Here is a 115,343-nt window from a genome sequence, read left to right on the forward strand (position 1 = left end):
GCCGCTCAAATTGTATCAGGAATTGGTTTTTTAGGTGCTGGCGTAATTTTAAGAAGAGGTAACGATAGCATTGCAGGGCTCACGACTGCCGCTATGATCTGGGGTGCTTCTGGTATTGGTATTGCTGTTGGGGCCGGATTCTATATTGAAGCGATATTCGGAATGTGTTTCCTTATGATTAGTGTCGAACTTATACCACTCGCGATGAAATATGTAGGCCCTAGATCATTTCGTCAACGTGATATCGCTGTGAAACTTGTTGTACGAAATATGGACAATATCCCAATCGTAATTGAAGAAATAAAAGAAATGGATATAAAAGTTAAGAATATGAAGCTTAAAACATTAGAAAACGGTTCTCACTATTTACATCTTAAACTGTCCATTGATCAAAAAAGACATACTGCTGATGTTTACTATGCTCTCCAGCATCTTGAAAGTGTCCAACAAACTGAAGTGGAAAGTATGTAACATAAAACAAACTCTCTTTAATTAGAGAGTTTTTCTTTTTTCTATAATGGCAACAATGAATGTAGTCCTACAAAGTAAGGAGGAATAGGCAATTGAAATCCCGTCCGAATTTAGTAGATACATTTCGTGATTCCATTATTTTTCGTTTAATTTGTTTTATTATTGTACTGACTGCTTTTTCCGGTTTTCTTATACATAGATTAGAACCTTTTCATTTCACTACATGGTTTGACGGAATTTGGTGGTCAATCGTTACCATTTTTACAGTTGGATATGGAGACTTTGCTCCCCATACGACGATAGGAAAACTAATAGGTATAAGTATTATTTTATTAGGAACTGGCTTTTGTTCTTATTATATGGTGCTGTTTGCTACTGAAATGATTAATAAACAATATATGAAAATTAAAGGTGAAGAAGCCGCTACTTCTAACGGTCATATGATTATCGTTGGCTGGAATGAGCGCGCAAAACATGTTGTAAAGCAAATGCACGTATTACAACCAAACCTTGATATCGTTTTAATTGATGAAACACTTTCTTTACTCCCAAAACCATTTCATCATTTAGAATTTATAAAAGGTTGTCCGCATCACGATCAAACTTTATTAAAAGCCAATATTGCAACGGCACACACCATATTAATAACAGCTGATAAAGAAAAAAACGAAAGCTTAGCGGATACACAGTCCATTTTAAATATTTTAACTGCAAAAGGGCTCAACCCAAACATTCACTGCATCGCTGAACTTCTTACTTCTGAACAAATACAAAATGCAACGAGAGCTGGCGTGTCAGAAATTATAGAAGGAAATAAATTAACGAGCTATGTATTTACCGCTTCTCTTTTATTCCCTTCCATTTCAGGTGTACTATTTTCACTTTACGACGAAATCTCTGATAATAAATTACAACTGATGGAGCTTCCATCGTCCTGCACCGGACAAACTTTTGCCAATTGTAGCTATACTCTTTTAAAGCAAAACATTCTCTTACTAGGTATAAAGCGCGACGAACAATATATGATTAATCCAGTTCATTCCTTTGTTCTCATTGAAAGCGACATACTCATTGTTATTCACCATTAGTAAAATGACGCTCTAATTCTTGCATGAGCACTTTCCCAATATTGATATATTTTCTTTTCACATCTCCATCTGGATCTTTCGGCTCAGCAAATTGATCCATTCCACTCGTTCCAGCTGTTAAAGTATTCACATTATCATCTAGTTCGTCTTGATATACGTGCGAAAGAATATACGGCGTTCCAAGACGAACTATTACGCCTGGTACATCTAGTTCTCCATCAATGGCTGTAAATGGAACTCGTAAAAATTGATACCCATCTTCTTCATCAATTTTGTAATCGAAGCATCCTTTATCATAATCCCAATTACCACCGATACTATATCCAAGTGGTTTCATAATCTCTTCTAACTTATATAACGCATATGTACGTCCTTCTAAATTTGATTGAATCGGAATCAAGCCCATCCCTCCTAGACTTTTCCTTTAGCATACCCACTTTAGTTTGAATATACTGATGGACTTTTCGATAAAATAATAAAAAGCGACCGGAATCCGGTCGCTTTTTATTATTTTAAACGCTCTTCTAATTCTGCTTTTAATTCTTCAAATCCTGGTTTACCAAGTAAAGCAAACATGTTTTTCTTGTATGCTTCTACTCCAGGTTGGTCAAATGGATTCACGCCTAATAAGTAGCCGCTCATCGCACATGCTTTTTCGAAGAAGTATACAAGGTAACCGAATGTGTACTCATTTAATTCAGGAATATTTACGATTAAGTTTGGTACTCCCCCGTCGCTATGTGCAAGTAATGTACCTTCGTATGCTTTTGTGTTTACGAAGTCTACAGTTTCACCAGCAAGGTAGTTTAATCCGTCTAAATCGTTTTCTTCTGATTCGATTGTTAGTTCATGTGTAGATTTACCTACTTTAAGAACTGTTTCAAATAAGTCACGACGCCCTTCTTGAACGTATTGACCTAATGAGTGTAAATCAGTTGAGAAGTTTGCTGAAGATGGGAAAATGCCTTTTTGATCTTTTCCTTCACTTTCACCAAATAACTGTTTCCACCACTCAGCGAAGTATTGAAGTGCTGGCTCATAGTTAACAAGCATTTCAATTGTTTTTCCTTTATTGTATAAAGCGTTACGAACTACTGCGTATTGGTAAGCTGGATTTTCTTCTAGTTCTGATGTTCCGAAGTCATCATGACCAGCAGCTGCACCTTTCATCATCTCTTCAATATTTAAGCCACTTACTGCGATTGGTAATAAACCAACTGGCGTTAATACAGAGAAACGACCTCCAACATCATCTGGAATAACAAATGTTTCGTAACCTTCGTTATCAGCTAATGTTTTTAATGCACCACGCGCTTTATCTGTAGTTGCATAAATACGTTTGCGAGCTTCTTCTTTTCCATACTTTTCTTCTAATAACTTACGGAAGATACGGAATGCTAGTGCTGGCTCTGTTGTTGTACCTGATTTGGAAATAACGTTAATAGAGAAGTCTTTACCTTCTAATACGTCCATTAAATCTTTCATGTAAGTGGAGCTAATGTTTTGTCCAACAAATAGCACTTGTGGAGTTTTACGTTGTTCTTTAGAAAGCGTGTTGTAGAAAGAATGGTTTAACATTTCGATTGCTGCGCGTGCTCCTAGGTAAGAACCACCAATACCTACAACAAGTAAAATGTCAGAGTCATTTTTAATTTTTTCTGCGCATTTTTGAATGCGAGCGAATTCTTCTTTGTCATATTGAAGCGGAAGGTCTACCCACCCAAGGAAATCGTTCCCAGCTCCAGTTTTTTCGTGGATTGCGTGATGTGTTACTTTCACTGCATCACGTAAATAAGTGATTTCATGTTCACCGATGAAGGATAACGCTTTAGAATAGTCGAACGTTACATGTGTACTCATCTTTTTCCCTCCAATTATGGATATGTATTTCTGTATTCACTTTAGCGAAACTGAAGTTGTAAATCAAGCGATTAGGCAATTGTAAACGTAACCAATATATATTTTTTAGAAAAAGTTCATTTTTTGCATAAAAATTCGCATTTTTCGGTATAGATGTATATACATCCTTTTCTAAACATTTTTTATGTATAAAAACAACATAACTACCCCATTCTATAAAAGAGTTAATTAACTCATCGCTTGCTCATGCTTCACAATTAAGGGGGGCTTTTTCATGAGTACTTTGCAACGTATCGCATTAGTCTTTACTGTAATTGGCGCTGTGAACTGGGGACTAATCGGGTTTTTCCAGTTTGACTTAGTAGCAGCCATTTTCGGTGGACAAAATTCAGCTCTTGCACGTATTATTTACGGCATCGTTGGTATATCTGGGCTTATCAACCTTGGTTTACTGTTTAAACCATCTGAAAATCTTGGTACGCACCCAGAAACAAACGAAATTCGATAATCAGTATGTCCTTTCACCTCCGACATACGAATATGATTGCATGCAATCATATTTGCAAATATATATCATAAGATAAAGTAAAAGAGGAACGCTCATATGCGTTCCTCTTTTACTTTGTTAACTCGGACTCTTCAATCCATTCTGCCAACTTTTCTCGCAGCGTATTAAATCCGTCTTCAGATGGGTTCGGTATAAGAATCCTTCCTTGTTTTCTTTTCGCCGCTTTTAACGATAAACTCATTTTTCTGTGCTCTTCATCAATTGAAAGTACCTTTACTTCTACTGTATCGCCGACCTTTAAAAAGTCATGAATATCCTTTACATATCCATTTGTAATTTCAGATATATGCACAAGTCCTTGTGTTTCTGCATCTAACGCTACAAACGCACCGTAATCTTGAATTCCAGTCACTTTCCCTGTTACAACCACTCCTGTTGTATATTGTTCTGACATATGAAACACTCCCATACGTTTACCATTCTCTCTACAATTATAGAGAGCAAAGCAGATATATTTATTTTAAATATCCGATTGGTTAGTACGCATTCTAGATAACAATATCTAGAATGCGCATACCTTATATTAGTAAATTATACCACTATGACAGAACTCATTCAAAATTCATGAAAAATTTCCCTTAAAGAAGTATAATTCTCCAATATTGGGATAGACTACTAACACATGGCTTTCTAGTATTCCCCCCCTTTTATGGACAAAACGTATTACGTTTTGTCCTTTTTTTATTTTCAACAAACCGTTCCATTCTCTTCATTGCTTCCATAAGTTGTTCAAGCGACGTCGCATAAGAACAACGAATAAACCCTTCACCACTTTCGCCAAATACGCTACCAGGGACAACAGCTACTTTTTCTTCCAGCAATAACTGTTCTGCAAATTCCGCTGAAGATAATCCTGTTGAAGATATAGAAGGGAAAACATAAAATGCTCCGCCCGGCACATGACACGTTAAGCCCATTTCATTGAAAGATGTCGTCATAAAATTACGACGCTTCTTATAACTATCTCTCATCCGAATTACTTCATCATTCCCCGCACGTAACGCTTCAAGTGCTGCGAACTGAGACATCGTCGGTGCACACATCATGGAATATTGGTGAATTTTGAGCATCAATTCTGAAAACTGAACAGGGGCTGCAATCATACCGAGACGCCATCCTGTCATCGCAAATCCTTTTGAAAATCCTGAAATTAAAATCGTATGCTCGCGCATATTTTTAATACTCGCGAAACTTGTATATGCTTCGTCGTATACAAGCTCTGCATAAATTTCATCAGATAATACAATTAGATTGTACTTCTCAACAATCACTGCTATTTCTTCAAGCTCGAATTTATTTAGCATTGCACCTGTCGGGTTATTTGGTGAACAAAGTAAAATCGCCTTTGTTTTCGCTGTAATAGCTGCTTCAATTTGTTCTGGTTGTACTTTAAACTCGTTTTCTAGCTTAGTCTCCACAGGAACCGGAACTCCTCCAGCTAATGTCACAAGTGGTGCATAAGAAACGAAGCTTGGTTCAACAATGAGCACTTCATCATCAGGATTTATAATGGCACGCATCGCTACATCTAACGCCTGGCTCGCTCCAACTGTAACAATGATTTCATCACTTGGATCATAAGATACTGCAAATTGTTTTTTTAGATACTTTGCTATTTCTTGACGGAGCTCCAATAATCCTGCATTTGCTGTATATGACGTATACCCTTGTTCCAAAGAACGAATACATGCTTGCCTTACATTCCAAGGGGTAACAAAATCCGGCTCTCCTACCCCGAGGGAAATAACACCTTTCATATTTGCTGCTAAATCAAAAAATTTTCGAATACCAGATGGTTTTAAAGATTCTGCTGATCTAGATAGTTCAAATTGCTTCATGGTGTCACCACAATTCGCTTATCATCATCGTCTTTTTCATAAATAACGCCCTCATGTTTATACTTCTTCAAAATGAAATGAGTAGTTGTAGAAACGACAGATTCAATTGTTGCTAATTTCTCAGAAACAAACATCGCTACTTCCCCCATCGTTTTACCTTCTAATGTAATAGAAAGATCATATGTCCCTGACATTAAATAAACGGATTTCACTTCTGAATAACGATAAATTTGCTCAGCAACCGCATCAAACCCAACGCCGTGCTTTGGCGTAACTTTCACATCGATCATTGCCGTTAAACCTGTATGTTCTTTCACTTTCGTCCAATCGATATGTGTTACATAATCCACAATAATCTTTTCATTTTCTAATCTCGCAACCATCTTCTTTACTTCTTCTACTTCTATATTTAACAGCTTCGCTAATGTATCTACAGATAATCGACTACTCTTTTCAAGACAAGCTAATAATTCTAATTCTTTTTCTGTCACCATATAAATCATCCTTCCTTTTCGTTTGTGTCTAAATTATACAAATACCCTTTCCAGTTTGAAAAGAAGATTTTTCTATTGAATTATGTCAAAATAAAGTGAAACTTTAATCAGCGGAAAAATGCGTGATAAAGCGAAAGGGGATGGAACCGTGAAACCAAAAATTTATATTGCTGAACCAGTTCCGACATTTGTAGAAAACTATTTATCAGAACACTGTGATTATGAAAAATGGGATCAAAATGAGAAAGTACCTCGTGATGTTCTATTAGAGAAAATACAAGATAAAGATGGGTTATTAAATTTCGGATCTGCTATTAATGAAGAATTACTGACAGTGGCTCCTAACTTAAAAGTAGTGAGCAACATTTCTGTTGGTTACGATAATTTTGATTTACAAGCGATGAAAAATCGAAAGGTTATCGGAACGAATACACCATACGTATTAGATGATACAGTAGCTGATCTCGTTTTCGCCCTTATGCTATCAGCTGGGCGCCGCGTTTGCGAACTCGATTCTTACGTAAAAAATGGTGAATGGAACGCTGAAATCGGAAAAGAACACTTCGGACTAGATGTACACCATAGCACAATTGGTATTATCGGTATGGGCCGAATTGGAGAAGCCGTTGCAAAACGAGCAAAATTCGGATTTGATATGAATGTTCTTTACTATAACCGCCGTCGTAAAGAAGAAGCTGAACAAAAATTCGATGCTACATATTGTGATTTACAGACGCTACTGAAGCAGTCTGACTTTATTGTTCTTCTTACTCCATTAACAGATGAAACATATCACCTTATCGGAGAAAAGGAATTTTCATTAATGAAAGAAACAGCAATCTTCATTAATGCTTCTCGGGGGAAAACAGTAGATGAAGAAGCGTTAATCCATGCTTTAACAGAAAAGAAAATCTTTGCAGCAGGCATCGATACTTTTACACAAGAGCCAATTCAAAAAGATAATCCACTCTTATCATTACAAAATGTTGTGACTTTACCGCACATCGGATCTGCAACATTAAAAACTCGTCAGCAAATGGCCATGACCGCCGCTGAAAATTTAGTTGCAGGATTACAAGGAAAAACACCGCCTAATATTGTGCGCGGGTAATACTGAATAAACGAAAGGCAAGATGACATCGTCATCTTGCCTTTTTTTGTTAACATATTTTCTTCTTCCTTGGAGATGATATGAACAAAAATCAATGGAGTGACAAAAAATGAATCATAAATATACTTGTCCTTATTTCACTTTTTCCACTCGCGGCACTACTGTTCATTACGAATTGTATGAACATGATAATAAAACAGAACGCCCTACTTTCGTACTCGTTCACGGCTTTTTATCTTCCTCATTCAGTTACCGCCGTCTCATTCCTTTACTAGCGAAGGAAGGAACAGTCATTGCTCTTGATTTACCACCGTTCGGAAAAAGTGATAAGTCTCATCTGTTTAAGTATTCTTATCACAATTTAGCAACGATTATTATTGATTTAATTGAACATTTATCTCTCTCAAACATTGTATTAGTTGGGCATTCTATGGGTGGGCAAATTTCTCTCTATGTAAACCGTATACGTCCTGAACTCATTTCAAAGACGATTTTACTATGTAGCTCGAGCTATTTAGCGCGCGCAACCTTACCTTTACTATACTCTTCTTATTTACCGTTCTTTCATTTATACGTAAAGAACTGGATTATACGGCGCGGCATTGTTCATAACTTAATGAATGTCGTTCATGATCACTCATTAATTGACGATGAAATGAAAAAAGGTTACTCCGCTCCTTTTTATGACAACCGTATATTTCCCGCTTTAACTCGCATGATACGAGACCGTGAAGGTGACTTATCTTCAACTGAATTACAAAAAATCGAAACACCTATCCTACTCATTTGGGGTGAAAAAGACCGCGTCGTCCCTGTACATGTAGGTCATCGTCTACACAAAGATTTACCGAATTCGAAATTTATTTCTTACGAAAACACAGGACATTTACTACCTGAAGAAAAACCGGAACATGTTTATGAAGAAATTATGGCTTTTTCTGCGCAGTAATATAAAAAGGCTGTCGGAAATTCCGACAGCCTACAATGAACAACTTCCGCCTTCTTTTATTACAAGTAATTCCACAGCTAACTTCTCACATTTTTCAAGCGCAGGTACTTCCTCAAAAGACATAAAGTATATATGTTGAATCTTCTTTGCGATGTATTTTGGATCGTCAAACACACTTATGACGTTCACAACATCGCTCGCTTCTGTTTCATAAAACTCCGGTCCCATTTGAAACGGATCCCAATTCTTCACAACCTCTATCATCTTTTCATATGTACCCATTCGCTTCCCGCCTTTTCACTTTTTAATACTTTTCTTTATCCTATCACATCAGCTATTCTATAAGAAGAGAGAGAACTTTCATAACTTATTGGTTTTACAGAAGAAGGGAGCAAACTTATGCAACTATTTCATAAAGCAATCAATCGACGTGGAACGCATAGTATAAAATGGGATACATATAAAAACGAAGAACTTATCCATGCTTGGATTGCTGATATGGATTTTGAAGTACCAAAACCTATTCAAACTGCCTTAAAACAACGAATCGAACATCCGATTTTTGGCTATACACTTCCTCCCGAAAATATTGGGAATATTATTTGTAACTGGACAAAACAACAATACGATTGGGATATTCAAAAAGAATGGATTGTCTTTAGCGCCGGAATCGTTCCAGCTCTTAGTACGAGCATACAGGCTTTCACAAAAGAAAACGAATCCGTTCTCGTACAACCACCTATTTATCCTCCATTTTTCGAAATGGTCACAACAAACAACAGACAGTTATACGTGAGTCCATTACAGAAACAAAATGATACATATGTGATAGACTTCAAGCATTTAGAAAAGCAGTTTCAGCAAGGCATCAAACTCATGCTTCTTTGTAGCCCTCATAACCCAATCGGGCGCGTTTGGACGAAAGAGGAACTTGTACAGCTCGGATCGTTATGTACTAAATATAACGTAATCGTTGTGGCGGATGAAATTCATTCCGATATTATTTACGCAGATCATACACATACACCGTTCGCTTCTTTATCTGAAGAATTAGCAGCTCGCACGATTACTTGTATGGCTCCAAGTAAAACATTTAATATCGCTGGATTACAAGCATCGATTATTATCATTCCAAATGAAAAACTCCGTCAAGCCTTTACATCTATCCAATATAGACAAGGCTTTCACGGATTAAATATCTTCGCTTATACAGCGATGCAAAGTGCCTATACAGAATGTAATGATTGGCTAAACGAAATTCGATTATATATAGAAGATAATGCTCAATTTGCTTGTGAATATATTAAAACTCACATACCTGCTCTTTCCGTAACGAAGCCAGAAGGTAGCTTTTTATTATGGATTGATTGTTCTCGTCTAAAGCTTTCTCAAAACGAGCGTACTGCATTACTTGAGGAAAAAGGAAAAATCATTGTTGAACCTGGTGAGAAATACGGGTTAGGTGGCGAAGAACATATTCGAATTAATATCGGCTGTCCACGATCTGTTTTAGAAGAAATTTTAAACAGACTGCGTCATACGTTTTCATAATAAGAAAGGAGTCTGTCCCCCTAATCATTCTTGGACAGACTCCTTTGTAATATTTTGTCGGTAAGTCGATATATTTCAAGTTACGGTCGATATATTCCAATAATCGCCGATATAATTTGAGTTACAGTCGATATATTCCAATAATCGCTGATATATTTTCAATTACATTTCACAAAGAAAGCTACCATTCACGGTAGCTTTTACTTTTTCTTCATATCCGATGCTTTTTTTACAATTACGCCACAAGCAATTCGATCCCCTGATTTACCTGTCGGTTGAGTCATACCATCATCAGGGTTTTCTGTAATAATAATAGACGCTCCATCTTTTCTATGAATCGTCGTTTTTCCTTCTTCAAGTGTGATGTGAGGTGCATCGATTTCCGCTTTAATCTTTCCAGAACCATCTGCAACTACGTTCGGTAAATCACCGTTTTCTGCACCCTTCGGATTAAGAAGACCATGTTTTTTATCATCAGGATTAAAATGATTCCCGGATGATTCAAAACGAGGTGCCTTACACTCTCCAATTTCATGTACATGTAGTCCGTGTGGTCCTGGCGTGAAACCTTCTCCTTTAATCGTAATTTTCACGCCACTTGTTTGCTGCACTACTTTCGCAGTCCCTACTTCATCTCCTGAAGCATTATGTAATTTCACTTCAATTTCTTTCGGCTTTCCTTGGTCACAACCTGCCATCAGAAATAATAAACAACAACTGAAAAAAAGCCGTTTCTTCATTTTATTCCCTCCAAAATATATTCTGCCCTTAGATTGTCCGAGCATAGAGGGAAACATACAAAAATGCATTACTGTTTCTTTTCAGCTAATAGTTTTTCTTCAACTTTCTGCAATCGCTCTGCTTCTCTTTTTGATACACGAATAAACATGCGCCACGTGGCAATAGCACCGATAATAAATAGAACGCAAACAATCCCTGGAATAATATATTCTGTTTTATCTTCCGGAAAATATAAAGGCATCATATAGAACACTCCTTATTATAGGATTTATAAAACATCAGAATTTTCTGTTATATCATTTTAAATTATAGTGGAACCTATCCATATTCTCAAGGGGCGTTCTGAAAGCAAATGATTTCTTTGACTCCTTCTCCTACTTTCCTTACTATAAACTTGAGGTGAAAAATATGAGAGAAACATTTGAAATTGGCGAAATCGTTACTGGTATTTATAAAACAGGAAAATACATCGGCGAAGTTACAAATAGCCGCCCTGGCAGTTACGTCGTAAAAGTATTAGCTGTTTTAAAACATCCGGTGCAAGGTGACTTACATAACGTAAAACAAGCTGACGTACCATTTTTCCATGAAAGACGCGCTTTAGCTTTCCGTGAACAGACGAACATTCCAGAGCAAATGGTGAAAAAATATGAAGGAGAAATTCCGGATTATACCGAGTCACTAAAATTAGCATTAGAAACTCAAATGAATTCATTTTCTGAAGATGATTCACCTTTTGCAGAGCGTAGTCTAGAAACATTACAACAGTTAAAGAAAGACTACAAACTCTAAAAAACAAAACGACCAAATTACATAATGTGCAATTTGGTCGTTACTGTGTGCTCACTTTCTTTAACACTTTTGAAAAATCAACAAGTTCTCCTAATGTTGGAGGTGCTGGCTTTACTAAATACTCTTTATCTTTTTCTACTAGTTTAAAAATATTGTACGTCGTCATCGCATCATCAAGCGCACAATGATGCTTCCCTGTCCCTACTTTTCCATACGCCTCAATTGCTTTCCATAATCCTGTTTGATTTCTTTCTCCAAAAAACTTCTTATACTCAAGCGATAAATCACGACACTGTCCGAAGAATGGAAAAGCTATCCCTGCCATTTCACAATTATGTTTCAGCACTTTCATATCCATATTTCCCCACGTTACAATTGTCGGTTTACATTTCGTTTCGTATTCTGCAAGCTTCTTAACGAGTTCAGGAAATGAAATCCCTTTATCCACGACTTCTTGTTTTATTCCTAAAAACTTCTTACATCGATCCGTTAAAGAAGGAAATGTTTTCGGCCTGACATGTGATGAATACGTATCTTCTACCTTACAGCCAGCAACTGAAACGAGTCCTACCTCAATAATCTCTGGAAAAAATCCTTTCGGTTTCTTTCTATGCTGGGGCATCGTAAACTCAAAGTCTAAAAATAAAAATCGTTGTTCATCCATACGATCCCTTCCTTATCATTTTTGTCATTCCTTTCTATTTGACACTCCTACACGAACAAGCTCGAATGCTAATTCCATTTTAAATATTCAGATTGGATGTATCTTATATATATGTCAAATGCCCACAAATATTTTAAAAAATAAGAAAAAATGACCTATGCAGAAAATATGACAAAATCTCTCCTTTCATTTACATCCGCAGTTTTTCTACTTTATAATGACGTTATGTGTGTTTCATCTAGTTAATATTTGACACACTAAGAAAAATGAATGAAAGGAGATGAGATTTTTGCACGAAACAACGCAAGAACTCGCTAACTGGCAGTATTATTTTGCTATCGCAGTCTTTTTAATTACATATGCCATTATTATTTCTGAAAAAATTAATCGCGCTGTCATCGCACTTCTCGGTGCAGCATTCATGGTAATTGTGGGGGTCGTCGATTTACATAACGCCTTTACGAAACATATTGAATGGGGAACGATTACGCTACTCATCGGTATGATGATTTTGGTGAACATTACGAGTAAATCAGGTGTTTTCCAATACGTTGCCATTAAAGCAGCAAAAGGGGCACAAGGAAATCCAATTAAAATTTTAATTTCCCTTTCCCTACTTACCGCGCTTGGCTCCGCATTTTTAGATAACGTTACAACTGTACTTCTTGTTGTTCCAGTTACTTTATCTATTACGCGCATACTGCAAGTAAATCCTGTTCCTTATTTACTTTCTGAAATTATTTTTTCAAATATTGGAGGAACAGCAACATTAATTGGTGATCCACCTAACATTATGATTGGTTCTGCAAATAAGCATTTAGACTTCAATGCTTTCCTATTGAATCTAGCACCAATCGTAATTATTATTATTGCAGTTACAGCAACAATACTTTACTTCATGTACCGTAAACAATTAATTGCCGATCCTGTACAAGTTAAAAAATTAATGAGCTTAGATGAAAAACAATACATTAAAGATCCAGTATTAATGAAAAAATCTTTAACGGTACTTGGACTTACAATTGTAGGTTTCATGACTCATTCTATTTTCCATATTGATGCCGCTATTATCGCCTTAACTGGTGCTACTGTACTTATGTTAATTGGTGTGAAAGAACATGAAATTGAAGAGGTATTCGCAAGTGTAGAGTGGGTAACAATCTTCTTCTTCGCAGGGCTATTCGTACTTGTTGGAGGACTTATCGATATCGGTCTTATCAAAATGTTAGCTCAAAAAGTAATTGGTATAACAGGCGGAGATATTTCTTACGCATCCATCCTTATTTTATGGGTATCTGGTATCGCCTCTGCAACAATTGATAACATCCCATTCGTTGCAACAATGATTCCACTTATTAACGATATGGCAGTTGGGCTAGGCTTATCACCATCTGACGCACAAATCGATGTATTATGGTGGGCATTAGCACTAGGTGCTTGTCTGGGCGGAAACGGAACATTAATCGGAGCTTCTGCTAACGTAATCGTTGCAGGTATCGCGAGCCGCGAAGGACATAAATTTAGTTACATGGACTTCCTAAAAGTCGGTTTCCCAATTATGATCGTTTCATTAATCATTTCTCACATTTATATTTATTTACGCTATCTTATGTAGTAAAAAAAGCGCTCTGATAATCAGGGCGCTTTTTTACTTATATCTAAAATATATCGACTTATCAACAAAAAAGAAAAATCTACTCTTTATATCTCACCGGTTCATTTCGAATGATAAATAAATGAATCGGTAAGAACACTGAAAATGTGATTACATGAATAATCGTAAATAATATAGAGTTCGTTCCGTATCTGTCTAAAATAGCGTAGATAAGATAAATGGACAATACAATCGATACAGCTGTTGCTAGTAAACTTATAATTGGTACGAAATTAAAAATAAAACATGCAACGTATATACCGAATACTTTCCAACCTGCTTCTTCTTTCAAAAAATCTGGTAATTTATCTTTCGCTAAGTCACCCCATGTCTTACTATTCAAAAACGGAATAAACGCAAGCACCCCGTCCGTTGCACCATCATTTTTCGCCATCGAATAAAGTGCAAAAGCCGTTAACAAATATGAAATAATTGCCCAAATCAATATAACAAGAATAAACGCAAAACTAAGAGCAAAGAAACCTGCTAATACGCCTTGATCCTCCATCTTATCCTCTCCTCTCTACTTTCAACATATTTCATTACATTGCAAGTTATGTTTTAAAATTTATCCAAACTCTTTGTATAATAAGAGAAGAAAGAGAATAAGAGAGGAGCAACACTTATGCATCCATTTGTAAAAGCATTACAAGAGCATTTCACAGCTCATCAAAATCCTGAAAAAGCAGAACCTATGGCTCGTTATATGAAAAATCACTTCCTATTTCTAGGTATTCAAACACCGGAAAGACGCCAATTATTAAAAGACATCATTCAAATACATACTCTCCCAGATCAAAAAGACTTCCAAATTATCATACGTGAGCTTTGGGACTTACCAGAACGTGAATTCCAAGCGGCCGCACTTGATATTATGCAAAAATATAAAAAGCATATAAACGAAACTCATATCCCCTTCTTAGAAGAACTGATTGTCACAAAATCTTGGTGGGACTCTGTCGATAGCATCGTCCCTACATTTTTAGGCGATATCTTTTTAAAACATCCAGAATTAATTTCTGCCTATATTCCAAAATGGATTGCATCAGATAACATATGGTTACAACGTGCCGCTATTTTATTCCAACTAAAATATAAACAAAAGATGGATGAAGAACTTCTTTTCTGGATTATTGGACAACTACATTCTTCAAAAGAATTTTTCATTCAAAAAGCGATTGGCTGGGTCCTTCGTGAATATGCAAAAACAAATCCGGATGTAGTTTGGGAATACGTTCAAAACAATGAGCTCGCTCCATTAAGTAAGCGTGAAGCAATTAAGCATATTAAGCAAAATTACGGAATAAATAATGAAAAAATAGGCGAGACTCTATCATAGATAGACGCGTTCCTCTATTGAGATTTAAAAAAGAACGTGTTAGAATATGTTCATTATTATTAATATAAGTAGCGATGACGGACTTATAAGTACTTGCATAAAAAGCGATTCAGGGATAGTGAAAGCCTGAAGCCGCAAGGAAACGGCAGTCCCGAGCAATACATGATAAAGTGGATGCACCTTTTGTGTATCAACTAGGGTGGAACCGCGGGCAAACGCTCGTCCCTAGGCAAATAAGCCTTGGGATGAGCGTTTTTTTATGTTCTTTTTAGCATATACTGCTCGTTTCCAAAGTATCAGAGTATGTCATCGCCAATACGTTAACTTTCAAAAGGAGGATTTTCTTATGTATTCAATGGAACAAGTTGTAAACTTAGCGAAACATCGCGGTTTTGTTTTCCCTGGTTCTGAAATTTACGGTGGTCTTGCAAACACTTGGGATTACGGTCCACTTGGAATCGAATTAAAAAATAACGTTAAAAAAGCTTGGTGGAAAAAATTCATTCAAGAATCTCCACACAACGTTGGTTTAGACGCAGCTATTTTAATGAACCCTAAAACTTGGATCGCTTCTGGTCACGTTGGTAACTTCAACGATCCAATGATTGACTGTAAAAAATGTAAAGCTCGTCACCGTGCTGACAAATTAATTGAGGATGCTTTAGATGCAAAAGGCATCGAAATGGTTGTTGACGGTCTTACTTTCGACCAAATGGCTGACTTAATGAAAGAACATGAAGTAAAATGTCCTGATTGCGGTAGTGAAGAATTCACTGAAATCCGTCAGTTCAACTTAATGTTCAAAACATTCCAAGGTGTTACAGAGTCTAGCACAAACGAAATCTTCCTTCGTCCTGAAACAGCACAAGGTATTTTCGTAAACTTCAAAAACGTTCAACGCTCTATGCGTAAAAAGCTTCCATTTGGTATCGGCCAAATCGGTAAGAGTTTCCGTAACGAAATCACGCCTGGTAACTTCACATTCCGTACACGTGAATTCGAACAAATGGAACTTGAATTCTTCTGTAAGCCTGGTGAAGATTTAGAGTGGTTTGCATTCTGGCGTGAAACTTGTAAAAACTGGTTACTTTCACTTGGTATGTCTGAAGAGAGCATGCGTCTTCGTGACCACGGTGAAGAAGAGTTATCTCACTACAGTAATGCAACAACTGACATTGAATTCAAATTCCCATTCGGTTGGGGCGAACTTTGGGGCGTTGCATCTCGTACAGACTTCGACTTAAAACGTCACATGGAACATTCAAACGAAGACTTTAACTATATTGATCCACAAACGAATGAGCGTTACGTGCCATACTGCATCGAGCCATCTTTAGGCGCAGACCGCGTAACATTAGCATTCTTATGTGATGCATATGAAGAAGAGCAATTAGAAAACGATTCTCGTACAGTTCTTCGTTTCCACCCTGCTTTAGCACCATACAAAGCAGCTATCTTACCATTATCTAAGAAGCTATCTGAAGGTGCTACTGAAGTATTCGCAGAATTAGCTAAAGACTTCATGGTAGACTTTGATGAAACTGGTTCTATCGGTAAACGTTACCGTCGTCAAGACGAAATCGGTACACCATTCTGTATCACATACGACTTCGACTCAGTTGAAGACAAAGCTGTTACAGTACGTGACCGTGACACAATGGAACAAGTTCGTATGCCAATTAGCGAACTAAAAGGTTTCTTAGAGAAGAAAATCCAGTTCTAATTATAAGAAAAAGAGGCTGCTCGTAAGAGCGCCTCTTTTTTACTTTTCACGTTTTTCTTTAATTGCTACTGTACATCTTGATATACATAGTAAATCATCATTTTCATCAATAATACGAACATCCCAAACCATTGTCGATTGTCCTCTATGTATCGGTGTTCCGATCGCCGTTACAATTCCATCTTTCTTTGAGCGAATGTGGTTTGCATTAATTTCTAATCCGAAACAAATACATTTTTCTTGATCAATTAAATTATATGAACCAACACTTGCCACTGTTTCCGCTAATGCAACCGATGCACCTCCATGTAAAAATCCAAACGGTTGATGCGTACGCTCATCAACAGGCATCGTAGCAACTACCTTATCTTCTGTCATCTCTAACAACTCAATTCCAAGTGAATCCATTAAAGTTTTTGCCATATCGCTTCCCCCTTCTCTTACTTTAATTAAATGTATAATTTTACCTATTTATTTTCAAACTACTTATAACACTTATATAAGGAGGCTTCACCTAAATGAAACAGAAATTTTGTATATTACTGCTTATGTTCTCCTTGCTGACTATTGTACCAAATTGTGCAATAACAGCCAAAGCATCTAACCTGACAATCGATGTTAAGACTGTAACGCAAAAAGGTAAGAAACCTTATATAGAATATCAAATAAATAGGCCTTCTTTTCACAACTTTTCTGATTCTAAATTTCAAAATAAACTCAATTTATACTACAAAAAATCCACTGACAAATTTAAAAACAAATTAGAAAAAGAAGCAAAAAAATATTATAAAGAGACAGCAGGATCTAGTACACCCTTTCATCCGTACGTAGCAAATGTTGATTATAAAGTCTCTTTAAACAAACCACCTTTTCTTAGCCTATATGTGAATTACTATCAATATACTGGCGGAGCACACGGTCTTTATACGTGGAAGGCAAATACATTTGATTTAAACGAAAAAAAGGTGCTGCACTTAGACGATTTATTTCAACAAAAGGATAAATATAAAGATGTAATCCGTGCAGAGATTGTACGACAAATTAAACAAAATGAAAGCATTTATTTTCCTGATGCAACTGAAAAAGTAATGAGTATGAAAAAATTTCACTTCTTTTTAGAGCCAGACAATCTCGTCATTTATTTCCCTTTATATGAGATTGCTCCCTATTCAAGTGGAATTCCGCAATTTCGTATTCCATATACGTTGCTAAGAGACTATTTAAAGCCTTCTTATCAAAATATTTTGATTGACAACAAGTAAATATTTTCGCTACGATAATGTTAACCTAAAAACAACAGGAGGTTAACATTATGAGAAGATTTCATGTTTTAGATTTAGCATTAGCTGCCATGTTCGTTGCTCTTATGGCCATCGGTGCAAATATTGTATCTTGGGCACCTTTCTTACAAGTAGCAGGCATCCCATTATCTATGCAACCATTTTTCGCAATTTTAGCAGGTCTTCTTCTTGGAAGTAGACTTGGTGCCTTATCCATGACTGTATATATGCTCGTTGGCTTAGCCGGCGCACCAATCTTCGCTAACTTCAAAGCTGGATTTGGAGCACTTTTAGATCCTACTGGTGGTTTTATTATCGCATTTATTATCGTTGCTTACGTATCAGGAAAACTAGTAGAACAAAAAGAAAGACCCACTTTCATTACATTTGCAATTGCCTCTTTCACTGGAATTATTTTAACTTATATAATCGGTACTACTTACATGTACGGAGCAGTCAATCTCTTTATGGGCGGTAATATGAGCTATAAAGCTGCTTGGATGATTATGATGTGGTTTGCAGTAAAAGATATTGCATTTACAATTATCGGTGCTATTATCGCACCTCGCATATACTATGCTGTGCGTCGCTCTGCTTATCAGCATTCTCATTCGACGATTTCATAATAAAAAAGAGTTATTGCAGCTTGCTGCAATAACTCTTTTTTTATATTAAGACTCTTGATTCGCTTGTTCTTCTAAAATTTTCTTCATCATTGCAACCATGTCGTCACGTAATTCTGGGTGTTGCAGGGCCATTTCAATTGTCGTTTGAACGAATCCTAGCTTTTCACCTACGTCGTAGCGCTTTCCTTCGAAATCGTAAGCAAATACACGTTGGATTTCATTTAAGCTTTGGATTGCATCTGTTAATTGAATTTCACCACCAGCACCGACATGTTGCTGTTCTAAGAACATAAAGATTTCGGGCGTTAAAATGTAACGGCCCATAATTGCTAAGTTTGAAGGAGCTGTACCTTGTGCTGGTTTCTCAACGAAATTGCGAACTTGGTAACGACGACCTTCTTGTTCTAATGGATCGATAATTCCATAGCGATGTGTTTCCGACTCTGGAACAGTTTGTACACCAATAACAGAAGAAAGTGTTTTTTCATACTCATCCATTAATTGACGTAAACACGGTTTCTCAGCTTGGACAATATCATCACCTAGTAACACTGCAAACGGCTCATCACCAATGAATTTACGCGCACACCAAACAGCATGTCCTAGTCCCTTCGGCTCTTTTTGACGGATGTAATGAATATCTACCATTTTTGAAGAAGCTTGTACTTTTTCAAGCAACTCATATTTTTTCTTCTCTAATAAGTTTTGTTCTAGTTCAAATGCATTATCAAAATGATCTTCAATAGAACGCTTTGTTTTACCAGTAACGATAATAATATCTTCGATACCCGATTTCACTGCTTCTTCTACAATGTATTGAATCGTTGGTTTATCTACTATCGGTAACATTTCTTTCGGCATTGCTTTCGTTGCTGGTAAAAAACGTGTTCCTAATCCAGCTGCTGGGATTATCGCTTTTCTTACTTTTTTCATCACAAAATACCCTCTCTCCTGTCGGAATCAATAGCAAGCATTTCCTACATAAAACAAAAGGGAGATTTCGCTCCCTTTTGTTCCTTACTACTTAAAATTACTTTGTATTATAAACGATTCATAATGTCTTCTTTAATAGTAAGTAACTTTTGTTCACTATTTTGTAAAGAACTATCTTTTACACCAAAGTAAAACTTAATCTTCGGCTCAGTTCCAGATGGACGTAGGCAGAACCATGAACCATCCTCTAATTGATATTTTAACACATTTGATTTCGGTAAGTGAATCTCTTCTTTATGTCCATCTTGTAAAGATGTAACGATGCTTGCTTTATAGTCTTCCACTGCTACGACTGTTAAGCCTGCTACTTCTTTCGGCGGATTCTCACGGAACGTTGCCATCATCTCTTGGATTTTTTCAGCTCCATCTTTTCCTTTTAACGTTAACGATACAAGGTCTTCACGGAAGAAACCGTACTTCTCAAATACTTCTAATAGACCGTCATATAACGTTTTCCCTTGTGATTTATAGTATGCAGCTACTTCACATGCAAATAGGACAGATTGTACTGCATCTTTATCACGGCAGAATGGGCGGATTAAATAACCATAGCTTTCCTCATAACCGAATTGGAATTCATATTGTCCACTTTCTTCATACTGTCTAATTTTCTCACCGATAAATTTAAATCCAGTTAACGTATCAATTGTATCTAAACCGTATGCTTTTGCAATTGTACGACCAATCTCAGACGTTACGATTGTTTTTAATACGACACCGTTCTCCGGAAGCGTTCCGTTTTCTTTCTTTTGAGATAGTAAGTAATCAAGCATTAATGCACCTGTTTGGTTTCCTGTTAATACTTGGAACTCACCATTATGATTACGCACTGCTACACCAAGGCGGTCTGCGTCAGGATCAGTTGCGATTAATACATCTGCACCTACCTTTTCACCATCACGAATGGCATACTCAAACGCTGCGTGCTCTTCTGGGTTCGGTGATTTTACTGTAGAGAAGTTTGGATCTGGTAACTCTTGCTCTTTTACAACTGTTACATCTGTAAATCCAACTTCTTTTAAACCACGGCGTACAGAAATATTTGATGTTCCGTGCAATGGTGTAAAGACGATTTTTAAGTCTTTGCCGACCTTTTGCACCATTTCTTTATTAATGATGACATTGTTCAATTCTGCAGCATATGCATCATCTACTTCTTGTCCAATAATATGTAATAAACCGTCAGCTTTTAATTGCTCTACATCAGCGACTTCAACTGTTAATTCATCTTCTACTGCATTTACGTAGCTAATTAACTCATCTGCTTCTTTTGGAGGTAACTGTCCACCATCTTCACCGTATACTTTGTATCCGTTATATTCAGGTGGATTATGGCTTGCCGTAAGAACGATTCCACTTACTGTATGTAAATGACGAACTGCGAAAGAAAGTACTGGCGTTGGACGTAAGCTTTCAAACACATATGTTGTGATACCGCGTGCCCCAAGTGTAGCAGCAACTTCCATTGCGAACTCAGGTGATTTATGACGAGAATCATAGGCTACAACAACACCGCGTTTTTTCGCTTCCTCACCTAATTTTTCAATAAAGCTTGCTAATCCTTTTGTTGCTTTACGAACTGTATATACGTTTAAACGGTTCGTACCAGCACCAAGTTCACCACGCATACCACCTGTGCCAAACTCTAGATTTTTATAAAAGCTATCCTCGATTTTCTTCTCATCTTGCTTCATATTTTCTAGCTGTTCTTTTAATTCTGCATCTAATTGTGCGTAAGAAAGCCAGCGACTAAATTCTTGTTTCCAATTCATTCTTCTCTCTCCTCTCGCTCGTCATACCTTTATTATATGAAAAAAACATGCTGTATCTCAATATTTTATAAAATCTAGCAGGATTTTACTAGGAATATTTGTATACACTATTGTTAAATACTCCACTAAAGGGAATGAGGATTATGCACGAATGGGGCTTGTCAGAAGAGCTCAAAATACAAACAAAGCAAATGATTGAAATTGCTGAAAAAGAACTATCGATTATGAGGAACGCAATCGATAAAGAAGACGAATGTATTTTATGCAAAATGGAAGATATTCATCATATGTTAGCAAATGTACAAACATTGGCAGCTACATACTATATTCAGGCATATTTATCACCTTATACGGAAAGTTCATCTTTTATTACGACAGCTATCCAACACTTAAGCGCCAGAAAACATGGTGCTCTTATCGTTGTGGAAAGAAACGAGACGCTTGAAGCTCTCATTCAAACTGGAACGACATTAAACGCTCATTTAACTGCACCATTACTCGAATCAATATTTTATCCAGGTAACCCTCTTCATGACGGTGCCGTTCTCGTAAAAAATAATCATATTGTCTCAGCTGCTAATATTCTTCCTTTAACGAAAAGTACAGAAGTTGATCCTGAGCTAGGAACACGTCACAGAGCTGCAATTGGCTTATCAGAAAAGAGTGATGCACTTATATTAGTTGTCTCTGAAGAAACGGGCCGTACTTCTTTTGCTTTAAACGGGATTTTGTATACCATTTCTTTATAAACACTTTTTATCACTTTTTTGAACAGCACGGTAGTAAATGAAGTTATATCGAATTACCACCAAATACACCTACCATATCAATAGAAAAAGCTGTCTCCAAAATTTGAGACAGCTTTTTCTTCAAAAAAATTATTCTTCTACAAAATGCTCGAAAAGTATACGAATTACCTATACCATTGCTCGAGCTGACCATAAATTATTTGCTCAAAGGGATGTCTAAGTACACTTACTACTCTTTTTGTACTCAAAACATGTTTAGACCTCTTTCATAACAACTGTATGTTTTCTAAAATGCTTCACTTCTAGCTATTATTTTTTATCTATTTTTAATAAATAGTAAAAAAGGGTACTTTAGAAATCCTATCTAAAGTACCCTTTTATTAAAAATCTATTTTATTATAAAGAATAATTGGAGACTGCAAAATGATAAAAATATAGCATACTTTCAAAATTATTTATAATTATTAATATTAATATTAAACATAAAGCAACTACTTTTACACGTCTCATCACTTTAAAACCATATGCTAATAATAACGGTATTGTAAACAGCATATGTGCGCCATAAATAAATGCTTCAGATGCCCCAAAACCAATAATTCCATGTAAAACAATATTAAATAGTAAACAGAAACTTAAAAACCTTACGAAAGGCTCTTTTCTAAAGTTTTTCCATACAGCTACTATTATAAAAGTATACACAGATACAATCACAATCCACCCGATCATAGTATGCGATGGAAGTATATTTAATTGTGCGAATTGCTCACCTTGTCTTAAAGTAACTTCCGAGAATGGTCCAAAGATGAATGAAGATCCTAATAATAGATGAAATACTAATATACCTGATGGCTTAACGTATTCTGGTGAAAAACTCTGTCCTTGCGCAGCAAAGTCCATACTACCCTTTAATCCTTCGATAAGAACGACATTATTTGCGTTCATTGCTAATACAAACAGGACCACGACAATAACAATCGAAATACCAGTCCAAATAATTTTTTCCCGTAGTTTCTTATAACTCATCAGACTACCTAAAAACCACATAAACGAATTGGTTAATGTAACCCCTGTTATTACTATTGCCAACAATACATTCGCAATACTAAATCCTATTTTCGCTTCTTTTTCCCCTGTAATAAATGGATAGCATACAAAGCACATAAGTACCAATGTGAAATTTGCATAGCTAAAAGATTCTGGTGTCCACGTAATAACTAACATTGTAGCTGAAAATCCATACATGACCGCTAGCAAAAAAGAAACAATCGTATTCTTACAAATTTTACAGCATAATGTATAAATCATCACTACACTGAACGCGCTTAAAAACGTTTGAATAAATATAATACCATGTACAATATTCCCTACTTTTACTGTCTCCAGCATCCACATGAATTGTTGAATAAAATAATAAAGGAATGGATGTCGGAACCAGGTCGCCGCTGCTACATCTACTTTTTCAAGGAAAAAGGAGATGATATAATATCCTTGATCAAAAGAAAAATAGGTATCAACCACCCACGCTTCAATAAAAAGCTTAGAGTGAGTATCCATTTTCCAACCGATAAAAAAATAAAATGACCAATAAAAAATGAAAAGGACAAGGGCTAATATCCCCTTTCCTTTATAATCATTCCAAATATTCAATACTTCTTCTCCTCTCTACGGTAGAAATAACATAATTAGATGTGCCACGTACCCAATAACTGTTCCTAACACAAGCCCACCAAAAATCTCATGCCAATGATGTCCTTGACGCTCTCTTAATTTTTCTTCTTCCGAACTTATATGTTTATTCAACATTCTTGCATGTTTACCAACTGTACGGCGAAGTCCTGTGGCATCAATGATAACAATTGTTAAAATTGCCATCCCGATTCCAAACATCGGTGTATTAAACCCTTCATGAAACCCTATTGTCATGACCATACTTGATAAAATCGTTGTATGCGTACTAGGAAATCCACCATTTCCAACTAAACGAAAAGCATCTTTTCCAGAACGAAGATAATTCACTAAAAATTTCAATACTCCCGAAGCTACCCAAGCTATAAATGGAAGTATACAATATAAATATGTTCCCATTGCTTTACCTCCTATGATTTTGCAATAAATAAAATGCCAGCTACTATACATACCATTCCAGCAATTTTCATGAAATTGATTGTTTCACCAAATAATAATGCTGACGCAATAATAACAAATACATATCCGAAACTCACCATTGGGTATGCATAACTTAAATCAACCTTTCTCAGCACAATCATCCATAATAATGCACTTAAACCGTAAAAAGCTAGTCCGAAAAAGTTCGGTACGTTAATGAAATTCATAATACCTACAGCCGCTGAACTTTGTGATTTCATTGCACCAAATTTTAATAAAATTTGCCCTACAACTCCCATACCAACTGATAAAATAATCATTAAAAATTGTTGCATCTCTATACTCCTTAACTGTTTATATTCAAAAAATGTTTTATTCCAAATAAAAAACGTTTAAGACACTCCTCTTAAACGTTTTAACAAACCCGAATAGAGTAATTAAAAGTTCAATAGTATAATAATAACTGTTATCGCATATAACAACACTGTTATTAAAATATGCTGATCCTCTAATAAAACTTTATCTGGTTCTCCACCTTTATCTTCCATGTGAACTAAATATAAATAACGAAAAATCCCGTAAATTACAAATGGGATTGTCCACATTAAATAGATACTTTTCCCTGCATTAAAAGTAAAGATAGCATAAGTTACAATAGTTGCCGATGTAACAATTGTACTTAATTGGTCTAACAAAGCAGGAGAATAACTTTCTAATACTTTTCTATGAGAACCTTTATTATTCTGTAACAATACTAATTCATGTCTTCTTTTATTAATAGCCAAGAATAGTGACAGTAATAATGTACATAATAAAAACCACGGTGTAAATGGCACTTGAATAACTAATCCACCGGCCAATGCTCGTAAAACAAATCCAGCTGCAATAATTAAAATATCAATGATTACAACGTGTTTCAAACGAATTGAATACGCTACATTTAAAATAAAATAGACTGCTAATACTAAGCACAATAACGGATTTAATATATATGAAACTACTAAAGACGCTACTAAAATAACACAACCTGCCGTAATAGCAAAGTACGGATTTAATGCCCCTGATGCCATCGGTCGATATCGCTTAACAGGGTGTTGTCGATCTGCCTCAATATCCATAAAATCATTTAAAATATAGACACAGCCAGATATTGCACAAAATAGCGCAAAACAAATTGCAGCTTGTGCCACCATAGTTAAAGATACTTGTTTTATTGAAAAGACTAACGCTGCAAATACAAGCAAGTTTTTAGTCCACTGTTTCGGGCGTAACTGTTTAAAAAACAATACAACTATATTTTGTTGAGATAAAGTTCCTTCCCTCATAATAATAAGAGTGCTTCTATTTTTGTCACTCTCTTCTTTCCCTCCCTATTCAATTGTTATTTACTTCTAATACAGGAAAGATTATATCACATAAGTATAACATTGAAAATCAACTATTAAATACCAATAAAAAAGGCTGCCTCAAAAATTTGAGACAGCCTTTTCTTCAAAAAATTATTCTTCTCCAAAACGCTCCACAAGTGTTGCAAGTGTACGTACCATTGCACCAGTTGCTCCAGCTGGACCTAAGTCGTGCGCGCCTTTTGTTTCTGATGTTCCAGCGATATCTAAGTGTACCCACGGTGTATCTTCAGCGAATTCGCCTAGGAATGTACCTGCCATAACCGCATGTCCTTCACGGCCTGGTGAGTTATTTAAATCAGCAAACTTACTGTTTCTCACACGTTCTTTATCACGATCAAAAATCGGTAGTTGCCAAATTGGTTCATCTGTTTCCATAGAGGCCTCTAGTACTTGCTCAAACAACTCTTCATTATTTGTCATTGCGCCTGTCGTATGGTTTCCAAGTGCAACAATTACACCGCCTGTTAATGTTGCAACATCAACAAGGTAGTTTGCGCCAAGTTTTTTCGCATACGTAATACCATCAGCTAAAGCTAGACGACCTTCTGCATCCGTATTTAATACTTCAATTGTTTTTCCACTCATAGATGTGATTACATCGTCTGGCTTAAATGCCGTACCACTTACAACGTTATCAGTTGAAGGAATAACAGCGATCACATTTTGTTCTGGGCGCAGTTCTCCGATAATTTCCATCGCACCTAATACAGCAGCTGCACCGCCCATATCACCTTTCATACCAACCATGCCTTCACGTGGTTTTAAAGAATAACCACCTGTATCGTATGTAATACCTTTTCCAACGAATCCAATTACATCTGTCCACTCTTCTTTTCCTTTATAAATAAGAGCAATCATTTTGGGTGGCTCTGTACTACCTTGGTTTACTGCAAGTAACGCACCCATACCAAGATCTTCCATCTCTTCTTTTTCAAGAACTTTATAGTCCATATCATACTTCTCCGCTAATTCAACAGCATACTCAGCAAGCTTTGTCGCTGTTAATACGTTTGGCGGCATATTTACAAGTGTACGAGCTGAATTTGTTGCACTTCCATGTACGTAGCCAACTGTTAATGCGGCTTCAATTTCTTGTGCATCTTCCGCTGTAATAGCCGTGAACTTCTCTAACTCTACACGATCCTTTTTATCTGATTTATACGTTTGTAATTCATATGTACCAAGGCCTTGTACCTCTGCTGCAATATGAGCGACATCAATCGCGTCTAATTTCTCTGTTACGAAAGAATCAAGTAAGATTGCTGCATCTTGTACTTTTGCTGCTTGCAGTATTTTAAATGCCTTACCAAGAGCCGCACGTAACGTTTCTGTCGTATAAAACTCTTTCTTGCCTAAACCAACAAAGTAATAACGTTTCACATTTGTTTTTCCTAAGCTATGTACTTTCGAAATGGCCTTTTTCTTCGTAGATAATTCTTTCTCTTCTAGTAAAACTTGTAATTGTCCTTCAAACGCTTTGTCCAGTTCTTGTACAAAACTACTCATTTTCTCTTCTTCAAATAAAGCGACAATTACTGCTTCGTGACCTGCTAATTCTTTTTGTACTTGAAACATGTTCAGACCCCCTAAATTTCTCTACCACCATTATAACTTTATTTTCGATAAAATGCGACAATTCTAACTACAGTTATATGACGTGTAAAATCCCCTCTATTATGAAATAAGCCAAGAAAAAAAGTCTAGCGTAATTACGACTAGACTATCTTTGTTTTAAATATTGACCACGAAACACTTGCATCGTTTCGTCTTGATTTAACATCGTTAACTCTTCTTCTGTAAACTTACCATTTCCTACTTTTACTACGTACACATTTACTTTTTTCTTACCCCATTGGCTATAAACATCTTTCACCGTATCATAATATAGATCAAGACGGTTTCCTTTTATTGCACCGCCCTTATCAGCTACTACACCATACCCATAACCTGGTACGAATAAAATTGTTCCAATTGGGAATACGCGTAAGTCCGCTGCGATTGTGGAATATAAATCCCTTTTCGCCTTAACACCTGAATATGTAATACCATACTCCGGATGTCCCGGCCTCTTACCAGTTGACTCGATTCCCGACGTATAACCTGTTGCAGTCATTTCAATTGAACGATATTTAGACCAGTCGTTTGCCTGCTCTAAAGCATTTATCACTTCTTTACTCGGAGCAACATTTCTCTTAACTTCTGCTGCATGTACTTCTTTTGCACTCGTTCCCTCATACTTCTTTACAATCTCTAATAAAGAAACTCCTGTGAAAGCATTCCATGTTACGCATAATGCAATTGCAAGTAAACAAGTCATCATAATGCGAATACAATATCGTTTTAACATTTTTATATTCCACACTCCTTCATCGTTAATCATTCCCTATACCATGAAGGAATATGCAAAAAAATAATCTCCAACTTAATTGGAGATTAAAACATTTGATATCCGCTTTTCCGAAGTTTCTTGATTACGACTCCTGCTAAAGCAGCCCCTACTAATCCAGTAGATAGAATAAATACGTCTGCTTGTCCTAAGTGCGATACACTTGTCCCAAATGAAGAAAATGTTTCTTTCGGTTTTGAAAAATAATCCCACATACTCGCTTTATTAATAATAAGCATACAAACAATCGGATACACAATAACCATTACCCAAGTAGCTCGCAAAATCATGTTGAGTAAAAATCCAATTCCAAAGAACAAAATAAAAAATAACATCATTGAAATAAGTAGTACCGGTATACTCACTCTTTCTCCCTCTCCTTCGCACGTGCCGTAAATACGTGATAGGCTGTATAACCAAATGGTTCTCCTGGATTTAATGTTTTGTCCACTTCAAGATGTAGTTCTGATCTTCCTTCTAACAAATATTTAATAAGTACAGACGTATTCGGATCGTCCGCAATCTTATCTGGATGTAAGAACGCCACTTCAGACAATTCTTTCTCCTGTACAATAATATTTTCTCCTTCAGGCTCCAAAAGGAAAATAATCATATTATCACTAATTTCATCACGAATAACACCCGATCGAACACCAATGATTCCCTTCACATGAGCGACAATGCCTGTCTCTTCTAACACTTCGCGTTTCACAGCTTCATCAACTGTCTCACCTTCATTTACAAAACCAGCCGGTAAAGACCATTTCCCTTTTAATCCACTGTATTTCTTCTTAACAAATAGCCACCTACCATCTTTTGTAGCTACTAAACCACTAACAGCTAGCCATACCTTCCCTCGTTTCTCCATGATGTAATAACCTCCTCTTTCAGAACGGACAGAATATTCTTTCTTTTTATATTATACTATATTTTTAATATGAAAAAAGCAGAAACAGCTCTTAGCCGTTTCTGCTTTTTCTACTATATATTAAAAGAACTTTAATTTACCTTTTTTAAGAACTAATAAAGGTCCACCTAATAAGAATAGGTAACGGTTATCGATTACTTTCTTCATGAAGGAAGCTTTCCAACCTGTTAACTTTTTACCCATAACAACGCCCATTGCATCGTCATGACCTAAAGAACATACAGATCCTTTATTATCAAATGCGAATTTTTTCATTTCACCTTTACCACGAACTAATACAGTTAAGTTGTGTGCAATATTGTAACCTTGTTGAATTGCAATTTGTGCTGTTGGTGGGTATGGACGGTTAATTTCTTCATTAATGATTAACGCTGCGTCACCAACCATAAATACATCTTCGTATCCTGGAGCATGCATGTACTCATCAACTTTTACACGTCCGCGCATTGCTTCAAATCCAGACTCTTCCACAATACCGTTACCACGAACACCTGCAGCCCAAACTACTGTTTCAGACTTAATTAATTCAGTGTCATCCCCATTCGCAACGATAATACCTTCTTCAGTTGCTTCTTTAATTGCTGTACCGATGCGGAATTCTACACCTTTTTTCTCAAGTTGTTTTACAGCGTATTCTACTAACGCTGGATCGAAACCTGGAAGTGCTGTTGGAGCAGCTTCTACACAGATGATACGTGCTTTTTCACGTGGTACATTGTACTCTTTGCAAAGTTCAGGAACACGGTTTGCAAGCTCACCTACGTACTCGATACCAGTAAATCCAGCACCACCAACAACGATTGTTACTAACTCATCGCGTTGTTCAGTTGCATATTTAGAGAAACTAGCTTCCATATGCTCACGAATTTCACGAGTTGCATTAATGTTAGCGATTGAGAATGCATGCTCTTTTAATCCTGTAATTCCGAATGTTTCTGATTCGAAACCAAGACCAATTACTAAGTAGTCATACTCTAACTCGCCGTCTTTTAAGATAATGCGTTTTTCAGCAGCTTTAATTTCTACTACTGTGTCTTGTACAAAGTTCACTTTATTTGTATCAATAACGTCTTGAATATCTAGACAGATTTTTTCATCTTGTAATGTACCAGCTGCGCTCTCGTGTAACCAAGTCGCTTGGTAGTGATAGCTGTTGTTGTTTACTAGCGTAATTTCAGCTTCATTTACAGATAATGCTTTTTGCAGACGAACAGTCGTAATCATCCCGCCATAACCTGCACCTAAAACTACGATTTTTGGAGTCTTCACCAAATCACAACCCTTTTCTTTATATAATAGTAATGAGAAATAATACCAAGTACTAAAAACTCTATTTGTCAAGAATGTGGAATTTATCACATTCTATATCATAACAAAACGCAGTCAAAAAATCGTACGAATTTTGTCATAGAAATTTAACATAATACTTCCCTATATTAGTCGGTTTTATTCCAGAATTCAAGCGTCTGGAGAATTATCAATATTTTAAAATAACATAGCGTTTTCAAGGGTTTTTTAGACTTTTTTTCATGTATTTTCCTTTCTGTATATTTTATACAATAAAAAAGAACCTATGCGAAAACTTACACACAATTCAGTCGTTTTCAGAAGTATTATGAACTCAAATATGCTATCATTTATTTGAAAGTGTCATCATTTGCAGGATTTTCGTGTACATATGAACAATATATGAAATCAATATCAAAATTCCATCTATAGGGGGAATGAAAGTGGCAGAAAATCAAAAAGTTTACGACATAACAATTATTGGTGGTGGTCCAACAGGGCTGTTCACAGCATTTTATGGCGGTATGAGACAAGCAAGTGTAAAAATCATTGAAAGCTTACCTCAACTTGGAGGACAATTATCCGCACTCTACCCTGAAAAATACATTTATGATGTAGCTGGATTCCCAAAAGTGCGCGCACAAGAATTAGTTGATAACTTAAAAGAGCAAATGAAGAAATTTGACCCAACCGTTTGTTTAGAAGAAGCTGTCGATACGCTTGAGAAACAAGCTGACGGTATATTTAAACTTGTTACGAATAAGCAAACTCACTATTCTAAATCAGTTATTATTACTGCTGGCAATGGTGCTTTCCAACCACGCCGCTTAGAATTAGAAGGTACAGCAAAGTATGAAAAGAAAAACTTACATTATTTCGTTGATGATATGAATAAATTTGCCGGTAAGCGCGTCGTAGTATTTGGCGGCGGCGATTCAGCTGTTGATTGGACAATGATGTTAGAACCGATCGCTGAAAAAGTTACAATCGTTCATCGCCGCGATAAATTCCGTGCGCATGAACATAGCGTCGAAAACTTAATGAATTCTCGTGCAGAAGTAAGTACACCGTATGTTCCAGTTGAACTCATTGGTGATGACAAAATTGAACAAGTCGTTCTTCAGCACGTAAAAACGGAAGAAAAAGTTATCATCGATGTTGATGACGTAATTGTAAACTATGGCTTCGTTTCTTCTCTTGGCCCAATTAAAAACTGGGGCTTAGATATACAAAAAAACAGCATCCTTGTAAATTCAAAAATGGAAACAAATATTCCTGGCATTTACGCTGCTGGTGACATTTGTACATATGAAGGAAAAGTAAAACTCATTGCTTGCGGCTTCGGTGAAGCACCAACAGCAGTAAACAATGCAAAAGCTTACTTCGATCCAAATGCAAAACTTCAACCAATGCATAGCTCAAGCATGTTTTAATATGTAAAAATAAAAGCTCCTTCCATACGTGGAAGGAGCTTTTATTTTATATACCACGAAAGCACACTGAATTCGATAAACTATCGAATTCAGTGTGCTTTTCGTCTAAAAAAATTATTGTTTTCTTCTTCTACCTAATACGAATAATACTCCGCCAACTAAGAATGAAATTCCAGCACCAACTGACATCATCCATGGAGACGCTGCCCCTGTTTTCGGTAATTCTCTTTCTGTTTTTACTTGCGGCTCTTTAATTAATTTTTCCAATCTTACTTCCGGTTTCACTTCTGGCTCCTTCGGTTCTTTCGGATCTTCTGGTTTCACTTCTGGCTCCTTCGGCTCTTTCGGATCTTCTGGTTTCACTTCTGGCTCCTTCGGTTCTTTCGGATCCTCCGGTTTCACTTCTGGCTCCTTCGGTTCTTTCGGATCTTCCGGTTTCACTTCTGGCTCCTTCGGTTCTTTCGGATCTTCCGGTTTCACTTCTGGCTCCTTCGGCTCTTTCGGATCTTCTGGTTTCACTTCTGGCTCCTTCGGCTCTTTCGGATCTTCCGGTTTCACTTCTGGCTCCTTCGGTTCTTTCGGATCTTCTGGTTTCACTTCTGGCTCCTTCGGTTCTTTCGGATCTTCCGGTTTCACTTCTGGTTCTTTCGGTTCTTTCGGATCTTCCGGTTTCACTTCTGGCTCCTTCGGTTCTTTCGGATCTTCTGGTTTCACTTCTGGCTCCTTCGGTTCTTTCGGATCCTCCGGTTTCACTTCTGGCTCCTTCGGTTCTTTCGGATCTTCCGGTTTCACTTCTGGCTCCTTCGGTTCTTTCGGATCTTCCGGTTTCACTTCTGGTTCCTTCGGTTCTTTCGGATCTTCCGGTTTCACTTCTGGTTCCTTCGGTTCTTTCGGATCCTCCGGTTTCACTTCTGGCTCCTTCGGCTCTTTCGGATCCTCCGGTTTCACTTCTGGCTCCTTCGGCTCTTTCGGATCTTCTGGTTTCACTTCTGGCTCCTTCGGTTCTTTCGGTTCTTTCGGATCTTCTGGTATCTTAAAATCTTCTTTTGTTTTCGGTAAAATTGTAACTGTAGGCTCAAGTGGCGGATTTATTTTATCGTCCACTACTGCTTTATTTGTTATCCCTTTACTCGGCGCTTCTTTTACCTTCGCGTTAAAAATAATACTACGTTCTTTCGTATCTGTAATTTCTAGATACTTGGCGATTACTTTTCCAAACTCCATTTTTAACTCTATTGGATTTGGCTCAGCCCCTTCAAATCTAATACTACCTTGCACGTATTCTAAACCGGCTGGAATTTCATCTTCTATTGTAACTACATCTAGTTTTCCGTTTTCCACCGTATTTTTGAAGCTAATTCGGTATTCTACTTCTTCTCCTAGCTTTGGCTCTTTATTACTTACTGTCTTCGCTGCTGTTAACTTACCATCTTTATATTCTGGCTTTATTTTCGCTGTCGGTTCTATAACTGGATGTTTCGGATCATCCACTTCAATAATCGCTTTATTTGTTATTTCTCCTCCAACTTTTGCTGTTTCTTTTACCTTTACTTTAAAGATGACACTTCTTTCTTTCGTATCCGTAATTTCTGGATACTTCACTGTTACTTTTCCATTCTCTACTTTAAGTTCTGTAGGCACAGGCTTATCACCTACGGCCTCCAGACTATCTTTCACATACTCTAAACCAGACGGAATTTCATCTTCAATCTTTACATCAACTAACTTCCCGCCATCTACTGTGCCGTTAAAAGTAATTCGATATTCAATTTCTTCCCCTAGCTTTGGTCCATGATTACTTACTTCTTTCCTTGCCTCTAGTTTCCCATCTTTATATTGCGGTGTGATTGGTATAAGTGACTCAACTGGCGGAGTCGTCGGATTATTATCATCAACAATCGCCTTGTTTACAATCTCTTTTCCTACTTGTACCGTCTCTTGTACTCTCACTTTAAAGATGATACTTCTTTTTTTCGTATCCGTAATTTCTGGATACTTTGCTGTTACTTTTCCATTCTCTACTTTCAGTTCCACCGGATATGGTTCCGGCCCATCAGACTTTATACTATCTTGTACATATTCTAAACCGGCTGGAATTTCATCTTCTACCTTTACCTCAGTTAGTTTTCCGTTCTCTACCGTATTTTCAAAGCTAATTCGATATTCTACTTCTTCTCCTAACTTTGGTTCATGATTACTTACTGTTTTTTCTGCTTGTAATGCACCATCTTTATATTGAGGCTGAATAGAGATATTCGGTTGCTCTGGTGGATTTATTGTATCTTCCACAATCGCCTTGTTCACAATCTCTTCGCCTACTTTAGCTTTTTCTTTCACTTTCACTTTAAAGACGATACTTCTTTCTTTCATATCCGTAATTTCTGGATATTCCGCAAGGACGATTCCGTTTTTCACTTTCACATACAACGGTTTCGGATTCTCTCCCTCGGCTCTTTCACTACCTTCTACAAACTCTAAGCCAGTTGGTAATTCATCCTTAATCTTCACCTTCGCTACTTTTCCACGCTCTACTACGTTACGGAAAGTAATTCGATACTCTACTTCTTCTCCTAATTTTGGAGCTGGATTATTTACTGTTTTCTCAGCTTTTAGTTTTCCGTCCTTATACTCCGGCGTAATAATCGCTTCTGGTTTTTGCGGCGGATTCTTCGGATTGTCATCATCCACAATTGCCGTATTCACGATTTTCTTACCGACTTTTGCTACTTCCGTTACTTTCACTTTAAAGATAATACTACGCTCAGCTGTATCAGTAATATTTTCATACTTCGCTGTAATTTTCCCAGCTTCTTCTTTTAACTCTACTGGCGCTGGCTCATTACCTTCTGATTTTAAACTATCCTTCACATACTCTAAACCAGTTGGTAATTGATCCTCAATTTTCACTTCTGCTAGTTTTCCGTTTTCTACCGTATTTTTAAAACTAATTCGGTACTCTACTTCTTCTCCTAGCTTTGGATCTTTTTTATTTACCTTTTTATCAGCTTTAACTTTACCGTCTTTATGCTGCGGGGTAATTTCTACTTCTGGTCGCTCTGGTGGATTTTTTGTATCATCAACAATTGCTTTATTTACAATTGCTTTGTCCACTTCAACAGAATCTTTCACCTTCACTTTAAAGATAATGCTTCTTTCTTTCATGTCAGTGATATTTTCATACTTCGCACTAACCTTACCAGCTTCTTCTTTCAACTCTACTGGTGCTGGCTTATCACCTTCTGCTTTTAGACTATCTTTCACATACTCTAAACCAGACGGAATTTCATCCTCAATTTTCACCTCTGCCAGTTTTCCATCTTTCACCGTATTATTAAATGAAATTCGGTATTCGATTTCTTCCCCTAGCTTCGGTTTATGATTATTCACCTTTTTATGAGTAGCAATTTTACCGTCTTTATATTGCGGTGTAATTTTTGCTGTCGGATCAATTACTGGATGGTTCGGATCATCAACATGGATAATCGCTTTATTTGTGATATCTTTACCTATTGCAACTGAATCTTTCACCTTCACTTTAAAGACGATACTTCTTTCTTTCGTATCCATAATCTCTGAATACTTTGCCATTACCTTACCATTTTCTACTTTCAGCTCCACTGGTTTTGACTCTTCACCTTCAGCCTTTTCGCTTCCTTCTACAAACTCTAATCCAGCTGGAATTTCATCTTCTATTTTTACCTCTGCTAGTTTTCCATCTTTCACCGTATTATTAAAAATAATTCGATATTCGATTTCCTCACCTAACTTCGGTTCATGATTACTTACTTCTTTTCTTGCCTCAATTTTCCCATCTTTATATTGTGGTGTAATCGGTACATAAGGCTCTTCTGGCAGATTCTTTGTATCATCTATAATTGCCTCATTTACGATTTCTTCTCCCACTTTTACGCTTTCTTTTACCTTCGCTTTAAAGACAATACTTCTTTCCTCTGTATCTGTAATTTCTGGATACTTTGCCATTACCTTATTATTTTTCACCTGTAGCTCTACTGGTTTCGGTTTAGAACCTTCTGCTGTGATGCTGCCTTCTACATACTCTAAACCATTTGGTAATGTATCCTTTATATTTACCTCTACTAGTTTTCCGTTTTCTACCGTGTTTTTAAAACTAATTCGGTATTCTACTTCTTCTCCTAGTTTCGGTTTATGATTATTTGCTACTTTCTGCGCAGCAATTTTACCATCTTTATATTGCGGAGTAATTTCCACACGAGGCTCTTCTGGCTCATTTTTTGTATCTACTACGATTGCTTTATTAACAATCTCCTTTCCTATTTCTGCCTCTTCTTTTACTTTCACTTTAAAAATAATACTTCTTTCTTTTGTATCCGCAATTTCTAGATACTTTGCCATTACCTTGCCGTTTTCAAATTTCAATTCTACCGGACTTGGTTTAGAACCTTCTGCTTGTAAACTGTTCTCCACGTACTCTAATCCAGCTGGAATTTCATCTTCTACTGTAACCTCTACTAGTTTTCCGTTTTCTACCGTGTTTTTAAAACTAATTCGGTATTCTACTTCTTCTCCTAATTTCGGTTTTTTATTGTTTACAAATTTCTCTGCTTTAAGCTTACCGTCTTTATATTCTGGCGTAATTGTTACTTCTGAAGTTGTTGGATCTTTTGTATCATCAACAACTACTTTATTGACAATGCCTTCACCAACCTTAAATTCTTCTTTTACTTTCGCTTTAAAGACGATACTTCTTTCTTCTGTATCCATAATTTCTGGATATTTTGCGATTACTTTTCCATCTTTCACTTTCAGTTCTACCGGATCTGGCTTAGAACCTTCTGCTCGTAAACTATCTTTCACATACTCTAATCCATTTGGTAAATCATCTTCTATCTTTACCTCTGCTAGCTTTCCGTTTTCTACCGTATTTTTAAAGCTAATTCGGTATTCCACTTCTTCTCCTAACTTCGGTGTTTCATTATTTACCGTTTTCTTCGCTTCCACTTTTCCGTCTTTATGCTGTGGAGTAATTTCTGCCGTCGTTGTTTCTGGCTTATTTTTCGTATCATCAATAATTGCTTTATTGACGATTTTTTTACCGACTTTCACTTCATCTTTTACTTTCACTTTAAAAGTGATACTTCTTTCTTCTGTATCCGTAATCTCTGGATACTTCGCCATTACCTTACCATTTTCAAATTTCAATTCTACTGGATCCGGCTTAGAACCTTCTGCTTTCACACTGTTTTCTACGTACTCTAAACCTTCTGGTAAAGTATCTTCTATTTTCACCTCTGCTAGTTTTCCGTCTTCTACCGTGTTTTTAAAACTAATTCGGTATTCTACTTCTTCTCCTAACTTCGGCGTTTCATTATTTACCGTCTTCTTCGCTTTCACTTTTCCGTCTTTATGTTGCGGAATAATTTCTGCTGTCGGTGTTTCTGGCGGATGTTTCGTATCGCTCACAATCGCTTCATTAACAATTGAATCGCTCACTTTACCTTTTACTTTCACTTTAAAGGTAATACTTCTCTCTTTTGTATCTGTAATCTCAGGATACTTTGCCATTACCTTACCGTTTTCAAATTTCAATTCCACTGGATCTGGCTTAGAACCTTCTACTTTTACACTATCTTTCACATACTCTAATCCATTTGGTAAATCATCTTCTATCTTTACCTCTGTTAGCTTTCCATGTTCTACCGTATTTTTAAAGCTGATTCGGTATTCCACTTCTTCTCCTAACTTCGGCGTTTCATTATTTACCATCTTTTTTGCTTCAAGTTTTCCATCTTTATACTGAGGAATAATTTCCGCAGTCGGATTAACTGGCTTATTTTGCGAATCATCAATAGTTGCTTTATTAATGATTTTTTTACCGACTGTTACTCCTTCTTTTACTTTCACTTTAAAAACGATACTTCTTTCTTCTGTATCCATAATTTCTGGATATTTTGCCATTACCTTACCGTTTTCAAATTTCAGCTCTACTGAATCTGTTCCGACACCTTCTGCTTTCAAACTATTTTCTACATACTCTAAACCTTCTGGTAAAGTATCCTCTATTATCACGTCTGTTAGCTTTCCGTACTTAACCGTGTTTTTCATACTAATTCGGTATTCTACTTCTTCTCCTAACTTCGGTGTTTCATTATTTACGCTTTTCTTCGCTTTAATTTTTCCATCTTTGTGTAATGGTGTGATTTTTGCTTCTGGTTCTTTCGGATGTTTCATATCATCCACAATTGCCTTATTGATGATTTCCTTACCTACTTCCGCTTCTTCCTTCACCTTTACCTTAAAGACAATACTTCTTTCTTTCATATCCGTAATATTTTCGTATTCAGCAATGACTTTTCCATCTTTCACACTTAACTTTAATGGAGCTGGTTTATCACCTTCAGCCTTTTCACTGCCTTTTACATACTCTAAACCGTTAGGAATTGTATCCTCTATTATTACCTTTTCTAGTTTTCCGTTTTCTACCGTGTTCTTAAAGCTAATTCGGTATTCTACTTCTTCTCCTAGTTTTGGTGATGGATTATCTACTGTCTTCTTCGAATCAATTATTCCATCCTTATGTTGCGGAGTAATTCTTTCCTCCGGCTCAATCGGTGGATTTTTCGTATCATCAACAATTGCTTTATTGACAATCTCTTTATCTACTTTTGCTTCTTCCTTCACCTTTACTTTAAAGACGATACTTCTTTCTTTCATATCCATAATATCGATATACTTAGCTTTGACTATCCCATTTTCAACAGCTAATTCTACTGGTCCAGGTGCTTCTCCTTCGGCCTTGATGCTATTTTCTACATATTCAAGACCTTTTGGAATTGTATCTTCCACTCGCACCTCTTCAAGTTTTCCGTTCTCAACCGTATTATGAAAACTAATGCGGTACTCGATTTCTTCGCCTAACTTTGGCTTCTTATTATTAACTACCTTTGTAGCAGCAATTTCACCTTTTTTACTTTGCGGTGTAATAACAACCTTTGATTCAACAGGCTCATTTTTCGGATCTTTTGCAATTGCTTTATTTACGATTGCCTCCCCTACTTTTGCCGAATCTTTTACTTTCACTTTAAAAACAATACTTCTTTTTTCTGTATCCGTAATTTCTGGATACTTTGCCATTACTTTGCCGTCTTCCACTTTTAGTTCTACTGGCTCTGGTTTTATACCTTCAGCTTTCAAACTATCTTTCACGTATTCAACACCTTTAGGTAGTGTATCTTCTACTAGCACCTTTTCTAGTTTTCCGTTTTCTACCGTGTTCTTAAAGCTAATTCGGTATTCTACTTCTTCTCCTAGTTTTGGTGTTTGATTCGTTACGCTTTTTTCAACATCCACTTTACCGTATTTATAATCCGGCGTAATCTTTTCTTCTGGATGCTCAGTTTGTCCATTCGGCTCACTCACAACCGCTTTATTAACAATCGTTTCTCCGGCTTTTGCCTCTTCTTTTACTTTCACTTTAAAGGCAATGCTTCGCTCTTTTGTATCCGTAATCTCTGGATATTTTGCGATTACCTTACCATTTTCTACTTTTAACTCTACTGGATTTGGTTCAGCACCTTCAGCTCTCTCACTGCCTTGAACAAATTCTAAGTTAGCTGGAATTTCATCTTCTATTGTAACTGCATCTAGTTTTCCGTTTTCCACCGTATTTTGGAAGCTAATTTGATATTCAACTTCTTCTCCTAGCTTCGGCTTTTTATTTGTTGCTTTTTTCTTTGCAGCAATTTTACCGGCCTTATGCTGTGGTGTAATCTTCTCTTCTAGATTCTTTGGTGGATTTGTTTTATCACTAACGGTTGCTTTATTAACAATTTCTTCACCAATTTTTGCAGTTTCTTTTACTTTTGTTTTAAAGACGATACTTCTTTCTTCCATATCCATAATTTCTGGATACTTTGCAATTACTTTTCCATTTTCAAACTTCAGCTCTACTGGCTCTGGTTTTGCACCTTCTGCTTTCAAACTATCTTTCACGTATTCAAGATTGCTTGGTAATTCATCTTCAATCGTCAATACATCTAGACGTCCATCTTTTGTCTTATTTTTAAATGTAATACGATACTCTACTTCTTCACCTAGTTTCGGTGTTTTATTAGATGCTATTTTTTTAGCTTCTATTTCTCCAGGGATCTCTTTTGGAGTCGTAACCGTAATATCTGCATCATCTGCAGTTTCATAATTTACCTCGGTACTATCTTGTCCCTTTACAACAACGATATTTTTTACTGTTGTATCTGATTGTACAGAATCTTTCACTTTTACTTTGAATGTAATAACGGTACTTTCACCCGGCTTTAAAACACCGCCGTCTTTAGCATTAGCACCTTCACCAACACGGAAATCAATTTGATTATTTACAAACTCTGCTTCATCATCGCTTGCATCATCTGTTTTATTTCCTTTATTACTTCCAGAAATATATTGTATAGATCCCGGAACATACTCTAAACGTTCATCTAATTTATCAAAACCTTTTACATTCGATACCGGTGCTTGGTTATTTTTCGTATCATTTTTCACTTCAATTTGATACGTAAACTCTTCACTAGCTTTAATTTCCTTAACTTCTTTACCGGTACTATCTAATGCCTTTTTATCAACTTGTAAGTTTGGAGCATTATGCTCTGTAACGAATGTGGCGTTATTTAATACGTAAATATCACCAGTAGCACCATTTGCTTTAAATTGCATTTTACCTTCTTTTAAATCATTTTTTACTTTAGCAGGTCCTTCAAGATGATACGTATGAATATCAGTACTAAATGAATTTGTCCAATCCGGATTATATCCTGGATATTTTTTCGTAACAAACTCGTTAGTACCATCCACTTGCACTTCTGTCATAGATGAATCATTAACATCATTTTTTTTACCGTTAATGTTTTCTAAATCTTTATAACCGAATCCAAAATCATACTGCCCAAAATCATAGGCATATATATCATTTTCAGCAGGATCTCCTTGTGACGAGAAATAACTAAATTTCGCCTTAAAAGCCCCTTCTTTTGGCGTGTTTATTTTATTAATACCAATAGTTGTCCAGGCTGCACTTTTTTGAGCAACTAACCCTTCCCAAATCTTCATATCTTTTACAGTTTCTTTATGGTTTTCATACACTAATATAAGATTCCAGTTGCCCCAGTAGTAACCACTGCCTTTTTCAAATTTAATTTGTGGCACATTCGCAACTGTCACCGTTTGAGAAATACCTTGCTTTGCAATTACATTTGTTACGTCAGCATATGCAACATAACCGGCACCAGCACCCGAGTAATTTGAAATATACGGTAAATAATCCGCTTTTCGTATACTATCAGCACTTACTTCAGCGTATCCTTTATTCCCCATTTTCATTTTAACGGGCTCTCTTACATCTGCATCGCTAACTCTATACTCTTTAGATGGATAAGTTGGCGTTCCCATAGCTGCTGTCCAAAATAAATACGCCTTTTTCACTTTACTTCCAGCAGGAATGTTAGGAAAAGCTCCTGTTGACGAATTAAAAGTACTATCATCGTTATCAACGTCCACAGTCATTTTATTCGTCTTATACCCCAGACTTTGTCTGCCATAATGATCGGTCGTCAAACCAAGTGTTACATTACCAGTCTGTACTAAATTACCAGGAGCAATTATAGAATACAACGGGTCTCCAAATCCTTGTTTATCTCCTGTTTGGATTTGAACCTTCGAAGCATTTTCTGACGCAGCTTGTACTTCTGCAACACTCTGCTTTACTGCCTCTTTTTCTGGCTGTTTCTCAGCTTCGGTTACTGGTTGTTCTGGTAGTTCTGTTTTTGATGTAGGGTTATTTTTATCTTCTACAGATACTTTTAGCTTTTCATCAACTTTTTTAATTGTATTATTAGCTGATGGGCCAACTTCTTTCTTACTACTGTCAGCCTCCTCATCGGCATTAGCTGCTACCTTTTCTTCAGAAGGGATTCCCTCAACGTCTACAGACATGTTTCCTATTTGTACTTGATCTTTTTGCACACTAATCTTTTGTTTGTATTCTTTATTAAAATGCTGCGTGCGGCTAGCCTTTATTAGCACCGTCATTTTTTCGTGTGATTTTAAATCTCGAATTTTAAGATTAGAAGAAAGAAGTTTTCCTCCCTTATCTTTTTCTTCTACATAGAAATCCGCTACTTTATTTTCAGGTAACTTCTCTCCGTTTACTTTCACAGATTGCGAGAGGAACGTAATTTGATTTTCATTACTTTGTTTAAGCACCAATTCTTGAATTGGTGTATCTCCCGTATTTTCAATCGTATATTGAAATACGTGCTCCCTCTTAGCTACTTCCCCCTTATATATTTCGGCATTTACTTGCTCTGCCTTAATTTTCACATCATTTCCTTGTAACTCATCCCAGCTTTTTTTATTTATCTCTGCAAAAGCACTGGGTGAAGGCAATATGATGGATAGGAGAAGTGTGATCATTGTTACGACATTAAAACACTTCAATACTTGTTTCATATTTTTTACCTTTCTCCTTTCTATATGCTTGCTATCCGTCTACTTAATTTCGTAGCCGTATACATAGCAATATATATCCACTCGCAACAATCCGACCTACGAAAATGTATTGTTGAATCCCAATGTCAACAATATAAATCTCATAGAATATTACTATTTTAATTTATCAAAAATAGCATATATATATCGGACACTTATACAAACCTTCACCATTTTTTAACATAGTAAAAAATGCCCTATTGTATAGGTTTATATAACAGTTAAAGGATACATAAAAATCTTAACATACTCCCAAATCTATTTGTACACGAAATAGAAATTTTACCATTTTTTACTTATTTTTATTTATAATTAAAATTTTCAAAAAAACTCCATATATAAAAATATGTTATATTAAAATCAGGAACGAATGTTCTTATTTTAAAGAAGGAATTTTCATGATTAACGAGCCCATTATAATGAAAAAAGAAGCTTTCCAAGCAATCGGCGTTTCAGTTACGACGACTAACGAAAGAGAGGCATCTACTAAAGGAAAAATCCCCGAGCTTTGGAACCGCTACTTCCAAGAACAAATGATGCATCACATCCCAAACAAAAAAACGAAAGCAACATTTGCTTTCTACTCAAACTACGAATCAGATGAAACTGGTACATATACATTCACAATCGGTACGCCCGTTTCTTCATTAGAAGACGTTCCTGAAAATATGACAACTTTAACAATACCTGCTGCTACATATGCGGTATTTACAACGAGAAAGGGACCAGTTGCTGAAGTCGTTTGCGAAGCTTGGGAATATATTTGGCAATGGTCGAAAGAAAATAAACGTGCCTTCACAACAGACTTCGAGCTTTACGACGAAAGAGCATTAGACCCAAATCATGCACAATTGGATATTTATATTGCGTTAGCCTAAAAAAAGATGCCCATTCGGCATCTTTTTTTGTCGTTAAATAGCTACTGGGCAAATTCATTATTATTGTCTACAATGAGAAAGTGCAGTATAGAAATATTAGAAACTGTATAAAGTGAAACTATAATCAGTGGGGACATCTCCCATTAAGTATTAGCCCTCACCAATCGGGCGTTTACTGGTTTTTTAGTTTAAATTTGTCACATAGAAAGGAAGCAATATGGAGGAACTACAACAAAATAAAACTGCTTTAGAAGGAAGCGGAAAACCGTTATTAAAAAATACGAATTTCCTTTTTCTTTGGGCAGCTACTCTTTTTTCAAGCTTTGCTTTAGCCTTTTTTACTTTTTCACAAACGTGGTACATAGCAAAAACATTAAACCTTGAAGCTTCACTCGGTGTTGTTTTCGTAGCTCTTAGTGTTCCAAGGCTTATTTTTATGATTATCGGCGGCGCTGTAGCTGATAAATTCCCGAAAAAAAATATTATGTTTTACTCCAATATTATTCGAGCGATTCTTGTCGCAACCATTCTCACATGGTTTATCGTTGGTGATGTAACACTATATACATTTGCTTTATTCGCTTTATTCTTTGGACTTGCTGATGCTTTTTTCTGGTCAGCAGATGGATCTATCTTACCTGAATTGGTAGAAAAAAGCCGGTTAACACAAGCGAATTCACTTACACAAATGACGAACCAAGCATCGGTCATCTTAGGCCCTGTACTTGGCGGAATTCTGATCAAATTTACAAACTACGAGACAATATTTTCTATTACAATTTTATTACTGATTGTCGCAGCCATACTCGTTCAAAAAATACAATTTACGATGCCAGAACTAAAAGATACAGATAAAGGTATGTTCACTTCCATTAAAGAAGGAATCTTATATGTAAAGGAATCGCCATTCCTTTCAACTTTCCTTATTTGTAGCGCTTTTTTAAATCTATTTTTAATCGGCCCGATGCAAGTTGGTTTCCCGCTTTTTGTTAAAAACGTGCTGCATGGTGATTCGCTCCAGTTTAGTTACTTAGAAGCGTCTGTCGGCGGCGGAATGGCAATCGGTGCGGTCATTGTCGGTTTAAAAAATATTAATCGTAGACGCGGTCTATTTTGCATTATCATGATGCTACTGTCTGGTGTCTTCTTCTTATCCATCAACTTTAGTACCGTACTATGGCAAGCATTATTAGCTGGCATGTTTTACGGTATTACAATCGCAATGGCTATCGTTCCACTGATGGCGATGATTCAATCGACAGTAAAAGAAGAAATGATGGGGCGCGTAATGAGTTTGCTTATGCTATCATCAATGGGCTTTATCCCGCTTTCTTATGCATTCACATCCATCGCGCTTGCAATAGGAATTCCAATCGTAACCGTTATGAAAAGCGGTGCAATCGCCGTTATTGTCTTCGTACTCTTTGTAGCGATTCGTGTTCCAGTTGTAAGAAAGTTTGATTAACTACTTGGAGTCATGCATTTACGCATGGCTCCTTTTTAAAAGGATCAAATAACGGTATCCCCTTACTTCTTCTCACAGCTGCTCCCCATTCTAATCCAACCTCTAAAAATAAATCCCGCACTGTACTATATAAAAGTGCCTTCACATTTTTACGGATTTCCCCGTATTTATACGCCCTCACAACACTTTTCACGCGCCAAATGAAATTCCCATACACTTCTTCATCAGCTAATATTTGCTCCAGTAAAACACCTTGCTCTAGTAATCCACTCTTTTTATATGCAAGTTCCACCTTACTCCAAAATATATTAATCTTCTTCGGATTACTCGTCATCGGCAGAAGTGCGTATATAAAAGGCTTCGGTATATCATGACGGCAATACGTCTCATCAAGCTCGTACGTTATTTTTCTTTTTTCTTTTATTTGTGGAATGTTTTTAGAAAGAATTGTTTCCCTTTCGCTTTTTTGCTCCTTTCCGCTACAGCCAGCTGTATAATCCTCACTTTCACATGCGGACATTTTCATACGGTCATCCATGCGGTCAATTGCAGATATAAGAAATACATATAAGTTCGCACTATATCCGCCGCGCCTATGTCTTTCTTTTGTCGCAACACGCTTTATAATTCCTAGTTCCTCTAACTTTGCAATAGAGCGGCGTACTGTACGAATACTCTTTCCAACATTTGTAGCAATCGTCTCCATTAATGGACAAGCAACCCCCACTGTTTTCTGTTTCTCATTCACTGCATACTTTCCTAAAAAATGAATAATGGTAGCATCCGTTTTATTTAATTGAAATCGATAATGTTTCAAAACTTGTTTTTGATATGTATTAAACTCTTCTTTACTTCGAAATTCACTGTATGGTTTCATTAAATTATATAAGCTTCCCATTTATATCACCTCATTTATAAGTAAGAGGCAGGAAGAGAATTTGGCGTGGAATTTAATATTTTTTTAATGGAGATGAAAATATGATCGTAATTAGCGCTTGTTTAGGTGGTATAGCTTGTCGATATGACGGAAATGACAATCTCGTTTCAAAAATAGAGGAGCTTTTGCAAAAAGAAGATACAGTCCTCATTTGTCCTGAAGTATTAGGAGGACTGCCAACACCTCGTCCTTCTGCTGAAATTATTGGCGGGAATGGCGACGACGTTTTGGACGGAAAAGCGAAAGTGATGACAAAAGATGGTGAAGATGTTACAGAAGCTTTCGTGAGCGGTGCTTATAAAGCGCTAGAACAAATTAAAAATTTACACCCAGAATATATTATTTTGAAAGAACGTAGTCCATCTTGTGGTAGTTCTACAATTTACACTGGAGAATTTAACGGGAATAAACAAACTGGTTACGGGGTAACAACTGCTTTATTCAAAAGACATGGATTTACAGTCATTTCAGAAGAAGATTTTGAGAATATAAAAAGGAATTGACCCTGTTCGTCAATTCCTTTTTTCTTTCTTATTTTGCACCTAATTTTTCTTTCACTTTCGCTGGAAGCTCGTCTTTCTTTACTTCTTCCCAAGCTGATACACCTTTTTTATCTGAGTGATATACGCGTAGGAATGCTTCTTTACGAAGATTTTTTTGAGCTGTAAATTCTAATTCTTTCTCTTTACCGTCTTTATCAAAGCCAGTCAACTTATATTCATAATCTTTAAATTTTTGACCATTATCAGCTTTACTATGAACTTCTTTTCCATCTACTGTAATTTGAACGTAGTACTCATCTTTACCCATACGGTTTAAATCACAACCAACTAACAAGCTTGCGAATACAACTAAAATACTAAATAGTGCAATGTATCTTTTCATTTCCTTCACCTCATATGTTTTTTCTTATATTCTTATCTTAAAGCCCAGAGCTTAAAGAAGAAATTCAAAAACATGACATGAACATTACACTTTTGTAAGATAATAATTATTTCTTCACTTTAGAAATTGTCATTCCATCACCAATTGGAACGAGTACAGATTGTAAATGCGGGTCGATTTCTATCATTTCATTAAACTTCTGTATAACGTTTTTGTTTCGCACGCTTCTCAGCTACACTACCGCCAATAACGTCTTTCACGCCAATTCCGCCACTTATCACGTAATTTCCTTATACCGTTTATTACGCCTTCTATTATACCCTCAATTATAATCTCTATTACAAGGTATCTTATTAAACTAATAATAGGTTTAATTACGTATTTCCTTATGAATTCAAGAATATCCTCCACCATATTTCCCTCCTTTTTTCAAAAAGGAAACTGCTACTCCTCCGCATCCTTTTACGTCCAGTTACAATTGCTGCCCTACTGCGGTATATATCAACAAAAATAATACGGCAACAACATCCACAATAACGCTATTGAATTTGGAGGAAGCTTCGGTAAATACTAATACTATAACATGGCTAAAAGAATTATTTTTTCATCTATATTTGGGGATGCTCCCAAAAACTTTATAAAATCAAAGACAACTTTACTACAACTCTTCCCGTAACTAATTTATTATCGTGGTAAACCGTCTTCCACTACATCCGTAACAGTTCCATTCGGTTCAAAGATTACACGTAATGATCCTTCTCCACCATAACCAGTATAGTCATATACTGAATAAGATTTATATTTCTCAATCACATGTGGCTGTCCAATTGCAGCTTTTACCTGATTCGCGGGCATACCTTTTTTGATTTTCAAATAGTGATTGTAACTTACTGCTGCCGAATTGTTATTTACATCTTTATACCACGGTACACGATCGTTTTTTTCTTCATATTCCTTTACAGGCTCTTCAATACGTTTCGTAGATACCCGATTCTCCTTATCTTTATCTGTATCCTTTATAGCAGTACGTTCAATATTCACAACGTAACCATATGTATTTAATTCAACCATAATTTCATATGTACCATCCGTATCTTTTTCAGTATAAAATACGCGTTTTTCATTATTATTATAATATTTTATGTTCTCACCATCGTAGTCAATCGTATTAAGAATATCCGTATACGTCATACCTTCCTCAATCTTTTGAGATTCGTCATGAGAAATATAACGCTTCTTTGATGATGGAGCATCCTCATTTTTAATACTTTCACGTTTACTCGTGGTCATAGGTGTTTTCTTCTGATCTTTTAATACTTCTTCACCTTCGGCCTTCGCTGGTTGCTTTGCTCCTACTTTTGTTAATACGTCTGTATCGCTAGAACAAGCTCCCAAAATCGATACTGTAGTCAACGCCACCCCTACTATAAGTACTTTCTTAAATAACTTCATTCTAATCCCCCCGGTGTTTTTTAATATCTAGTAATCAACGTAATTTAATGAATACGGAACTATTCAGTTCTATACAATTTGCTATAGCCTTCTCCCTCATACACCTTTTTTATATAAAGTGAAACTTTAATCAGCCCTCACCAATCGGGCTTTTATGGGATAAATCTACCTATTAGTAATAACCGGTGAAACTACAGCTAGTCCGAACACGATCGCCAATCATCTTCGTTACAAATATTAACATTAAATACAACTAATAAATAGTATATTTCTTCTATTTATTTACATTTCCGTTACGAAATCTTATCTTAAAACGAGCAATATGAAACTGGAATTCACAATATAAATCACATATACTATATATAATAACATTTAAATTAAATTCCAAAGTAACTTTACATGCATTTTCTGTTTTAACGCCAAAAGAAAAGACCTTTCTAACGATTTTATTCCATCGCTAAAAAGGCCTTTTCTATTTCGTCTAAAAACTTAGCATTCTTCTGGTTTACCAGCATTCGTCGCTGTACGGAAAGATGATCCACATCCGCATGATGCGATTGCGTTTGGATTGTCGATTGTGAATCCACCGCCAAGCATAGATTGTTTATAGTCAATTTTTACTCCTTTAACAATTGGAGCACTTTCTGTATCGATAACAAATTCAACACCGAAAAACTCAAGAACTGTGTCGTCTTCTTTTGGTTCTACTTCAAATCCTAAGCCGTAAGAAAGACCGCTACATCCGCCGCCGTGTACAGCAAGGCGCACATACTTCTCTCCATCTTCAGCATCTTTTAACATATCTTTAATTTGAAAAGCTGCTTGTTCTGTTACTTCAATCATGAAATACACCTTCCTTTCTGTTCTTAGTCCATTATACATCTTTACGCTTCTATCTTGTACTCATACACTCCGCGGCAAATTACTTCCGCAGGTCCTTTCATCAACACATTTCCTTCTTCAGTCCACGCAATCATTAAATCGCCACCAGCTAAATGAACAGTAATTTCCTTACCGCGTTCCATCTTTCCATTTAAAATAGCAGCTACAACTGCAGCGCACGCTCCTGTTCCGCAAGCTTGCGTTACACCAGATCCACGTTCCCAAACGCGGAAGTTCATCTCGTCATCATTCAAAATTTCGATAAACTCAACATTTACTCGCTCTGGAAACATTTCATGTGTCTCGAGGACTGGTCCAAGTGTTGTAAGAGGTGCTTTTTCTACATCATCAACCAAAATAACCGCATGCGGATTTCCCATTGAAACAGCTGTAAATGCATAACGATGATTATTATATAAGAAGTTTTCACGAATAAATGGCGTTTCACCTTCACCAAGCATCGGTATTTCTGCACGTGTTAGACGCGGTGCCCCCATATCGATTTTCGCTAATGTCACGACACCATCTTCTACTGTTACTTCAGCCGTTACAATACCAGCTAACGTTTCAATTGTGAAAACTGTTTCTTCTACTAGTTTATGCTCATACGCATATTTCGCTACGCAGCGCAAACCATTACCACAGCTCTTTCCTTCAGAACCATCATTATTAAACATGCGCATTTTCACCGGAGCTACGTCTGAAGGGCAAATTAAAATCATCCCGTCTGCTCCAATACCAGTATTAATATTTGAAACCTTTTCGGCCACAAGGGCTAAATCTTCTTCAGGAATTTGCTCTTCAAACATATTTACATATATATAACTATTGCCAAGACCATGCATTTTTGTAAAAGAAAATTGGCTCATTTATATTCACTCCAAAAATAATTTGTTATGTTAAGTATAAAATGCATGCTTTTAGAACACAATATGAATGTCCCCCGTTTCTCATATTTGACAACGTTTGGCGATGAGCCACTCTTACACAATTTGTGTAAGAAAAAAGCCCTTCTAAAAAGGGCCTTTTTTTATTTATCCCACTATTTTCAATTGGGGAAGGCTAATAATCAGCATTAGCCTTCCCCACAAAATAAAGTTTTATCTAATGGAAAAGGTGCTGCTAATCCGCAACACCTTAAAACATTGGATTTTCATCCAAATACTCATATACATTATTAACAAGCTCTTCTACTGTTGCACCTTGTACAACTTCACCATTTACAAGTGCAAACGGTCCTTCAAAACAAATACCACAATACCCTAGACAACCGTACTCCATTACATCTAAATTCGGATCTTTTTCTAATTTTTCTAGAGCTGCTTGTGAACCACTTGCAAGGTTACCTACACAAAATTCAATTAATGGTTTAATCAAAATTCTCCCCCCTGTACTACAAAACAAATTACCTTTTCACTTTATCTATAAGAAGAAAACTAAGCTGTTTCTTGTTGTTTTCGTTACACAGTCTAAACTATTTAGTTACTTCATTACTTCACTTCAAAGTAGATGACTTCTTCTATATAACATGCTACTTCCAATGAAATAGTAACTACAAAGGAAAAACAGTTTATTTTACTTTTCTTCTTATTGTACAACAGAGTATTCATTCATGCATTGTTATTTGTTCACAAATTCGATATAATTTGATTGAGTAAAGTCAAAATATTTTATTAATATAAAATTTTATGATTAGGGGATATTTCAACAGAAAAGGGGTAATCCATCATGAAACACCTCGTAATACTAGGTGGCGGCTACGGTGGAATGAGAATTCTGCAAAGGCTACTTCCAAGCAACCAACTTCCAGATGATGTACAAGTGACATTAATCGACAAAGTACCATATCATTGCTTCAAAACTGAATATTATGCATTAGTTGCGGGTACTATTTCAGAAACGCATATTCGTATACCGTTTCCTGAACACCCACGCCTCAATATTCAATACGGCACAATAACAAATATTGACCTCGAAGAAAAAGCTGTTCATCTCGATGGCGGCGAAGCAATCCAATATGATGACTTAATTATCGGACTTGGCTGTGAAGATAAATATCATAACGTTCCTGGGGCTAGGGAATATACACATAGTCTACAATCAATTGAACAAACACGTAAAACATATGAACAATTAAATAGTCTAGAACCAAATGCAACAGTAGCTGTTGTTGGTGCTGGCTTAAGTGGCGTTGAAGTAGCAAGTGAACTTCGTGAAAGCCGTTCTGATTTAAAAATCTATTTATTTGATCGAAAAGATAGAATTTTATTCCCGTATCCAGAGAAATTAAGTAGATACGTAGAAGAATGGTTCGTAAAACATAAAGTTAATATTATAAGAAACTCTAACATTACAAAAGTGGAACCAAATATTGTGTATAATCACGATGAACCACTTGAATGTGATGCAATTGTCTGGACAGCTGGTATTCAAGCAAATGAAGTTGTTCGAAACCTTCCAGTTGAACAAGATGGTAGCGGACGGGTTGTCTTAACGAAATATCACAATATTCCAAACAACGAGCATGTTTACGTTGTAGGAGATTGCGCAGCACTTCCACATGCACCATCTGCCCAACTTGCTGAAGGTCAAGGAGAACAAATTGTCCAAATATTATTAAAACGTTGGAATAATGAACCACTCCCTGATGAACTACCTGTTATTAAATTAAAAGGTGTTCTAGGATCTCTTGGTAAAAAACACGGATTTGGTTTACTCGCAAACCAACCGTTAATGGGACGTGTACCGAGATTATTAAAATCTGGTCTTCTTTGGATGTACAAATATCATAAGGGTTAATACTTTACAGGCTGTCTACTATGTAGGCAGCCTCTTTGCATCAGTTTTTAAAAATTATCAGACACATCTTTCTCAATATTTATAATGATTTATTTTTCATTTTTATATTAAAAACTACGGATAAACAGTGTATGCTATTTGTAAGTTGTTTTATTATTTCCTTGAAGACCGAATTCATTCGGTCTTATTTTTTATGTGATAAATACTTTTGTAGGAGGCATTACATTCCACTTATGAACTTATCGAAACTAAACAATCGAATAGAAGCGAAAAAGAAAGAGTTAATCTATCTCGTTGAACGATACGGATTGACTCATGATAAAGTGATTTCTTTCAGCCAAGAATTAGATCGTTTACTTAACTTATTAATAAAACTCAAGACGAAGAAAAAACGTTGCTCTTTATAACCGTTATCTTCTCTTTTTTGATACGATATAACTAGAATCAGAAAGGAGCGATTTATGTTTATATTAAAAAACGTTATATATAAAGATATACTACACATTCCTTATTTACAGATTCAAAAAGAAAAGATTACTTGCATTATCGGTGAAAGCGGAAGCGGAAAAAGCACGTTGCTTCGCATGTTAAACGATTTACAATCTCCAACATCCGGCACAATTGAATATAACGGAAAATTAATTTCTGATTATCATCCTATTCAATTACGTCGTGACGTAGTTATGCTTGGGCAAACTCCACCTATTTTTGATGGAACCGTTAAAGACAACCTATTAATGGGACTTCGTCTTTCTGAAAAACCATTTCCAAATGATGATGCCCTGCGGAGTGCATTACAAACCGTTAGCTTAGATAAGCAATTAGAAGATAGCGCCTCCTCACTATCTGGCGGTGAAAAACAAAGACTTGCCTTTGCACGTATCGTACTTATGGATCCGCCTGTCTATTTATTAGATGAACCAACTTCAGCATTAGACAGTGATACAGAACGCCGAGTTATGAAACAATTTACTGAACTAGCACGAAAAAAGAAAAAAACAATTATCTTCATCACACACTCACAACAACTTCCAGAAGAAATTGCAGACGACATTATTGAGATTAGTAAAGCAAACGGTGCAACTAGAAAGGAAGTGCTCTCTGTTGAAGGACGTTATTGAACTCCAAATTTGGCAACTTGCAGCTGCCTATATTTTCATTCTTATTTTAATTGGACTTGTAAAATTAAAAGGAATACCTCGCGAAAAACAAATCGCGCTCGCAACATTCCGTATGACGATTCAGCTCGTACTTGTTGCATATGTCCTTACATACGTATTTGAAAACAGTAATCCATTTTATACAATTGCTCTCATTACTTCTATTACTACCTTTGCAATTTTTAATATTTATAAACGAGTTAACATCCCAATTTCTAAAGAATTAAAACGAGTAGCCGCCCTTTCCATGGTCGCCGGATCAATTGGGCCACTTCTACTATTTATCTTTGTTATTATCGGACATGATCCGTGGTATGCTCCGCAATATATCGTCCCTATTACAGGAATGTTAGTTGGGAATGCCATGACTGGTGTTTCTCTCGGCGCAAATACGTTCTTAAACAATATGAAATCGCAAAGAGGTCAAATTGAAGGTGCACTTATGCTCGGCGCAACACCGAAAGAAGCAGCTGCTCCGCTCATTCGAGACGCTTTTGACTCTGCTATTTTACCAACAATTAATTCTATGGTCGGAATGGGAATTATAAGCTTACCAGGCATGATGACTGGTCAAATATTATCCGGTGTATCACCCTTCACAGCCATTCAATATCAAATCGCCATCATACTCGGTATTTCTGGAAGTACTGCCTTTGCTGTCATTATCTTTTTACAGCTTGGATATAAAACGTTCTTTAATAAGCGATGTCAATTGAAAGAAATTGACTATGGTGCACGGTGAATCGTGCGTAGTTCACGATGAATGAAATTATATTAACGATTTTTTCAATATATCTATCATAACTTGCAATATATCAACGATTTTTCAAATATATCTATCATAACTCAGAATATATCAACGATTTTGTACGAAATATCGATTTACCGACAAAAAGTGACATAATAAAAAGAGGAGGCTATTCGCCTCCTCTTCTATTTACTTACGCCTTCTTAACGAACTGTGATTTTAACTTCATAGCTCCGAAGCCGTCGATTTTGCAATCGATATCGTGATCGCCATCAACTAGACGGATACTCTTTACTTTCGTACCGATCTTCACAACTGAAGAAGTTCCTTTTACTTTTAAATCTTTAATAACAGTAACTGCATCGCCGTCTTGCAGAACGTTTCCGTTCGCATCTTTTACAACTTTTGCACCATCATTATTTTCAGCTTCTGCTTCTTGGCCCCACTCATGAGCACATTCTGGACATACGAAAAGAACGCCATCCTCATACGTATATTCTGAATTACATTTTGGACAATTTGGTAAAGTAGCCATAAATTCATTTCCTCCGTTCATTATTTATACGTAAAAATCAAAATTGATGTTTACATCTCGATAAATAAAATTTGTATAGCATTTCTTTATAGTGCCATAGTCTCACGTTATTGACAAGCCTACCTCAAATTCTCATTTTTTATTGTATTTTACAAAATTTCAATTTGTATGCCGTTTTTCTATTTGCTCTTCTACTAATTTTAAAAATCTTCGTTGTGCATTTTTATTTTTTACAAGCAATCGAACTCTTAGCTTACTTTGTAAATATGAGCGAACTTTGTAGTTCGTAATAAATAACTTTCGATACTTTTCGTCTTCATATATCATTCGAAACCATTCATACTGCTGCAAGTAACGTATGTTAGCATCAATCTTTTTCGTGTGTAAACCCGTACTTAAACTAATCGATCCTATTAGAGCTTCTATTAATACTGAAATCATTTCTCTCCCCCTAATAAACAAAAGAAGAACCTTCACAAGATTCTTCTTTTCAAAATGAACGAGTTCCCTCTAGAAACCCCAATTATTTTCTTCAATGTAAATTTGATATTCTTCTACTTCTTCTTCACTTAACTTCTTATTATTTTCATATACCTCTTGCCACTCGAAATAATCTTCATCGAAATAAACAGCAAATTTAATTTTCACGTTTTTCTTCTCTGTATAATCATAACCAGTAAACTCTACTACGTCATAATCTTTTTCTTTCTTCACAAACTTCCAAGTTGGATTATCAGTCATAATCTCTAAAGTAACCCCTTCGCCACTTGAACGAACAACGTTTTTAATATTCGGCTCAGTTGGTAAAAAGGACAGCCCGAACGCAGCTAATCCATACACAATCCCGACTATAATCTGTAAACCAATCATACCAGCAATACTCACGCCGCCCTTTGATTGTAAGAAATACGCCTTCTCATGATCAGACGCATCTTCTCCCTTACGAAAAACACGAACAGCCTGCTTATAATATAAACGGTTTCCTTGCCATCCAGTAAATATCATCATTCCTAATTGAAGAGCTAAACTAAATGTTACATAAATCCCATCTGGAATATCTATAAAAGGGGGTATAACTATACTAGGTATAGCCAATAACGCAAATATAATAAATAACTTATACATTTTACGATAAGCTAACCAAAAAGTTGGGAAGAAAAAGGCTACCCAATTCCATGTATTCCCTTGCGCTGGATTTTCTACTTTACCCCACTTAAAGTCATAATAAGCTGTATTCTTTTGAACAACTTTATGTAATTCTTGTGGAGAAATCGTTTCTTGTAAAACCGTGTCCTTCACGTACATCATCCTTTTCTTATTTCTATATACATTTATTGTATATGGACAAAATGAAGGAATCTAACAAAAAGTACACATATTTCATAAAAATGAACGGAAATCGAATATATTCCGACAATTATCCGTTTCTTATTTCATTTTACTTTTAAATATATTAAAATAATCATGTATCATATCTTTAATACACTAAGTTAATTATTTTATATATTCACTAAAAAGGATGCATCAAAATCATTTTTATACATCTTTTTTAGTGAATATATACTACTATTTTAAAACAAACATCTCGACTTAAGAGCGCTCACAAATTAGCCTTCTACTATTTCAAACATATTTCCACTTACACAACTAATGAATAGTCCATTATTACCTTCCTCAATTGATACAATAAAATCTATTACAACAACATTTTTAGGAAGTTTAATTATATTTTTTACTTCGCCACATTCAGCATCAAGTATTATCAATTCTAAATTTGAAGTTGCAATGTAAATTTCTCCATCTTTATATAACAGAACCTCTGTAATATCATGTAGAGTAGTATTGTTCCAAAGCACTTTACCTGTTTGAATATTAATACCACAAATTCTGCCTTCTCCTAAGGACAATACCATCATCTCTCCGATAAGAAATGGAGGCAATTCAATTTCAAAAGACATATTTACTTCATATAACTTTTGACCGCTCTTATGATCATAACATTGTATTTGTCTACTTACCCCTTCATATCCATACTCAGTTCTTGTTAATAGTATTTTTGCTTCCTTTGATTCAATGCAAGAGTACCATACCTCATCAAAAGCTTTTTCAAAAATTAAGTTACAGCCTTCTTTTCCATATTCCCACTTTTGTAATACCTCCATTGCTACACATATAAAATGTTCATTAGTTAAAGTAACTGGTTCATTTGGATTACAATCTTCCATCATTTGTTTCCATCGTGTAGAAGCATCTAATAATTGAATGGCAATTGCAACATTACTATATGCATCAACTTCCCCATCTTCATCAAAAGGATTCCCTGCTAATACATAGTAATCTGTGCCAAGATGGCACTGCAATTTTTCTCCTCCGACTCGAACATTCTTTTCCCATACTTTTACTCCACTTTCAAGCTCTAATAAAACATTGTAGCCTTCTTGTGTAATAACTAGTAAACGTGGTAACTCTTCTCCCGTAGTTTTTACATCTTGTATAATATGCCCTTCTATTTCTAAATCCCATAGAAGCTCCCCACAACTTGATGAAATAGCGTACAATTTCGCCATACTTTCTCCAAATCTATTTGCATACCAAATAATTACGACACCATTCACAGTAATGCAATTACAATCTTCTACTATTGGAATACGGCACTGCCAAATCTCTTCTTTCGTTTCACTATCGAGTTTACGAATTCTGTGGTTATTTTCCTCTACATAAAAGATACTCTTCTTATCATGAGATAGTACTGGAGTAAATATCGGTTCAACCTCTCTCCCTTTTAAATACTTCCATTTTAATTCATACTTGTCACTTGTAGAATGATAAGTTCGATACATAATTTCGTCATTTCCATTTACAAGTTTAGGAACAAATGGATCAATTTCTAACATTCTATGGTAAGCATCTTTGATTCGAAAAGAATCAAATCCACTCATGTAAATCTGCCCTATCTCCTTTTTAAGAAACGAAAAGAGTACTCGTAAAAATTGCTCGCTATCAACACTAGCTAACTTCTTGCCTCTCTGATTAATAATGAGAAACTCCCCATCTTTCTTCTTAAATTCCATCTTTTTTTCATATTCATTTAAGAAAATTGTAGCGTCATCATATCTAAAGACCTCGATACAAGCGTCAAACAACTGACAAATCGGGTCTATTATGTCTGTTTTTTCTTGAAACACAATACTCTCATCTATACTAAGTACTATTTCTCCGGCATTTTCTATCGGCAGTTTATTTAGTTCGATTTGAAACTTTTTCATTATTTCCTCCCTCTATTGCGTGTTATCTAAACTAACTATAATATATGACATAAGATTCTTAAAACTATTATTTGAGGTGACCGAATATGAAGAGTACAATTTGGGCAGACGATGACTATTTAAAACTAGCACCCATTAACGATGAACTAATCAAAAAAGCAGAAGAAGTACTGAACGTAAAACTTCCAGAATCATATATAAACCTTCTAAAAGAACAAAATGGGGGAACTCTTCGTCTCGATGTTCACCCTACTTCAAAGCCAAATTCTTGGGCAGACGATCACGTTAATGTATCTGGTTTATATGGTATTTCTTTTAATGAAAATGAATCTAGTATTTTAGAGAGCCGCTATTTAATTCGAGAATGGGAAATGCCTGAGAATATCGTACTTTTATCTGGTGATGGACATACATGGATTGCATTAGACTATCGAAATGTAGCTGAAAATCCTCCAGTTATATTTATCGATAATGAATTTGAGGAAATTATTGAATTAGCACCTAACTTTGAAAGGTTCTTACAAAACTTAACTACTTATGAATATGACGAAGAATAAGCCTGGCTCTAAAAAGGAGCAAGATTTTATTACAAATTTACACGCCACTTTAAAACCACTCGGCTTTAAGAAAAAAAGACATACATTTTTCAAAGCTGAAAACGGATTTTATAAGCTCATTAACATACAAAAAAGCCAGTTTGGAGATGATTTTTATATAAATATAGGAGTTCACCCTATCGGTCTCCCGCAGCTTATTACGAACCAATTACAAATAAAAGAAAACATTTCAATATTCGCTTGCATTCTACAAACAAGAATAGAGCCTATACATATCAAACAGAACCAGCTATTGCACAATGTTTCACATGAAACTATCAACATTCCGAATTACCTTTCTACTATTTTCGACTGGTTTCAAACGTGGGCATCTTATGAAAATTTAGTGGAAATAAATATACATTCCATTACTCCGATACTAGCTGTCGTTCCAATATTAGAAGAAAAAGCATTTCTACTTCTTACCTGTTTTTCTTTCTACAAATTAAAACAGTACGAACAAGCTAATCGCTACTTACAACAATATTTACATTGCACCGTGCATCTGAATACCGAGGAAAAAGAGCCCATATTCTTTCACGAAGTTGATATGTATATGAAAAAACTAGTAGAAAGTACAATGTAATTTCACATTGTACTTTCTACTAGTGCTTTATATTCCTCTTGTAACTTTTTAAATCGTTCTTCATACTTTTGCATCTTCACAGTATCCGTTTTTGAATTAAGGACTGGCCTTCTTCTCCCAGTCACCATTATATTTTTCCCATCTATTGCATCGTTCATATATACGTAAGGTTTAAAAGACTCGCATACCGTATATGGCAATGCTACAGAGAGTTTTGCATACTCTTCCACTTTAAATTGATTAGATAAGCTTAACTCCTTTAAATTTTTCAATTGCATTAACGGTTCTAATGAATCATCTTTAACCTTTAAATTCATCAAAGTAAGCTTTTGCAACTGCTGTAATTCAGCGAGTGGTTTTAAAGTTTGTACTTTCATCGCTGTATTTATTCCACCACCCATATAGAAGGTATTAAGTTGTGTGCACTTACTTAAAGCACTTAAATCTTCTAACTTAGAAAAATCATCAATTAGTAAGGATTTGAGTTTTTTATTATAATCAATGTCCCATAACGTCTTCGCTTTTGTATTCCAGCACATATACAACTGTTGTAAATTAGACAATTTCTGAAGGCTACTTAGATCCTCGACCCTCATTTCGTACACGTATAATATATCGGGACAAACATACGTAAGAATATGATCAAACTGCTTTTGATTTACTGTGAACATCCATAACTTTTTAACTTTCAAAGATGCTAGTCGTTCTATATTTTTTGTTTTCCCCTCAATCGCTACTTCTTCTAAATCACCAGCTATACCTGCTAAGTCTTTCATAATCTTCGGCTGATCACCAATCGGAAACATGTTATCCCCCCTACAACTCCCAAGTAATATTCATTTCTTCAAATGAATCCTTACTAACTTCCAATCCTTTACTATCTTCCGTTCCAATCATTGCTACTTCTTCTTTGGACAACTTAATTTCCTCATTTGGACTTTGGATTTTTTTCTTATACACGAGTTGTAAAAGCTCTATTTGTTCCTCTGTCAGTTCATACTCTTCTTCTAGTCTTTCTATTGCTGATGCTGTATCAAGTAATGGAATTTCTAATAAAAATCCGCCGTGCTCTTCCATCTCTTCAAATGAATCAATTGAATACGCACCGCTATCCTCAATCCAAAATGCAGTTGTAATAAAAGGAACTGTTTCGCCTTCTACTTCTTCTAATACGTATTGAAGTGCTTCTTCTTTCGCAATATCTATTACTTCCGAAGGTGCCCCTTCAAAATAATTTTTCGCATCAATCCACTCATCAATTCTCTCGCTATTCACATCTTGAAGACATACAATCGTGTAATTCGGATGAAACGTAATTGTCCCTTGTCCGCCTTGGCTATCTTGCATACTATAGTTAAATCCATCCCATGAACTTTCATGTGAGAAATCTGGACAATGCGCTACATTAATTGCATGGGCAATCGAATTTAAAACGCATCCTTTCCATAATTGTTCTCTATCTATATGTAATTTATATTTACTCATCATCTTCCCCCATGCGCATATTTTTTTCTATTATCTTTCCTCTACACAATACTTGTAAATACTTTTCTATCTACTACAAAATAAAAAAGACAATACACCCCACTGTATTGTCCATTTTCTTCCCTACCATTTCTCTCTACACGTCTCAATTAAATGCAGTAAGTACCTCTTCGTCATATCTGCCCTTCTCCACCTTGAGAGCATTCTCTTTTCTTTTGGATTGTGCCGTATTCTCGCTACTTCTTTTAATAAGAGCTCCCATTCTTCCGCTGAACGTTCTGACAAGTATTGCAATCCTCTATCTTTTGAAACGATTGTTTTATAATCTAGTGTATATAAAATGCGTCCCATCGTAACGACAGCTGATTCTACCCACTCTTCTATAAAAAATAAATATGGCTTCTTCGCCTTTTCACTCCAGTACTGTTCTACGTTGTATTTCATCGTATTTACTACATCATTCCATTGTATTTGCAGCGGAAGATCTTCTGCTTCTTTTCCTGTAACTGTAATGCCTTGATTTTTCAACGTCCACCATGTGACCGCATTAATGTCCCAATGACCAACATTAGCTTTACCATCTGCACAATACACGTACTCGTTCATTTCATCATTGTATTTCCCTAAGTCAGCAAGCGGAATATACATACCGTCCATTCTTTTACCTAGCGTATTGTCACTAAGTTTCTTATGTAGTTCCACAAGCTGCTGTTTTTCAGCTTCATTCACGGAATCATTTATCACTGTAACAAAATCAACATCGCTCGTTTCCTTATGAAATGCACCTAGTGCGATGGATCCGTAAATATATACCCCGACTATTTTTTCATCCAAAAAAATTTCTTTTAATTCTACTGTGTACCGCTCCATTAACTGTTGTACTTCCGTTGGTAACGCATGCTTCACTCCATTTTTCATATCTATCCCTCCAATAAAAAAGCCTTTGCAAATTCGCAAAGACTTCTTGTTTTATAAATATTTCTCGATTTCTTCATAAACATCCTTCAAACGAGGATTTCCTTCTCCAACAATTTCTCCATTTACAAGAACGACCGGATAAAATAAATCTTCTTCCACTACTCGCTCAGCGAATGCTTTTTTATCTGCATCTTCTTGTTCTTCTTGGAAATCAATATACTCGAAATTAAATTTATTTTCTTGTCCTTCATATTTACGACCAATTGCCGCTTGTAACCATTCAAACGTTTCTGTTGAAGATGGCATTCCGACGCAGCTCGCACAAATTACTTTCGTCCCATACACTTGAACATTAACCATTTCTTCTCCCCCACTTCTTGTCCCAACAGTATATTCAGATGTCTTATTACATAAGCACATCATTTTACAAACTTATTCCATACCCCTATACTGAAAAAACACGATACAATATTTCGACAATAAAACAAGAAGAGAAAAAATAGATTTTCCCCTCTATCTTGATTATAATAAAACTGATGAAAGGAGTCGATAAAAATGGAAAACCCACATATGCAAGAACAAGTATTAGAAGTATTAGATAAATTACGTCCATTCTTACTTCGCGATGGCGGAGACGTTGAATTAGTAGACATTGAAGAAGGTATCGTAAAACTACGCCTTATGGGTGCATGCGGAAGCTGCCCAAGTTCTACAATCACACTAAAAGCTGGTATCGAGCGCGCGTTACTTGAAGAAGTACCAGGCGTTATCGAAGTAGAACAAGTATTTTAATTAAAAGCGGAAGCGGCTCGTTCAGAACAGGAGGTCATTGGAGCTCCTGACGAAGAGGCGCTTTTTGCCTCACAGGAAGGCGCGAAATGGCCGACTGTTCTAGCCGCTGGAGCTAGATATTAATCTAAAAGCGGAAGCGGCTCGTTCAGAATCGCCTTCTAAAAGGAGACCAAATTTGGTCTCCTTTTTTTATTCAAATCACATTTATCCGTTAACATCATAAAACAAAATTGGAAATCCTTCTCAAAAAATGCGATAATTAATACTATATAGTGAATCGTTCACACATATACAGTAAAAAAACATAGGGGGGACGACAGATGCCAAAAATGGGGAACACTTTTGTAACAATCCAAGAACTAGAAAAGAAAAAAGAGTATTTATTAGGCCTTTCATCCGTTATACCAACATGGAATACAAGCTATCAATTTTTATTTAAAGAAATCCAGCAAGAATTATTGGGTAAAGTAAATGAAAAGCTCGAAAGGCATCAATTCGTTTTAAATATATGTACAGATCAGCAGGTAGGGGCATAATGTATTACATAAAATTGTGGTATATAAAAAAGAGACCTCACTCGGTCTCTTTTTTATATTTTTAAGATAACCAATCTAATTTTCTAATCCCGAGCTTATCTACTGGTAAACGAAGTGAGCCATAAAAGTGCTTCATAAATTGCTCTGAGCGGTTCACATCGTGTAAAATGGCTTCTAAGCGATCTCTATATATGCTTTTTTGTTCTTCGTTTCCAGTTTGATAATATCGTTCGACCGTTTCAAAATAGTGAAGCGGGAACAGGAGCCTTGCAAATAATAAACGCCAACCAAATGAGGACAGCGAGTAATTCCGTTCATAATCTGTAACAAATTGAACGATTGTTTGATCCCAGTCTTTCTTTTTTTCAATCATCATATAGCGAATCCATTCTGCTATATCTCGAGTTGGGTGATCATACACCCAATCAAAAGGAAGTTTGAGACGCTTCGTTTGATGCCATAATAAAGGTGTGAATCGTTCTTGGCAAATTGTCGCTGCATCCGTTAGTTGCGGCGTATCATCCATTTCTGTATCAACAACATATTGAATGGCATTTTCTGCAACTCCTAAGTAATACGGGAAGGATTCAATAAACAATTGATCGAATACGTCTGTAGGGTGGTTCATCACTTGTGATTGCCAAAACTTTTCTAACTGATCGAGTCTCTTTTCCCATAACGCTTTCCATTCACCAATGCGGCTTAATTGCTCGATTTCTTCTGGAAAGAATGCACCTCGTTTATGGAATATAGAAAGTTCACTCCCTAATGACGTAGCATGTCGTTCTAACGCTCGCATACCTTTTAATAAGCAGTAATTTTGTTCTTCTATCTCACTTACATAGTAGCCGTGTATAGTTGGAACGAAAGTCGCTACAGTTATATCCCCTTGCTGGTTCATATAGTCACTGAGCTTTTTCATCTCTACAAGTACTTCTTCCTCCATTTCTCCAATTGGAACAAGTACATAAATTTTGTTGCGAATCCAAAAGCTTTTATAGGGGCCAAGGGGGATTAATTCTTTAACATGCATGTGATAATGCTCATAAATATGCTGAATCATCGCAGTCGCCACCTATGGTTTTTCTTTATATATATGAGCTTGTGCTCGCCTTTCATTCCTATGCACATGATAAAGCAACGAAACGTATACAAATACTAAAAAGAAAAAAAGGTGATAAACATGAAAGAATCAAATCAACTACAAGAAAGAGCATTACAACTATTACAAGAACGTGGTGTAACAATTGACGATATTGCTGAACTTGTTCATTTTCTTCAAAAAAAATATCATCCAAATTTAGAGATGTCAGAATGCCGTTACAATGTAGAACGTGTACTATCAAAACGTGAAGTACAAAACGCACTGATTACTGGTATCGAGCTTGATGTCCTTGCTGAAAAGGGAATGCTAAGTGAACCGTTACAAGATATTGTAAAACGTGATGAAGGCTTATACGGAATTGATGAAGTTATCGCACTTTCTATCGTAAACGTGTACGGCTCTATCGGTTTCACGAACTTTGGATATATTGATAAATTAAAACCTGGTATTTTAGAATACTTAAATGATAAATCAACTGGAAAGGTGCATACATTCCTTGATGATATCGTTGGCGGAATCGCTGCCGCTGCTTCAAGCCGTTTAGCGCACCGAGCTGAGCACTCAGAATAATAATGTTTTCTAGGCCGTCAGTTTCATGCTGACGGCCTTTCGTATTCCATAAGCATAAATTCTCTTCCGCGACTCAAAAAAATAGTCCCTTGTTTAAATCCGATATTTTTATATAACGTAATCGCTCTTGTATTAAATGTTGCTACGCTTAATCGAAACATTTTTGCATTAAACTCTTTCGTGGCAAACGCTATTCCAGCTTGGAAGAATTCTTTCCCTATTCCCTTCCCAGTTAACGCCGGCTTCATGCCAAGTCCGATATCAATCACATCTTCTCCACCATATAAATTAGCATCTCTTCCACCTGGCACTTGTGCATTTGCTCCAAAACAAAAATAACCGATGAGGTCTCCTTGATCGTCACAACAGCCATAATACGTTCCATCTAATAGCTCTTCTATTACTTCTTTCTCGCCTGAAAAACTATATAAACTATAAGGTTCCTCGTACGTCCACGTATTTATCTCCATCGCTTCTTCTTTTGTTAACACATGTATATCCAACCTTCTCACTCCTTATCAAATTTCTATATATTTACTCATTCATTTTTCACATTAAATTTCCCTCTAATTGCAATATGCAGAATTACATACGCACAGCTATTAAACAGATGGTACAATTTATTTGAATCGCTGTTGCTACACTTCTTGATTAGAGAAAAGGCGTTAAAACGGAAATTAGCGTCTTATCAACCTCAAGCAATTGGCACATTTTGTCATCTTAAAAGACACTCGAACGAGTGTCTTTTTTTCTATATCCAACAAGGACTTACTCATTTCAAAGTATAAATACATAAAATAATGTAAATCATGACACGCATGAATCACTTTCTAAAAGTTATAAAGTAGATTCAAAATAAAAAAGCACTCTTAACTAGAGTGCTTTTTACTTTCAAACAAGGAGGCTACATATATGGATAGTACTCTCGTATTTAACTTTGGCATTGGTATTGTTATCATTTTATTCGTCTTCTTTGTACTTTGTATGAGCGGGGTATAAAAAGGCGATTTTCGAGCGTCTTTTTATACATACATATGTATTACTTGACTTCTATAAAAGTAGTAACCATAATAGTTACAGAAATACAAATAGCTATTCACATATCCACAAATAGGAGGAAGAAAAATGAAACATGTAATCGTTTATGCACACCCGAATACAGAAAGCTTCAACCATGCGATTTTAGAAACGGTAAAAAGTGAATTAGAAGGAAAAGGTCACGAAGTACGCGTTCGCGATCTATACGAATTAAACTTTAATCCAGTATTAGGCGCTTCCGATTTCATCTCATTTTCTCAAGGAAATACACCAGAAGATATTAAAGAAGAACAAGAACATATCTCTTGGGCTGACAGCATTACATTCATTTATCCAGTGTGGTGGGCGGGACTTCCTGCTATTTTAAAAGGATACGTTGACCGTGTATTCAGCCATGGATTTGCTTATGCTTACGGTGAAAACGGCATTGAAAAGTTATTAAGCGGTAAAAAAGGATTGTTATTATGTACAATGGGCAATACGAAAGAGGCATACACAGCAGGCGGCATGTTTGATGCAATGAAGAAAACAGCGGATGTTGGTATTTTTGAATTCACAGGTATTGAAACAATTGAGCATACATTCTATACAAGTGTCCCTTCTGTGGATAATGATGTGCGTAAACAATATCTTGAAGAAGTAAAAGACGTTGTGAATCGTGCATTCTAATAAAAAAACTCCGGCTTTAACAACCGGAGTTTTTTTATTTCATCATTAATTTCGGAATATATCTTTGAAGAATGCTTTCTAATTCATTCATATCTTCCTGTCTAATAAGTAAATTCACATTGTCATTCATTTTTTCTCGCCCGCGATATAAAAATATATTTTCTTTTGGATTTTCCCATGTTGATGTTTTATAGCCTTTCAATTCTTCATATGAATAAAAGTTTAATCCATCTATTACACCTTTTTCATATATTTGTACACTTTTAATAAGATGTATAGCTATTAAAGTCATAAAACAACTTGCTACAGCATGAATACCTAGCTGAATAAAAAACTGTTCAACTGTATCAATATCGCCACTTACGTACTGAGCATATATATACATACATTGTCCAATGAAATATGCTGGTCCAAGTAATGCAATCCAACGTCTTTTCACCCGAGGATACATTGCAATAAGTTTTCCTGCGCTTTTTTTCATTTCATTTATTATATATATTTTCCATAGAACAAAGAACAAAACGCATAATGTAAAAACAAGCATAATACATGACATCCAGTACATTCTTATTCCTCCCTTATATCAATACATTTAAATTTTACATTCCGCATACCTATAGTACATATGCAATTATGCATAAAAAATGCAGGTAACCTCTTCCGGCTACCTGCATTTCATTACATCTTCTCAATCCACTCCGTCAAGTTATGCACAACTTGCGTCGGTTGAATTTCGTATTCTGTTAACTTCTCCACAGTTGTGACTCCAGTGTGGACAAGAAGCGTATGCATACCAGCATTTATTCCTGCTAAAATGTCTGTATCGTAGTTATCCCCAACCATTAATGCTTCATTCTTTTCTATGCCAAGCACTTTCAAAGCTTGTTCCATAATGATTGATTCTGGTTTTCCGATAAAGATTGGATCCACACCTGTTGATACTGCTACAACTGATGTTAATGAACCATTACCTGGTAATAATCCTCGCTCAGTTGGGATGGCAATATCCCCATTTGTAGAAATAAACGTTGCGCCATTACGCACAGCAAGACACGCTTTTGCTAATTTTTCATATGTGATGTCACGATCTAAACCCACAACAACGAAATCAGGATTTTCATCCACAAGTTCAAATCCTTTTTCCACAAGTGCATCGTGTAAGCCTTCTTCACCAATCATATATACAGTTGCGTCTTGTTTACGTTCATAAATAAAGTTCGCAGTCGCCATACTCGTTGTGAATACTTGCTCTGCTTTCGCTGGAATATCGAAACGAACAAGCTTTTCTGCTACCTGTTCCGGTTTGCGAGTTGAGTTATTCGTAACGAATAAATATGGAATGCCGCGCTCTCCTAATGCTTTTACGAAGTCGCTTGCTTCTTCAATTTGTTCTTCTCCGCGATACATCGTACCGTCTAAGTCAATTAAGTAACCTTTATACATCGATTATGTCTCTCCTTCTATGCTAACGTTCTCACCTTATCATACCACTCTTATATTACCCGCTTTTCCAAAAGAAAAAAACGCTTTACCTTAAAGCGCCCCATAACGTTCATTTTTTCTCTTTTATTTGGTAAGAACAACTACAATCGCCCTCGCACATATTTGCTAGCGTTTTCACTTCTGCGTTCGTAAATAAACGCTTATACATTTCTTTTTCATCTTCACACACTTGCGGGAATCTCTCGGCAATTTCCTTTAACGGACAGTTTTGTTTTTCAATTACGAAAGATTTCTCTCCATCTCTCTTTATTTGAACCATATAACCATTTTTCTCTTGCATAGCTGCTATCTCTTGCACTTTATATGCTAAATTCTTTTGATTACTCACTCTCTTTTGTAACTGTTCTTCCATTCGCTTCGTTCTCTCTTTTAAAACGTAACGAAGTATTTTTTCATCGCCCATTCGAGCTAAATCTTCTAGCATATCAATCGCAAATTGCTTATACTCTTTCGGGAATGTATCTTCTCCCTTTTCGCTTAATCCATACAAATAAGTTGGTCTTCCGACATGTTGCCTTACCATCTTAGAATAAATGAGTCCGTCTTTCTCAAGATTACTTAAATGTCTTCGAATCGCCATTTCTGTAATCTCTAAAACGTCAGCTAGTTCCGCTACCGTGTGCTCTCCCTTTACTTTCAACAATTGTACAATCTCGTCTTTCGTAGTACGTGCTTCCCCCATACTTCACCCTTCTCCCTTTTCTTTCTCACATACAATATAAGATCCCCAAAAGGCATTCTCTGGGGATCTTATAAGCATAATTATTCTGGTACAAATGCAGATACAGGTCCTAATTCCTTTTCTAAATAACTGCGAATATTTGCTGGGTATTTCTCTACCACTGCAATATGTTTTTGAATCGTCTTATATAATTCATCATGATTCATTTGAATATAATCTTGCGTAAGCATTTTTCGAAGAAGGATAATTTCTTTCATCCCTTGTCCATCTTCTTCACTTATCACTCGCTCGTCCATTAAAATATCAATAATATCTTCATAGCTTCCTGGATCACGCATAATAAATCCATCAATCATCGCATTTCCTACATCTAATACACAATCAATAATAAGATGGGCTATGCGCTCTAATGCGTAAAATTCAAACTCGGTTTCATATATCTTTTTCTCTTGAAATGTACTTGTTGCTCGTTCTAAACATACTAGCATTTGTTCTATTTTCTTTCTGTCTACAAAATACATGAATGTCACCTACCTGGAAATTAAAGCATTTACATTTTAATTGTAACGCTTTCTTCTGAAAAAATCGACAATTTTTCGAATTCACCTTTTCTCCGTTATTTGTTATAGTTATATTTGTATGATTTTTGAAATTGGAGGAATGGAATCTTGGAACGTGAACTCGCACTAGAAATTGTCCGTGTAACAGAAGCAGCAGCCTTAGCATCCGCACAGTGGATGGGCCGCGGAAAGAAAAATGAAGCAGATGATGCAGCAACTACAGCAATGCGTGATATGTTCGATTCAGTAAACATGGCAGGTACAGTTGTAATTGGTGAAGGAGAACTTGATGAAGCACCGATGTTGTATATTGGTGAAGAACTAGGAACAGGTAATGGTCCAGAAGTAGACATCGCCGTTGATCCATTAGAAGGTACAAACATCGTTGCAAAAGGTCTTGCAAATGCAATGGCAGTTATTGCAATCGCAGACAAAGGGAACCTTCTTCATGCTCCTGATATGTACATGGAAAAAATCGCGGTTGGTCCAAAAGCAGCTGGTAAAATTAGCTTAGATGATCCAATTGAAAAAACAATTGAAATTGTAGCAGAAGCTAACAATAAAAAGATTCGCGATCTAACAGTTATCGTTCAAGAACGTGAACGTCATCAAGATATTATTGACCGTGTTCGTGCAAAAGGTGCACGCGTAAAATTATTTGGTGACGGTGATGTTGGTGCGTCAATCGCAACAGCACTACCTGGAACGGGTATCGACTTATTCGTAGGTATTGGCGGAGCTCCAGAAGGTGTTATTTCTGCAGCAGCATTAAAGTGCCTTGAAGGTGAAATGCAAGCTCGCTTAGTTCCAATGAACGAAGAAGAAGAAGCTCGTTGTCGTGAAATGGGATTAGAAGATCCTCGTCAACTTCTTATGTTAGATGACTTAGTATCTGGGGATGATGCAATCTTCTCAGCAACTGGTGTATCTGCTGGTGAGTTATTAGACGGTGTTAAATTCCTTGGCGGAGACTTAGCTGAAACATACTCTATCGTAATGCGTTACAAAACAAGAACAGTACGATTCATTAAAACGCATCACCATTTAGATCATAAGCCACACTTAAACTTAGATATTTAATAAAAGGAGCCATGTGTATGGAAGAACGTTTCTTTCTGTACGACGACACTGTCGCTACAAAAACTCGTTTCGTTAGCTTTATGGGAGAAAATGAGCGTCATGATTTAGCGCTATTATACTCCGATCGTCATTACGGTAAAACAATTGTCCTTGATATGCAGCGTAATAAATTCGCAATCATCGGCGCTGACGATTTAAACGAACCAGGCTACTTAGAGCACGCATTTTCTATGACTGAAGAAATTGCAGAAGAATTACGCTCATTTTTATTTGAACTTATATAATTTATCTTAGGCACCAGCTTTTTAGCTGGTGTTTTTCATTATAATTATTTTAAATTTTCAATCTTTTAATTATAATTAAGAATAAATCTATTTGGATGAACACTCCCCCACTTAGCAAAGCTTGAAGTGGGGGTTTCTAACGTTTCGACCTAACGGACGATTAACGTCAGGGGAGTTAACACATTAGCGAGCTGTTTCACACCTAACCCCTCTATCCCATTTGTCCATGCATTTGGGATTACTTTTCGTAAAATGTTAGCCGCAGCATTTACATCTGCATGAATTAAAGTTTTATTTGCTGAACAATATATGCCGCGCTTTATTCGTTTTCCTGAAAAAGTTGTATTTTGGTCATTTTCTCCATACGTTGGAATGAAGTCGTTATCCAGAAAACTTGCTTTCGATGTATATGATTCTTCAGTTACAATAACTTGAATGCCTACAGCATTTGCTTTGTATGTAATCATTTGAATCAATAAACTATGTGGGATATGACAAAACGATTGGTTATTTCTTTTTCCCATATTTGTTTCTTGTTTCCAACTTTTGTTTTGACCAATAACGATTTTACAAACATCTTCTTCTTGTGCTAGTTTTACGATATGGTGACTAACTTTATGGAAGACGTCTTTTATTTTCAAGTAACGTTTTTGATGAAGTTTTTCTATCCTTTTAGAAGTAAAAGGTCCTTCATTCGTTTGTTTTCCATTTCTAAGAATGCTTGTAAAATGACTCTTCATTTTGTTGTAATATTGATTTATGCTTTTGACATGTTTGCCCTTAACAAGGACAGGTTTCATACCTGTGTTTGTTACGATGGTTGCAAGGTTATCAATACCTAAATCAATACTCATATAACGAGCATTCTCTTCAATAATTTGTTGTTCAGAAGGAACATCAATTACCAATTCCACTACATATTCATTGTATTTTGGAATCACACGAACTTGTTTCAGTTTACCTTCAGTGAAACCTAGTTTCCCAATATTTAATTGCAATTTCGTCTTTGGAAACTTTAAAAATCTACTGTTTTTAATGATGCAATCTTGGTTTGTATACAGAATCTCTTTTTCAGAAGAACGAATATACTTTGGAATCCTAGGCATTCCAGCATATTTGTTTGGATTCTTTTTATAGTCTTTTAAACTAGCAAAAAAAGATTTCCAATTTTGGAACACACCTTGCATGATTGACTGGCTACATTGCGTAGGCAAAGCTCGATAATCATTTTGAATCATAGCCTTAAATAGTGCATCTAGAAAGTTGTAATCTACATAAGGTTTTTCAAAATTAGGTTCTGAAAACAAATTACATGTAATCTCTTTCTGTTCTTCTTTAGGCTTTAATTTCTCTTTTTCCAATTTCTTCTGATAGGCAAGAAGTTGTGTGTCATTCATCTTACCAATATTTTTATGAATATGATCCAGAACTTCTTTTTGCAATGGCTGTAACTCTTTTTCTTGTGTTAATCCAGTGTACACCTGGCGTATATAAAAGTTTGTAGTGTTGTACATATTCTTAGCGTTATGACAACATTCTTGAAAATAAGAATACATACGATGCCCTTTTTTAATCCAAATTTGAAGAGTTTTATAGTTTGATGGATTTTCTTTTGCCATTTTATTCACCTCCTTGTTAAGGATATTATAGTAAAAAAGAACATACGTTTCTGTTTTTCTCAAAAATAAAATATTTCTTTCGATTCACCTCACCACCTTCACTTACGTTTAGAGGTGGGGGTCCTCTCGAAAGGCATGATAGAAAGGACGTTTACGACGTATGCCAACAACTACTTTGTAATGGACCAGCAATTGGATAGCATTACTCTCAAAAAAGCACCGTGCTTTTTCAAGGGAGTAGTCTGCCCATTCCCATTACAAAGGAGCGTATTGCATCTGTAGTATGATGTTTACGGAGGTTCCTCTTTGGGGACCTCCTTTTATTCTTGTCTTTTTCTCATGCCTTCATACTACAAGACATCCAAATAGCTGTATTACGTTCCTTTACCACTACTATAAGAGGTGAAGGAAAATGCAGAAAGTACAACTTTCTTGGAGTTTATATGAAAACGAGCAAAACACAATCGAAAAATATTGTAAAAATTGCAGACGTACTACCCTATTTACCGACACAAATATTCGTAGGCATAACGCCAACGGAAAAAACATATACCGCTTTGCCATTTATAAATGTCCGAAAGACCATACGTGGAATCAAAAACTTCGTATTTATAAAGCATTTACTGATCACGTTGAAACAGTCGATATGACGCAGCAGGATCAGCCAGAAACAACTACTACCATTTCCATTACGCAACATCAAGAAAGCGGCATAACCGAAATCACGATCGTATTAGATATTGTTTTCGGTTCCCACCGCATCGATAAAGCCTTATCCACATATATTTCCGACTGGAGCCGTACACGCATTGTGGATAAAATTAAAAATGGGGATATTCAATTAAACGGACAACAAATGAAGCCAAATACAATACTTTCTGAAGGCGATCATATCTCGATTTGTTTGTAAGCAAAAATATGCAAAAAATCCTCTTACAATTGTAAGAGGATTTTTTTATTTCTTCACTTTTCGTAATACAAAATGTGCGCAACCGAAGTTACAGTACTCGTATAAATACTCCGTTAACGTACTAATTTTCGTATCATATGTCGCACGTTGGTTACTATCATCAAAGAATCCGCGCAATCTAAGTTGCTCATATCCCCAGTCCCCAACGATGTAATCATATTTATTTAAAATTTCTGCATAGCGCTCTTTAAATGCTTCTTCACTAAAACCGTCACGAAAGTTTTTAATTACTTCGTACTGAACATTATTAATGCTCACCGTAACATGAATCTCTTGCTTTTGCTCCATCATTAACTTCCTCTCTAAGCATTCTTCTTTTTATCGTATCACAAAGCATAACAACCAACAATTTCAAATACAAAAAATTGCAAATTAGTACATGCTATGGAGAAGGAGGTGATACATCGTGAAAAAACAAATTTTACTTTCCCTTCTCACTCTTTCCTTATTTGCAGGCTGCCAATCAGCGAACAAAGCTGAAATGGAACGTGAAGAAGGAAGCCGTGTTCTTGTTTCCAATAAAAACGACATGTATCATACGGAAAATACAAATACAAGACTCACAAGAGTCGGTTATTCTTCTAAACAAAAGCATGAAGTATCTAACAAACAAGTAGGGGCCATTAATCGCGAGAAGGTCGCTGAAATGATTACAAGCATGACAGTCAAACTTCCTGACGTTACAAACGCTGCTACACTCGTTACTGATGATGAAGTGTTCGTTGTATACCGTGCAAACACAACGGATCCAAAACTCGTAGCGGATCAAGTATATAGAGCTGCTTTGTCCATCGTTCCTCGCTATTATAAAGCATATGTATCAACAGACCAAAAGTTGATTTCTCAAATTCAAGGGCTTCAATCTGGCGCATTAAATGATACAGAATATACACAAAGCCTCGATATGTTAAAACGAGAAATGAGTAAAAATCCTCATTTGAACAATACGGGAGATCAGACTTTGAATGATATGATTAAAAAGTAAAACAGGTGGAGAAAATCTCCACCTGTTTTACTTTTTATTTTTTATTACGATCCGCATAAACCTCCATCGCATCACACATAAACTGCGCTAATCCCTCACCAAACTTATCGATATTTTTCGTAAAACGCTCATCAGCGACGTACATTTGACCGAGTCCTTTAAAAGCATCTAACGAATATTCACCGAAGTTTTGCAAGTAATCGTACCATACTTTAATAGCTGCCTGCGCCTCTTTAGAATCTGGTGCATCGTGTCTAAGCGTTGCTAAATTTCTATAAATAGCATTAAACTCCTCTTGGTTCTCTTTTGACATACCTTTTGCATATTCGTTCGCTTTATCTACAGCTGCGTCTCCCCATTTTTTACGTGCTTCTTCTTCATATGGGTTATGGCTGAAATCGAATCCTTCAAATTTCTCTTTATTCGTCATTTCAATCTCTCCTTTTGTATGCTGAATTGTTTTATCAATCGTCGCAATCACCTTATCTAATCTGGCACGCTTTTCAAGAAGCATCTTCTTATGAAGCTGTAGTGCCTCTTCGCGATCAAATGATGGACTCATGATAATCTCTTTAATTTTCTTCAAAGGGAAGCCAAGCTCTTTAAAAAACAAAATTTGCTGCAATGTCTCTAAATTTTCATTGGAATACAGACGATATCCAGACTCTGTCGTCTCGTCTGGGGTTAACAACCCAATTTCATCGTAATGATGCAGTGTGCGCACACTAATTCCAACTAAATCAGCTACTTCTTTTACTCTCATTGTCATTTGTATCTCCCCCTTAGTACATACGATAAAGTATGACGCAACGTTAGAGTCAATAAGTAAATTCATTTTCTTTCTAAAAGTTTCATCTCTCCCCTATTTCATGCATAATAGATATGTACATATATTAGAAAGCGGTGAAAGTATGGTTTCAAATACTGTAATTGCCAGCATCATTTTTCAACTCATTGTCTCGATTCTGGTCCCAATTATCGTACTCGTTTATTTCCGTAAAAAATATAATATGAATTGGAAAGTGGTCGGCGTTGGTGTTCTTATATTTATCGGATTCACCCAAATTCTTGAAACACCATTCCACCTATTTATGCGCGGTAATCCAACAATCGCTCCATTTTTAGAAAATCCGTTTGTCTTCGCATTTTATGGCGGATTGACTGCTGGTATTTTTGAAGAATTAGGACGCTTCGTTGCCTTCTTCTTCTTACTAAAAAAATATCTAGAATATAAAGATGGCTTCGCTTATGGAATTGGTCACGGCGGAATTGAATCTATTTTAATTGGCGGTTTTTCTGCATTACAAGCATTAATCTTTGCTAATTCTATTAACGATGGTAGCTTCGCTCGACTGATTGAACAAAAACCCGAGCTTAGCATTTTACAGGACATGTTAATTCAGCAACCTGCCTACTTATACTTCCTTGGTAGCTTAGAAAGAATTATGGCACTCGTGCTTCAAATCGCCTTTACAATGCTTGTTTTATACGCAGTCAAACAGAAGAAATATATCTTCCTAGTATACGCTATACTATTCCACGCATTTGTAGACTTTTTCGCGGCACTTTACCAAACAAAAACAATCAATATCTTTGTTGCCGAAGGAATTACCCTTCTCTTCACAATTGGGGCTGTCGTTCTTATTCGCAAGATGAAAGCGAAATTAATGAGTGTGCCGGAGTAAAAAATAACCCACCGATTGGTGGGTTATTTTTTATGGATTGTCGCAATGGTGATAGCTTTTTCCTTCTTGCAGCTCCCTCTTTGTTTCTGCATCTATAACGATGTACTTATGAAACTCTTCTACTTCATTTTGAGAAAAGGAAGCGAAAAAATAAACTTGGCGATCAGGATGAACAAAAAAATCTTGAAGCATCACACTACTCCGACAACCCATGGTTGTTTTTTGTAGGAAAGAAAATTCCTCATCAGCCACTTCTTTAAATAAGATTTTTTTCCGAACACTATATGCTGCATTATTGTATTCTTTATAGATTTTCTTATCTAACTGTTTATAAAAAACATCCTCACTCACAAATGACTTATTTCGATTGCTTGGATAATTTAGTTTTTGATTCGACTCTGCATAAGTTGTGGACAAGTGTATAAAAAAACAAAGACTAAATACAATACATATCATTTTATTCATGATTGCACCTCAAATGTTCATTATCCACATTACTTTTCCACATATTTAAATCAATATGCTGTTTCCAATAAAAAGGAATTATTTCTACATTTGTCGAAGTATATAGCGTCAACTTGAAAGATGGGGATGAATTATGAAGAAAATTATTGTAATACGACATTGTTCAGCAATTGGGCAAAAACGTGATGATGAATTAACGACCGATGGAAAAGACCAAGCAAACACCCTTGCTACATTCCTCTTAGAAAATACTCTACAAATCGATCATATTATTTCAAGCCCATTTGTCCGAGCTATCGATTCCATTCGGCCCTATGCGCTCCAAGCTAACTTATCTATCCAAGAAGATGAACGATTAACTGAACGCATATTGAGCAACATTCCAATGGATGATTGGATGCAAAAACTAGAATCTACTTTTACAAATATAGATATTGCCTTTTCAGGCGGAGAGTCAACAAAACAAGCAACAGACCGGGCCCTATCGCTTATTCAAGACGTTTTACAATTAAACCATACGACAACACTACTTGTTACACATGGCAATTTACTTACGCTCATTTTAAAGCATTTTGATCATACGATTGGCTTTAATGAATGGAGAACTCTAACGAATCCTGATATTTACGAAATTACAATCGACGAACAATGTATCATAAAACGCTTATGGGAAGCATCGTCCAAGTAATATCCCTTTCCAAAACATTCAGTTGACGCCACGAGAAGAGACTGTTCTAACAATAGAAAGGGGTATCATTTCATATGTACGAAGACGTACTTGCTTTACTACATAAAACAAATGTTTCTTATGAAAAATTCGAACACGAACCAGTACTCGATTATGAGACCGATCGGATCGTACGCGAGAGACTTGGCTTACAAGGCACTCCAAGTAAAAGCTTATTTTTAAAATCAAAGTCTGGAGATTATTACGTATTTTTTACGTTAGAGGGCACAAGGCTCAACCGGGGAGAGATGAAAGAACTATCAGGAGAACGCTTATCTCTCTGTTCTCCTGATGAACTGCGAGACAAAACTGGTTGTACGCCGGGATGTGTGGCTCCTTTCGGATATTCACACGATGTAACAATTATTGTGGATAACGCTATTTATACGTACGATAAAATTTTAATTACACCTGGTGTTCCTGAATTTACAATTGAATTATCCACAGAAGAATTAAAAAAGATTTTATTAACATGTCCAAATACCGTTTTAGAGTACAAACAAAAAGAGAGCTAATCATTAGCTCTCTTTTTTTCATTATTTAGCTTCTGCTGTTTTTTCTTTTGCAGAACGTACTTGCTCGTCCGCATGGTAAGAAGAACGCACAAGTGGGCCAGCTTCACAGTGGCTAAATCCTTTGCTAAGTGCAATTTCTTTAAGCTCTGCAAATTCTGCTGGTGGGTAATATTTAAGAACTGGTAAATGCTTCTTAGATGGTTGTAGGTATTGCCCAAGAGTTAAAATATCCACATTGTTTGCACGTAAGTCATCCATTGCTTCAATTAAATCTTCTCTCGTTTCACCTAAGCCCACCATAATGCTCGATTTAGTTGGAATATCAGGCTGCATTTCTTTCGCTCGACGTAAAAACTCTAATGAACGTTCATATTTTGCTCTAGCGCGAACTCGGTCAGATAATCGACGTACTGTTTCAATGTTATGGTTTAAAATATCTGGTTTTGCATCCATTAACATTTTTAAGTTTTCTTCTACTCCACCCATATCAGATGGTAATACTTCGATAGACGTGAATGGGTTTTTACGACGTACTGCGCGTACTGTTTCAGCAAAAACAGCTGCTCCCCCGTCCTTTAAATCATCACGTGCAACCGCTGTTATAACAACGTGCTTTAAGCCCATTTGTACTACTGAATCTGCTACGCGTTCTGGTTCTTGTAAATCAAGCTCAGTTGGTAAGCCTGTTTTAACCGCACAAAAACGACAAGCACGTGTACAAACCGCACCTAAAATCATAAATGTTGCTGTTTTTCTTACAGCCCAGCATTCATGAATATTCGGACATTTTGCCTCTTCACAAACGGTATGAAGATTCTTAGAACGCATCATTTTCTTTAAGCCTGTATAGTTTTCATTCGTGTTTAACTTAATTTTCAACCATTCGGGCTTGCGCTTATATTCTGTTTGTTTTGTCATGGTTATCAACTCCGCACAATATGAAATAGTTTACCGTGTTCGCTTCTTTCAATGTAACATATCTATTCTAACGTATGAAAGCGATTTGCTCAAATGAAGATTCTAAGATTTTTTCCAATCGTTCCCTATAATGAAATACTCCGTATATCCCACACTAAAAAGAGTGATGTTGTGAAAGGAGTCTATTTCATGCTTCGAAAAATTTCTCTTTTGCTTTCTATTTGTTTTCTTCTCCACCAAAACATCGCTTACGGTGAAGATAATCAGCAAAGCATATACGAAAAGCGCATGGCACTATATAAAGAAACCGAGCAGTCTTCAGGCATTCCATGGTATTACTTAGCTGCAATGGATCAATATGAAAGAAATATACGGAGCGTAAGAAAAGATATTCCGAAAAAACCAGATGCCATCATTTCCCTTTATTTCAAACCAGAAATATGGGCTGGACCTATTAATAGTAACGATACTCTCCCCCATACAATTTCTCTATTTGGCGGAATAGGTTTAGATGGTGACAAAGATGGATTTGCAAATGCAAATAGCGACCGTGATCTTCTGCATACCGCAGCGACTATTTTAAGGAAACAAGGAACGTCAGAAGACCGTATTAAAATTATGCTCTGGGAATATTATAGACGTGCAAAAACAGTTGATTTAATTAGCGAATATGCCCAAATTTATAAACATTATGGCCGTATTAATTTAGAGGGAAATGCTTTTCCTCTTCCGATCCGTAGTGACCATAGCTACCGTAGTACTTTCGGCGCTGGAAGAAGTTTTGGCGGCAGAAGGATTCATGAAGGAACAGATATTTTCGCCGGATATGGCGTGCCAGTAAGATCGACTTGCTATGGCATTATTGAAACGAAAGGTTGGAACCGCCTTGGTGGATGGCGCATTGGTATTCGCGACCTTCATAACAATTACCATTATTACGCTCATTTAGGCGGGTTCTCAAAAGAAATACAGCTTGGACAAATTGTTGAGCCAGGGAAAGTAATCGGATTTGTTGGTAGCACTGGTTATGGACCTCCTGGTACAGCCGGAAAATTTCCGCCCCACTTACATTTTGGCATATATAAAGACAATGGCTATACAGAATGGGCCTTCGATCCATACATGCATTTAAGCCTTTGGGAACGCAAAGAACGAGCAAATACAAAACGATAACCGTAGCTGCATTGCTACGGTTATTTTTTATCCATTAAAAGCCTGGCTGAGCCGGATTTCACTTTATTTACAACTAACTATCTGTTTTCTTTTTATCAGGTACAGCAACACTTCCACTTCCATAATACGTAGGCACTTCCCCTTGAACGATACGCGTCGCAATCGGAACATTTTGTTTCACCGTTATCTCTTTCGTATGAAATGGAATAATTACTTGCAATGTTACTTCCATTTCCATAACAATTTGAATCGCTGTAGTATTAATCCCATGCGGCTCAATTTTTTGTTTAATATCTGTATTCACATGCCCAATTGGCGTGAAATGAATCGGAATATCTGGTCCTATATTACCAAGAAGCGCATTATCAGTTACACGCCCAAAAGGAACTGCCATAGTCGCCCCGTTTTTTTCAGAAATACCTAGCTCCTTCAACTTCCCTTGTTCTACTTGCTGCAAATATTTTTCTATGTACGTGGTCGTTGACGTTACGATTTCATTTACTTGCTTTGCATTTAAATTAATTGTAGATACTTTTCCGTTTTTATCATTCTGTACTTTCATTAATGAATCTACATCGAATCCTTCATTAATTCGATCCTTTACTGCCTTCGTCATAATTGCCGTCGCCATTTTATGCGTCTCTACTTCCCCATATTTAATTAAGGTCGGCTGAATATTATTATTCACAATCCACAACCCTTGCGTAAGTAATATAACAAAAAGAATAAACGACATAAGCAGTATATACCGAAAGGCAATAGGTCCCCTTCGAAACCGCGAGTTTTTCGAGCGAAATATACTCATAAAAAAACCTCCTTCTTATATCATTTCTATGCAAGAAGGAGGGACGATATATGCTTATCTCATTTTTAATAATGCTTCTTTTCCAATCGTTCCTGCTGGAATGCCTAATGCTTCAGCTCCAGTCGTTACCGATTCTAGCGGCGCTTCAAGAAGTTGTTCAATCGTTCTTACACCAACCGCACGGCCAGCAATAATTCCTCGATCACCTAACTTCTCATTTAAAAGACCTACATCTAATGCACCACACATAATATATCCTTTATCGCTCATTACAGCTAGCAAATTTGTCTTTGGAAGTTTCACGCTAACCGCAATAAACGTATAATTATCAATTATAATTGGCTCCACATTAACCATAGTTCACACTCCTCTCTTTCTTATCTGTATGACAAGAGAAAAATGAGTGTTACAAGTTAACTAGCCTATAGTTTAACGGAAGATTTATAAGTTATTAACATATCTGTTAACACATCTCTAAGTAGTTCTGGCATATAATATTGTTTGTCAGAAAGTGTGGATAGCTCTGGGTATAAGTAGCCAAATGTAAACATATCAATTGTTCCTACTGTATATATACGATCTAATTCCAGCGATTCCCCGTTAATTAATACATCTTCGAGTAAAATTTTATTCCCAGGAATCGTATCTGGAATTACTTCTACACCCGCGTAAATCATTTTCCCCATCACTTTCCCACGAAATCCGAATCCTTTCACCTCAAGATTCTCCATATTCGGCTTACGTGCTTTCAAAATAACTTCTCTTAATATCTTTCCTGGAACTTTCAAAGCACACGGATTAATTGGATGTGGACAAATTCTGTGAATATCTCCGCGCGTTACGACACCCTCTTCTAACCCTTCAAGAAGTACACCAGCATTCACCATGCCAATTTCTGCACCGCACCATGTTTTCAGCGTACTTGCTAACATATAAGAAAACGGCGTCTCATGAAACCAATCAACCTGTAATGACTCTTTTAAATGAACGACAGGCTCTGCCATTATATGCTTACTTTCTTCCTGCAGTATTTCAATTGTGGATAACGGCTCGCTATAAGCACCTAACCGTTCCGTCTTAATCGCTCTACCGTCCTTTTTCAACAGCTTCTTCGTCTCTTTATCCACAGTAAGCTGCACGTGCCCAACGTAACGTCCCCACTTTTCACAGCAACAAAGTAAAGTATTATTCATTAGAACACCACGCTCAAATAAATGATGCGTATGTGCCCCTAAAATAACATCTATATCATAATGCTCTGCCATATACTCATCCATACTTTTTCCAAGGTGAGAAAGGACAACTGTTATATGAGCTTCATCTCTCACTTCTTCTAAAATAGACTCTAAATGGATAAGCGGATCTTCAATATGCCAATCGAGCATTTGATAAAACTCTGGATACGCAACAGTTAACCCGATAAAAGCAATCGTAATCCCATCTGTCGTTGTATGTAATTTATAAGGCTTTGCCCATGATGGACGTACACCTTCTTTTTCAAATAAATTTGCGACAAGTACTTCAAATCCAGCATCATCATAGAGCCGATTTAAATGCTCTTTCGCTAACGTAATGCCTTCATTATTTCCGATCGTTATATAATCATATAACGCCTCATTTAAAAGCTTCGTATTCCCAATCCCATTTGTCGCTTCCGAAATACTATGAAAACGATCCACATGATCGCCGATATCAATCGTCAAAACAGTCTCTCCCGCTTCCTGTCTTCGCTTTTTCTCCCCTAGAACAAACCGAGAAATTTGCGGCCAATTTTCAAAATGACTATGTATATCGTTTGTATGATAAAGGTGGATGATTGTTTCTTTATTTGTATTCAGAGAAAAAACCTCCTCTCAGTTCCTTACTGCCATTTACGCTATGCGTACACAATAATCCTGTAAATACTTTTCGTCTTTTCTTGCTATTTTACATTGTACTCGCATTGTGAGAAAAAGCAAAAGATTGTCCTTTTTATATGAGAAACTTTTGCTAATGCAGGAAATAATTCCAGATAGTGGAGGAAGGGGTGGATTTGTCAAAAAGTTTAATAGAGAATTCAGTAGGTGGTTGTTCAAGTGGATTTGTCAGTATCTTTGTCTTAAACCTAGTCGTTCTCTGTTCTTATAAAATATTTGGGGTATGTGAGGATTTTCTTTTGTCTTATCTTGTCGACAAATCGATATTCCTTGTCGAAACGTTGATATATTGAAATAATCGTTGATATATTCCCGTTTATGATTGATATATTTGAAAAATCGTTGATATATTTAGCTGAACACCCACCCGGGTATCCTCTCCCACGCCAAGACAAATCCGCAAAACAAAAAAGCGCCCTGCACAGCAGGACGCTTTCTTCATACATATATTATCCAGTTCCAGCGGCTAGAATGTTCGGTGACTTCACTTCTTCCTATGAGGCAAAAAGCGCCTCTACGTCAGAAGCTCCATCCCCCTCACATTCTGAACGAGCCGCTTCCACTTTAAATATGTCCAGCTTCGCCTCCTAGACCCTCATGTCTAAGAACCTTCCGCACGAGAAGATAAAAAGCATCTTCTGTGCGAAAGAACCTTAGCCAACGGGTCTGAACAGTCGGCTCCGCATTTCTATTTAACCGATAGAACCTTCCATCTCAAACTTGATTAGGCGGTTCATTTCAACTGCGTATTCCATTGGAAGTTCGCGAGTGAATGGCTCGATGAAGCCCATTACGATCATTTCTGTAGCTTCTTGCTCAGAAATACCGCGGCTCATTAGGTAGAATAATTGTTCTTCTGATACTTTCGATACTTTCGCTTCGTGCTCAAGTGAAACGTAATCGTTTTTGATTTCGTTGTAAGGAATTGTATCAGATGTAGATTGGTTATCCATGATTAACGTGTCACACTCGATGTTAGAGCGAGAGTTTTTCGCTTTTGGTCCGAAGTGTACGATACCACGGTAAGTTACTTTACCACCATGCTTCGCAATCGATTTAGAAACGATTGTTGAAGACGTGTTTGGTGCTAAGTGAATCATTTTCGCACCAGCATCTTGGTGTTGGCCTTTACCAGCAATCGCGATAGATAATGTTAAACCACGAGCGCCTTCGCCTTTTAAGATAACTGCTGGGTATTTCATCGTTAATTTAGATCCGATGTTACCGTCAATCCATTCCATCGTTGCGTTTTCTTCACAAACCGCACGTTTTGTAACTAGGTTGTATACGTTGTTCGCCCAGTTTTGGATTGTTGTATAACGGCAATATGCATCTTTCTTAATGATGATTTCTACTACCGCACTGTGAAGTGAGTTAGTCGTGTAAACAGGTGCTGTACAACCTTCTACGTAGTGTACGTGTGCGCCTTCGTCTACGATGATAAGCGTACGCTCGAATTGTCCCATATTTTCAGAGTTAATACGGAAATACGCTTGAAGTGGTGTATCAACTTTAACACCTTTTGGAACGTAGATGAATGATCCACCAGACCAAACTGCAGAGTTTAATGCAGAGAATTTGTTGTCTGTTGGTGGGATTACTTTTCCGAAATGCTCACGGAAAATATCTTCGTTCTCTTTTAATGCGCTATCTGTATCTTTGAAGACGATTCCTAGAGCTTCTAGGTCTTCTTTCATGTTGTGGTATACAACTTCAGATTCGTACTGTGCAGATACACCAGCTAAATATTTTTGCTCAGCTTCTGGAATACCTAATTTATCAAATGTTGCTTTAATTTCATCAGGTACTTCATCCCAAGACTTCTCAGATTTCTCAGATGGTTTTACGTAGTACGTAATTTCATCGAAATCTAAGTCGTTTAAGTCGCCGCCCCATTGTGGCATTGGCATTTCGTAGAACTTATCCAGTGATTTTAAACGGAAGTCTAACATCCACTGTGGTTCTTCTTTCATACGTGAAATTTCTTCAACGATCTCTTTTGTTAAACCGCGTCCAGCACGGAAAATCGAAACGTCTTTGTCTTTGAAACCATATTTATAATCGCCGATATCTGGCAGTTGCTTCGCCATGTTGGTGTGTCCCTCCTTAGATAACCTCGTTTTTAGGAACCTTTAACATTACTTATCTTCGTTTAAGCCCTTTTCTAACGCTTTCCACGCTAATGTTGCACATTTAATACGTGCAGGGAACTTGCATACGCCTTGTAATGCTTCAATATCTCCTAAATCGATGCTGTCATCGTACTCTTTTCCTAGCATCATGTCAGAGAAAATTTTCGAAAGCTGAAGTGCTTCTTCAATTTTCTTACCTTTTACTGCTTGTGTCATCATTGAAGCTGAAGACATTGAGATTGAACATCCTTCACCTTCAAACTTCGCCTCTTGCACAATACCTTCTTCTACTTTCATCGTAAGTTGAATACGATCGCCGCAAGTTGGATTGTTCAAGTTAACGGTAACACTATCTTCTAACACGCCATGGTTACGAGGATTTTTGTAATGATCCATAATAACTTGACGATATAACGTATCTAAATTATTAAATGACATTTGTGAAATACTCCTTTGTCTTGATTAGCGATTCAACAAATGTATCAATTTCTTCTTTTGTATTATATAAATAGAAGCTCGCACGTGCTGTTGAAGAAGCTTTTAGCCACTTCATAAGCGGTTGTGCACAGTGATGTCCTGCGCGAACTGCAATGCCTTCTACATCTAATACAGTCGCTACATCGTGAGGATGTACGTCTTCAATATTAAATGTAACAAGACCAGCGCGATGCTTTGGACCATAAATTGTAACGCCATCTACTTCTGATAGTCTTTCTAAAGCGTATTGCGCTAATTCATGCTCATGCTTTTCAATATTATCAAGACCGATTTCTTCTAGGAAATCAATTGCTGCACCAAGTCCGATTGCATTACCGATAATCGGTGTACCTGCTTCAAACTTCCACGGAAGCTCTTTCCACGTAGATTCTTGTAAATCTACGAAATCAATCATTTCACCGCCAAATTCAATTGGCTCCATATTGTTCAGCAATTCTTTTTTACCATATAATACGCCGATACCTGTAGGTCCGCACATCTTATGAGCAGATAATGCGTAGAAATCACAGTTTAAATCTTGTACATCCACTTTCATGTGAGGTGTACTTTGTGCACCATCAACGACCATAATTGCGCCATTTTCGTGTGCGATTGCTCCGATTTCTTTTACAGGGTTAATCGTTCCAAGTACGTTTGATACTTGCATAATAGAAACGATTTTTGTATTCGGTGTAACTGTTTGACGAACATCTTCTAAAGAAATTGTACCGTCTGGTTGAAGCGGAAGATATTTTAAAGTTGCACCAGTTTTCTTCGCAACTTGTTGCCACGGAATGATATTACTATGGTGCTCCATGTAAGAAATAACGATTTCATCGCCCTCTTTTACATTTTCAAGACCATAGCTAGCTGCTACTGTATTTAATGCAGTTGTCGTTCCGCGTGTGAAAATAATCTCTTCCATTGATTTCGCGTTAATAAACTTGCGAACTTTCTCACGTGCACCTTCATACGCGTCGGTAGCTTTCGTACCGAGCGTATGAACACCGCGATGCACGTTAGAATTATATTCTTTATAGTAACGTTCTAACGTTTCAATGACTTGAATTGGTTTTTGAGAAGTTGCTGCACTATCGAAATAAACAAGTTGTTTGCCGTTCACTTTTTGATCAAGAATTGGAAACTGTTTGCGTATTTCATGAATATTCATTAGCGAACTTTCCTTTCAATTACCTCAACAAGCTGTGCCTTTACTCCTTCAATTGGAAGCTCATTAACTACAGGTGCTAAGAATCCATGGATGACTAAACGTTCTGCTTCGCGTTTTGGAATACCACGGCTCATCAAGTAGTATAGTTGGACTGGATCTACGCGACCTACTGAAGCTGCGTGACCTGCCATTACATCATCTTCGTCGATTAAAAGAATTGGGTTTGCATCACCGCGTGCTTTTTCATCTAACATAAGAACGCGAGAAGATTGTTGTGCATTTGATTTAGATGCACCGTGTTCAATCTTACCAATTCCGTTAAAGATAGATGTTGCACTATCTTTTTGTACACCGTGTTTTAAAATCCAACCTTCAGAGTGTTTACCGAAGTGAACAACTTTAGTTGTAAAGTTTTGTGTTTGGTTACCACGGCCAATTGTTACTGTTTTCGTATCAGCATATGAACCGTCGCCCATTAAGTTGGTAACATTCTCTGAAATTGTGTTTCCGTCATTCATAAGGCCTAGAGCCCAATCAATACGGCCGTCGCGTCCTACAACGCCGCGGCGGTTAACGTAAGTTGTTACGTCTTTTGCTAATAGATCAACCGCACCGAATTTCACTTGTGCGCCTTGTTCCACGATTACTTCTGCTACGATATTTGCAATACCTTTAGCATTTTCATTTGCAACGTAGTTTTCTACATAAGTTGCAGTACTGTTCGCATCAGCTACGAATAATACGTGGTTATATACGTTAGCTTCTTCGCCGTCTACTAAGAATACAGCTTGAAGTGGAGTTTCAAGAACAACGTTTTTCGGAACATATACGAATGCACCGCCGTTGATTAATGCAGCATGAAGTGCAGTTAGACGATGCTCGTCTACTTTCACGCCGTCTTTCATTAAGTACTTTTGTACTAGTTCAGCATGCTCAGTTGCAGCTGTTACGATGTCTGTGAAAATAACACCTTTTTCTTTTGCTTCATCTGCTAAAGAAACGAACGCAGTTGTACCAGTGCGTTGTACTAATACGCTGTTATTTTCATCGATTAAGTTTTTCACTGCTTCTGGAAGTTCAGTTAAAGAACTTACAGGCTCTTGCTTAGCAGCGTCGCCTTTTCCGATAAAGTCCCATTTGTCAATTTTCGTTTTATCAGGCGTTGGCATTGGAAGTTCAGTTGCTTGTGCAAGAGCTTGTAAGCGGAACTCAGTCAACCAAGCTGCTTCGTTTACTTCGCTTGCGCGTTGACGGATTGTTTCTTGATCGAAAGGTAATGTACCGATTGTCATGTTTATGCTCCTCTCTTACGCTTCTTGCTCTGTTGTTTCGTCTTCAATACCTAATTCTTTTTTAATCCAGTCGTAACCTTCAGCTTCTAGACGTTGTGCAAGCTCAGGGCCACCAGATTTAACGATACGACCGTTCATCATAACGTGAACGAAGTCTGGAGTGATGTAGTTTAATAAACGTTGGTAATGCGTAATCATTAGGCAACCGAACTCTTCGCCGCGCATTTCGTTAATACCTTTAGATACAACTTTTAATGCATCGATATCAAGACCTGAGTCGATTTCATCTAAGATTGCGATTTTTGGCTCAATCATCATTAATTGAAGAATTTCGTTACGTTTTTTCTCTCCACCAGAGAAACCTTCGTTTAAGTAACGTTGTGCCATTTCTGGATCCATTTCTAGGAATTCCATGTTTTTATCTAATGTACGGATAAATTTCATAAGAGAAATTTCATCGCCTTCTTCACGACGTGCGTTAATTGCAGAACGTAAGAAGTCAGCGTTTGTTACTCCGCTAATTTCACTTGGATATTGCATTGCTAGGAATAGACCCGCTTGTGCGCGCTCGTCTACTTCCATTTCTAATACATCTTCACCGTCGATGATGATGCTACCTTCTGTTACTTCATACTTTGGGTGACCCATAATTGCAGAAGATAAAGTTGATTTACCTGTTCCGTTAGGTCCCATAATTGCGTGGATTTCTCCACCTTTTACTTCAAGGTTTACACCCTTTAAAATTTCTTTGCCATCAATTGATACGTGTAAGTCTTTAACCGTTAATGTAGAACCAGCCATCTCAATACCTCCATTAATCCTATATATACATTTTAAAAATTCCTAAAACGTTCATATTCTCATTTTATTCTCATTCTAATTTTATATCAAATAAAATGATATCGCAAACGACGAAAAAAAGTAACCGTTTTTTCACAAATGTATATAAGTATTTCCTTCACATCTTTCTATGATACACCTTTCTTCTTATTTATATAAAGAAAAAAGGACTGGTAATTTTCCAGCCCTTTCCTTATATTTATTCACTTACCGGAAGTACAGCACCTTTATATTCTTTATTAATAAAATCTTGAATTTCTTTTGAATGTAGCACTTCTACTAGCTCTTTAATTTCTTTTTTCTTCTCATCACCTTTACGAACTGCAATGATGTTTGCATACGGAGAGTCTGATCCTTCAATCGCAATTGCATCCTTTGTTGGATTTAATTTTGCATCAATTGCATAGTTTGAATTAATAAATAAAGCATCTCCCTCATTATTTTCATACAATTTCGGTGAAAGTCCAGGTTCAACATCTGTTTTAAATTTTAAGTTTTTCGGGTTTTCTACAACATCTTTTACTGTTGCTTTAACAACATCTACTCCGTCTTTTAATTTAATAACGCCACCTTTTTGTAACAATGCTAACATACGGCCTCGCTCCGCTACGTTATTACTCATAATCACTGTTCCGCCATCTGGTAAGTCTTTTAAGCTTTTATATTTCTTAGAATAAATGCCCATAGGTTCTAAATGGATTTTTCCTGCGTTTACAATTTTATATCCCTTTTCTTGAATTTCTTTATCTAAGTAAGGAATGTGCTGGAAGTAGTTCGCATCAATTTCTTTATCCGCTAAAGCCTTATTCGGCAACACATAATCTTGGAATTTTTTAATTTCTAATTTAATACCCTTTTTCTCTAAAATCGGCTGTGCCTTTTCTAAAATAACAGCGTGTGGCACGTTAGAAGCTCCCACAACAAGCTTATTCTCCTCTTTTCCTCCGCAAGCAGCTAATGTAAATACAGACAACGCTGTAACAACTGACAGTAGAACCTTTTTCATATGATTTCCCCTTCTCCCCAATGGTTATGTAGTTATAAAAAGAGCCGGCATACACCAGCCCTTTTCAGCAATTATTCTTTTACAGGAACAACTGCCCCTTTATATTCTTTATTAATGAAGTCTTCAATTTCTTTAGAATGCAATACTTCTACAAGAGCTTTAATCTCTTTCTTATCTTTATCGCCTTTACGAACAGCTACTATGTTTGCGTATGGTGAATCATTTCCTTCAATTGCAATTGCATCTTTTTCCGGATTTAACTTTGCATCAATTGCATAGTTAGAGTTAATTAAAACAGCGTCGCCTTCTTTATTGTTATACACTTGTGGCAATAAACCAGGCTCGATATCCGTTTTGAATTTTAGATTTTTCGGATTATCTGCAATATCTTTTGGAGTTGCTTTAACTGGATCTATTCCGTCTTTAATTTTTAAAATACCTTCTTTTTGTAAAATTGCTAAACCACGTCCATGGTCAGCAACTGAATTACTCATAATAATTGTCGCTCCGTCCGGAAGCTCTTTTAAGCTCTTATACTTTTGAGAGTACACACCAATTGGTTCTAAATGAATTTTTCCTGCTACTTCAAAGTCATATTTTTTATCTTTAATTTCTTTTTCTAAATACGGAATGTGCTGGAAGTAGTTTGCATCTAAATCCTTATCCGCTAAAGATTTATTTGGTAATACGTAGTCTTGGAATTTTTTAATTTCTAACTCAATTCCTTTTTTCTCAAGTAACGGTTTTGCCTTTTCTAAAATAACAGCGTGCGGTACATTAGAAGCACCCACAACAAGTTTCTTTTCATCTTTATCTTTCCCGCCACAAGCAGCTAACCCAAAAATTGAAGTTGAAATAAGTGCCGTAAGTAACAATTTTTTCATTTGAAGCATCCTCCCGTTTTTTATTATCGTTTATCTATTCGAGTCGTTAAACTATCACCAATCCACTGAATTAAAAATACAACTAGTAATACACAAATTGTCGCAACGATTGTTACATCGTTATTCCCTCTTTGGAATCCTTCTAAGTAAGCAAGTGTTCCAAGGCCACCAGCACCAACAACTCCTGCCATTGCTGTATAGCCTACTAAAGCAATTGTCGTAACCGTAATACCAGATACTAATGCTGGTAACGATTCTGGAATTAACACTTTCAAAATAATTGTGCTTGTTTTTGCTCCCATTGCTTTTGAAGCTTCAATTACACCTTTATCAATTTCGCGAAGTGCGATTTCAACCATTCTCGCGTAGAATGGTGCTGCTCCAATAATTAAAGCCGGCAAAGCTGCACTTGCTCCAAGAATTGTTCCAAGAAGAATCTTTGTGAATGGGATTAATAAAATAATTAAAATGATGAATGGTATAGAACGGAATATATTTACGAATGCTCCAATCACCGTATTAATTGATTTGTTTTCCCATAAATTATCTTTTGCTGTCATGAAGAGTAACAATCCTAAAATGAGTCCTAAAACAAATGTCGCAAGAGCTGCGATTGCCGTCATATATAACGTTTCACCAGTTGCTTCTAACATTTGATTCCAATCAACATTTGCAAGTAACTTATCCATGTGCAATCACCTCCAGCTCTACTTGATCTTGATGAATTCCTTCTATTGCTTGCTGGATCGCTGTTTCCTCACCATTTAAATGAACGACTAAACTACCGTAAGAACCGTTATTCGTTTGTGCGATATTTCCTTGCAAAATGCTAACTTCTATATCACTGCGTTGCATCAATCGTTGAAGCACTGGTCTTTCTACAGCCTCACCGATAAACTGCAAACGAATTACTTTTCCATCTGGATATTTTTCAATTAAACTTTCAATCGTTTCATTTGTATCTTCAGAATCCGTTAACTGCTGTACAAATCGTTTCGTAATATCTTGCTTCGGATTACGGAATACATCAAGTACTGGACCTGTTTCTACAATCTTTCCTTTCTCCATTACCGCAACACGATTACAAATCTTTCGAATTACGTGCATCTCATGTGTAATGAGTACAATTGTTAAACCAAGGCGCTTATTAATGTCTAATAGTAAATCCAAAATTTGATCTGTCGTTTCCGGATCAAGAGCTGACGTTGCTTCGTCACATAAAAGCACTTGTGGATTGTTAGCTAATGCTCTTGCAATCCCAACGCGTTGCTTTTGTCCCCCGCTCAGCTGAGATGGGTACGCGTCTCCTCTTCCTTCTAATCCAACAAGATGAATTAATTCATCAACACGTTTTCTTCTCTTCGCTTTATCAACACCTGCAATTTCAAGTGGAAACTCTATATTTTCACGTACTGTTCGTGACCAAAGTAAGTTGAAGTGCTGAAAAATCATTCCAATTTCTTGCCTTGCCTTACGAAGTTCGCTTCCTGTAATTGCTGAAATGACACGATTTGCAATTGTAATTTGGCCAGAAGTTGGTTTCTCCAACTGATTGAACAATCTAATTAAAGAACTTTTTCCAGCGCCACTATATCCGATAACACCAAATATTTCACCTTTATCTATTTTTAAATTGGCGTTATCTACAGCAGTGACATCACCGCTTTTCGCCTTATATATTTTCCTTACATTCTCTAATAGAATCATGATGTTCACCCCTTTTTTGTTTAGGTCGACTCCGCAATTTTTTATTTTTAATGCGTGTAGTCCACTGTTATCATTACTTTTATTATTTGAATGTCCTCCACATTCAAACAATAAAAAAACCTTTCTGCTTTAGAGAAGCAGAAAGGTTTTTATGCGTATATAACAACATTATCCCTCTCTCTCATCTCTCAAAGCATTTGCTTTGCAGGAATTGGCACCATTTCAACATAAGTTGACGGTTGCCGGGCTTCACAGGGCACAGTCCCTCCACCTCTCTTGATAAGAGAAATCAGATTCAATTTTCGTCTGATTTGAAATTTATGAAATTGTCTATATTTTATGACTTGAATTGTATCAATATACACTCACCATGTCAACAGAAATTTTCGCAAAAAATGAAACTTCAGAATTTTAAGCACCTACTGACATCGGTTTACATATATGAAACATCGATTCCACTAATAACATCGTTCGGTACGTTCCCGAATATTGTACACGTCCATCATTCATTAGCATTTGCAATCGTACATTTCCATTCACCAATTGTTCTATATCCTTTTCATCTAAGCAAATGATTTGTTCCGTTCCTCTTTCCTCATGTACCAACTCTATATAATCTCTTGAAATTTGTAACGAACAACTTTCATCTCCAAAGCGAAAATTAACAGTTTTTTCTTCTTGTCTTAAAAGCGGTTCTAAATGATATTGACCATTAGCGTAATTTACAAATGATTGAAGCAAAGAATATAATCTCACCCTAAATCACATCCTTCATATCACTTTCTATTACATATCATTCCCTCTCACTAAAGAGCAATCCTGTTATTTTCGCTCGACAAATACTGTATCCATCCTGCATCTCGACATATTTCCCAAGAAATATGTCGAGGCGGCAAAATTTTTGCCGCCTACTTTAATTCCGTATATAAATATTCAACCGAATGAAATGCGTATATCTTCTTCATCAGTGTCCCATTTTCAAAAACAAGTAAACAAGGTACACTTTCAATCCCATACTCTTTTGCTAAATGCGGAGCATAATTTAAATCTAACATCCCAATTTTCAAATCTTCAATTGTCATCTCAACCACTGTTAACATCTTTTTTGCTAATTGGCATGTTCCACACATTGGAGTATATACATATAATACTGTTTTTTCTTCGTTCTCTATTAGGGCTGTAGCTTCGGCTCCTGTCCAATCAATCACTTCTATCATTCCTTACCGTAAATATTCTGTATAAACGTCAATGTCGGCTCCCCATAATACATTTGCTAAGTGTGTAGATGGCGCAGTTGCCACTTCTCGGTACGAGCGATCAATATAGATATGCTCGGCTTGCGGGAATTCTTTTCGAAATTGTTTCCTTAACTTTTCTCCAGCATCATCAGCATCCACTAGCACATACACTTCCTTATCAAAAAATTGATCAACGAGCTCATCCATTTTCGACAAACCAATTGTACCATTTGTACAAACAATTTCCACCGGTTCACGAATAATAGATTCAATCTTTCTTCTATCTGATGTACCCTCTACAATAATGACTTTTTCTACATAAATCATATGTCATCACCCGATCACCATATACTATACAACCTTGAACTTAGTATATAGTATATTCGTTATTTTCATGTTGTTTCCTGTTTATTTTTGCAAAAGAAAAGCGCAAGCGGCTCGTTTAGATTGTGAAGACTTATGAAACCTTACCAAAAAACAGTTTTTCTCATAATAGCTTATTTATTTACATATAACTTGAATTTCATTATTTCACAAAAAATAAAAAAGGACAGCACAAAGGCTGTCCTTTAGTCGACTATAATTAGTCTTGGTTTGTCATTTCTGCATATTTTTCTGCAGTTAATAACTTCTCAACTTGGCTTGCATCAGAAAGTTCAACTTTAACCATCCATGCACCCTCGTATGGAGATTCGTTAACAAGTTCTGGTTGGTCACTTAATTCTTCGTTTACTGCTACAACTTTACCGCTTACAGGTGCGTATAACTCAGAAACTGTTTTAACAGATTCTACGCTTCCGAATGGCTCGTTAGCTTCGATTGTTGCACCTACTTCAGGAAGTTCAACGAATACGATATCGCCTAGCTCACCTTGTGCAAAGTGAGTGATACCGATAACAACTTCATTACCTTCAGTTTTTACCCATTCGTGTTCTTCAGAGTAACGTAAATTATTTGGAATGCTCATGACTGTACCTCCAGTGAATGTATTAATTATGTAAAAATACCTTATTGGTACTTTTTCCACACACTTTCAAACTGCTCTTCGTTAAAACCAAGTGTTACATTCGTTCCATCTGTTACAATTGGACGTTTAATCAACATGCCATCAGATGCTAAAAGCTCATACATTTCGTCTTCGCTTGCATCTTTCAACTTATCTTTTAGACCAAGTTCACGGTAACGCATTCCACTTGTATTAAAGAATTTTTTTAATGGTAATTCACTTTTTTCATGTAAATTACGTAAATCTTCTTTTGATGGTGGATTTTCAACAATATGAATCATCTCATATGCTACATCGTTTGCCTCAAACCATTTCTTTGCCTTTTGACATGTGCCACACTTTGGATATGAATAAAATGTTACTGTCATAAATTCACCTACTTTTTTACTAACCTTTACCTTTATCATATAGAAAACGTTTTATTATTTCAAACCATTATTCGCTAAACTTTTACTTATTTCGTGATAATTTTTAATAATCCTGCGGATTTTTCTTATTTTTCCGCCATTTGTTAAGAAAAAAATAAATATATAAATTTTTTAGATTCTGCACCAAACATATATCTTAAACAAGCGTTTGATTAATTCTCCATTTTCTTTCTTAACCTTTGAACTACAGGAGTTTCTTTCTACCGAACATACAGCTTAAACAAACGTTTGATTAATTCTCTATTTTTCTTTGTTAACCCTTGAGTTACATCGGTTTCTTCCTACCGAACATACAGCTTAAACAAACGTTTGATTAAAAAAATAAGAAGCCTCTTTTGCAGGCTCCTTCATTATCTATTTAAATAATCTGCAATTGTTTGAAATACGACGATATACATATTATGAATACTTTCTTCTGTATTTCCACCATTCGATAAACCAACTGCCCATTGTTGTCCTTCACCACTTCCGATATTCGCAAACCCTTGCGTATACATAGCATTTACATCATTTCGGGCACTGTTATACTCTATCCCTTTTGTAATAAAAATCGAATATGATTTATCTTGTAAACCGATAAAAAACACTGGTTTCTTTAGTGATGAAAATACATTTTTATATTGCTCTGTTGAGGCTTCTTGAAAGTGATCTTTCATTATTAGAAAACCATCTACTTCCTTAGATTTCTTTTCCAGTTCCTCTAACTTCATTTCCTCAAACTTTATATTCCTAAACGTATCTTTCGGTTTTTCTCCAACAACTCCAATTACGAGTGCTCTTCCGTTATATTCTAATTTCTCTCCTTCTTTATCCTTTGCACACCCAGCACCGACTAGGCATATCAATATAAAAAATAAGAAATACGATAAACGCTTCATTTAGCACCCTCCCCTTCTTTTTAGTCAAGTGACAAAAACGTAAGGTTAATTCAAGAAAATGTAAGTAAAATCGATAGCCCAATTCACGTTTCTATATTATAATCAATTGAATTTACTTACATTACTAAACATAGGAGATCAACATGAAGAAATTTAAACTTTCATCTTTTCTTCCGTTAAGTTATATACTTCTACTCGTACTCGTAAGTCCCCTTTACGACGTATTAAATAAATCGACTGTTCACGCAGTAGACGTTACAACTGTAGTAGATGATTGGATTCCATTTGTAAAAGCATTTATTATTCCTTATTTACTTTGGTTTCCATACTTATACGGCGCACTTATTTATTACTGTTTTGCTGACCGAAAGCAATATTATGTTACTTTAAGTAGTGTTATTTTTGGAAAGCTTGCTTGTTTTTCTATTTATTATTTTTGGCAAACAACTGTACCACGTCCGACTGTCGTTGGAACAGATGTATTTTCTGAACTAGTTCGCTATATTTATAGTATCGACCAGCCAGTAAACTGTTTCCCTAGCATTCACGTTCTTACTACATTTGTAATTATGTTAGCTGCCTTTAAGCGTAGAGAACAGCATGTTTTTGAATATTACATCCTTACTTTCTTCGGTACACTTATTATTTTATCAACGCTATTTACGAAGCAGCATGCCTTTGTAGATGCCGTTTCTGGAATGACGCTTGCAAGCATACTTTACTTCGGCGTTCAGCTCTTATTGGCCAAAGAACCAATAAGAGTTCCAGTAAAACAAAATCATAGAATGTAGCATGACAAAAAAGCAGACTGTGGCTTCAGTCTGCTTTTATCTATTATTAAGGAGATTTTCAATTTAAGATTGCGGTACAGTCATATCACCAGAATGAATACGACCTGCTTTTTTAAGAGCAATGTAAAGTATATAAGAAACAGCTACTGGAATGACGATATAAGTAATTACCATCGCCGGGAGAACTTCCCATCCTTGGCTGGAAATTAAATTAATTGGTGCTATAAGAGAACTTAATCCAAGACCTGCAATTTCCTTTCCTGCTTCCAGTTGGAAAATTAATGCTGATACTGGACCGACTATAGCACTGGCGACGACAGTTGGGACGAGAATCATTGGATTTTTAGTGATATTTGGTAACTGTACTTTCGGAGTACAAAGTGCTTGAGCTAATATGCCACCTAAATTGTTTTCTTTTGCTGAGATGACAGAGAATCCGATAAACTGAGCAACGCATCCAGCAAGAGCTGCACCACCTGCAACACCGTCTAAGCTAAGTGCAATTGCTAACGCAGCTGATGAAGCTGGAGAGATAAGTAATAGTCCCCAAACTACTGCAATGACGATAGAAGCGATGAATGGGCTACCAGCTGAGCTATCTTTAATAAACGCTCCAACTGCATTTAAAACAGGAGTAATATTATGAGATAACCAAATGCCTACTAAACCAGAACCTAATATGGCCGCAAATGGAACGAGCATCATATCTAACGCAGTTTTTCCGCTTAAACGTTTACCAATATATACAGCTAAAGTTGCTGTTAATAATGCACCGATTGGCTCACCTGTTTTAATAATTAGACCAGCTTCAGTAATCGAAATGGATCCGGCACCAATCGCTCCGGCTACCATCGCCGAGAAGATTACAAGACCGTTTGCACCGAGCATAAAAGCAATTCCAGCACCAATTGCCGGTGCCATTAGTGATTTTGCAACAACTCCGATTGTAATAAGTAATGGTATATCAACAATTCTTCCTATATTTTCGATCAGTAAACCAATTCCGAGGGATACGAAAATACCTTGTGCGATTCCAGCAGATGCTTTAAATACACGAGACATTATATATTCCTTCATTTGTTTCACCTTCTCCTATAAGTTAGTAACCAATTGTTTTCATATAATCACGTAAAATATCGTTTGATTTTGCGAATCGAGATTCTTCATCCTCTGTTAAATTGAGTTCTACAACTTCTCTTATACCGTCTCTAGTAATAATAGCTGGTACTCCTGTACAAATATCATATTCACCGTACTCACCATCTAAAATGGCTGATACAGCAATGACACGGTGATCATCATTAAAGATTGAACTCGCAATATATGCTAGAGAATTTCCAATCCCGTAATAAGTAGTTCCTTTACGTTTATAAATTTCCCAGCCAGCTTTTGCAGTCTTCTCAACAATTTCATCTAAATCTATTTCACCAAATCGCTCTTTTTGTTCTTCTAAAATTTGCAGAATTGGCTTTCCACCAACAGTTACATGAGACCAAGCAACCATTTGAGAATCACCATGTTCTCCTAATGAATACCCATGAATACTACGAGGATCTACATGTAGCATTTCAGATAAAATTGTTCTTAAGCGAGAAGAATCTAGTGATGTACCAGTACCGATTACGCGATTTCTAGGTAATCCAGATAATTTCCACACTTGATATGTAATAATATCAACTGGGTTCGATGCAAGTAAGAAAATACCATCAAATCCACTTGCCATTACACCACCAACAACACTTTCCATAATCTTCGCACTCGCTCCTAAAGTATCTAAGCGACTTTGCCCTGGTTTTGGTGCTGGCCCTGCTGTAATAATGACAATGTCCATATCTTTGCAGTCTTCATAGCTTCCTGCATATACTTTTGTTCTTGTATTTGTAAAGTTAATGCAATGTGATAAATCCATTGCTTCCCCAACTGCACGTTCATGATTTATATCAATTAATAATAGCTCTTCGCAAATCCCTTGATTTACAATGGAATACGCACAACTTGATCCAACTAATCCAGTACCGATAATTGCAATTTTTCTTGTATGTCTTTTCATAGCAATCTCTCCTAATTGATCATATAATCTATTTCTTTTGTTCTTTACATTCTTAATTATAGAGGTTCCCACGATAGAAACCATGGATACTTTGTGAAATATTGAACAAAGTTTTTGTCCTTTTTGTGAATTGTCATATTCCATTTTCGTCATATTTGTTACAACTGGAAAAATATTTATTATGTATTTATTGACATATACAAAAAGAAAACGAGCGAATAAATTCGCTCGTTTTCTTTTTCCTGTTATTCCGCACTTAATTGGCTTTTTAATTGCTGTACAATCATCGGATTAGCAGGTGCTGCCGGTTTGTAATAACTCTTTTGCTTTGCGTACTCATACATATTACGTTGGCGCGCCTCGTCTTGATTACGAATTTGAATTAACGTTTGATGTAACTGTTCATTATCAGACTGAGCAATATAATTTGCATAGCTTGTTAAACTTGCATTTAATCCTGCTAAATAATCATTTACCATATCTTTTTCATTCATTTTCCGCTTCCTCCTATCCTAGGAAAGTCATTAATTGCTGTTTCGTATTTCGTGCATCTTGCGCATCTTTTTGTAGCATTTGTTTCAGTTGTGGATCTGTACACGTCTGTGCATACTGCTCCAACTTGTTAATAATTGTTGCGTGTCCACCAATTAAATGACGTAAGTTTTCTACTTCAAGCTCTGTTAAATTTTGCATGGAATACTCCTACCTTTCTTTATTCGTTCACTGTTAGTATTTAGCTATTTTTTGATTGTATACATGAATTAACTTTTTCACGTGCATACAAAATAAAAGATGAATAGCTAAGCCATTCACCTTTTATACTGGTTATGTATTTATTTTTATAGAGATACAATCATACTTATACTCACAAGTAAGTTCCATACAATGTGTAAAATAATACTAGGTATAATAGATTGCGTCTTTTTGTATAACATTGCAAATACCATTCCCATAATCGTTGCTGTAATTAGAAGCCCCCCATGAAGAAGTCCAAAAATGAAGGAAGAGATAATGATACTAACTAAAAAATTATATTTCTTTTCTAAAAATCGATATAAAATACCTCGAAATAGAATTTCTTCTTTAACCGGCGTAATGATAGCAATACTTAACACATATATAATACTTTGTATGTTATTTTGAAGTCCTAAACCTCCTAATTGTTCCTTTTGTTCTGCTGCACTTTCAAAACTAAACACATGTAACATTAAATATTGTGATACTGCAATGATAATAAAACCAATTAATAGATATAAATATGTCTTCCCATTCTTCAAAACGGATACATCCCAAATGTATTTAATAAAATGAAGAACTGGTTTATAAGCTAATAAAACGATAGCAACAACAATTGCATCGAATAAGAGTAAGTAATATCCTTCTAATTTAGTACTTAATGCTTCTTCTCCATAAATCTCAAAGGCTAAACCAAGAAATAATCCTCCTAGGAGTGAAATCCCTATAATCATTGCTATCATTACAAATAGATTTTTATATGTTATATTCTCGATTTTTCTTTCCACATTATACGCCTCTAACACTGTTTTACCCACAGTATCCCTCCAGTTATTCTCATTTATCTCATTAAAATCCTTTAATTTAAATATAAAGATAATATAACAAATTTTTCAAAAAGAATAACATGCAATTTTACATATCATGAAAGCTTTGTATTATATAGTTTTTGGAATTAGATTACTATATAATAATTATTAGATGAAATTCCAAAAATTTCTTATCTATCCACCATAACCCTCGCATCATATAAATTTTATTAGTTAAAGGAGCAATGAACATGAAAACACATGACTTCCTTACAGAAATCCAGAAGGGCTCTGAGCCTAGTCCATCTCAAGATCCTACCGTATTCAGTTTCGTTTGCTTTTTCTTAGCCATATACACATTTTTCAAACCTGTAAAATAATATCATGTAATGAGAAAAAGCCTACCGCTCTTTTCGAATTATATGCACTAAAAAACCTTAGAATCACTTCTAAGGTTTTTGTTTGCCTCGCTTCTTATTCACGTAACCCTTTAATAAACGTTTCCAACAATACATGTAAACTTATATCTAAATCTAACGGCAAACCAAATCCGCCCTGTTGTTCAATCGAAGCAAATCCATGACAAATACTTCTGAATCCGCGTGTCGCATGAAGTGCATTCTCTCCTTCTAAGCCATACTGTTGTAAAACCTGAAGACAAAGCTTTACAATTCCGTCACCTGCTTTTCTTACTTCTTCATCTCGTAAAAAAGTTGCTTCATATAGTCCAGGATGTTTTCGGACAAATGCTACATACGCTTCTCCTAAAGCATGAATTGCTTCATCCATCCGTTTATCCTCGGCAGCTTCTTCTAGTCTGTTATGCAGCTTTTTGATTCCGTAAATGCCAAGATTTTTCCGTACATCTTGTAACCCTTTTACATGATTATATAGTGAGGGCGAACGTACCCCTAACGTTTGCGCTAATGAAGCTAACGTTACTTCTTGTACTCCATTTGCATCTGCAATTTCTGCTGCTGTTTCTACAATTTTTTGTAATGTAAGTCCGATTCTCGGTGACATCAATTAACCCTCTTTTCTACTTTCTATATTCCGCTTCGCTTCTTTAATAGCAAGCTCTATGAAAGCCACTGGATCGTTTATCATTTTTCCATGTCCTGCCGCAAGCAAGGAAGGCTCATATTCTCTTAACTTCTGTGCACTTTGTAATGATATTTCTTTGCTCCACGTTGCCATCGCCGGAAACGGAAACCAAAATTTCATTTGTCCTGAAACGGCCATACCTCCTCTTGTTTGGAATGCATCTCCGACAATAAGAGCTTTATTTCTTACATCAAGAAACGACATGGAGCCTGGCGTATGTCCCGGTGTCATAATCGCAAGAAGCGATCCAACTCGGTCGCCATCTTCTAATAAAATATCAGGTACCGTTTTTATCTTTTTAGGTACACCGCCTTTTATCGGTATATTCGGTTCATCCTTTTGTAACGTCGTATCTCCTTCTAACAGCTTTCCGTCCCGCTTAGAAATATAGACTGGAACATGAGGAAGTACTTCTTTTAATGCGTCTAATGCACCGATGTGATCATCATGCGCATGTGTTAATACAATCTTAGTAATTGGTTTTCCTATTTTCTCAGCCGCCTGTAAAATACCTTTTGCGCTATATGGCAAAGCCGCATCAATTAAAGTTAAACCAGCTTCTTCCTCCACAAAGTAACAATTCACAGGAAACACTCTTGGCAAAAATGACAATTGATATACCGTTTTTTCATGTATCATCCTCATAGTCCCATCTCCCTTTTCACAAAAACTAATACCATTAGTTTTATTATACTAATGGTATTAGTTTTATGTCACTAAAAAAATTTTTTTTCAAAAAAAGAACAGTAGCCGTATAAACAACTACTGTTCTTTAAAGATATTAAACTGTGTAACGCTCATCTTCTAAAATTTTCGCAGCGATTTCACGTTTCTTCGGAATTACGTTAAGTGGTGTGTGGCGAGTTAATTTACGTAATGATGATAACATCATGCGCAGCATGTCGCCGTTTTCAACTGCGATAAGTGTTTCTTTCGCATCTGCTTCGATTTCGTTAAATGCTTCTTGGCAGAATACTTCAGTGTATAACACTTTTTGTTTATTCTTTTCAAGACCAGTTGTTTTGATTGCTTTTTCTGTACGAAGAACAGCTGATTCCATTGCGTATAGATTGCTTACGATGTCAGCGATATTTACCAGAATTTCTTGCTCTTTATCTAATGCTTTACCGTATTTTTGAGCCGCTAATCCAGCTACCATTAAACCGATTTTCTTCGCATTAGTTACTAAATACTTTTGAAGTGCTAATGGCTCATCGCCTACTTCTTCTGGCATCATCATCATTAACTCTTCTTGTAATTTTTGTGCTTTTTGAAGAAGTGGTAATTCACCTTTCATCGCTTTACGTAAGAACGTACCTGGTACGATTAGGCGGTTAATTTCGTTCGTTCCTTCGAAAATACGGTTAATACGAGAATCACGGTACATTCTTTCAATCTCGTACTCTGCCATAAATCCGTAACCACCGTGAATTTGAACACCTTCATCTACTGTATAGTCTAATACTTCAGAACCGAATACTTTGTTTAAAGAGCACTCGATTGCATATTCAGCGATAGAAGCTGCTACTGCTTTACCATCTTTTACTTCTTCTTCAGATAATGTGCTCATGCGGCTTTCGAATAAACCTACTGTACGATATACAGAGCTTTCAGCTGCATATGTTTTTGCTGCCATATTCGCAAGTTTCTCTTGAATTAATGGGAAGCGAGCGATTGGTTGTTTGAACTGTTGACGTTGGTTTGCATATTGTGCTGAAATTTCTACTGCACGTTTCGCAGATCCAACTGTACCAACACCTAATTTATAACGACCGATATTTAAAATGTTGAATGCGATAATATGACCTTTACCGATTTCACCAAGTAAGTTTTCTTTCGGTACTAACGCATCTTCTAAAATTAACGTACGAGTTGAAGAACATTTAATACCCATTTTCTTTTCTTCTGGGCTTGTAGATACGCCAGCGTAGTCTTTCTCTACGATAAATGCTGAGAAGTGCTCTCCATCGATTTTTGCATATACAACGAATACGTCAGCGAATGCAGAGTTTGTAATCCACTGTTTTTCACCGTTTAATACGTAATGTGTACCTTCTGCATTTAAACGTGCAGTTGTTTTTGCTCCTAATGCGTCAGATCCTGAACCTGGCTCAGTTAATGCGTATGCAGCTAATTTTTCACCAGTTGCAAGTAATGGTAAATACTTTTTCTTTTGCTCTTCGTTACCGAATAATACGATTGGTAAAGATCCGATACCTACGTGAGCACCGTGAGTAATTGCAAAGCCACCAGCGCGAGAGAATTTCTCTGCGATTAACGCTGAGCTTACTTTATCAAGACCAATTCCGCCGTACTCTTCTGGTACGTCAGCGCCTAATAAACCAAGTTCCCCAGCTTCTTTTAAAAGACGAACTGAACGATCAAACTCATGTTGCTCTAAATATTCAAGCTCTGGAAGAACTTCATTTACAATAAAGTCCTCTGTCGTTTTTGCAATCATTTTATGCTCAGATGAAAAATCTTCTGGCGTAAACACTTGATCAATCGTAATCTCATCTACTAAAAAGCTACCGCCTTTAACCGCATTTCCTACTGTTTTTTCCATGAAAATTTCCTCCTTCATATTTTCATGAGCCGCCTCTCTCTTTTTGAAAGAAGCTGGCTCTCCCTTTTTTTATAAACCTTTGTTGCTTCCATTCTTTGCTTTAGCGTCGTCTCGTTCTGAACGAGCCGCTTCCACTTTTTATAGTAATTCAAATACTCCCGCTGCTCCCATTCCGCCGCCGATACACATTGTTACGATACCGAATTGTTCGTTGCGGCGTTTCATTTCGTGAATAAGAGATAGTGTTAGTTTTGCCCCTGTACAGCCAAGTGGATGTCCAAGTGCGATTGCACCACCGTTTACGTTTACTTTTTCTTCATCTAAACCAAGTTCACGAATAACTTGAATTGATTGAGAAGCGAATGCTTCATTTAGTTCAAATAAGCCAATATCAGATAGCTCTAAGCCAGCTAGTTTTAGCGCTTTTGGAATTGCAGCGATTGGGCCGATTCCCATTACTTCTGGTGGTACGCCAGCTACTGCAAATGAACGGAATTTCGCAAGTGGCTTCATGCCATCGCTCACTGCTTTTTCGCGATCCATTAATAGTACAGATGCTGCACCGTCACTCATTTGTGAAGAGTTACCAGCTGTTACAGAACCGCGAACGTTAAATGCTGGACGTAATTTCCCTAAAATGTCTAGCGTCGTCTCTGCTCTTACACCTTCGTCTTGTGCGAAAGTGATTGTTTCTTCTTGCAGTTTATTGTTTGATCCAACCGAGCGTAACGTTACATCTACAGGTACTGTTTCATCAGCAAAGTTTCCTGCAGCTAATGCTTTCGCAGCACGTTGATGACTTCTTACTGCAAATGCATCTTGCTCTTCACGAGAAATTCCATATTTCACAGCAACTTGCTCTGCTGTATGTCCCATACCCATATAATATTCCGGAGCCGCTTCTACAAGGCGACTATTCGGACGAACAACGTGTCCCATCATTGGAACTAAACTCATTGATTCCGCTCCGCCTGATAATACAGCTTCAGAGTGACCAAGCATAATGCGCTCTGCTCCGTAAGCGATACTTTGTAAACCAGAAGAACAGTAACGGTTAATTGTAATAGCTGGAACATCGTAAGAAAGTCCTGCTAGTCCGCCGATATTACGAGCCATATTTAAACCTTGTTCTGCTTCTGGCATCGCACAACCGAAAATTAAATCATCGATTGGTCCTTCATAATTTGCACGCTTTAACGTTTCCTTTACTACTAACGCCCCTAGATCGTCAGGACGAACTGTTTTTAATGAACCCCTCTTTGCTTTTCCAATTGGTGTTCTTGCTCCCGCAACAATGACAGCTTCTCTCATGAACGATATCTCCCCTCGTTATTAGTTACGTAATGGCTTTCCTTTTACAAGCATGTGCTGCATTCTTGCTTGTGATTTCATCTCACTTACTAAGCTAATAAATGCTTCACGTTCTACATCTAATAAATATTGCTCATCAACTTCTGTTCCGTACGGTACTTTTCCGCCCGCAATGACATATGCAAGTTTCTTCGCAATGTGAAGGTCATACTCTGAAATGTAACCAGATAAATGCATTGCTTCTGCACCAAGTGCAAGAGTTGCATATCCTGTTTCCCCAACAACTGGTATCTTTTTGCGGATTGGCGCTTTGTAACCAGCTTCATATAAAGCAAGTGCTTTCTGTTTCGCATCGTATAGTAAGTGATCACCATTCACACTAATACCATCTTTATCACCTAAGAAGTTATGAGAAACTGCTTCTTGTCCTGAAGTTGAAACTTTCGCCATTGCGACTGTTTCGAACACTTTATTTGCAACTTTTTGCAGATCAAACTCTACACCGTTTGCCATTTTGTTTAAGTGTTTAATGTATAGCTCTTTATTACCGCCTCCGCCAGGGATTAAGCCAACACCAACTTCTACTAAGCCCATATACGTTTCACTAGAAGCTTGAATGCTCGCTGCTGGTAAGCAAACTTCTGTACCTCCGCCAAGCGTCATACCATATGGTGCTGCTACAACTGGCTTAGAAGAGTACTTAATTTTCGTCATTGCATCTTGGAAGTTTTTCACAACTAACTCAATTTCAAAGTAGTTGTCGTCTTGTGCTTCCATTAAGATCATTGCTAGGTTCGCACCAACGCAGAAGTTCTTCGATTGGTTACCGATAACAAGACCTTTATAATTCTTTTCTACTTCATCAACAGCGTAGTTAATCATTTGCGTAATATCCATACCGATTGCATTGCTCTTCGAATGGAACTCTAAGCAAAGGATGCCGTCGCCTAAATCAATTAAGCTCGCTCCGCTATTTTTCTTTAATACACCATTTTTCGCTTTTAATTGCTTAAGAGAAATTGCTTTTTTATTACGCTCGATTAGCTTATATTCGCCATTATCGTAATAGTAGCTATCGCCGTTATCATGTTTATAGAAAGTAGTGAAACCTTTCTCTAACATTTCTTTCACCCAAGTAGGAACAACTACGCCGTTTTCTTCCATCTTTTGAACAGATTTTTCAACGCCGATTGCATCCCACACTTCAAATGGCCCTTGCTCCCATCCAAAGCCCCACTTCATCGCTTGGTCAATTGCAACGATATCGTCAGCAATTTCTTTATGAAGTTTTGCAGAGTATAAAAGAGTTGGTGTAATGATGTTCCATAATAACTCTCCTGCACGGTCTTTTGCGTATACAAGCGCTTTCAATTTATTCGCTAATCCTTTTTCTTGTTTACTTAACTCTACGGATGCAGCTTTTAATTTTTTACGCGCTTCGTATTCCATCGTTTCAGGATTTAATTCTAAAATTTCTTTTCCTTGTTTTAAGAAGAAGCCTTGACCCGTTTTACTTCCAAGCCATTTTTTCTCCAGCATGTCATGCATGAAAGCTGGTACTTTAAATACATCACGCTCTTCTTCTTGCACATTTTCATATACGTTATTTGCAACGTGTACGAATGTATCTAAACCGACAACATCTAATGTGCGGAACGTTGCGCTCTTCGGACGACCAATAAGTGGGCCTGTTACAGAATCAACTTCCCCAATGCTATAGCCGCGTTTTACCATCTCTTGAAGAGTAACAAGTAAACCGTACGTACCGATGCGGTTTCCAATAAAGTTTGGTGTATCTTTTGCGATAACAACGCCTTTTCCAAGAACGTCTTCGCCAAATAGTTTCATGAAGCTTAATACTTGTGGATCTGTTTCTTTCGTCGGTATTACCTCTAGAAGTTTTAAATATCGTGGTGGGTTAAAAAAGTGTGTGCCTAAGAAGTGTTTCTGGAAGTCGTCTGAACGACCTTCTGCCATTTTTTCAACTGAAATACCTGACGTATTCGAGCTTACGATAGAACCCGGTTTACGAACCGCATCTACTTTTTCAAATAGTTTCTTTTTAATATCTAAGTTTTCAACTACTACTTCAATAATCCAATCTACATCAGCTAGACGCTCAAGGTCATCTTCTAAATTACCTGCTTCAATCAGTGCTAAATTTCCTTTCACTGTCAGAGGAGCTGGTTTTTGCTTTAATAGTTTTTGCACAGCCGTATTACTAAAACGATTTCTCACACTTTTATGTTCTAATGTAAGTCCCTTCGCTTCTTCTTCTTTCGTAAGCGCAGGTGGTACAATATCAAGCAATAATGTCGGAATACCAATATTAGCTAAGTGTGCCGCAATTCCCGAACCCATTACGCCTGAACCTAGAACAGCAGCCTTTTTAATTTGGAACATCCAATTCTCCCCCTATTCTTGAATGAATGCTCATTCAATTTTTCGACATAAGTCGCAATCAATGAGTGAGCCTCTACTAATAAATATATGATACTGTTTAAATTTTCGCAATATATTTATTGATAAAATTTTCTGAAATAAATATTTTTCTTTCATTTGGCTATGCTATACATGTGTATTTTCTTTGTTTAAATGCACTTTTCCTTTTTATAATCTGACGAAACTGGAGGAATATATATGGCAAAACTTAAGAAGAACCCTTCAAAGGCTGGAATTAGTGCAGCTAGTGTAACTGGAAACGCAGGTCCACATAATCACGGTGTTGAAAAAGGACGCCAAGGTAATAACCAACAATATAAAAAGCATAATATGGGCGAAAAATAACGCTATATTTTTGGGCAGAGAACGTGGCATAATGATTAATGGCTGCTTTTTCTGCCCAATTTATTTGTAACAAATGAGGGAATTATAATGAAACGAACAATAGTTATGATTGTAATGATTGCCACACTATTTACAGGGATGATTTTCTTCTCTTATGCACAAAGGCAACAAGCTGTAAGAGCTGATCAACCTAATATTACTGGGCAATATGGAGTTACAATCGATGCAGACACAGGTGAAGTTTTGTATGGAAAACGCGAAGACGAACGCTCTTATCCGGCTAGTATAGCCAAAATGATGACAACCCTTCTTTTACTAGAGAATGTAAAAGAAGATGAAGAAATTACAGTTACAGAAAACGCAATTAAAACAGAAAGTCAAAGTAAGAAAATTAAACTTCGTGCTGGGGAAAAGTTAAAACGTGATGAGGCATTAAAACTGATGCTTATCATTAGTGCAGATCCAATAGCTGAATCCATCGCAGAACATATTGCAGGATCAAAAAATGAATTTGTGAAAATGATGAATGCTAGAGCGAAGGAACTCGGTACAAAGCATGCGACTTTCAAGAACGCAAGTGGTGCTGATGCACTTGGAAATAAAGTATCGCCATATGACATTGCTATTATTACGAAAGAAGCATTAAAGTATCCAGTTGTTTTAGAATATATGAATTCAACACGTACAACTCTACATACTTCAGAACGCTCTCCAAACATCGCAAACTACGGACGAGAAGAACTATATGACGATCCATATGCGATTGGAAGTAAAAGCGGTCTATCAGCACTTGGCAAATATACAGTCGTAACAGTGGATGAAAAAGACGGTAAACGCGTCATTAACGTCGTATTATCTTCTACTCGCGCGCAACTATATCCTGATACGAAGAAAATGGCACATTATGCATTTCAGCAATTAAAATAACCAAGGAGTATTTTCTCCTTGGTTATTTTTTAACCATACCTTTTAATACGAACGCAACGTTTGCTGGACGCTCTGCTAGACGGCGCATGAAATATCCATACCAATCGTTTCCATAAGGTACGTAAACACGCATTTTGTAACCTTCTTTTACTAGCTCAAGTTGACGCTCATTACGAATACCATATAACATTTGGAATTCAAATTGATCCCTTGGAATATTATGTTCTTCAGCAAGTTTTTTTGTATATTCAATAATTGCTTCGTCATGTGAAGCAATTGCAGTATAATTTCCATTTAATAAGTGCATTTTAATAATCTTTTTATAATTGTCATCTACATCTTTCTTGTCCGGGAACGCCACTTCTTCAGGTTCTTTATAAGCTCCTTTTACAAGACGTAAATTAGGTTTATAAGCATTTAAATCCTCAATATCTTTTTCTGTACGATATAGGTAAGCTTGAATAACAGTACCAATATTATCGTACTCAGATTTTAATTGTTTAAAGATATCAATTGTTTTACCGCAGCGTGTATAATCTTCCATATCAATTGTAACGAACACACCATTTTCTTTTGCAGCTTCTAAAATACGGCGCATATTGTTCATTACGATTTCATCAGAGATATCTAATCCCATAGAAGTCATCTTTAAAGAAAGCTGCGAATCAAGACCTTCTCTTCCAATTGCACGGATCGCTTCAATCGATTGGTTAGCCATTTCATTTGCTTCCGCTTCATTATCAACGAATTCACCTAAATAATCGATTGTTACACAAAGACCTTGCTTATTTAATTGTTGAATGGCAGCTGTCGCTAATTCAATCGTCTCCCCTGCGACGAAGCGACCTGCACCAAAGCGTAAACCGTACTTTTTAGCCAGTTTTGTTAGCGCTTTATTTTTAGATAAGAAAAGAAACGAATTTCGCATTAATTGTTCCATGTAATTCACCCCTATGACTGTAATTTATCTGTTTTTTACCCCTCTTCAAAATTATATCATTGTTTAAAATTATTGGATACAAATAATTATTTAGATAATTTATAAAATACTATAAAAACATTTAAAAACCTATATTTCTGCTTATAAATATACCCGAAATATTTTTCGACATTTAGAAAAATGGAGTTTAATAGGCATAAAATAGGCATGTCGAAAATATTCGACATGCCTATAAAATCCTTTATATTCCATGTAAATTATATAAGGATATTAATACAGAAAACTTGCGATTATATTTACCTCAAGTTTTTTTATTGCTCATTTCGCTTCTCTTCATTCAGCCTTTTAATATCTGTAATTAACTGTACCATCTCTTCTTTCGCATCTGGATAAGTTTCATTCCAATGCTTTACTAAAGCTGGCATCGTCTTAGCTATGTAAGAATACAGTGCCCACTTCTGTACCTGTTCTTTTCTCTCTTCATTGCTCTCTCCAAGTAACAGCTCAGTATATTTCTCCAGTAAACCATCAAACTGCTCGTTAAACTTTTCACTCATTTTATTTACCTCCTATATGAAAAAAGCAGCGAAGATCGCTGCTTTTTCTTATAATTTTGATCGAACAGAGTTTAATTTTTTCTCCATTGTGCTTACTTTATCACGACGATCATCAATACGAATAGTTGTTGCAACACGCTGTGCACCTTTCGTATATGGAACTTCATGCATTTGTTGTATTACTTCTAGAATGACAGGAAGATCTCCTTCAATAATTGTATTCATCGGTGTTAATTGATACTTCACGCGATCCGCATTTTTCTCTAGCACCTTTTGTACTTCTGCTACATATTCACTAACACTTGGATTACCTGTTCCTACTGGAATAATCGATACATCAACAATTGCCATAGTAGTCTTCCTCCTATAATCGTTTCTTATATATCCATTGTCTATTTTACCGAAATCCTCATCATTTTACTAATATGTTACTCTTCCACTTTAAACTGCTCGACTAATCTTTCTAAATCTCTCATATGTTCTGTCAAACTTTCCATCGTGTGAGCTACCTTTTCTAAATGATTCACCTGTGATTCCGTTGCAGCATGTACCTCTTCAGAAACAGCTGCACTTTCTTGACTCGTACCAGCAATTGTATGCATTACCGCTGTAATTTCCCCTTGCTCATAACCTATGTTATGTACCTCTTCTACAATTTTTTCAACTGAAGTACTAATCGTATTTACAACTGACATAATTGTACGGAACTCCATTTCCGCCTCTGACGTCACTTTATTTTGCACATCAGCAATGTCTTTCAATTTACTTACAACTTCTACAACCCTTTTTACTTCTAATTGTACATCACCAATCATCATTGTGATTTCTCCGGTTGCCTCTTTTGATTGTTCCGCTAATTTCCGAACCTCTTCAGCAACAACCGCAAATCCCTTACCTTGCTCACCTGCACGGGCAGCTTCAATCGATGCATTTAAAGCAAGTAAATTTGTTTGATCCGAAATACCTTTTATAAGCTCAACAACATTTTGAATCGATCCAACTCTTTGTTCTAACTTATCCGATGCTTCTTCTGTATGAACAACAATCGAAGATGATTGTCCCCTCGTACGGATTAAATTCCTCATTGTATTTAATCCTTGCTTAGATGCCTCTTCCGCTTTGCCAGCCACTCCTTTTATTTCACCAACGGAGCTATTCATTTGTTCTACTGACTCCGCCATATTCTCGAGCTGAGCTGAAACTTCATCCACACTATTCGCAAGAGTAGAAGCTCCTCCGCTCACATCATCCATCGCTCCTGAAACTTCTCTACTAGCCGCTACTGTTTCGTTCGTTAAATAATGTAAACTATTCGTTGATTGTTGCACCGTTGATACGCTGTTTTTAATTTTACTTACCATTTCATTCATTTGTTCAACCATATCATTAAAGTGCTTCGTCAACTCTCCAACTTCATCTTTACTTGTCACTTTCATTCGCAGCGTTAAATCGCCTTCTGCTACTTTTTGCACGTGATTCTTTAATAGTTGCAGTGGTCTTGCTAATCTTCTTGAGAATAAGTAGGAAGCTACGATTCCAACTAATAAACTAATACATGCCATTATAATAACTGTATTTCTCGTACTATTTAATAGCCCATCGATCGTTTCTTTCGGATAAAAGATTCCTATCGTCCATTTCATCGTATCAAATGATTGACTATAAACAACTACATCTTCACCTTTTATTGTAGTGACCGCATATTTTGTTCCCTCTTTATTTAAGCTCTTTATAAGCGGCTCTTTAGAAACATCTTTCCCTATCTTTTCTGGATAAACAAGAGCCATATTTTTATCATTTATAATAAACATTTCTCCGTCATTATTGTATTGAATATTGTGAAGCAACTTCTGAATCGTCCCAAGCGATACATCCATCGCAACAACGCCTAATACAGACCCATCTTGAGCTGTAATTGCTTTAGAAACACCTACACTTAACTTGCCTGTTGCAATTTCATAAGAAGGTTGTCCCCAATGGACCTTTTTTACATCAGCCTCTGAATCTTTATACCATGGTCTTGTCGTTGGATCGTATCCTTCTGGCACTTGCCCACCTTCAGCAAGATTGGCACTTAATGTTTTTTTATCTTTCGTACCAATATATAAATCTAAAATACCAGGATGATTCTTTTTATACTCCGCAAACTCTTTCGTTAAAAACGCTTCCTCTTCCGGAGTAACCCCACCTTGAAGCATATTACGAATCATCTCACTGTTCGCGTAATACCCCATATCTTCATCCGTTCTTTGAACAAATGTCGTAAGTTGCTCTGTCACAAGATCCATCGCATTTTGAGAATACTCGTCTAAGGAGCGCACTTCCTTTTCTTTCTGTAATTGATACACAGCTGTACCCAATATTACGAACATCATAGAAATAAGTACTGAAAACACTACCGCAATTTTTAAACGTAAACTTCTTAACATTTTCCCCCAAGCATCCCCTTCGTATTAAATTAAAATCTTATTAATCATTATATTAAGTATAATAGATAAAATTAAAAAATTGAAATTAATTCTCACCTTAATACAATTAGAAAACGGACTACCACTTGTGCAAAAACAAATAGTTCATTATCCTTAAAATATAATCTCATTCGTTCGGAGGGAACTATGTTACAAAAATTCGGTTTCTCACAATATGAAAGCCAAGCTTATGAAGTTGTCGTATCAAGCAATGAACCATTAGATGCTACAACAATTGTGAAGCATTCAGGTGTTCCAAAAGCAAAAATATATGAAGTACTAGCACGCCTAATCGATAAAGGAATGGTAATGGATTCTGTTTCAGAAAAGAAAAAATTGTATACAGCATTACCACTAAAACTAGCAATTGAAAAATTAACGACAGAATTCCAATCAAATATTAAAGAACTGGAAACAAATATATCAAAAAAATCATTTACAGATGACCGTGTGTGGAGCTTAAAAATGCAATCTTCTATTCGAGTTCAAAGTAAAGAACTCATTGAAAGTGCACAAGAATCAATCCGTATTTCAGCTTGGAATGATACTCTTTTAGAATATCTCCCTTTACTAGAACAAAAAGCAAAACAAGGTGTTCAAATTGAATCCCTTATTGTTGGAGAAGTAGAAACAGACTTAGAAAACATGCATTTTCTAATCCCAGCTGAAGAACCTAATGCATTAGAGCGCTACTTGCTACTTATCGTTGACAATCGTGAAATTTTATTTGCTGGCGTAGAACAAGAGTCATGGCAAGCGATGAAAACAATGTCACAACCTTTCGTAAAGTTCTTTACAGAATTTTTCTATCACGACGTTGCACTTGCAAAGATCACCCAGAAGCACCACGATCTCTTTATGGAAGATGATGAAATTAAGAGTTTGTTGATGAAGTTGAGATACTAATTAAATAATAAAAAGGAGTCTAATTTTTCACTTAGACTCCTTTTCGTTTTGTTCCTTTATCTCCATCAACAGCTCAATGATTTTCTCATTTTGCTCTACCTGTTTCTCTGAATTTTGATAGATGAAACGAATCCATCTAAAAACAATGATAACTACAAATAACGGCAATACTGTGAATATAAAACCAATAATTGAATAATCCATATACTATCACCTCGCTATATACCCTTTTCTCCATTTACCTACTAAAACCTGCAATTTTTTACAAATAAAAAAAGAACCTATCAAACGATAGATTCTTCTTTTACGAACTGAGTAGAGCGTCCTCTCGTAATCGAGAAAATCGCGCAAAGCAGTGCTAATATAATAAAGCCACCGCCTACCCAAGCATTATATATAACAGATGATTTTTCAATAACAACTCCGCCTACTGTTGAACCAAGTGCAATTCCTAAATGAAGCGCAGAGTTATTTAAACCTTGCTGAATACCAGCTGATTCCGGTGCAATTTCAATTAAATAATTTTGCTGTGCTGGTGAAATCGCCCAGCTCAGCATACTCCAAAGTCCCATCATAATGATGAAGAGCGGGAATGAGAATGTCATTAATGGCAGTATGAAGATTGCACACGCAAATACGATAATGATAGAAATAATACTTTTCTTCGATCCCCATTTATCAGCAAGCCAGCCACCGAATCCGCCGCCGATTACTGCTGCGATTCCGAAAATAAAGTAAAACACACTTATCCAGTTTGCTTCAACATTCATAACATCTTTTAAAAATGGTGTTAAATATGCATACAATGTTAAATGCCCCGTTAAAAACAAAAATGATGTTAACTGTGCACTTACAATTTTTTTATCTTTTAAAGTAGCAAGTTGTTCTTTTATTGATAATACCGATGTCGGTGGTACCTTCGTTAAGAACAATGAAATACAAGCTATTGCCATAACTGTTAACACAGAAATTAATACAAATGGTGCACGCCATCCGTATGCATTTCCGAGTACAAGACCGAGCGGTACTCCAAGTACAAGTGATCCACTAATTCCCATAAAAATGATTCCAATTGCACGCGCACGAAAATGCGGTTCTACTACACTAGACGCAAGTGTTACAGATAGTGCAATAATTAATGAACCACTCGCCGCACAAATAACCCTTGAGAACATTAGCATTCCGTAATTCACACTAAACGCGGAAATAATATTTCCGATTAAGAAAATCGATAATGCTCCAACATACAATGTTTTTCTTTCAAACTTCCCTGTCACAGCTAATAAAACTGGACCTGACAAAGCAAATACTACCGAAAATATTGTTATAAGCTGACCAGCTGCGCTAATAGATACTCCTAAATCATTGGCAACTAAATCGAGCGTTCCTCCTATAATTAACTCAACCGTTCCGACTACGAAAGCCGCGATAGCTAAAATATAAACACGAAAATTCAAGTCTTTCCCCACGCTTTCTATTTTGGTTACTACGACTATAGTAACCAAAATAGAAAGTGGACGCAAGTATAATTTTTTATAATAAAAAACTTCCCTCTTATGATATATCTCCAACATTTAAATAAAGATCCTTATCTGAAAAATTATCACTACTTCTATCCAATTTGTAATCAAACTAAGAAATATTAATAAAAAACAACATTCATTATTAAATTTATATATATAAATTTAATTTATAATAAACTTGATTAAATTTCCTATTATTTACAAACAAATTGTACCAAATAAGATTTTTCTTTACTAGACTTGTATTAAAATTACAGAAAAATTATTATTTTCTTGTAGAGTAAATACTATACTTTACAAACACACAATAGTTTGGAATATCAAAAAACTTAGGGGGAAAAGAAATGAAAAAATTAACTGCACTAACTTTGACAGCAAGTATTTTAGCTTCAGCTGGGCTTGTGCCTACATCATCTTTCGCAGCAAGTAACGAACTTCCGTATTTAAATGAGATTAAGAAATTGCAGCCAGACGTAAGTACAGAAGAGTTAATTTCAGATATTATTGAAGTTGCAAAAAATACGGGCAATACAAAAGAAGCTTTAGCAGAACAAATTTATAAAGAATTAAAAGCAAATCATGAACAAGGAGAACGAGAAGCTACTCAACGAAATAATAAAGATACTACTAATGTTCAATATGGTGCTAGCGGCGGAAATGTAAAAGTAGGAAATTCTAATATGGGCGACTTTTATTATACTGGATCTACAACTGCTTATATGAATCACGGACATGTCGGTATGTACTATAGTAAAGACTTGATTGTTGAATCTGTACCAGACAAAGGTGTGCGCACAATTGCTACTAATAAACGCTTAGTTGATAAAGGTGATGCAGTTGTCAAATCTGTAAATACTTCTTGGCAAAATAAAAATGACGCAGCTTGGTGGGCGAAAGATCGTGTAGGAAAGGATGACTATTCTTATAATTTCGCAAACAATAGAAATACTAGCCATTATGGCGCGAAGAATTGTTCTAAATTGATATGGTCTGCTTATAAATTACATGGTGGTTTAGATTTAGATAAAGATGGTGGAGCAGGTGTATATCCTCGAGATGTTAGAGATGCGCAAAAAACATCGTTAATTCGTAATATATAATTTTAAAACTGAAAGTGAAACAATTTATTTGTTTCACTTTTTGGTTAATTGAGGAGCAGAAGTGAAAATGAAAAATCACCGGAAAATAATTCTATTTTTTACGATTATTATAACGATTGCAGTATTAGCTTACTATTTATGTATAAAAGATAAGAATGCAAACTTAATATCAGATAAAGAAATACAAA

Annotated in this window: 123 protein-coding genes, 1 pseudogene and 1 riboswitch (2 of these 125 running past the window's edge); of the genes and pseudogenes, 41 read left to right on the forward strand and 83 right to left on the reverse strand. The window is 36.3% G+C overall.

All coding sequences use genetic code 11. The features are described 5' to 3' along the window. Together ACUL40_RS16785 and ACUL40_RS16790 are read left to right on the forward strand one after the other, a co-directional pair. Positions 1-471: the 3' portion of an MgtC/SapB family protein gene (locus ACUL40_RS16785; protein WP_000386676.1), read on the forward strand. It extends 210 nt beyond the left edge of the window; 471 of the gene's 681 nt are visible here — the last part of the coding sequence; its start codon lies beyond the left edge, outside the window; it ends in the stop codon at positions 469-471. 92 nt (positions 472-563) lie between these two features. Further along, positions 564-1,559: a potassium channel family protein gene (locus tag ACUL40_RS16790; protein WP_000842320.1), complete on the forward strand. Its 996-nt coding sequence runs from the start codon at positions 564-566 to the stop codon at positions 1,557-1,559. Here the strand turns inward: ACUL40_RS16790 and ACUL40_RS16795 are convergent. Then, a complete protein-coding gene (locus ACUL40_RS16795; RefSeq protein WP_000612334.1) occupies positions 1,546-1,959 on the reverse strand; it encodes a YugN-like family protein in 414 nt (137 codons plus the stop codon). The two genes, ACUL40_RS16790 and ACUL40_RS16795, sit on opposite strands and share 14 nt — an antisense overlap. A 107-nt stretch (positions 1,960-2,066) precedes the next feature. After that, positions 2,067-3,419: a glucose-6-phosphate isomerase gene (locus tag ACUL40_RS16800; protein WP_000103654.1), complete on the reverse strand. Its 1,353-nt coding sequence runs from the start codon at positions 3,417-3,419 to the stop codon at positions 2,067-2,069. Positions 3,420-3,693: 274 nt separating this feature from the next. Here ACUL40_RS16800 and ACUL40_RS16805 point away from each other — a divergent pair, with 274 nt between their 5' ends. Continuing rightward, positions 3,694-3,927: a DUF378 domain-containing protein gene (locus tag ACUL40_RS16805; RefSeq protein ID WP_000105788.1), complete on the forward strand. Its 234-nt coding sequence runs from the start codon at positions 3,694-3,696 to the stop codon at positions 3,925-3,927. Positions 3,928-4,036: 109 nt separating this feature from the next. Here the strand turns inward: ACUL40_RS16805 and yugI are convergent, their stop codons facing one another. The 3 genes from yugI to ACUL40_RS16820 form a co-directional block, all read right to left on the reverse strand. Next, the gene (yugI, locus tag ACUL40_RS16810; protein WP_000003763.1) at positions 4,037-4,381 is read right to left on the reverse strand and encodes a S1 domain-containing post-transcriptional regulator GSP13; all 345 of its coding nucleotides are present in this window, start codon (positions 4,379-4,381) and stop codon (positions 4,037-4,039) included. Between the two features lie 253 nt (positions 4,382-4,634). After that, positions 4,635-5,825, reverse strand: coding sequence for an aminotransferase (locus ACUL40_RS16815; protein ID WP_000808536.1), 1,191 nt, complete (start codon positions 5,823-5,825; stop codon positions 4,635-4,637). Continuing rightward, the gene (locus tag ACUL40_RS16820) at positions 5,822-6,319 is read right to left on the reverse strand and encodes an Lrp/AsnC family transcriptional regulator (protein ID WP_000255696.1); all 498 of its coding nucleotides are present in this window, start codon (positions 6,317-6,319) and stop codon (positions 5,822-5,824) included. The genes ACUL40_RS16815 and ACUL40_RS16820 overlap by 4 nt, the downstream gene beginning before the upstream one ends. A gap of 118 nt (positions 6,320-6,437) precedes the next feature. Here ACUL40_RS16820 and ACUL40_RS16825 point away from each other — a divergent pair, with 118 nt between their 5' ends. Together ACUL40_RS16825 and ACUL40_RS16830 are read left to right on the forward strand one after the other, a co-directional pair. Beyond that, entirely contained in the window at positions 6,438-7,430 is a 993-nt protein-coding gene (locus ACUL40_RS16825; protein WP_002041993.1) for a 2-hydroxyacid dehydrogenase, read from the forward strand. 109 nt (positions 7,431-7,539) lie between these two features. Continuing rightward, positions 7,540-8,379: an alpha/beta fold hydrolase gene (locus tag ACUL40_RS16830; RefSeq protein ID WP_001015861.1), complete on the forward strand. Its 840-nt coding sequence runs from the start codon at positions 7,540-7,542 to the stop codon at positions 8,377-8,379. A gap of 30 nt (positions 8,380-8,409) precedes the next feature. Here ACUL40_RS16830 and ACUL40_RS16835 read toward each other — a convergent pair whose 3' ends face one another. Further along, positions 8,410-8,661 carry a YugE family protein gene (locus ACUL40_RS16835; protein ID WP_000537641.1) on the reverse strand — a complete coding sequence of 84 codons (252 nt, stop codon included), beginning with the start codon at positions 8,659-8,661 and terminating at the stop codon, positions 8,410-8,412. A 117-nt stretch (positions 8,662-8,778) separates the two neighbouring features. Here ACUL40_RS16835 and ACUL40_RS16840 point away from each other — a divergent pair, with 117 nt between their 5' ends. Beyond that, positions 8,779-9,930, forward strand: a complete 1,152-nt coding sequence (locus ACUL40_RS16840) for a MalY/PatB family protein (protein WP_079004583.1) — start codon at positions 8,779-8,781, stop codon at positions 9,928-9,930. A 200-nt stretch (positions 9,931-10,130) separates the two neighbouring features. Here the strand turns inward: ACUL40_RS16840 and sodC are convergent, their stop codons facing one another. Both sodC and ACUL40_RS16850 read right to left on the reverse strand, forming a co-directional pair. Further along, positions 10,131-10,670 carry a superoxide dismutase [Cu-Zn] gene (gene sodC / locus ACUL40_RS16845; protein ID WP_000746520.1) on the reverse strand — a complete coding sequence of 180 codons (540 nt, stop codon included), beginning with the start codon at positions 10,668-10,670 and terminating at the stop codon, positions 10,131-10,133. A 68-nt stretch (positions 10,671-10,738) separates the two neighbouring features. Beyond that, a complete protein-coding gene (locus ACUL40_RS16850; protein ID WP_000982757.1) occupies positions 10,739-10,915 on the reverse strand; it encodes a hypothetical protein in 177 nt (58 codons plus the stop codon). Between the two features lie 164 nt (positions 10,916-11,079). Here ACUL40_RS16850 and ACUL40_RS16855 point away from each other — a divergent pair, with 164 nt between their 5' ends. Beyond that, positions 11,080-11,463 (forward strand): kinase-associated lipoprotein B, encoded by a 384-nt coding sequence (locus ACUL40_RS16855; protein WP_001209344.1) that lies wholly within the window; start codon positions 11,080-11,082, stop codon positions 11,461-11,463. Between the two features lie 40 nt (positions 11,464-11,503). Here ACUL40_RS16855 and kapD read toward each other — a convergent pair whose 3' ends face one another. Next, on the reverse strand, positions 11,504-12,127 hold the full coding sequence (gene kapD / locus ACUL40_RS16860) for a 3'-5' exonuclease KapD (protein ID WP_000344356.1): 624 nt from the start codon (positions 12,125-12,127) through the stop codon (positions 11,504-11,506). A 289-nt stretch (positions 12,128-12,416) separates the two neighbouring features. Here kapD and ACUL40_RS16865 point away from each other — a divergent pair, with 289 nt between their 5' ends. Continuing rightward, positions 12,417-13,742 carry an ArsB/NhaD family transporter gene (locus ACUL40_RS16865; protein WP_000545209.1) on the forward strand — a complete coding sequence of 442 codons (1,326 nt, stop codon included), beginning with the start codon at positions 12,417-12,419 and terminating at the stop codon, positions 13,740-13,742. Positions 13,743-13,821: 79 nt separating this feature from the next. Here ACUL40_RS16865 and ACUL40_RS16870 read toward each other — a convergent pair whose 3' ends face one another. Further along, complete coding sequence (locus ACUL40_RS16870; RefSeq protein ID WP_000390061.1) at positions 13,822-14,289, reverse strand: hypothetical protein; 468 nt, start codon at positions 14,287-14,289, stop codon at positions 13,822-13,824. Between the two features lie 117 nt (positions 14,290-14,406). Here ACUL40_RS16870 and ACUL40_RS16875 point away from each other — a divergent pair, with 117 nt between their 5' ends. Further along, complete coding sequence (locus ACUL40_RS16875; RefSeq protein ID WP_000553305.1) at positions 14,407-15,120, forward strand: DNA alkylation repair protein; 714 nt, start codon at positions 14,407-14,409, stop codon at positions 15,118-15,120. Positions 15,121-15,466: 346 nt separating this feature from the next. Continuing rightward, the gene (locus tag ACUL40_RS16880; RefSeq protein WP_000287147.1) at positions 15,467-16,843 is read left to right on the forward strand and encodes a glycine--tRNA ligase; all 1,377 of its coding nucleotides are present in this window, start codon (positions 15,467-15,469) and stop codon (positions 16,841-16,843) included. A gap of 39 nt (positions 16,844-16,882) precedes the next feature. Here ACUL40_RS16880 and ACUL40_RS16885 read toward each other — a convergent pair whose 3' ends face one another. After that, the gene (locus tag ACUL40_RS16885; RefSeq protein WP_001140612.1) at positions 16,883-17,266 is read right to left on the reverse strand and encodes a hotdog fold thioesterase; all 384 of its coding nucleotides are present in this window, start codon (positions 17,264-17,266) and stop codon (positions 16,883-16,885) included. 95 nt (positions 17,267-17,361) lie between these two features. Here ACUL40_RS16885 and ACUL40_RS16890 point away from each other — a divergent pair, with 95 nt between their 5' ends. Both ACUL40_RS16890 and ACUL40_RS16895 read left to right on the forward strand, forming a co-directional pair. Next, positions 17,362-18,105 carry a DUF3298 and DUF4163 domain-containing protein gene (locus ACUL40_RS16890; protein ID WP_000810326.1) on the forward strand — a complete coding sequence of 248 codons (744 nt, stop codon included), beginning with the start codon at positions 17,362-17,364 and terminating at the stop codon, positions 18,103-18,105. Between the two features lie 50 nt (positions 18,106-18,155). Then, positions 18,156-18,749 carry a biotin transporter BioY gene (locus ACUL40_RS16895; RefSeq protein ID WP_001252150.1) on the forward strand — a complete coding sequence of 198 codons (594 nt, stop codon included), beginning with the start codon at positions 18,156-18,158 and terminating at the stop codon, positions 18,747-18,749. 45 nt (positions 18,750-18,794) lie between these two features. Here the strand turns inward: ACUL40_RS16895 and galU are convergent, their stop codons facing one another. Together galU and ACUL40_RS16905 are read right to left on the reverse strand one after the other, a co-directional pair. Next, positions 18,795-19,682 carry a UTP--glucose-1-phosphate uridylyltransferase GalU gene (galU, locus tag ACUL40_RS16900; protein WP_002097988.1) on the reverse strand — a complete coding sequence of 296 codons (888 nt, stop codon included), beginning with the start codon at positions 19,680-19,682 and terminating at the stop codon, positions 18,795-18,797. A 107-nt stretch (positions 19,683-19,789) separates the two neighbouring features. Beyond that, entirely contained in the window at positions 19,790-21,514 is a 1,725-nt protein-coding gene (locus ACUL40_RS16905; RefSeq protein ID WP_001104219.1) for a phospho-sugar mutase, read from the reverse strand. Between the two features lie 143 nt (positions 21,515-21,657). On the opposite strand from ACUL40_RS16905, the gene cdaS reads away from it, so the two are divergent. After that, on the forward strand, positions 21,658-22,263 hold the full coding sequence (gene cdaS / locus ACUL40_RS16910; protein ID WP_000545252.1) for a sporulation-specific diadenylate cyclase CdaS: 606 nt from the start codon (positions 21,658-21,660) through the stop codon (positions 22,261-22,263). 396 nt (positions 22,264-22,659) lie between these two features. Here the strand turns inward: cdaS and ACUL40_RS16915 are convergent, their stop codons facing one another. From ACUL40_RS16915 to ACUL40_RS16955, 9 genes are all read right to left on the reverse strand, one after another. Continuing rightward, positions 22,660-23,913: a DUF6080 domain-containing protein gene (locus ACUL40_RS16915; protein WP_100650827.1), complete on the reverse strand. Its 1,254-nt coding sequence runs from the start codon at positions 23,911-23,913 to the stop codon at positions 22,660-22,662. Between the two features lie 15 nt (positions 23,914-23,928). Then, a complete protein-coding gene (locus tag ACUL40_RS16920) occupies positions 23,929-24,351 on the reverse strand; it encodes a divergent PAP2 family protein (RefSeq protein WP_000537660.1) in 423 nt (140 codons plus the stop codon). Positions 24,352-24,362: 11 nt separating this feature from the next. Next, positions 24,363-24,707 (reverse strand): EamA family transporter, encoded by a 345-nt coding sequence (locus ACUL40_RS16925; protein ID WP_001183889.1) that lies wholly within the window; start codon positions 24,705-24,707, stop codon positions 24,363-24,365. A 102-nt stretch (positions 24,708-24,809) separates the two neighbouring features. After that, entirely contained in the window at positions 24,810-25,697 is an 888-nt protein-coding gene (locus ACUL40_RS16930; RefSeq protein ID WP_001206693.1) for a decaprenyl-phosphate phosphoribosyltransferase, read from the reverse strand. A 174-nt stretch (positions 25,698-25,871) separates the two neighbouring features. After that, positions 25,872-27,356, reverse strand: a complete 1,485-nt coding sequence (gene pepA, locus ACUL40_RS16935; protein ID WP_063220138.1) for a cytosol aminopeptidase — start codon at positions 27,354-27,356, stop codon at positions 25,872-25,874. A gap of 145 nt (positions 27,357-27,501) precedes the next feature. Beyond that, positions 27,502-28,128, reverse strand: a complete 627-nt coding sequence (locus ACUL40_RS16940; RefSeq protein WP_006922360.1) for a 3D domain-containing protein — start codon at positions 28,126-28,128, stop codon at positions 27,502-27,504. Positions 28,129-28,214: 86 nt separating this feature from the next. After that, complete coding sequence (locus tag ACUL40_RS16945; RefSeq protein WP_000027016.1) at positions 28,215-28,532, reverse strand: YuiB family protein; 318 nt, start codon at positions 28,530-28,532, stop codon at positions 28,215-28,217. After that, the gene (locus ACUL40_RS16950; protein WP_065212303.1) at positions 28,529-29,035 is read right to left on the reverse strand and encodes an NUDIX hydrolase; all 507 of its coding nucleotides are present in this window, start codon (positions 29,033-29,035) and stop codon (positions 28,529-28,531) included. The genes ACUL40_RS16945 and ACUL40_RS16950 overlap by 4 nt, the downstream gene beginning before the upstream one ends. Positions 29,036-29,155: 120 nt before the next feature. Continuing rightward, on the reverse strand, positions 29,156-30,364 hold the full coding sequence (locus ACUL40_RS16955; RefSeq protein WP_000856612.1) for an NAD(P)/FAD-dependent oxidoreductase: 1,209 nt from the start codon (positions 30,362-30,364) through the stop codon (positions 29,156-29,158). 461 nt (positions 30,365-30,825) lie between these two features. On the opposite strand from ACUL40_RS16955, the gene ACUL40_RS16960 reads away from it, so the two are divergent. After that, on the forward strand, positions 30,826-31,815 hold the full coding sequence (locus ACUL40_RS16960; RefSeq protein ID WP_000829785.1) for an NAD(P)/FAD-dependent oxidoreductase: 990 nt from the start codon (positions 30,826-30,828) through the stop codon (positions 31,813-31,815). Positions 31,816-31,929: 114 nt separating this feature from the next. Here the strand turns inward: ACUL40_RS16960 and ACUL40_RS16965 are convergent, their stop codons facing one another. Beyond that, positions 31,930-42,294, reverse strand: a complete 10,365-nt coding sequence (locus ACUL40_RS16965) for an isopeptide-forming domain-containing fimbrial protein (protein WP_445423151.1) — start codon at positions 42,292-42,294, stop codon at positions 31,930-31,932. Positions 42,295-42,731: 437 nt separating this feature from the next. Here ACUL40_RS16965 and ACUL40_RS16970 point away from each other — a divergent pair, with 437 nt between their 5' ends. Both ACUL40_RS16970 and ACUL40_RS16975 read left to right on the forward strand, forming a co-directional pair. After that, a complete protein-coding gene (locus ACUL40_RS16970; protein ID WP_000606647.1) occupies positions 42,732-43,211 on the forward strand; it encodes a GyrI-like domain-containing protein in 480 nt (159 codons plus the stop codon). Positions 43,212-43,428: 217 nt separating this feature from the next. Beyond that, on the forward strand, positions 43,429-44,676 hold the full coding sequence (locus tag ACUL40_RS16975; protein ID WP_000391929.1) for an MFS transporter: 1,248 nt from the start codon (positions 43,429-43,431) through the stop codon (positions 44,674-44,676). A gap of 10 nt (positions 44,677-44,686) precedes the next feature. On the opposite strand, the gene ACUL40_RS16980 is transcribed toward ACUL40_RS16975, so the two are convergent. Next, on the reverse strand, positions 44,687-45,574 hold the full coding sequence (locus ACUL40_RS16980; RefSeq protein ID WP_016125638.1) for a helix-turn-helix domain-containing protein: 888 nt from the start codon (positions 45,572-45,574) through the stop codon (positions 44,687-44,689). Positions 45,575-45,654: 80 nt separating this feature from the next. Here ACUL40_RS16980 and ACUL40_RS16985 point away from each other — a divergent pair, with 80 nt between their 5' ends. Next, entirely contained in the window at positions 45,655-46,116 is a 462-nt protein-coding gene (locus ACUL40_RS16985; RefSeq protein ID WP_000635496.1) for a DUF523 domain-containing protein, read from the forward strand. 28 nt (positions 46,117-46,144) lie between these two features. Here ACUL40_RS16985 and ACUL40_RS16990 read toward each other — a convergent pair whose 3' ends face one another. The 6 genes and pseudogenes from ACUL40_RS16990 to ACUL40_RS17015 form a co-directional block, all read right to left on the reverse strand. Beyond that, positions 46,145-46,498, reverse strand: coding sequence for a YxeA family protein (locus ACUL40_RS16990; RefSeq protein WP_065382071.1), 354 nt, complete (start codon positions 46,496-46,498; stop codon positions 46,145-46,147). A 106-nt stretch (positions 46,499-46,604) separates the two neighbouring features. After that, a pseudogene (locus tag ACUL40_RS16995) lies at positions 46,605-46,779 on the reverse strand (methyltransferase). Positions 46,780-47,182: 403 nt separating this feature from the next. After that, positions 47,183-47,950, reverse strand: coding sequence for a hypothetical protein (locus tag ACUL40_RS17000; protein ID WP_065212308.1), 768 nt, complete (start codon positions 47,948-47,950; stop codon positions 47,183-47,185). Positions 47,951-48,439: 489 nt separating this feature from the next. Then, positions 48,440-48,793 carry a HesB/IscA family protein gene (locus tag ACUL40_RS17005; RefSeq protein ID WP_000573826.1) on the reverse strand — a complete coding sequence of 118 codons (354 nt, stop codon included), beginning with the start codon at positions 48,791-48,793 and terminating at the stop codon, positions 48,440-48,442. Between the two features lie 41 nt (positions 48,794-48,834). Further along, a complete protein-coding gene (gene dapF / locus ACUL40_RS17010; RefSeq protein WP_000077400.1) occupies positions 48,835-49,701 on the reverse strand; it encodes a diaminopimelate epimerase in 867 nt (288 codons plus the stop codon). Between the two features lie 268 nt (positions 49,702-49,969). Continuing rightward, a complete protein-coding gene (locus tag ACUL40_RS17015; protein ID WP_000595026.1) occupies positions 49,970-50,209 on the reverse strand; it encodes a YuzB family protein in 240 nt (79 codons plus the stop codon). Between the two features lie 351 nt (positions 50,210-50,560). On the opposite strand from ACUL40_RS17015, the gene ACUL40_RS17020 reads away from it, so the two are divergent. The 4 genes from ACUL40_RS17020 to ACUL40_RS17035 all read left to right on the forward strand — a co-directional run bounded on the left by ACUL40_RS17020 (position 50,561) and on the right by ACUL40_RS17035 (position 53,533). Beyond that, positions 50,561-51,631 carry an NAD(P)/FAD-dependent oxidoreductase gene (locus ACUL40_RS17020; RefSeq protein WP_000682068.1) on the forward strand — a complete coding sequence of 357 codons (1,071 nt, stop codon included), beginning with the start codon at positions 50,561-50,563 and terminating at the stop codon, positions 51,629-51,631. Between the two features lie 233 nt (positions 51,632-51,864). Next, positions 51,865-52,038 (forward strand): aspartyl-phosphate phosphatase Spo0E family protein, encoded by a 174-nt coding sequence (locus tag ACUL40_RS17025; RefSeq protein ID WP_001054091.1) that lies wholly within the window; start codon positions 51,865-51,867, stop codon positions 52,036-52,038. 54 nt (positions 52,039-52,092) lie between these two features. Beyond that, entirely contained in the window at positions 52,093-52,752 is a 660-nt protein-coding gene (locus ACUL40_RS17030) for an ABC transporter ATP-binding protein (RefSeq protein ID WP_000470312.1), read from the forward strand. Further along, positions 52,736-53,533: an ABC transporter permease gene (locus ACUL40_RS17035; protein WP_326037932.1), complete on the forward strand. Its 798-nt coding sequence runs from the start codon at positions 52,736-52,738 to the stop codon at positions 53,531-53,533. The genes ACUL40_RS17030 and ACUL40_RS17035 overlap by 17 nt, the downstream gene beginning before the upstream one ends. A gap of 199 nt (positions 53,534-53,732) precedes the next feature. On the opposite strand, the gene phnA is transcribed toward ACUL40_RS17035, so the two are convergent. From phnA to ACUL40_RS17055, 4 genes are all read right to left on the reverse strand, one after another. Further along, positions 53,733-54,074, reverse strand: coding sequence for an alkylphosphonate utilization operon protein PhnA (gene phnA / locus ACUL40_RS17040; RefSeq protein ID WP_000212737.1), 342 nt, complete (start codon positions 54,072-54,074; stop codon positions 53,733-53,735). 159 nt (positions 54,075-54,233) lie between these two features. Beyond that, positions 54,234-54,515, reverse strand: a complete 282-nt coding sequence (locus ACUL40_RS17045) for a hypothetical protein (RefSeq protein WP_000626489.1) — start codon at positions 54,513-54,515, stop codon at positions 54,234-54,236. 69 nt (positions 54,516-54,584) lie between these two features. Next, positions 54,585-55,382, reverse strand: a complete 798-nt coding sequence (locus ACUL40_RS17050; RefSeq protein ID WP_002026505.1) for a DUF2628 domain-containing protein — start codon at positions 55,380-55,382, stop codon at positions 54,585-54,587. 299 nt (positions 55,383-55,681) lie between these two features. Beyond that, positions 55,682-57,340, reverse strand: a complete 1,659-nt coding sequence (locus ACUL40_RS17055; RefSeq protein ID WP_445422808.1) for an outer membrane protein assembly factor BamB family protein — start codon at positions 57,338-57,340, stop codon at positions 55,682-55,684. An 86-nt stretch (positions 57,341-57,426) separates the two neighbouring features. On the opposite strand from ACUL40_RS17055, the gene ACUL40_RS17060 reads away from it, so the two are divergent. Both ACUL40_RS17060 and ACUL40_RS17065 read left to right on the forward strand, forming a co-directional pair. Beyond that, positions 57,427-57,897: an SMI1/KNR4 family protein gene (locus tag ACUL40_RS17060; RefSeq protein WP_002184004.1), complete on the forward strand. Its 471-nt coding sequence runs from the start codon at positions 57,427-57,429 to the stop codon at positions 57,895-57,897. Then, complete coding sequence (locus ACUL40_RS17065; RefSeq protein WP_063220579.1) at positions 57,884-58,522, forward strand: DUF4304 domain-containing protein; 639 nt, start codon at positions 57,884-57,886, stop codon at positions 58,520-58,522. The genes ACUL40_RS17060 and ACUL40_RS17065 overlap by 14 nt, the downstream gene beginning before the upstream one ends. 2 nt (positions 58,523-58,524) lie before the next feature. Here ACUL40_RS17065 and ACUL40_RS17070 read toward each other — a convergent pair whose 3' ends face one another. The 4 genes from ACUL40_RS17070 to ACUL40_RS17085 form a co-directional block, all read right to left on the reverse strand. Further along, complete coding sequence (locus tag ACUL40_RS17070) at positions 58,525-59,328, reverse strand: leucine-rich repeat domain-containing protein (protein ID WP_000483944.1); 804 nt, start codon at positions 59,326-59,328, stop codon at positions 58,525-58,527. 10 nt (positions 59,329-59,338) lie between these two features. Beyond that, the gene (locus ACUL40_RS17075; RefSeq protein ID WP_061457841.1) at positions 59,339-60,007 is read right to left on the reverse strand and encodes a hypothetical protein; all 669 of its coding nucleotides are present in this window, start codon (positions 60,005-60,007) and stop codon (positions 59,339-59,341) included. 123 nt (positions 60,008-60,130) lie between these two features. Continuing rightward, positions 60,131-60,925 (reverse strand): nucleotidyltransferase domain-containing protein, encoded by a 795-nt coding sequence (locus ACUL40_RS17080; protein ID WP_000788486.1) that lies wholly within the window; start codon positions 60,923-60,925, stop codon positions 60,131-60,133. 51 nt (positions 60,926-60,976) lie between these two features. After that, positions 60,977-61,285: a YuzD family protein gene (locus tag ACUL40_RS17085; protein WP_000248588.1), complete on the reverse strand. Its 309-nt coding sequence runs from the start codon at positions 61,283-61,285 to the stop codon at positions 60,977-60,979. A gap of 195 nt (positions 61,286-61,480) precedes the next feature. Here ACUL40_RS17085 and ACUL40_RS17090 point away from each other — a divergent pair, with 195 nt between their 5' ends. Together ACUL40_RS17090 and ACUL40_RS17095 are read left to right on the forward strand one after the other, a co-directional pair. Next, complete coding sequence (locus tag ACUL40_RS17090) at positions 61,481-61,717, forward strand: NifU family protein (RefSeq protein WP_000431159.1); 237 nt, start codon at positions 61,481-61,483, stop codon at positions 61,715-61,717. Positions 61,718-62,037: 320 nt separating this feature from the next. Then, positions 62,038-62,253, forward strand: coding sequence for a hypothetical protein (locus ACUL40_RS17095; protein WP_001125507.1), 216 nt, complete (start codon positions 62,038-62,040; stop codon positions 62,251-62,253). A 61-nt stretch (positions 62,254-62,314) separates the two neighbouring features. Here ACUL40_RS17095 and yutH read toward each other — a convergent pair whose 3' ends face one another. Next, entirely contained in the window at positions 62,315-63,316 is a 1,002-nt protein-coding gene (gene yutH / locus ACUL40_RS17100; RefSeq protein ID WP_000614215.1) for a spore coat putative kinase YutH, read from the reverse strand. Positions 63,317-63,436: 120 nt separating this feature from the next. Here yutH and ACUL40_RS17105 point away from each other — a divergent pair, with 120 nt between their 5' ends. Then, the gene (locus tag ACUL40_RS17105; protein ID WP_000665103.1) at positions 63,437-63,928 is read left to right on the forward strand and encodes a phosphatidylglycerophosphatase A family protein; all 492 of its coding nucleotides are present in this window, start codon (positions 63,437-63,439) and stop codon (positions 63,926-63,928) included. Positions 63,929-63,951: 23 nt separating this feature from the next. Here ACUL40_RS17105 and ACUL40_RS17110 read toward each other — a convergent pair whose 3' ends face one another. After that, positions 63,952-64,431, reverse strand: coding sequence for a GNAT family N-acetyltransferase (locus ACUL40_RS17110; protein ID WP_000351222.1), 480 nt, complete (start codon positions 64,429-64,431; stop codon positions 63,952-63,954). Positions 64,432-65,053: 622 nt separating this feature from the next. Between ACUL40_RS17110 and ACUL40_RS17115 the strand changes: the two genes are divergently transcribed. Beyond that, positions 65,054-65,635 (forward strand): NAD(P)H-dependent oxidoreductase, encoded by a 582-nt coding sequence (locus ACUL40_RS17115; protein WP_445422807.1) that lies wholly within the window; start codon positions 65,054-65,056, stop codon positions 65,633-65,635. A 34-nt stretch (positions 65,636-65,669) separates the two neighbouring features. Here the strand turns inward: ACUL40_RS17115 and ACUL40_RS17120 are convergent, their stop codons facing one another. From ACUL40_RS17120 to ACUL40_RS17135, 4 genes are all read right to left on the reverse strand, one after another. Further along, positions 65,670-66,200, reverse strand: a complete 531-nt coding sequence (locus ACUL40_RS17120) for a hypothetical protein (protein WP_000289908.1) — start codon at positions 66,198-66,200, stop codon at positions 65,670-65,672. A gap of 113 nt (positions 66,201-66,313) precedes the next feature. Further along, entirely contained in the window at positions 66,314-67,078 is a 765-nt protein-coding gene (locus ACUL40_RS17125) for a TIGR01457 family HAD-type hydrolase (protein ID WP_079004620.1), read from the reverse strand. A gap of 109 nt (positions 67,079-67,187) precedes the next feature. Then, positions 67,188-67,820: a helix-turn-helix transcriptional regulator gene (locus ACUL40_RS17130; RefSeq protein ID WP_000503345.1), complete on the reverse strand. Its 633-nt coding sequence runs from the start codon at positions 67,818-67,820 to the stop codon at positions 67,188-67,190. 80 nt (positions 67,821-67,900) lie between these two features. Beyond that, the gene (locus ACUL40_RS17135) at positions 67,901-68,341 is read right to left on the reverse strand and encodes a DUF86 domain-containing protein (RefSeq protein ID WP_000274006.1); all 441 of its coding nucleotides are present in this window, start codon (positions 68,339-68,341) and stop codon (positions 67,901-67,903) included. 147 nt (positions 68,342-68,488) lie between these two features. Here ACUL40_RS17135 and glpX point away from each other — a divergent pair, with 147 nt between their 5' ends. Together glpX and ACUL40_RS17145 are read left to right on the forward strand one after the other, a co-directional pair. Beyond that, positions 68,489-69,460, forward strand: a complete 972-nt coding sequence (gene glpX / locus ACUL40_RS17140) for a class II fructose-bisphosphatase (protein ID WP_000439090.1) — start codon at positions 68,489-68,491, stop codon at positions 69,458-69,460. Positions 69,461-69,477: 17 nt separating this feature from the next. After that, the gene (locus ACUL40_RS17145; RefSeq protein WP_000392606.1) at positions 69,478-69,744 is read left to right on the forward strand and encodes a DUF3055 domain-containing protein; all 267 of its coding nucleotides are present in this window, start codon (positions 69,478-69,480) and stop codon (positions 69,742-69,744) included. 149 nt (positions 69,745-69,893) lie between these two features. Here the strand turns inward: ACUL40_RS17145 and ACUL40_RS17150 are convergent, their stop codons facing one another. Beyond that, the gene (locus tag ACUL40_RS17150; protein ID WP_079004619.1) at positions 69,894-71,363 is read right to left on the reverse strand and encodes an RNA-guided endonuclease InsQ/TnpB family protein; all 1,470 of its coding nucleotides are present in this window, start codon (positions 71,361-71,363) and stop codon (positions 69,894-69,896) included. 412 nt (positions 71,364-71,775) lie between these two features. Here ACUL40_RS17150 and ACUL40_RS17155 point away from each other — a divergent pair, with 412 nt between their 5' ends. Next, positions 71,776-72,273 carry a hypothetical protein gene (locus ACUL40_RS17155; RefSeq protein WP_001174567.1) on the forward strand — a complete coding sequence of 166 codons (498 nt, stop codon included), beginning with the start codon at positions 71,776-71,778 and terminating at the stop codon, positions 72,271-72,273. A 45-nt stretch (positions 72,274-72,318) separates the two neighbouring features. Here ACUL40_RS17155 and ACUL40_RS17160 read toward each other — a convergent pair whose 3' ends face one another. After that, complete coding sequence (locus tag ACUL40_RS17160) at positions 72,319-72,621, reverse strand: YutD family protein (protein ID WP_139372047.1); 303 nt, start codon at positions 72,619-72,621, stop codon at positions 72,319-72,321. Positions 72,622-72,739: 118 nt separating this feature from the next. Here ACUL40_RS17160 and ACUL40_RS17165 point away from each other — a divergent pair, with 118 nt between their 5' ends. Continuing rightward, positions 72,740-73,318, forward strand: coding sequence for a YhcN/YlaJ family sporulation lipoprotein (locus ACUL40_RS17165; protein WP_000744132.1), 579 nt, complete (start codon positions 72,740-72,742; stop codon positions 73,316-73,318). Positions 73,319-73,352: 34 nt separating this feature from the next. Here the strand turns inward: ACUL40_RS17165 and ACUL40_RS17170 are convergent, their stop codons facing one another. After that, complete coding sequence (locus ACUL40_RS17170; protein ID WP_000178781.1) at positions 73,353-74,087, reverse strand: MerR family transcriptional regulator; 735 nt, start codon at positions 74,085-74,087, stop codon at positions 73,353-73,355. Between the two features lie 100 nt (positions 74,088-74,187). Between ACUL40_RS17170 and ACUL40_RS17175 the strand changes: the two genes are divergently transcribed. Next, complete coding sequence (locus tag ACUL40_RS17175) at positions 74,188-75,003, forward strand: YhfC family intramembrane metalloprotease (protein ID WP_420951731.1); 816 nt, start codon at positions 74,188-74,190, stop codon at positions 75,001-75,003. A gap of 30 nt (positions 75,004-75,033) precedes the next feature. On the opposite strand, the gene ACUL40_RS17180 is transcribed toward ACUL40_RS17175, so the two are convergent. Further along, positions 75,034-75,468 carry a hypothetical protein gene (locus ACUL40_RS17180; RefSeq protein ID WP_001038433.1) on the reverse strand — a complete coding sequence of 145 codons (435 nt, stop codon included), beginning with the start codon at positions 75,466-75,468 and terminating at the stop codon, positions 75,034-75,036. Between the two features lie 133 nt (positions 75,469-75,601). Here ACUL40_RS17180 and ACUL40_RS17185 point away from each other — a divergent pair, with 133 nt between their 5' ends. Both ACUL40_RS17185 and ACUL40_RS17190 read left to right on the forward strand, forming a co-directional pair. Further along, positions 75,602-76,156, forward strand: coding sequence for a histidine phosphatase family protein (locus ACUL40_RS17185; RefSeq protein WP_074047571.1), 555 nt, complete (start codon positions 75,602-75,604; stop codon positions 76,154-76,156). A 74-nt stretch (positions 76,157-76,230) separates the two neighbouring features. Continuing rightward, a complete protein-coding gene (locus tag ACUL40_RS17190; RefSeq protein WP_000272746.1) occupies positions 76,231-76,710 on the forward strand; it encodes a YbaK/EbsC family protein in 480 nt (159 codons plus the stop codon). 21 nt (positions 76,711-76,731) lie between these two features. On the opposite strand, the gene lipA is transcribed toward ACUL40_RS17190, so the two are convergent. Further along, entirely contained in the window at positions 76,732-77,628 is an 897-nt protein-coding gene (lipA, locus tag ACUL40_RS17195; protein WP_000166372.1) for a lipoyl synthase, read from the reverse strand. A gap of 189 nt (positions 77,629-77,817) precedes the next feature. Here lipA and ACUL40_RS17200 point away from each other — a divergent pair, with 189 nt between their 5' ends. Further along, the gene (locus ACUL40_RS17200) at positions 77,818-78,801 is read left to right on the forward strand and encodes a M23 family metallopeptidase (protein WP_000944663.1); all 984 of its coding nucleotides are present in this window, start codon (positions 77,818-77,820) and stop codon (positions 78,799-78,801) included. Between the two features lie 73 nt (positions 78,802-78,874). Here ACUL40_RS17200 and yunB read toward each other — a convergent pair whose 3' ends face one another. The 18 genes from yunB to ACUL40_RS17290 all read right to left on the reverse strand — a co-directional run bounded on the left by yunB (position 78,875) and on the right by ACUL40_RS17290 (position 94,581). Continuing rightward, positions 78,875-79,606: a sporulation protein YunB gene (gene yunB / locus ACUL40_RS17205; protein ID WP_445422806.1), complete on the reverse strand. Its 732-nt coding sequence runs from the start codon at positions 79,604-79,606 to the stop codon at positions 78,875-78,877. Between the two features lie 54 nt (positions 79,607-79,660). Next, positions 79,661-79,963, reverse strand: coding sequence for a YunC family protein (locus ACUL40_RS17210; RefSeq protein WP_000248466.1), 303 nt, complete (start codon positions 79,961-79,963; stop codon positions 79,661-79,663). Between the two features lie 65 nt (positions 79,964-80,028). Next, a complete protein-coding gene (locus tag ACUL40_RS17215; protein WP_445423159.1) occupies positions 80,029-81,444 on the reverse strand; it encodes a bifunctional metallophosphatase/5'-nucleotidase in 1,416 nt (471 codons plus the stop codon). 770 nt (positions 81,445-82,214) lie between these two features. Next, complete coding sequence (gene sufB / locus ACUL40_RS17220; RefSeq protein WP_001118827.1) at positions 82,215-83,612, reverse strand: Fe-S cluster assembly protein SufB; 1,398 nt, start codon at positions 83,610-83,612, stop codon at positions 82,215-82,217. Positions 83,613-83,660: 48 nt separating this feature from the next. After that, on the reverse strand, positions 83,661-84,092 hold the full coding sequence (gene sufU, locus ACUL40_RS17225; protein ID WP_000009523.1) for a Fe-S cluster assembly sulfur transfer protein SufU: 432 nt from the start codon (positions 84,090-84,092) through the stop codon (positions 83,661-83,663). Next, complete coding sequence (gene sufS / locus ACUL40_RS17230; protein ID WP_001020767.1) at positions 84,082-85,302, reverse strand: cysteine desulfurase SufS; 1,221 nt, start codon at positions 85,300-85,302, stop codon at positions 84,082-84,084. Before sufS ends, sufU begins: the two co-directional genes overlap by 11 nt. After that, a complete protein-coding gene (gene sufD / locus ACUL40_RS17235) occupies positions 85,302-86,594 on the reverse strand; it encodes a Fe-S cluster assembly protein SufD (protein ID WP_000152167.1) in 1,293 nt (430 codons plus the stop codon). The genes sufS and sufD overlap by 1 nt, the downstream gene beginning before the upstream one ends. A gap of 15 nt (positions 86,595-86,609) precedes the next feature. Further along, positions 86,610-87,395 (reverse strand): Fe-S cluster assembly ATPase SufC, encoded by a 786-nt coding sequence (gene sufC, locus ACUL40_RS17240; protein ID WP_000929160.1) that lies wholly within the window; start codon positions 87,393-87,395, stop codon positions 86,610-86,612. Between the two features lie 238 nt (positions 87,396-87,633). Then, entirely contained in the window at positions 87,634-88,440 is an 807-nt protein-coding gene (metQ, locus tag ACUL40_RS17245) for a methionine ABC transporter substrate-binding lipoprotein MetQ (RefSeq protein WP_000757013.1), read from the reverse strand. Positions 88,441-88,511: 71 nt separating this feature from the next. Then, positions 88,512-89,324, reverse strand: coding sequence for a methionine ABC transporter substrate-binding lipoprotein MetQ (gene metQ, locus ACUL40_RS17250; protein ID WP_000735099.1), 813 nt, complete (start codon positions 89,322-89,324; stop codon positions 88,512-88,514). 23 nt (positions 89,325-89,347) lie between these two features. After that, positions 89,348-90,013, reverse strand: coding sequence for a methionine ABC transporter permease (locus tag ACUL40_RS17255; RefSeq protein WP_000359401.1), 666 nt, complete (start codon positions 90,011-90,013; stop codon positions 89,348-89,350). Then, on the reverse strand, positions 90,006-91,031 hold the full coding sequence (locus ACUL40_RS17260) for a methionine ABC transporter ATP-binding protein (protein WP_074047573.1): 1,026 nt from the start codon (positions 91,029-91,031) through the stop codon (positions 90,006-90,008). Before ACUL40_RS17260 ends, ACUL40_RS17255 begins: the two co-directional genes overlap by 8 nt. Positions 91,032-91,209: 178 nt before the next feature. Further along, a riboswitch (SAM riboswitch) is annotated at positions 91,210-91,317 on the reverse strand. A gap of 125 nt (positions 91,318-91,442) precedes the next feature. Then, positions 91,443-91,787, reverse strand: a complete 345-nt coding sequence (locus tag ACUL40_RS17265; protein ID WP_001242139.1) for a hypothetical protein — start codon at positions 91,785-91,787, stop codon at positions 91,443-91,445. A 152-nt stretch (positions 91,788-91,939) separates the two neighbouring features. Further along, positions 91,940-92,248 (reverse strand): thioredoxin family protein, encoded by a 309-nt coding sequence (locus ACUL40_RS17270; protein ID WP_002008881.1) that lies wholly within the window; start codon positions 92,246-92,248, stop codon positions 91,940-91,942. 3 nt (positions 92,249-92,251) lie between these two features. Next, the gene (locus ACUL40_RS17275) at positions 92,252-92,596 is read right to left on the reverse strand and encodes a toprim domain-containing protein (protein ID WP_000640870.1); all 345 of its coding nucleotides are present in this window, start codon (positions 92,594-92,596) and stop codon (positions 92,252-92,254) included. 256 nt (positions 92,597-92,852) lie between these two features. After that, entirely contained in the window at positions 92,853-93,236 is a 384-nt protein-coding gene (gene gcvH, locus ACUL40_RS17280; protein WP_000026897.1) for a glycine cleavage system protein GcvH, read from the reverse strand. A 41-nt stretch (positions 93,237-93,277) separates the two neighbouring features. Beyond that, on the reverse strand, positions 93,278-93,643 hold the full coding sequence (locus ACUL40_RS17285) for an arsenate reductase family protein (RefSeq protein WP_000218968.1): 366 nt from the start codon (positions 93,641-93,643) through the stop codon (positions 93,278-93,280). Positions 93,644-94,053: 410 nt separating this feature from the next. Next, positions 94,054-94,581: a hypothetical protein gene (locus ACUL40_RS17290; protein ID WP_059304208.1), complete on the reverse strand. Its 528-nt coding sequence runs from the start codon at positions 94,579-94,581 to the stop codon at positions 94,054-94,056. Between the two features lie 143 nt (positions 94,582-94,724). Here ACUL40_RS17290 and ACUL40_RS17295 point away from each other — a divergent pair, with 143 nt between their 5' ends. Then, positions 94,725-95,372: a phosphatase PAP2 family protein gene (locus tag ACUL40_RS17295; protein ID WP_000713775.1), complete on the forward strand. Its 648-nt coding sequence runs from the start codon at positions 94,725-94,727 to the stop codon at positions 95,370-95,372. A gap of 63 nt (positions 95,373-95,435) precedes the next feature. Here the strand turns inward: ACUL40_RS17295 and ACUL40_RS17300 are convergent, their stop codons facing one another. From ACUL40_RS17300 to ACUL40_RS17345, 10 genes are all read right to left on the reverse strand, one after another. Next, positions 95,436-96,449, reverse strand: coding sequence for a PTS transporter subunit IIC (locus ACUL40_RS17300; protein WP_000666172.1), 1,014 nt, complete (start codon positions 96,447-96,449; stop codon positions 95,436-95,438). A gap of 22 nt (positions 96,450-96,471) precedes the next feature. Continuing rightward, positions 96,472-97,422 (reverse strand): L-lactate dehydrogenase, encoded by a 951-nt coding sequence (locus ACUL40_RS17305; protein ID WP_000820649.1) that lies wholly within the window; start codon positions 97,420-97,422, stop codon positions 96,472-96,474. A 245-nt stretch (positions 97,423-97,667) separates the two neighbouring features. Then, on the reverse strand, positions 97,668-97,916 hold the full coding sequence (locus ACUL40_RS17310; RefSeq protein WP_001002981.1) for a spore coat protein: 249 nt from the start codon (positions 97,914-97,916) through the stop codon (positions 97,668-97,670). 13 nt (positions 97,917-97,929) lie between these two features. Continuing rightward, on the reverse strand, positions 97,930-98,115 hold the full coding sequence (locus tag ACUL40_RS17315; RefSeq protein ID WP_001180555.1) for a hypothetical protein: 186 nt from the start codon (positions 98,113-98,115) through the stop codon (positions 97,930-97,932). Positions 98,116-98,261: 146 nt separating this feature from the next. Beyond that, positions 98,262-98,975, reverse strand: a complete 714-nt coding sequence (locus ACUL40_RS17320) for a CPBP family intramembrane glutamic endopeptidase (RefSeq protein WP_025688442.1) — start codon at positions 98,973-98,975, stop codon at positions 98,262-98,264. 465 nt (positions 98,976-99,440) lie between these two features. Then, positions 99,441-99,989: a TetR/AcrR family transcriptional regulator gene (locus ACUL40_RS17325; RefSeq protein WP_000074925.1), complete on the reverse strand. Its 549-nt coding sequence runs from the start codon at positions 99,987-99,989 to the stop codon at positions 99,441-99,443. Between the two features lie 3 nt (positions 99,990-99,992). Continuing rightward, positions 99,993-100,715 carry an MBL fold metallo-hydrolase gene (locus ACUL40_RS17330; RefSeq protein ID WP_445422805.1) on the reverse strand — a complete coding sequence of 241 codons (723 nt, stop codon included), beginning with the start codon at positions 100,713-100,715 and terminating at the stop codon, positions 99,993-99,995. 136 nt (positions 100,716-100,851) lie between these two features. Next, positions 100,852-102,636, reverse strand: coding sequence for an acyl-CoA dehydrogenase family protein (locus tag ACUL40_RS17335; RefSeq protein ID WP_000416291.1), 1,785 nt, complete (start codon positions 102,634-102,636; stop codon positions 100,852-100,854). A 138-nt stretch (positions 102,637-102,774) separates the two neighbouring features. After that, entirely contained in the window at positions 102,775-103,947 is a 1,173-nt protein-coding gene (locus ACUL40_RS17340) for an acetyl-CoA C-acetyltransferase (RefSeq protein ID WP_001206324.1), read from the reverse strand. Between the two features lie 21 nt (positions 103,948-103,968). Then, positions 103,969-106,350, reverse strand: a complete 2,382-nt coding sequence (locus ACUL40_RS17345; RefSeq protein WP_000486377.1) for a 3-hydroxyacyl-CoA dehydrogenase/enoyl-CoA hydratase family protein — start codon at positions 106,348-106,350, stop codon at positions 103,969-103,971. 237 nt (positions 106,351-106,587) lie between these two features. Here ACUL40_RS17345 and ACUL40_RS17350 point away from each other — a divergent pair, with 237 nt between their 5' ends. Both ACUL40_RS17350 and ACUL40_RS17355 read left to right on the forward strand, forming a co-directional pair. Continuing rightward, positions 106,588-106,734, forward strand: coding sequence for a YuzL family protein (locus tag ACUL40_RS17350; protein ID WP_001096344.1), 147 nt, complete (start codon positions 106,588-106,590; stop codon positions 106,732-106,734). A gap of 87 nt (positions 106,735-106,821) precedes the next feature. Then, positions 106,822-107,661: a D-alanyl-D-alanine carboxypeptidase family protein gene (locus ACUL40_RS17355; protein ID WP_000831462.1), complete on the forward strand. Its 840-nt coding sequence runs from the start codon at positions 106,822-106,824 to the stop codon at positions 107,659-107,661. 22 nt (positions 107,662-107,683) lie between these two features. Here the strand turns inward: ACUL40_RS17355 and ACUL40_RS17360 are convergent, their stop codons facing one another. The 4 genes from ACUL40_RS17360 to ACUL40_RS17375 all read right to left on the reverse strand — a co-directional run bounded on the left by ACUL40_RS17360 (position 107,684) and on the right by ACUL40_RS17375 (position 111,587). Continuing rightward, entirely contained in the window at positions 107,684-108,601 is a 918-nt protein-coding gene (locus ACUL40_RS17360; protein ID WP_000436783.1) for a proline dehydrogenase family protein, read from the reverse strand. Positions 108,602-108,912: 311 nt separating this feature from the next. Further along, positions 108,913-109,158, reverse strand: a complete 246-nt coding sequence (locus tag ACUL40_RS17365; protein ID WP_001290594.1) for a YusU family protein — start codon at positions 109,156-109,158, stop codon at positions 108,913-108,915. Positions 109,159-109,206: 48 nt separating this feature from the next. Further along, on the reverse strand, positions 109,207-109,509 hold the full coding sequence (locus ACUL40_RS17370) for an MTH1187 family thiamine-binding protein (protein WP_001018860.1): 303 nt from the start codon (positions 109,507-109,509) through the stop codon (positions 109,207-109,209). A 77-nt stretch (positions 109,510-109,586) separates the two neighbouring features. Continuing rightward, positions 109,587-111,587: a methyl-accepting chemotaxis protein gene (locus tag ACUL40_RS17375; RefSeq protein WP_000946359.1), complete on the reverse strand. Its 2,001-nt coding sequence runs from the start codon at positions 111,585-111,587 to the stop codon at positions 109,587-109,589. A 186-nt stretch (positions 111,588-111,773) separates the two neighbouring features. Between ACUL40_RS17375 and ACUL40_RS17380 the strand changes: the two genes are divergently transcribed. Further along, positions 111,774-112,532 carry a TrmB family transcriptional regulator gene (locus ACUL40_RS17380; protein ID WP_000939483.1) on the forward strand — a complete coding sequence of 253 codons (759 nt, stop codon included), beginning with the start codon at positions 111,774-111,776 and terminating at the stop codon, positions 112,530-112,532. A 27-nt stretch (positions 112,533-112,559) separates the two neighbouring features. On the opposite strand, the gene ACUL40_RS17385 is transcribed toward ACUL40_RS17380, so the two are convergent. Continuing rightward, positions 112,560-112,736, reverse strand: coding sequence for a hypothetical protein (locus ACUL40_RS17385; RefSeq protein WP_000386583.1), 177 nt, complete (start codon positions 112,734-112,736; stop codon positions 112,560-112,562). Between the two features lie 80 nt (positions 112,737-112,816). Next, complete coding sequence (locus ACUL40_RS17390) at positions 112,817-114,001, reverse strand: MFS transporter (protein ID WP_119684097.1); 1,185 nt, start codon at positions 113,999-114,001, stop codon at positions 112,817-112,819. A gap of 398 nt (positions 114,002-114,399) precedes the next feature. Here ACUL40_RS17390 and ACUL40_RS17395 point away from each other — a divergent pair, with 398 nt between their 5' ends. Together ACUL40_RS17395 and ACUL40_RS17400 are read left to right on the forward strand one after the other, a co-directional pair. After that, positions 114,400-115,155: a YiiX/YebB-like N1pC/P60 family cysteine hydrolase gene (locus ACUL40_RS17395; protein WP_000736809.1), complete on the forward strand. Its 756-nt coding sequence runs from the start codon at positions 114,400-114,402 to the stop codon at positions 115,153-115,155. A 67-nt stretch (positions 115,156-115,222) separates the two neighbouring features. Then, positions 115,223-115,343, forward strand: partial view of a hypothetical protein gene (locus ACUL40_RS17400; protein ID WP_000788577.1) — the 5' end (the start) only. The gene runs 1,094 nt beyond the window's last position; only the first 121 of its 1,215 coding nucleotides appear in the window; it begins with the start codon at positions 115,223-115,225; its stop codon lies off the right edge, out of view.

The sequence above is a fragment of the Bacillus sp. KNSH39 genome, assembly GCF_052656585.1.

What these genes read in the sequence shown, in the direction of transcription:
- lipA (WP_000166372.1), bottom strand. Translation starts at nt 77,628, where the DNA reads ATGACAAAACAAACAGAATATAAGCGCAAGCCCGAATGGTTGAAAATT.
- ACUL40_RS17175 (WP_420951731.1), top strand. Translation starts at nt 74,188, where the DNA reads ATGCATAATAGATATGTACATATATTAGAAAGCGGTGAAAGTATGGTT.
- ACUL40_RS16800 (WP_000103654.1), bottom strand. Translation starts at nt 3,419, where the DNA reads ATGAGTACACATGTAACGTTCGACTATTCTAAAGCGTTATCCTTCATC.
- ACUL40_RS17360 (WP_000436783.1), bottom strand. Translation starts at nt 108,601, where the DNA reads ATGGAACAATTAATGCGAAATTCGTTTCTTTTCTTATCTAAAAATAAA.
- ACUL40_RS16970 (WP_000606647.1), top strand. Translation starts at nt 42,732, where the DNA reads ATGATTAACGAGCCCATTATAATGAAAAAAGAAGCTTTCCAAGCAATC.
- metQ (WP_000757013.1), bottom strand. Translation starts at nt 88,440, where the DNA reads ATGAAAAAGGTTCTACTGTCAGTTGTTACAGCGTTGTCTGTATTTACA.
- ACUL40_RS16890 (WP_000810326.1), top strand. Translation starts at nt 17,362, where the DNA reads ATGAAACAGAAATTTTGTATATTACTGCTTATGTTCTCCTTGCTGACT.
- yunB (WP_445422806.1), bottom strand. Translation starts at nt 79,606, where the DNA reads ATGAGTATATTTCGCTCGAAAAACTCGCGGTTTCGAAGGGGACCTATT.
- sufU (WP_000009523.1), bottom strand. Translation starts at nt 84,092, where the DNA reads ATGTCATTTAATAATTTAGATACGTTATATCGTCAAGTTATTATGGAT.
- ACUL40_RS17115 (WP_445422807.1), top strand. Translation starts at nt 65,054, where the DNA reads ATGAAACATGTAATCGTTTATGCACACCCGAATACAGAAAGCTTCAAC.
- ACUL40_RS16855 (WP_001209344.1), top strand. Translation starts at nt 11,080, where the DNA reads ATGAGAGAAACATTTGAAATTGGCGAAATCGTTACTGGTATTTATAAA.
- ACUL40_RS17005 (WP_000573826.1), bottom strand. Translation starts at nt 48,793, where the DNA reads ATGATTGAAGTAACAGAACAAGCAGCTTTTCAAATTAAAGATATGTTA.
- ACUL40_RS17375 (WP_000946359.1), bottom strand. Translation starts at nt 111,587, where the DNA reads ATGTTAAGAAGTTTACGTTTAAAAATTGCGGTAGTGTTTTCAGTACTT.
- ACUL40_RS17315 (WP_001180555.1), bottom strand. Translation starts at nt 98,115, where the DNA reads ATGCAAAATTTAACAGAGCTTGAAGTAGAAAACTTACGTCATTTAATT.
- ACUL40_RS17355 (WP_000831462.1), top strand. Translation starts at nt 106,822, where the DNA reads ATGAAACGAACAATAGTTATGATTGTAATGATTGCCACACTATTTACA.
- sodC (WP_000746520.1), bottom strand. Translation starts at nt 10,670, where the DNA reads ATGAAGAAACGGCTTTTTTTCAGTTGTTGTTTATTATTTCTGATGGCA.
- ACUL40_RS17080 (WP_000788486.1), bottom strand. Translation starts at nt 60,925, where the DNA reads ATGAAAAATGGAGTGAAGCATGCGTTACCAACGGAAGTACAACAGTTA.
- ACUL40_RS17055 (WP_445422808.1), bottom strand. Translation starts at nt 57,340, where the DNA reads ATGAAAAAGTTTCAAATCGAACTAAATAAACTGCCGATAGAAAATGCC.
- ACUL40_RS17185 (WP_074047571.1), top strand. Translation starts at nt 75,602, where the DNA reads ATGAAGAAAATTATTGTAATACGACATTGTTCAGCAATTGGGCAAAAA.
- ACUL40_RS17095 (WP_001125507.1), top strand. Translation starts at nt 62,038, where the DNA reads ATGCCAAAAATGGGGAACACTTTTGTAACAATCCAAGAACTAGAAAAG.
- ACUL40_RS17085 (WP_000248588.1), bottom strand. Translation starts at nt 61,285, where the DNA reads ATGGTTAATGTTCAAGTGTATGGGACGAAAGTAATTTGTGCGAGCTGC.
- ACUL40_RS17335 (WP_000416291.1), bottom strand. Translation starts at nt 102,636, where the DNA reads ATGGAAAAAACAGTAGGAAATGCGGTTAAAGGCGGTAGCTTTTTAGTA.
- ACUL40_RS17210 (WP_000248466.1), bottom strand. Translation starts at nt 79,963, where the DNA reads ATGGTTAATGTGGAGCCAATTATAATTGATAATTATACGTTTATTGCG.
- ACUL40_RS16940 (WP_006922360.1), bottom strand. Translation starts at nt 28,128, where the DNA reads ATGTTAAAACGATATTGTATTCGCATTATGATGACTTGTTTACTTGCA.
- ACUL40_RS17105 (WP_000665103.1), top strand. Translation starts at nt 63,437, where the DNA reads ATGAAAGAATCAAATCAACTACAAGAAAGAGCATTACAACTATTACAA.
- ACUL40_RS17295 (WP_000713775.1), top strand. Translation starts at nt 94,725, where the DNA reads ATGAAGAAATTTAAACTTTCATCTTTTCTTCCGTTAAGTTATATACTT.
- yutH (WP_000614215.1), bottom strand. Translation starts at nt 63,316, where the DNA reads ATGATTCAGCATATTTATGAGCATTATCACATGCATGTTAAAGAATTA.
- ACUL40_RS17200 (WP_000944663.1), top strand. Translation starts at nt 77,818, where the DNA reads ATGCTTCGAAAAATTTCTCTTTTGCTTTCTATTTGTTTTCTTCTCCAC.
- ACUL40_RS17030 (WP_000470312.1), top strand. Translation starts at nt 52,093, where the DNA reads ATGTTTATATTAAAAAACGTTATATATAAAGATATACTACACATTCCT.
- ACUL40_RS17190 (WP_000272746.1), top strand. Translation starts at nt 76,231, where the DNA reads ATGTACGAAGACGTACTTGCTTTACTACATAAAACAAATGTTTCTTAT.
- sufS (WP_001020767.1), bottom strand. Translation starts at nt 85,302, where the DNA reads ATGAATATTCATGAAATACGCAAACAGTTTCCAATTCTTGATCAAAAA.
- ACUL40_RS17065 (WP_063220579.1), top strand. Translation starts at nt 57,884, where the DNA reads ATGACGAAGAATAAGCCTGGCTCTAAAAAGGAGCAAGATTTTATTACA.
- ACUL40_RS17385 (WP_000386583.1), bottom strand. Translation starts at nt 112,736, where the DNA reads ATGGATTATTCAATTATTGGTTTTATATTCACAGTATTGCCGTTATTT.
- ACUL40_RS16950 (WP_065212303.1), bottom strand. Translation starts at nt 29,035, where the DNA reads ATGGAGAAACGAGGGAAGGTATGGCTAGCTGTTAGTGGTTTAGTAGCT.
- ACUL40_RS17340 (WP_001206324.1), bottom strand. Translation starts at nt 103,947, where the DNA reads ATGAGAGAAGCTGTCATTGTTGCGGGAGCAAGAACACCAATTGGAAAA.
- ACUL40_RS17350 (WP_001096344.1), top strand. Translation starts at nt 106,588, where the DNA reads ATGGCAAAACTTAAGAAGAACCCTTCAAAGGCTGGAATTAGTGCAGCT.
- sufD (WP_000152167.1), bottom strand. Translation starts at nt 86,594, where the DNA reads ATGACAATCGGTACATTACCTTTCGATCAAGAAACAATCCGTCAACGC.
- ACUL40_RS17285 (WP_000218968.1), bottom strand. Translation starts at nt 93,643, where the DNA reads ATGACAGTAACATTTTATTCATATCCAAAGTGTGGCACATGTCAAAAG.
- galU (WP_002097988.1), bottom strand. Translation starts at nt 19,682, where the DNA reads ATGAAAAAAGTAAGAAAAGCGATAATCCCAGCAGCTGGATTAGGAACA.
- ACUL40_RS17330 (WP_445422805.1), bottom strand. Translation starts at nt 100,715, where the DNA reads ATGAGGATGATACATGAAAAAACGGTATATCAATTGTCATTTTTGCCA.
- ACUL40_RS16975 (WP_000391929.1), top strand. Translation starts at nt 43,429, where the DNA reads ATGGAGGAACTACAACAAAATAAAACTGCTTTAGAAGGAAGCGGAAAA.
- ACUL40_RS17300 (WP_000666172.1), bottom strand. Translation starts at nt 96,449, where the DNA reads ATGAAGGAATATATAATGTCTCGTGTATTTAAAGCATCTGCTGGAATC.
- ACUL40_RS16985 (WP_000635496.1), top strand. Translation starts at nt 45,655, where the DNA reads ATGATCGTAATTAGCGCTTGTTTAGGTGGTATAGCTTGTCGATATGAC.
- ACUL40_RS16930 (WP_001206693.1), bottom strand. Translation starts at nt 25,697, where the DNA reads ATGAGGGAAGGAACTTTATCTCAACAAAATATAGTTGTATTGTTTTTT.
- cdaS (WP_000545252.1), top strand. Translation starts at nt 21,658, where the DNA reads ATGCACGAATGGGGCTTGTCAGAAGAGCTCAAAATACAAACAAAGCAA.
- ACUL40_RS16925 (WP_001183889.1), bottom strand. Translation starts at nt 24,707, where the DNA reads ATGCAACAATTTTTAATGATTATTTTATCAGTTGGTATGGGAGTTGTA.
- ACUL40_RS17395 (WP_000736809.1), top strand. Translation starts at nt 114,400, where the DNA reads ATGAAAAAATTAACTGCACTAACTTTGACAGCAAGTATTTTAGCTTCA.
- ACUL40_RS16920 (WP_000537660.1), bottom strand. Translation starts at nt 24,351, where the DNA reads ATGGGAACATATTTATATTGTATACTTCCATTTATAGCTTGGGTAGCT.
- ACUL40_RS17120 (WP_000289908.1), bottom strand. Translation starts at nt 66,200, where the DNA reads ATGTACTGGATGTCATGTATTATGCTTGTTTTTACATTATGCGTTTTG.
- ACUL40_RS16980 (WP_016125638.1), bottom strand. Translation starts at nt 45,574, where the DNA reads ATGGGAAGCTTATATAATTTAATGAAACCATACAGTGAATTTCGAAGT.
- gcvH (WP_000026897.1), bottom strand. Translation starts at nt 93,236, where the DNA reads ATGAGCATTCCAAATAATTTACGTTACTCTGAAGAACACGAATGGGTA.
- ACUL40_RS17125 (WP_079004620.1), bottom strand. Translation starts at nt 67,078, where the DNA reads ATGTATAAAGGTTACTTAATTGACTTAGACGGTACGATGTATCGCGGA.
- ACUL40_RS17380 (WP_000939483.1), top strand. Translation starts at nt 111,774, where the DNA reads ATGTTACAAAAATTCGGTTTCTCACAATATGAAAGCCAAGCTTATGAA.
- ACUL40_RS17145 (WP_000392606.1), top strand. Translation starts at nt 69,478, where the DNA reads ATGGAAGAACGTTTCTTTCTGTACGACGACACTGTCGCTACAAAAACT.
- ACUL40_RS16830 (WP_001015861.1), top strand. Translation starts at nt 7,540, where the DNA reads ATGAATCATAAATATACTTGTCCTTATTTCACTTTTTCCACTCGCGGC.
- ACUL40_RS17135 (WP_000274006.1), bottom strand. Translation starts at nt 68,341, where the DNA reads ATGTATTTTGTAGACAGAAAGAAAATAGAACAAATGCTAGTATGTTTA.
- ACUL40_RS17020 (WP_000682068.1), top strand. Translation starts at nt 50,561, where the DNA reads ATGAAACACCTCGTAATACTAGGTGGCGGCTACGGTGGAATGAGAATT.
- pepA (WP_063220138.1), bottom strand. Translation starts at nt 27,356, where the DNA reads ATGTTTCAAGTACAAAAAGAATTAGCAGGTCACGAAGCAGTAATTGTC.
- ACUL40_RS16875 (WP_000553305.1), top strand. Translation starts at nt 14,407, where the DNA reads ATGCATCCATTTGTAAAAGCATTACAAGAGCATTTCACAGCTCATCAA.
- ACUL40_RS17070 (WP_000483944.1), bottom strand. Translation starts at nt 59,328, where the DNA reads ATGTTTCCGATTGGTGATCAGCCGAAGATTATGAAAGACTTAGCAGGT.
- metQ (WP_000735099.1), bottom strand. Translation starts at nt 89,324, where the DNA reads ATGAAAAAATTGTTACTTACGGCACTTATTTCAACTTCAATTTTTGGG.
- ACUL40_RS17000 (WP_065212308.1), bottom strand. Translation starts at nt 47,950, where the DNA reads ATGAAGTTATTTAAGAAAGTACTTATAGTAGGGGTGGCGTTGACTACA.
- ACUL40_RS17310 (WP_001002981.1), bottom strand. Translation starts at nt 97,916, where the DNA reads ATGAATGAAAAAGATATGGTAAATGATTATTTAGCAGGATTAAATGCA.
- ACUL40_RS16905 (WP_001104219.1), bottom strand. Translation starts at nt 21,514, where the DNA reads ATGAATTGGAAACAAGAATTTAGTCGCTGGCTTTCTTACGCACAATTA.
- ACUL40_RS16835 (WP_000537641.1), bottom strand. Translation starts at nt 8,661, where the DNA reads ATGGGTACATATGAAAAGATGATAGAGGTTGTGAAGAATTGGGATCCG.
- ACUL40_RS16805 (WP_000105788.1), top strand. Translation starts at nt 3,694, where the DNA reads ATGAGTACTTTGCAACGTATCGCATTAGTCTTTACTGTAATTGGCGCT.
- sufC (WP_000929160.1), bottom strand. Translation starts at nt 87,395, where the DNA reads ATGGCTGGTTCTACATTAACGGTTAAAGACTTACACGTATCAATTGAT.
- ACUL40_RS17160 (WP_139372047.1), bottom strand. Translation starts at nt 72,621, where the DNA reads ATGGAGCAAAAGCAAGAGATTCATGTTACGGTGAGCATTAATAATGTT.
- kapD (WP_000344356.1), bottom strand. Translation starts at nt 12,127, where the DNA reads ATGGATGAACAACGATTTTTATTTTTAGACTTTGAGTTTACGATGCCC.
- ACUL40_RS17180 (WP_001038433.1), bottom strand. Translation starts at nt 75,468, where the DNA reads ATGAATAAAATGATATGTATTGTATTTAGTCTTTGTTTTTTTATACAC.
- ACUL40_RS16895 (WP_001252150.1), top strand. Translation starts at nt 18,156, where the DNA reads ATGAGAAGATTTCATGTTTTAGATTTAGCATTAGCTGCCATGTTCGTT.
- ACUL40_RS17130 (WP_000503345.1), bottom strand. Translation starts at nt 67,820, where the DNA reads ATGGGGGAAGCACGTACTACGAAAGACGAGATTGTACAATTGTTGAAA.
- ACUL40_RS17075 (WP_061457841.1), bottom strand. Translation starts at nt 60,007, where the DNA reads ATGAGTAAATATAAATTACATATAGATAGAGAACAATTATGGAAAGGA.
- sufB (WP_001118827.1), bottom strand. Translation starts at nt 83,612, where the DNA reads ATGGCGAAGCAACTGCCAGATATCGGCGATTATAAATATGGTTTCAAA.
- ACUL40_RS16815 (WP_000808536.1), bottom strand. Translation starts at nt 5,825, where the DNA reads ATGAAGCAATTTGAACTATCTAGATCAGCAGAATCTTTAAAACCATCT.
- ACUL40_RS17325 (WP_000074925.1), bottom strand. Translation starts at nt 99,989, where the DNA reads ATGTCACCGAGAATCGGACTTACATTACAAAAAATTGTAGAAACAGCA.
- ACUL40_RS17345 (WP_000486377.1), bottom strand. Translation starts at nt 106,350, where the DNA reads ATGTTCCAAATTAAAAAGGCTGCTGTTCTAGGTTCAGGCGTAATGGGT.
- ACUL40_RS17090 (WP_000431159.1), top strand. Translation starts at nt 61,481, where the DNA reads ATGGAAAACCCACATATGCAAGAACAAGTATTAGAAGTATTAGATAAA.
- ACUL40_RS17025 (WP_001054091.1), top strand. Translation starts at nt 51,865, where the DNA reads ATGAACTTATCGAAACTAAACAATCGAATAGAAGCGAAAAAGAAAGAG.
- ACUL40_RS17050 (WP_002026505.1), bottom strand. Translation starts at nt 55,382, where the DNA reads ATGATGTACGTGAAGGACACGGTTTTACAAGAAACGATTTCTCCACAA.
- ACUL40_RS16880 (WP_000287147.1), top strand. Translation starts at nt 15,467, where the DNA reads ATGTATTCAATGGAACAAGTTGTAAACTTAGCGAAACATCGCGGTTTT.
- ACUL40_RS16870 (WP_000390061.1), bottom strand. Translation starts at nt 14,289, where the DNA reads ATGGAGGATCAAGGCGTATTAGCAGGTTTCTTTGCTCTTAGTTTTGCG.
- ACUL40_RS17365 (WP_001290594.1), bottom strand. Translation starts at nt 109,158, where the DNA reads ATGAGTGAAAAGTTTAACGAGCAGTTTGATGGTTTACTGGAGAAATAT.
- ACUL40_RS16840 (WP_079004583.1), top strand. Translation starts at nt 8,779, where the DNA reads ATGCAACTATTTCATAAAGCAATCAATCGACGTGGAACGCATAGTATA.
- ACUL40_RS16820 (WP_000255696.1), bottom strand. Translation starts at nt 6,319, where the DNA reads ATGGTGACAGAAAAAGAATTAGAATTATTAGCTTGTCTTGAAAAGAGT.
- ACUL40_RS16990 (WP_065382071.1), bottom strand. Translation starts at nt 46,498, where the DNA reads ATGAAAAGATACATTGCACTATTTAGTATTTTAGTTGTATTCGCAAGC.
- ACUL40_RS17170 (WP_000178781.1), bottom strand. Translation starts at nt 74,087, where the DNA reads ATGACAATGAGAGTAAAAGAAGTAGCTGATTTAGTTGGAATTAGTGTG.
- ACUL40_RS17370 (WP_001018860.1), bottom strand. Translation starts at nt 109,509, where the DNA reads ATGGCAATTGTTGATGTATCGATTATTCCAGTAGGAACAGGTAATCCA.
- ACUL40_RS17060 (WP_002184004.1), top strand. Translation starts at nt 57,427, where the DNA reads ATGAAGAGTACAATTTGGGCAGACGATGACTATTTAAAACTAGCACCC.
- ACUL40_RS17305 (WP_000820649.1), bottom strand. Translation starts at nt 97,422, where the DNA reads ATGAAAAGACATACAAGAAAAATTGCAATTATCGGTACTGGATTAGTT.
- ACUL40_RS16825 (WP_002041993.1), top strand. Translation starts at nt 6,438, where the DNA reads ATGCGTGATAAAGCGAAAGGGGATGGAACCGTGAAACCAAAAATTTAT.
- ACUL40_RS17150 (WP_079004619.1), bottom strand. Translation starts at nt 71,363, where the DNA reads ATGGCAAAAGAAAATCCATCAAACTATAAAACTCTTCAAATTTGGATT.
- yugI (WP_000003763.1), bottom strand. Translation starts at nt 4,381, where the DNA reads ATGTCAGAACAATATACAACAGGAGTGGTTGTAACAGGGAAAGTGACT.
- ACUL40_RS17155 (WP_001174567.1), top strand. Translation starts at nt 71,776, where the DNA reads ATGCAGAAAGTACAACTTTCTTGGAGTTTATATGAAAACGAGCAAAAC.
- phnA (WP_000212737.1), bottom strand. Translation starts at nt 54,074, where the DNA reads ATGGCTACTTTACCAAATTGTCCAAAATGTAATTCAGAATATACGTAT.
- ACUL40_RS17275 (WP_000640870.1), bottom strand. Translation starts at nt 92,596, where the DNA reads ATGATTTATGTAGAAAAAGTCATTATTGTAGAGGGTACATCAGATAGA.
- ACUL40_RS17255 (WP_000359401.1), bottom strand. Translation starts at nt 90,013, where the DNA reads ATGGATAAGTTACTTGCAAATGTTGATTGGAATCAAATGTTAGAAGCA.
- ACUL40_RS17260 (WP_074047573.1), bottom strand. Translation starts at nt 91,031, where the DNA reads ATGATTCTATTAGAGAATGTAAGGAAAATATATAAGGCGAAAAGCGGT.
- dapF (WP_000077400.1), bottom strand. Translation starts at nt 49,701, where the DNA reads ATGAGCCAATTTTCTTTTACAAAAATGCATGGTCTTGGCAATAGTTAT.
- ACUL40_RS17270 (WP_002008881.1), bottom strand. Translation starts at nt 92,248, where the DNA reads ATGATAGAAGTGATTGATTGGACAGGAGCCGAAGCTACAGCCCTAATA.
- ACUL40_RS16885 (WP_001140612.1), bottom strand. Translation starts at nt 17,266, where the DNA reads ATGGCAAAAACTTTAATGGATTCACTTGGAATTGAGTTGTTAGAGATG.
- ACUL40_RS17045 (WP_000626489.1), bottom strand. Translation starts at nt 54,515, where the DNA reads ATGATTTCAGTATTAATAGAAGCTCTAATAGGATCGATTAGTTTAAGT.
- ACUL40_RS16850 (WP_000982757.1), bottom strand. Translation starts at nt 10,915, where the DNA reads ATGATGCCTTTATATTTTCCGGAAGATAAAACAGAATATATTATTCCA.
- ACUL40_RS17290 (WP_059304208.1), bottom strand. Translation starts at nt 94,581, where the DNA reads ATGAAGCGTTTATCGTATTTCTTATTTTTTATATTGATATGCCTAGTC.
- ACUL40_RS16965 (WP_445423151.1), bottom strand. Translation starts at nt 42,294, where the DNA reads ATGAAACAAGTATTGAAGTGTTTTAATGTCGTAACAATGATCACACTT.